General features: G+C 72.3%; 104 protein-coding genes and 1 tRNA gene (2 of these 105 only partly in view). 60 read left to right on the top strand and 45 right to left on the bottom strand.

Features of this window, described 5'->3' with window-relative positions:
- The 3 genes in view from ACGF0J_RS18590 to ACGF0J_RS18580 are tightly spaced (at most 2 nt apart) and all read left to right on the top strand, a layout consistent with a single transcriptional unit that may run on beyond the window.
- Nucleotides 1-1941: the 3' portion of a dipeptide/oligopeptide/nickel ABC transporter permease/ATP-binding protein gene (locus ACGF0J_RS18590; RefSeq protein WP_393147236.1), read on the top strand. 51 nt of this gene lie to the left of the window's left edge; only the last 1941 of its 1992 coding nucleotides appear in the window; its start codon lies off the left edge, out of view; its stop codon occupies nucleotides 1939-1941.
- The gene (locus tag ACGF0J_RS18585; RefSeq protein ID WP_393147234.1) at nucleotides 1934-2926 is read left to right on the top strand and encodes an ABC transporter ATP-binding protein; all 993 of its coding nucleotides are present in this window, start codon (nucleotides 1934-1936) and stop codon (nucleotides 2924-2926) included. The genes ACGF0J_RS18590 and ACGF0J_RS18585 overlap by 8 nt, the downstream gene beginning before the upstream one ends.
- Before the next feature lie 2 nt (nucleotides 2927-2928).
- Nucleotides 2929-3885, top strand: coding sequence for a dihydrodipicolinate synthase family protein (locus tag ACGF0J_RS18580; protein ID WP_393147339.1), 957 nt, complete (start codon nucleotides 2929-2931; stop codon nucleotides 3883-3885).
- 49 nt (nucleotides 3886-3934) lie between these two features.
- Here the strand turns inward: ACGF0J_RS18580 and ACGF0J_RS18575 are convergent, their stop codons facing one another.
- Both ACGF0J_RS18575 and ACGF0J_RS18570 read right to left on the bottom strand, forming a co-directional pair.
- A complete protein-coding gene (locus ACGF0J_RS18575; protein ID WP_393147232.1) occupies nucleotides 3935-4093 on the bottom strand; it encodes a hypothetical protein in 159 nt (52 codons plus the stop codon).
- 17 nt (nucleotides 4094-4110) lie between these two features.
- A complete protein-coding gene (locus ACGF0J_RS18570; RefSeq protein ID WP_393147230.1) occupies nucleotides 4111-4683 on the bottom strand; it encodes a dihydrofolate reductase family protein in 573 nt (190 codons plus the stop codon).
- 71 nt (nucleotides 4684-4754) lie between these two features.
- Between ACGF0J_RS18570 and ACGF0J_RS18565 the strand changes: the two genes are divergently transcribed.
- A complete protein-coding gene (locus tag ACGF0J_RS18565; RefSeq protein WP_393147228.1) occupies nucleotides 4755-5327 on the top strand; it encodes a TetR/AcrR family transcriptional regulator in 573 nt (190 codons plus the stop codon).
- Between the two features lie 104 nt (nucleotides 5328-5431).
- The gene (locus ACGF0J_RS18560) at nucleotides 5432-5968 is read left to right on the top strand and encodes a hypothetical protein (protein ID WP_393147226.1); all 537 of its coding nucleotides are present in this window, start codon (nucleotides 5432-5434) and stop codon (nucleotides 5966-5968) included.
- Nucleotides 5969-6009: 41 nt separating this feature from the next.
- Here the strand turns inward: ACGF0J_RS18560 and ACGF0J_RS18555 are convergent, their stop codons facing one another.
- From ACGF0J_RS18555 to ACGF0J_RS18545, 3 genes are all read right to left on the bottom strand, one after another.
- Nucleotides 6010-7002: a hypothetical protein gene (locus ACGF0J_RS18555; RefSeq protein WP_393147224.1), complete on the bottom strand. Its 993-nt coding sequence runs from the start codon at nucleotides 7000-7002 to the stop codon at nucleotides 6010-6012.
- Nucleotides 6995-7825 carry a hypothetical protein gene (locus tag ACGF0J_RS18550; protein WP_393147223.1) on the bottom strand — a complete coding sequence of 277 codons (831 nt, stop codon included), beginning with the start codon at nucleotides 7823-7825 and terminating at the stop codon, nucleotides 6995-6997. Before ACGF0J_RS18550 ends, ACGF0J_RS18555 begins: the two co-directional genes overlap by 8 nt.
- A 106-nt stretch (nucleotides 7826-7931) precedes the next feature.
- Nucleotides 7932-8942: a hypothetical protein gene (locus ACGF0J_RS18545; protein WP_393147337.1), complete on the bottom strand. Its 1011-nt coding sequence runs from the start codon at nucleotides 8940-8942 to the stop codon at nucleotides 7932-7934.
- 112 nt (nucleotides 8943-9054) lie between these two features.
- Between ACGF0J_RS18545 and ACGF0J_RS18540 the strand changes: the two genes are divergently transcribed.
- On the top strand, nucleotides 9055-9783 hold the full coding sequence (locus ACGF0J_RS18540) for a TetR/AcrR family transcriptional regulator (protein WP_393147221.1): 729 nt from the start codon (nucleotides 9055-9057) through the stop codon (nucleotides 9781-9783).
- A gap of 39 nt (nucleotides 9784-9822) precedes the next feature.
- Nucleotides 9823-10569 carry an alpha/beta fold hydrolase gene (locus tag ACGF0J_RS18535; protein ID WP_393147219.1) on the top strand — a complete coding sequence of 249 codons (747 nt, stop codon included), beginning with the start codon at nucleotides 9823-9825 and terminating at the stop codon, nucleotides 10567-10569.
- Here ACGF0J_RS18535 and ACGF0J_RS18530 read toward each other — a convergent pair.
- The 4 genes from ACGF0J_RS18530 to ACGF0J_RS18515 all read right to left on the bottom strand — a co-directional run bounded on the left by ACGF0J_RS18530 (nucleotide 10566) and on the right by ACGF0J_RS18515 (nucleotide 16625).
- On the bottom strand, nucleotides 10566-13289 hold the full coding sequence (locus ACGF0J_RS18530) for a PQQ-binding-like beta-propeller repeat protein (protein WP_393147217.1): 2724 nt from the start codon (nucleotides 13287-13289) through the stop codon (nucleotides 10566-10568). The genes ACGF0J_RS18535 and ACGF0J_RS18530 overlap by 4 nt on opposite strands.
- 2 nt (nucleotides 13290-13291) lie before the next feature.
- Nucleotides 13292-14152 (bottom strand): hypothetical protein, encoded by an 861-nt coding sequence (locus ACGF0J_RS18525; protein WP_393147215.1) that lies wholly within the window; start codon nucleotides 14150-14152, stop codon nucleotides 13292-13294.
- A gap of 122 nt (nucleotides 14153-14274) precedes the next feature.
- Nucleotides 14275-15534, bottom strand: a complete 1260-nt coding sequence (locus ACGF0J_RS18520) for a hypothetical protein (protein WP_393147213.1) — start codon at nucleotides 15532-15534, stop codon at nucleotides 14275-14277.
- Nucleotides 15531-16625, bottom strand: coding sequence for a ThiF family adenylyltransferase (locus ACGF0J_RS18515; protein ID WP_393147211.1), 1095 nt, complete (start codon nucleotides 16623-16625; stop codon nucleotides 15531-15533). The genes ACGF0J_RS18520 and ACGF0J_RS18515 overlap by 4 nt, the downstream gene beginning before the upstream one ends.
- 327 nt (nucleotides 16626-16952) lie before the next feature.
- Between ACGF0J_RS18515 and ppk2 the strand changes: the two genes are divergently transcribed.
- Nucleotides 16953-18008: a polyphosphate kinase 2 gene (gene ppk2, locus ACGF0J_RS18510; RefSeq protein WP_393147209.1), complete on the top strand. Its 1056-nt coding sequence runs from the start codon at nucleotides 16953-16955 to the stop codon at nucleotides 18006-18008.
- Between the two features lie 11 nt (nucleotides 18009-18019).
- Here ppk2 and ACGF0J_RS18505 read toward each other — a convergent pair whose 3' ends face one another.
- Nucleotides 18020-18679 carry a hypothetical protein gene (locus tag ACGF0J_RS18505; RefSeq protein ID WP_393147207.1) on the bottom strand — a complete coding sequence of 220 codons (660 nt, stop codon included), beginning with the start codon at nucleotides 18677-18679 and terminating at the stop codon, nucleotides 18020-18022.
- Between the two features lie 208 nt (nucleotides 18680-18887).
- On the opposite strand from ACGF0J_RS18505, the gene ACGF0J_RS18500 reads away from it, so the two are divergent.
- From ACGF0J_RS18500 to ACGF0J_RS18440, 13 genes are all read left to right on the top strand, one after another.
- Nucleotides 18888-20186 (top strand): ABC transporter substrate-binding protein, encoded by a 1299-nt coding sequence (locus tag ACGF0J_RS18500; RefSeq protein ID WP_393147205.1) that lies wholly within the window; start codon nucleotides 18888-18890, stop codon nucleotides 20184-20186.
- Between the two features lie 81 nt (nucleotides 20187-20267).
- Nucleotides 20268-21584, top strand: a complete 1317-nt coding sequence (locus ACGF0J_RS18495) for a branched-chain amino acid ABC transporter permease (RefSeq protein ID WP_393147203.1) — start codon at nucleotides 20268-20270, stop codon at nucleotides 21582-21584.
- Nucleotides 21585-21610: 26 nt separating this feature from the next.
- Entirely contained in the window at nucleotides 21611-22567 is a 957-nt protein-coding gene (locus ACGF0J_RS18490) for a branched-chain amino acid ABC transporter permease (RefSeq protein WP_393147201.1), read from the top strand.
- The gene (locus tag ACGF0J_RS18485) at nucleotides 22560-23417 is read left to right on the top strand and encodes an ABC transporter ATP-binding protein (protein ID WP_393147199.1); all 858 of its coding nucleotides are present in this window, start codon (nucleotides 22560-22562) and stop codon (nucleotides 23415-23417) included. Before ACGF0J_RS18490 ends, ACGF0J_RS18485 begins: the two co-directional genes overlap by 8 nt.
- Complete coding sequence (locus ACGF0J_RS18480; RefSeq protein ID WP_393147197.1) at nucleotides 23414-24148, top strand: ABC transporter ATP-binding protein; 735 nt, start codon at nucleotides 23414-23416, stop codon at nucleotides 24146-24148. The genes ACGF0J_RS18485 and ACGF0J_RS18480 overlap by 4 nt, the downstream gene beginning before the upstream one ends.
- A 76-nt stretch (nucleotides 24149-24224) precedes the next feature.
- Entirely contained in the window at nucleotides 24225-25703 is a 1479-nt protein-coding gene (locus tag ACGF0J_RS18475; RefSeq protein ID WP_393147195.1) for a 2-hydroxymuconic semialdehyde dehydrogenase, read from the top strand.
- On the top strand, nucleotides 25700-26491 hold the full coding sequence (locus ACGF0J_RS18470; protein WP_393147193.1) for a 2-keto-4-pentenoate hydratase: 792 nt from the start codon (nucleotides 25700-25702) through the stop codon (nucleotides 26489-26491). The genes ACGF0J_RS18475 and ACGF0J_RS18470 overlap by 4 nt, the downstream gene beginning before the upstream one ends.
- Nucleotides 26491-27438 carry an acetaldehyde dehydrogenase (acetylating) gene (locus ACGF0J_RS18465; RefSeq protein WP_393147191.1) on the top strand — a complete coding sequence of 316 codons (948 nt, stop codon included), beginning with the start codon at nucleotides 26491-26493 and terminating at the stop codon, nucleotides 27436-27438. Before ACGF0J_RS18470 ends, ACGF0J_RS18465 begins: the two co-directional genes overlap by 1 nt.
- Nucleotides 27435-28454, top strand: a complete 1020-nt coding sequence (gene dmpG / locus ACGF0J_RS18460; RefSeq protein ID WP_393147189.1) for a 4-hydroxy-2-oxovalerate aldolase — start codon at nucleotides 27435-27437, stop codon at nucleotides 28452-28454. Before ACGF0J_RS18465 ends, dmpG begins: the two co-directional genes overlap by 4 nt.
- Nucleotides 28451-29248 carry a 2-keto-4-pentenoate hydratase gene (locus ACGF0J_RS18455; RefSeq protein ID WP_393147187.1) on the top strand — a complete coding sequence of 266 codons (798 nt, stop codon included), beginning with the start codon at nucleotides 28451-28453 and terminating at the stop codon, nucleotides 29246-29248. Before dmpG ends, ACGF0J_RS18455 begins: the two co-directional genes overlap by 4 nt.
- Entirely contained in the window at nucleotides 29245-29700 is a 456-nt protein-coding gene (locus tag ACGF0J_RS18450) for a RidA family protein (RefSeq protein ID WP_393147185.1), read from the top strand. Before ACGF0J_RS18455 ends, ACGF0J_RS18450 begins: the two co-directional genes overlap by 4 nt.
- Complete coding sequence (locus ACGF0J_RS18445; RefSeq protein ID WP_393147183.1) at nucleotides 29697-30224, top strand: 3-hydroxyanthranilate 3,4-dioxygenase; 528 nt, start codon at nucleotides 29697-29699, stop codon at nucleotides 30222-30224. The genes ACGF0J_RS18450 and ACGF0J_RS18445 overlap by 4 nt, the downstream gene beginning before the upstream one ends.
- Before the next feature lie 10 nt (nucleotides 30225-30234).
- On the top strand, nucleotides 30235-31224 hold the full coding sequence (locus ACGF0J_RS18440; protein ID WP_393147181.1) for an amidohydrolase family protein: 990 nt from the start codon (nucleotides 30235-30237) through the stop codon (nucleotides 31222-31224).
- Nucleotides 31225-31226: 2 nt separating this feature from the next.
- Here the strand turns inward: ACGF0J_RS18440 and ACGF0J_RS18435 are convergent, their stop codons facing one another.
- A complete protein-coding gene (locus ACGF0J_RS18435) occupies nucleotides 31227-32177 on the bottom strand; it encodes a LysR substrate-binding domain-containing protein (protein WP_393147179.1) in 951 nt (316 codons plus the stop codon).
- 85 nt (nucleotides 32178-32262) lie between these two features.
- Between ACGF0J_RS18435 and ACGF0J_RS18430 the strand changes: the two genes are divergently transcribed.
- From ACGF0J_RS18430 to ACGF0J_RS18420, 3 genes are all read left to right on the top strand, one after another.
- Nucleotides 32263-33039 (top strand): SDR family NAD(P)-dependent oxidoreductase, encoded by a 777-nt coding sequence (locus ACGF0J_RS18430; RefSeq protein WP_393147177.1) that lies wholly within the window; start codon nucleotides 32263-32265, stop codon nucleotides 33037-33039.
- 170 nt (nucleotides 33040-33209) lie between these two features.
- Nucleotides 33210-33803: a TetR/AcrR family transcriptional regulator gene (locus ACGF0J_RS18425; protein ID WP_393147175.1), complete on the top strand. Its 594-nt coding sequence runs from the start codon at nucleotides 33210-33212 to the stop codon at nucleotides 33801-33803.
- A gap of 161 nt (nucleotides 33804-33964) precedes the next feature.
- Entirely contained in the window at nucleotides 33965-35152 is a 1188-nt protein-coding gene (locus ACGF0J_RS18420; protein WP_393147173.1) for a WD40 repeat domain-containing protein, read from the top strand.
- A gap of 3 nt (nucleotides 35153-35155) precedes the next feature.
- Here ACGF0J_RS18420 and ACGF0J_RS18415 read toward each other — a convergent pair whose 3' ends face one another.
- The 7 genes from ACGF0J_RS18415 to ACGF0J_RS18385 form a co-directional block, all read right to left on the bottom strand.
- On the bottom strand, nucleotides 35156-36376 hold the full coding sequence (locus tag ACGF0J_RS18415; protein WP_393147171.1) for a cytochrome P450: 1221 nt from the start codon (nucleotides 36374-36376) through the stop codon (nucleotides 35156-35158).
- On the bottom strand, nucleotides 36280-37605 hold the full coding sequence (locus ACGF0J_RS18410) for a cytochrome P450 (RefSeq protein WP_393147169.1): 1326 nt from the start codon (nucleotides 37603-37605) through the stop codon (nucleotides 36280-36282). Before ACGF0J_RS18410 ends, ACGF0J_RS18415 begins: the two co-directional genes overlap by 97 nt.
- Nucleotides 37602-38180: an ATP/GTP-binding protein gene (locus ACGF0J_RS18405; RefSeq protein ID WP_393147167.1), complete on the bottom strand. Its 579-nt coding sequence runs from the start codon at nucleotides 38178-38180 to the stop codon at nucleotides 37602-37604. Before ACGF0J_RS18405 ends, ACGF0J_RS18410 begins: the two co-directional genes overlap by 4 nt.
- Complete coding sequence (locus ACGF0J_RS18400) at nucleotides 38161-38511, bottom strand: DUF742 domain-containing protein (protein ID WP_393147165.1); 351 nt, start codon at nucleotides 38509-38511, stop codon at nucleotides 38161-38163. The genes ACGF0J_RS18405 and ACGF0J_RS18400 overlap by 20 nt, the downstream gene beginning before the upstream one ends.
- Nucleotides 38508-38963, bottom strand: a complete 456-nt coding sequence (locus ACGF0J_RS18395; protein ID WP_393147163.1) for a roadblock/LC7 domain-containing protein — start codon at nucleotides 38961-38963, stop codon at nucleotides 38508-38510. The genes ACGF0J_RS18400 and ACGF0J_RS18395 overlap by 4 nt, the downstream gene beginning before the upstream one ends.
- 7 nt (nucleotides 38964-38970) lie before the next feature.
- Nucleotides 38971-40569 (bottom strand): hypothetical protein, encoded by a 1599-nt coding sequence (locus ACGF0J_RS18390; protein WP_393147161.1) that lies wholly within the window; start codon nucleotides 40567-40569, stop codon nucleotides 38971-38973.
- A gap of 353 nt (nucleotides 40570-40922) precedes the next feature.
- Nucleotides 40923-41237 (bottom strand): hypothetical protein, encoded by a 315-nt coding sequence (locus ACGF0J_RS18385; protein ID WP_393147159.1) that lies wholly within the window; start codon nucleotides 41235-41237, stop codon nucleotides 40923-40925.
- Nucleotides 41238-41331: 94 nt separating this feature from the next.
- Here ACGF0J_RS18385 and ACGF0J_RS18380 point away from each other — a divergent pair, with 94 nt between their 5' ends.
- From ACGF0J_RS18380 to ACGF0J_RS18370, 3 genes are all read left to right on the top strand, one after another.
- A complete protein-coding gene (locus ACGF0J_RS18380; RefSeq protein WP_393147157.1) occupies nucleotides 41332-42102 on the top strand; it encodes a GntR family transcriptional regulator in 771 nt (256 codons plus the stop codon).
- 10 nt (nucleotides 42103-42112) lie between these two features.
- The gene (locus tag ACGF0J_RS18375; protein ID WP_393147155.1) at nucleotides 42113-43120 is read left to right on the top strand and encodes a 1-aminocyclopropane-1-carboxylate deaminase; all 1008 of its coding nucleotides are present in this window, start codon (nucleotides 42113-42115) and stop codon (nucleotides 43118-43120) included.
- 79 nt (nucleotides 43121-43199) lie between these two features.
- The gene (locus ACGF0J_RS18370) at nucleotides 43200-44156 is read left to right on the top strand and encodes a hypothetical protein (RefSeq protein WP_393147153.1); all 957 of its coding nucleotides are present in this window, start codon (nucleotides 43200-43202) and stop codon (nucleotides 44154-44156) included.
- Here ACGF0J_RS18370 and ACGF0J_RS18365 read toward each other — a convergent pair.
- The 6 genes from ACGF0J_RS18365 to ACGF0J_RS18340 form a co-directional block, all read right to left on the bottom strand.
- A complete protein-coding gene (locus ACGF0J_RS18365; RefSeq protein ID WP_393147151.1) occupies nucleotides 44128-44607 on the bottom strand; it encodes a hypothetical protein in 480 nt (159 codons plus the stop codon). The two genes, ACGF0J_RS18370 and ACGF0J_RS18365, sit on opposite strands and share 29 nt — an antisense overlap.
- A gap of 48 nt (nucleotides 44608-44655) precedes the next feature.
- On the bottom strand, nucleotides 44656-45117 hold the full coding sequence (locus ACGF0J_RS18360) for a MarR family winged helix-turn-helix transcriptional regulator (RefSeq protein ID WP_393147149.1): 462 nt from the start codon (nucleotides 45115-45117) through the stop codon (nucleotides 44656-44658).
- A 4-nt stretch (nucleotides 45118-45121) separates the two neighbouring features.
- The gene (locus ACGF0J_RS18355; protein WP_393147148.1) at nucleotides 45122-45478 is read right to left on the bottom strand and encodes a hypothetical protein; all 357 of its coding nucleotides are present in this window, start codon (nucleotides 45476-45478) and stop codon (nucleotides 45122-45124) included.
- A gap of 382 nt (nucleotides 45479-45860) precedes the next feature.
- Entirely contained in the window at nucleotides 45861-48095 is a 2235-nt protein-coding gene (locus tag ACGF0J_RS18350; protein ID WP_393147146.1) for a polysaccharide lyase 8 family protein, read from the bottom strand.
- A gap of 196 nt (nucleotides 48096-48291) precedes the next feature.
- Nucleotides 48292-48792 carry an ATP-binding protein gene (locus ACGF0J_RS18345; protein WP_393147144.1) on the bottom strand — a complete coding sequence of 167 codons (501 nt, stop codon included), beginning with the start codon at nucleotides 48790-48792 and terminating at the stop codon, nucleotides 48292-48294.
- Nucleotides 48789-48977 (bottom strand): DUF5999 family protein, encoded by a 189-nt coding sequence (locus ACGF0J_RS18340; protein ID WP_393147142.1) that lies wholly within the window; start codon nucleotides 48975-48977, stop codon nucleotides 48789-48791. The genes ACGF0J_RS18345 and ACGF0J_RS18340 overlap by 4 nt, the downstream gene beginning before the upstream one ends.
- Before the next feature lie 257 nt (nucleotides 48978-49234).
- Here ACGF0J_RS18340 and ACGF0J_RS18335 point away from each other — a divergent pair, with 257 nt between their 5' ends.
- The 4 genes from ACGF0J_RS18335 (at nucleotide 49235) to ACGF0J_RS18320 (ending at nucleotide 55482) form a co-directional block, all read left to right on the top strand.
- Nucleotides 49235-51295 (top strand): sensor histidine kinase, encoded by a 2061-nt coding sequence (locus ACGF0J_RS18335; protein WP_393147140.1) that lies wholly within the window; start codon nucleotides 49235-49237, stop codon nucleotides 51293-51295.
- 184 nt (nucleotides 51296-51479) lie between these two features.
- Nucleotides 51480-52286, top strand: coding sequence for an SAM-dependent methyltransferase (locus ACGF0J_RS18330; RefSeq protein ID WP_393147138.1), 807 nt, complete (start codon nucleotides 51480-51482; stop codon nucleotides 52284-52286).
- A gap of 78 nt (nucleotides 52287-52364) precedes the next feature.
- On the top strand, nucleotides 52365-52613 hold the full coding sequence (locus ACGF0J_RS18325; RefSeq protein ID WP_393147136.1) for a hypothetical protein: 249 nt from the start codon (nucleotides 52365-52367) through the stop codon (nucleotides 52611-52613).
- A 43-nt stretch (nucleotides 52614-52656) separates the two neighbouring features.
- The gene (locus tag ACGF0J_RS18320) at nucleotides 52657-55482 is read left to right on the top strand and encodes a DUF6493 family protein (RefSeq protein ID WP_393147135.1); all 2826 of its coding nucleotides are present in this window, start codon (nucleotides 52657-52659) and stop codon (nucleotides 55480-55482) included.
- A gap of 139 nt (nucleotides 55483-55621) precedes the next feature.
- Here ACGF0J_RS18320 and ACGF0J_RS18315 read toward each other — a convergent pair whose 3' ends face one another.
- On the bottom strand, nucleotides 55622-56407 hold the full coding sequence (locus ACGF0J_RS18315; protein WP_393147133.1) for an MBL fold metallo-hydrolase: 786 nt from the start codon (nucleotides 56405-56407) through the stop codon (nucleotides 55622-55624).
- A gap of 47 nt (nucleotides 56408-56454) precedes the next feature.
- Here ACGF0J_RS18315 and ACGF0J_RS18310 point away from each other — a divergent pair, with 47 nt between their 5' ends.
- Nucleotides 56455-56856, top strand: coding sequence for a MerR family transcriptional regulator (locus ACGF0J_RS18310; protein ID WP_393147131.1), 402 nt, complete (start codon nucleotides 56455-56457; stop codon nucleotides 56854-56856).
- A gap of 3 nt (nucleotides 56857-56859) precedes the next feature.
- Here ACGF0J_RS18310 and ACGF0J_RS18305 read toward each other — a convergent pair whose 3' ends face one another.
- Together ACGF0J_RS18305 and ACGF0J_RS18300 are read right to left on the bottom strand one after the other, a co-directional pair.
- A complete protein-coding gene (locus tag ACGF0J_RS18305) occupies nucleotides 56860-58041 on the bottom strand; it encodes a hypothetical protein (protein ID WP_393147129.1) in 1182 nt (393 codons plus the stop codon).
- Nucleotides 58042-58159: 118 nt separating this feature from the next.
- Nucleotides 58160-59779: a dolichyl-phosphate-mannose--protein mannosyltransferase gene (locus ACGF0J_RS18300; RefSeq protein ID WP_393147127.1), complete on the bottom strand. Its 1620-nt coding sequence runs from the start codon at nucleotides 59777-59779 to the stop codon at nucleotides 58160-58162.
- Between the two features lie 56 nt (nucleotides 59780-59835).
- On the opposite strand from ACGF0J_RS18300, the gene rsmI reads away from it, so the two are divergent.
- Complete coding sequence (gene rsmI / locus ACGF0J_RS18295; RefSeq protein ID WP_393147125.1) at nucleotides 59836-60705, top strand: 16S rRNA (cytidine(1402)-2'-O)-methyltransferase; 870 nt, start codon at nucleotides 59836-59838, stop codon at nucleotides 60703-60705.
- 10 nt (nucleotides 60706-60715) lie between these two features.
- Nucleotides 60716-62290 (top strand): dolichyl-phosphate-mannose--protein mannosyltransferase, encoded by a 1575-nt coding sequence (locus ACGF0J_RS18290; protein ID WP_393147123.1) that lies wholly within the window; start codon nucleotides 60716-60718, stop codon nucleotides 62288-62290.
- On the opposite strand, the gene ACGF0J_RS18285 is transcribed toward ACGF0J_RS18290, so the two are convergent.
- The gene (locus tag ACGF0J_RS18285) at nucleotides 62184-63764 is read right to left on the bottom strand and encodes a hypothetical protein (RefSeq protein WP_393147121.1); all 1581 of its coding nucleotides are present in this window, start codon (nucleotides 63762-63764) and stop codon (nucleotides 62184-62186) included. The genes ACGF0J_RS18290 and ACGF0J_RS18285 overlap by 107 nt on opposite strands.
- A gap of 99 nt (nucleotides 63765-63863) precedes the next feature.
- Between ACGF0J_RS18285 and ACGF0J_RS18280 the strand changes: the two genes are divergently transcribed.
- Genes ACGF0J_RS18280 through ACGF0J_RS18270 form a run of 3 tightly spaced genes read left to right on the top strand, consistent with a single transcriptional unit; the run spans nucleotide 63864 to nucleotide 67768 of the window.
- Nucleotides 63864-65087, top strand: a complete 1224-nt coding sequence (locus tag ACGF0J_RS18280; protein ID WP_393147119.1) for a glycosyltransferase family 2 protein — start codon at nucleotides 63864-63866, stop codon at nucleotides 65085-65087.
- Between the two features lie 46 nt (nucleotides 65088-65133).
- Entirely contained in the window at nucleotides 65134-66915 is a 1782-nt protein-coding gene (metG, locus tag ACGF0J_RS18275) for a methionine--tRNA ligase (RefSeq protein ID WP_393147117.1), read from the top strand.
- The gene (locus ACGF0J_RS18270; protein ID WP_393147115.1) at nucleotides 66908-67768 is read left to right on the top strand and encodes a TatD family hydrolase; all 861 of its coding nucleotides are present in this window, start codon (nucleotides 66908-66910) and stop codon (nucleotides 67766-67768) included. The genes metG and ACGF0J_RS18270 overlap by 8 nt, the downstream gene beginning before the upstream one ends.
- 100 nt (nucleotides 67769-67868) lie before the next feature.
- Here the strand turns inward: ACGF0J_RS18270 and ACGF0J_RS18265 are convergent, their stop codons facing one another.
- Genes ACGF0J_RS18265 through ACGF0J_RS18255 form a run of 3 tightly spaced genes read right to left on the bottom strand, consistent with a single transcriptional unit; the run spans nucleotide 67869 to nucleotide 71206 of the window.
- A complete protein-coding gene (locus ACGF0J_RS18265; RefSeq protein WP_393147113.1) occupies nucleotides 67869-68015 on the bottom strand; it encodes a hypothetical protein in 147 nt (48 codons plus the stop codon).
- Between the two features lie 57 nt (nucleotides 68016-68072).
- Nucleotides 68073-69398 (bottom strand): hypothetical protein, encoded by a 1326-nt coding sequence (locus tag ACGF0J_RS18260; RefSeq protein ID WP_393147111.1) that lies wholly within the window; start codon nucleotides 69396-69398, stop codon nucleotides 68073-68075.
- Entirely contained in the window at nucleotides 69395-71206 is a 1812-nt protein-coding gene (locus tag ACGF0J_RS18255) for a protein kinase (RefSeq protein WP_393147109.1), read from the bottom strand. The genes ACGF0J_RS18260 and ACGF0J_RS18255 overlap by 4 nt, the downstream gene beginning before the upstream one ends.
- A 46-nt stretch (nucleotides 71207-71252) precedes the next feature.
- Between ACGF0J_RS18255 and rsmA the strand changes: the two genes are divergently transcribed.
- From rsmA to ACGF0J_RS18230, 5 genes are all read left to right on the top strand, one after another.
- Entirely contained in the window at nucleotides 71253-72152 is a 900-nt protein-coding gene (gene rsmA, locus ACGF0J_RS18250) for a 16S rRNA (adenine(1518)-N(6)/adenine(1519)-N(6))-dimethyltransferase RsmA (protein WP_393147107.1), read from the top strand.
- 424 nt (nucleotides 72153-72576) lie between these two features.
- Complete coding sequence (locus ACGF0J_RS18245; RefSeq protein WP_393147105.1) at nucleotides 72577-73845, top strand: NlpC/P60 family protein; 1269 nt, start codon at nucleotides 72577-72579, stop codon at nucleotides 73843-73845.
- Nucleotides 73846-74081: 236 nt separating this feature from the next.
- A complete protein-coding gene (locus tag ACGF0J_RS18240) occupies nucleotides 74082-75002 on the top strand; it encodes a 4-(cytidine 5'-diphospho)-2-C-methyl-D-erythritol kinase (RefSeq protein WP_393147103.1) in 921 nt (306 codons plus the stop codon).
- A 36-nt stretch (nucleotides 75003-75038) separates the two neighbouring features.
- A complete protein-coding gene (locus ACGF0J_RS18235; RefSeq protein ID WP_393147102.1) occupies nucleotides 75039-75140 on the top strand; it encodes a DUF418 domain-containing protein in 102 nt (33 codons plus the stop codon).
- Nucleotides 75141-75203: 63 nt separating this feature from the next.
- Nucleotides 75204-77045, top strand: coding sequence for an ABC-F family ATP-binding cassette domain-containing protein (locus ACGF0J_RS18230; protein ID WP_393147100.1), 1842 nt, complete (start codon nucleotides 75204-75206; stop codon nucleotides 77043-77045).
- 156 nt (nucleotides 77046-77201) lie between these two features.
- Here the strand turns inward: ACGF0J_RS18230 and ACGF0J_RS18225 are convergent, their stop codons facing one another.
- Nucleotides 77202-77702: a MarR family winged helix-turn-helix transcriptional regulator gene (locus tag ACGF0J_RS18225; protein WP_393147098.1), complete on the bottom strand. Its 501-nt coding sequence runs from the start codon at nucleotides 77700-77702 to the stop codon at nucleotides 77202-77204.
- A 56-nt stretch (nucleotides 77703-77758) separates the two neighbouring features.
- Here ACGF0J_RS18225 and ACGF0J_RS18220 point away from each other — a divergent pair, with 56 nt between their 5' ends.
- From ACGF0J_RS18220 to ACGF0J_RS18210, 3 genes are all read left to right on the top strand, one after another.
- Nucleotides 77759-78649, top strand: a complete 891-nt coding sequence (locus ACGF0J_RS18220; protein WP_393147096.1) for a methyltransferase domain-containing protein — start codon at nucleotides 77759-77761, stop codon at nucleotides 78647-78649.
- Nucleotides 78646-78993, top strand: a complete 348-nt coding sequence (locus ACGF0J_RS18215) for a VOC family protein (RefSeq protein WP_393147094.1) — start codon at nucleotides 78646-78648, stop codon at nucleotides 78991-78993. The genes ACGF0J_RS18220 and ACGF0J_RS18215 overlap by 4 nt, the downstream gene beginning before the upstream one ends.
- 64 nt (nucleotides 78994-79057) lie before the next feature.
- Nucleotides 79058-80533, top strand: a complete 1476-nt coding sequence (locus ACGF0J_RS18210) for a CHAD domain-containing protein (protein ID WP_393147092.1) — start codon at nucleotides 79058-79060, stop codon at nucleotides 80531-80533.
- Here ACGF0J_RS18210 and ACGF0J_RS18205 read toward each other — a convergent pair.
- The 4 genes from ACGF0J_RS18205 to ACGF0J_RS18190 are packed head-to-tail and all read right to left on the bottom strand — an operon-like array spanning nucleotide 80530 to nucleotide 85395.
- Entirely contained in the window at nucleotides 80530-81372 is an 843-nt protein-coding gene (locus ACGF0J_RS18205; RefSeq protein WP_393147090.1) for an NUDIX domain-containing protein, read from the bottom strand. The two genes, ACGF0J_RS18210 and ACGF0J_RS18205, sit on opposite strands and share 4 nt — an antisense overlap.
- Entirely contained in the window at nucleotides 81362-83422 is a 2061-nt protein-coding gene (locus tag ACGF0J_RS18200) for an RNA degradosome polyphosphate kinase (RefSeq protein ID WP_393147088.1), read from the bottom strand. Before ACGF0J_RS18200 ends, ACGF0J_RS18205 begins: the two co-directional genes overlap by 11 nt.
- Nucleotides 83423-83474: 52 nt before the next feature.
- Nucleotides 83475-84413: a TetR family transcriptional regulator gene (locus ACGF0J_RS18195; protein WP_393147335.1), complete on the bottom strand. Its 939-nt coding sequence runs from the start codon at nucleotides 84411-84413 to the stop codon at nucleotides 83475-83477.
- Nucleotides 84414-84456: 43 nt separating this feature from the next.
- The gene (locus ACGF0J_RS18190; RefSeq protein ID WP_393147086.1) at nucleotides 84457-85395 is read right to left on the bottom strand and encodes an acyl-CoA desaturase; all 939 of its coding nucleotides are present in this window, start codon (nucleotides 85393-85395) and stop codon (nucleotides 84457-84459) included.
- A gap of 304 nt (nucleotides 85396-85699) precedes the next feature.
- Here ACGF0J_RS18190 and ACGF0J_RS18185 point away from each other — a divergent pair.
- The 12 genes from ACGF0J_RS18185 to ACGF0J_RS18130 all read left to right on the top strand — a co-directional run bounded on the left by ACGF0J_RS18185 (nucleotide 85700) and on the right by ACGF0J_RS18130 (nucleotide 97606).
- Nucleotides 85700-85771 (top strand) — tRNA-Gln (locus tag ACGF0J_RS18185).
- 215 nt (nucleotides 85772-85986) lie between these two features.
- On the top strand, nucleotides 85987-87456 hold the full coding sequence (gene glmU, locus ACGF0J_RS18180) for a bifunctional UDP-N-acetylglucosamine diphosphorylase/glucosamine-1-phosphate N-acetyltransferase GlmU (RefSeq protein ID WP_393147084.1): 1470 nt from the start codon (nucleotides 85987-85989) through the stop codon (nucleotides 87454-87456).
- Nucleotides 87453-88430 carry a ribose-phosphate diphosphokinase gene (locus ACGF0J_RS18175; RefSeq protein ID WP_393147082.1) on the top strand — a complete coding sequence of 326 codons (978 nt, stop codon included), beginning with the start codon at nucleotides 87453-87455 and terminating at the stop codon, nucleotides 88428-88430. The genes glmU and ACGF0J_RS18175 overlap by 4 nt, the downstream gene beginning before the upstream one ends.
- Before the next feature lie 112 nt (nucleotides 88431-88542).
- On the top strand, nucleotides 88543-89169 hold the full coding sequence (locus ACGF0J_RS18170) for a 50S ribosomal protein L25/general stress protein Ctc (protein ID WP_393147080.1): 627 nt from the start codon (nucleotides 88543-88545) through the stop codon (nucleotides 89167-89169).
- A 60-nt stretch (nucleotides 89170-89229) separates the two neighbouring features.
- Nucleotides 89230-89814: an aminoacyl-tRNA hydrolase gene (gene pth / locus ACGF0J_RS18165; RefSeq protein ID WP_393147078.1), complete on the top strand. Its 585-nt coding sequence runs from the start codon at nucleotides 89230-89232 to the stop codon at nucleotides 89812-89814.
- Between the two features lie 113 nt (nucleotides 89815-89927).
- Complete coding sequence (locus ACGF0J_RS18160; RefSeq protein ID WP_393147333.1) at nucleotides 89928-91367, top strand: sugar transferase; 1440 nt, start codon at nucleotides 89928-89930, stop codon at nucleotides 91365-91367.
- Nucleotides 91367-92131 (top strand): 3'(2'),5'-bisphosphate nucleotidase CysQ, encoded by a 765-nt coding sequence (locus tag ACGF0J_RS18155; RefSeq protein WP_393147076.1) that lies wholly within the window; start codon nucleotides 91367-91369, stop codon nucleotides 92129-92131. The genes ACGF0J_RS18160 and ACGF0J_RS18155 overlap by 1 nt, the downstream gene beginning before the upstream one ends.
- A gap of 48 nt (nucleotides 92132-92179) precedes the next feature.
- On the top strand, nucleotides 92180-93094 hold the full coding sequence (gene cysD, locus ACGF0J_RS18150; protein WP_393147074.1) for a sulfate adenylyltransferase subunit CysD: 915 nt from the start codon (nucleotides 92180-92182) through the stop codon (nucleotides 93092-93094).
- A 4-nt stretch (nucleotides 93095-93098) separates the two neighbouring features.
- Nucleotides 93099-94361 carry a sulfate adenylyltransferase subunit CysN gene (gene cysN, locus ACGF0J_RS18145; RefSeq protein ID WP_393147072.1) on the top strand — a complete coding sequence of 421 codons (1263 nt, stop codon included), beginning with the start codon at nucleotides 93099-93101 and terminating at the stop codon, nucleotides 94359-94361.
- Nucleotides 94362-94506: 145 nt separating this feature from the next.
- Complete coding sequence (locus tag ACGF0J_RS18140; RefSeq protein ID WP_393147070.1) at nucleotides 94507-95406, top strand: sulfotransferase; 900 nt, start codon at nucleotides 94507-94509, stop codon at nucleotides 95404-95406.
- Nucleotides 95407-95423: 17 nt separating this feature from the next.
- On the top strand, nucleotides 95424-96314 hold the full coding sequence (locus ACGF0J_RS18135; RefSeq protein ID WP_393147068.1) for a glycosyltransferase family 2 protein: 891 nt from the start codon (nucleotides 95424-95426) through the stop codon (nucleotides 96312-96314).
- Nucleotides 96315-96859: 545 nt separating this feature from the next.
- A complete protein-coding gene (locus tag ACGF0J_RS18130) occupies nucleotides 96860-97606 on the top strand; it encodes a WecB/TagA/CpsF family glycosyltransferase (protein ID WP_393147066.1) in 747 nt (248 codons plus the stop codon).
- On the opposite strand, the gene ACGF0J_RS18125 is transcribed toward ACGF0J_RS18130, so the two are convergent.
- From ACGF0J_RS18125 to ACGF0J_RS18100, 6 genes are read right to left on the bottom strand one after another with little or no spacing between them, the layout of a single operon-like run.
- Nucleotides 97569-98498, bottom strand: coding sequence for a sulfotransferase (locus ACGF0J_RS18125; RefSeq protein ID WP_393147064.1), 930 nt, complete (start codon nucleotides 98496-98498; stop codon nucleotides 97569-97571). The two genes, ACGF0J_RS18130 and ACGF0J_RS18125, sit on opposite strands and share 38 nt — an antisense overlap.
- Nucleotides 98495-99805, bottom strand: coding sequence for a lipopolysaccharide biosynthesis protein (locus ACGF0J_RS18120; protein WP_393147062.1), 1311 nt, complete (start codon nucleotides 99803-99805; stop codon nucleotides 98495-98497). Before ACGF0J_RS18120 ends, ACGF0J_RS18125 begins: the two co-directional genes overlap by 4 nt.
- Nucleotides 99793-100617, bottom strand: coding sequence for a sulfotransferase domain-containing protein (locus ACGF0J_RS18115; protein WP_393147331.1), 825 nt, complete (start codon nucleotides 100615-100617; stop codon nucleotides 99793-99795). The genes ACGF0J_RS18120 and ACGF0J_RS18115 overlap by 13 nt, the downstream gene beginning before the upstream one ends.
- Nucleotides 100618-100643: 26 nt before the next feature.
- A complete protein-coding gene (locus ACGF0J_RS18110) occupies nucleotides 100644-101555 on the bottom strand; it encodes a hypothetical protein (protein WP_393147061.1) in 912 nt (303 codons plus the stop codon).
- A 16-nt stretch (nucleotides 101556-101571) separates the two neighbouring features.
- Nucleotides 101572-102918, bottom strand: a complete 1347-nt coding sequence (locus ACGF0J_RS18105; RefSeq protein WP_393147059.1) for a hypothetical protein — start codon at nucleotides 102916-102918, stop codon at nucleotides 101572-101574.
- The gene (locus ACGF0J_RS18100) at nucleotides 102915-104339 is read right to left on the bottom strand and encodes a Wzz/FepE/Etk N-terminal domain-containing protein (protein ID WP_393147057.1); all 1425 of its coding nucleotides are present in this window, start codon (nucleotides 104337-104339) and stop codon (nucleotides 102915-102917) included. The genes ACGF0J_RS18105 and ACGF0J_RS18100 overlap by 4 nt, the downstream gene beginning before the upstream one ends.
- Nucleotides 104340-104621: 282 nt before the next feature.
- Between ACGF0J_RS18100 and ACGF0J_RS18095 the strand changes: the two genes are divergently transcribed.
- Nucleotides 104622-105740 carry a glycoside hydrolase family 26 protein gene (locus ACGF0J_RS18095; RefSeq protein ID WP_393147055.1) on the top strand — a complete coding sequence of 373 codons (1119 nt, stop codon included), beginning with the start codon at nucleotides 104622-104624 and terminating at the stop codon, nucleotides 105738-105740.
- Here ACGF0J_RS18095 and ACGF0J_RS18090 read toward each other — a convergent pair.
- From ACGF0J_RS18090 to ACGF0J_RS18080, 3 genes are read right to left on the bottom strand one after another with little or no spacing between them, the layout of a single operon-like run.
- Nucleotides 105685-106566 (bottom strand): sulfite exporter TauE/SafE family protein, encoded by an 882-nt coding sequence (locus tag ACGF0J_RS18090; RefSeq protein WP_393147053.1) that lies wholly within the window; start codon nucleotides 106564-106566, stop codon nucleotides 105685-105687. The genes ACGF0J_RS18095 and ACGF0J_RS18090 overlap by 56 nt on opposite strands.
- A complete protein-coding gene (gene cysC / locus ACGF0J_RS18085; RefSeq protein ID WP_393147051.1) occupies nucleotides 106563-107792 on the bottom strand; it encodes an adenylyl-sulfate kinase in 1230 nt (409 codons plus the stop codon). Before cysC ends, ACGF0J_RS18090 begins: the two co-directional genes overlap by 4 nt.
- Before the next feature lie 54 nt (nucleotides 107793-107846).
- On the bottom strand, nucleotides 107847-108563 hold the full coding sequence (locus tag ACGF0J_RS18080; RefSeq protein ID WP_393147049.1) for a methyltransferase domain-containing protein: 717 nt from the start codon (nucleotides 108561-108563) through the stop codon (nucleotides 107847-107849).
- A gap of 62 nt (nucleotides 108564-108625) precedes the next feature.
- On the opposite strand from ACGF0J_RS18080, the gene ACGF0J_RS18075 reads away from it, so the two are divergent.
- The gene (locus ACGF0J_RS18075; RefSeq protein WP_393147047.1) at nucleotides 108626-109039 is read left to right on the top strand and encodes a signal peptidase I; all 414 of its coding nucleotides are present in this window, start codon (nucleotides 108626-108628) and stop codon (nucleotides 109037-109039) included.
- Nucleotides 109040-109111: 72 nt separating this feature from the next.
- A protein-coding gene (gene mfd, locus ACGF0J_RS18070) for a transcription-repair coupling factor (RefSeq protein WP_393147045.1) crosses the window boundary here: on the top strand, nucleotides 109112-112085 show its 5' portion. The gene runs 515 nt beyond the window's last position; 2974 of the gene's 3489 nt are visible here — the first part of the coding sequence; the start codon lies at nucleotides 109112-109114; the stop codon falls past the right edge of the window.

Genomic DNA, 112085 nt, shown 5'->3' with positions numbered 1-112085 from the left:
CGGCTGCCCCCGCTGTCGTGGGCCGCCGTCGCCGTCATCGCGCTCGTCGTGCTCGCCGCCCTGCTCGCGCCCTGGATCGCGCCGCACTCCCCGTACGTCCAGGAGGCCGCCGGCGGCGGCCCGTCCGCCGCGCACTGGATGGGGCTCGACAGCGCCAACCGCGACATCCTGTCGAGGCTCCTGTACGGCGCGCGCTGGTCGTTGCTCATCGGCCTCGGCGCGACCGCCCTGGCCCTGGTGGCCGGGGCGCTCGTCGGCGCCGTCGCGGCCACCTCCCGCCGCGCCGTGGACGAGACGCTGATGCGGGTGCTCGACGTCATCATGGCCTTCCCGGGGATCGCGCTGGCCGCGGTGCTGGTCGCCGTGTTCGGCGGCAGCATCCCCGTGCTCGTCCTGGCCATCGCCTTCCTCTACATGCCGTCCGTGGCGCGGGTCGTGCGGGCCAACGTGCTCGCCCAGTACGGCGAGGACTACGTGGCCGCCGAGCGTGTCATCGGCGCCCGGACCCCGCACATCCTGCTCCGGCACGTGGCCGTCAACTGCGCGGCGCCGGTGCTCGTGTTCTGCACGGTGATGGTGGCCGACGCGATCGTGCTGGAGGCGTCGCTGTCGTTCATCGGCGCCGGCGTCCGGCCGCCCGACCCGTCCTGGGGCAGCGTCATCGCCGACGGCAAGAACCTCGTCCTGCTCGGCGGCTGGTGGGCCACCGTCTTCCCCGGCCTGCTCATCCTCCTCACCGTGCTCGCCCTGAACGTCCTGTCCGAGGGAGTCTCCGACGCCTGGGCGGCGCCCGCCGCCGGCCGGGCCGTGCCCGTCGAGGACGACCCGGTGGAGCGGGCCGAGCCCGGCTCCGGCGAGGTCGTCGAACTGCCCGGTCTCGCCGAGGCGGCCCGCCGGCTCGCCGAGCGCGCCCGGCCGCTGCCCACCGGCCCGCCGATCCTGTCCGTGGAGCGGCTGCGCATCGGCTTCACCGAGGGCGTGGACATCGTGGACGGCGTCTCCTTCGACGTACGGCCCGGCGAGGTGCTCGGCCTGGTCGGCGAGTCGGGGTGCGGCAAGTCGCTGACCGCGCTGACCATCATGGGCCTGCAACCCCGGCAGGCCCGCGTCGGCGGCCACGTCCGCTTCGACGGGCGGGAGCTGCTCACCCTGCCGCGCGGGGACCGCCGCAGGCTGCTCGGCCACGACATGGCCATGATCTACCAGGACGCCCTGTCGTCGCTGAACCCCGCGATGACCGTCAAGGCCCAGCTCAAGCAGGTCACCCGCCGGGGCGGCCGCCGCTCGCCGGCCGAGCTGCTGGAACTCGTCGGCCTCGACGCCGGCCGCACCCTGTCGGCGTACCCGCACGAGCTGTCCGGCGGGCAGCGTCAGCGGGTGCTCATCGCGATGGCGCTGTCGCGCGAGCCCCGGCTGATCGTCGCCGACGAGCCCACCACCGCGCTCGACGTGACCGTGCAGGCCCAGGTCATCGAGTTGCTGCTGCGGCTGCGCGAGGAGCTGGGGTTCGCGCTGATCCTCGTCTCCCACGACCTCGCGCTCGTCGCCGACGTCACCGACCGGGTCGTCGTCATGTACGGCGGGCAGATCGTCGAGACGGGCGCCACGGCGACGCTCGTCGGCGCGCCCGCCCACCACTACGCCCGCGGGCTGCTCGGCTCCGTCCTGTCACTGGAGTCGGGCGCCGAGCGGCTCACCCAGATCCGCGGCGTCGTCCCGCCGCCCTCGGGGTTCCCCGCCGGCTGCCGGTTCGCCGACCGGTGTCCGATGGCGAGCGCCGCATGCTGGACCGACGCGCCCGCGCTGGAGGGCGACCCGCACCGGCACGCGTACGCCTGTCACCACCCGGCGACCGAACCGCCGGCCGAACCGCCGGCCCAAGCTTCGACCGGCCTGGAGACCGCGCCGAGCGGCCGGCAGGGGAGTGAGCAGCGTGCTTGAGCTCAAGGACGTCCACGTCGTGCACAAGGCGCGCACCGGCGGGCTGTTCTCCCGCGACCGCGTCCACGCCCTGACCGGCGCGGGCCTGACCGTCGCCCCCGGCGAGACCGTCGGCGTCGTGGGGGAGTCCGGTTGCGGCAAGTCCACGCTGGCCAGGGTCCTCGTCGGGCTGCAACGGCCCACGTCGGGCAGCGTCGCCCTGCACGGCCGCGACCTGTGGGCCATGAAGGACGCCGAACGCCGCGACCTCGTCGGCGGCAGCGTCGGCATGGTGTTCCAGGACCCGTCCACGGCGCTCAACCGCCGGCTGCCCGTCCGGCAGGTCCTGCGCGACCCTCTCGACGTGCACCGGCGCGGCACGCCCGCCGAGCGCGACGCGCGGGTCCGCGAGCTGCTCGGTCTCGTCGGGCTGCCCGCGTCCGTCGCCGACGCGCTGCCCGGCCAGTTGTCCGGCGGCCAGCGTCAGCGCGTCGCCGTCGCCCGAGCCCTCGCGCTGGAGCCCGCCCTGCTCGTCGCCGACGAGCCGACCAGCGCTCTCGACGTCTCGGTGCGCGCCCAGATCCTCAACCTGCTGCTCGGCCTCAAGGAACGGCTCGGCCTGGCCATGGTGTTCGTCTCCCACGACATCCAGACGGTCAGGCGGATGAGCGACCGGGTGGTCAGCATGTACCTGGGGCGGATCGTGGAGCAGGCGCCGGCCCGGGCCGTGCCCCTGCGCGCCCGCCACCCGTACACCCGGGCGCTGTTCTCGGCGACGCCCGGCCTGATCTCGCCGATCACCCCGATCCCGCTCACCGGCGCCGTGCCCTCGGCCACCCGGCCGCCCAGCGGCTGCCCGTTCCGCACCCGATGCTGGCGCGCCGACGACACGTGCGCGGCGGCCTGGCCCGCCGCGACCGCCGACGGCGACGACCACCTCTTCCACTGCCACCACCCGGTGGCGGCGGGAGCGACCGACCTCGACCTGATTCAGGAGCGCTCGTGACGATGCCAGACCCCGCCGGACCCGCGCCGTCGACCCCCGCGACCGGCGCGCCGAGGGCCCTGACGGGGGTGATCCCTCCGGTGTGCACCCCGATGACCCCCGACCGCGAGGTGGACGCCCGGTCGCTCACCCGGCTCGTCGACCACCTGCTGGAGGGCGGCGTCGACGCGCTGTTCGTGCTCGGCTCGTCCTCCGAGGTGGCCTACCTCCCGGACGCCCACCGTCGCGTGGTGCTGGACACCGTCGTCGGCCACGTGGCCGGGCAGGTGCCCGTGCTCGCCGGGGTGATCGACATGACGACGCCCCGGGTGCTCGACCACGCCAGGACGGCCGTCGAGGCGGGCGTGTCCGGCCTGGTCGCCACCGCCCCCTTCTACACGCGTACGCACCCGGAGGAGATCCGCACCCACTTCCGGCTCATCGCGGCCCGGACCGGGCTGCCGTTGTACGCCTACGACCTGCCGGTGTCGGTGCACACCAAGCTCCCGGCCGGCCTGCTGCTGGAACTGGCCGCCGAGGGGGTGCTGGCCGGGGTCAAGGACTCCAGCGGCGACGACGGCGGCCTACGGCAGGTCATCCTGGGCCGCACGCCGGGCTTCAGCGTGCTGACGGGCTCGGAGGTGACGGTCGACTCGGCCCTGTGGATGGGCGCCGACGGCGTGGTGCCGGGCCTGGGGAACGTCGACCCCCACGGCTACGTCCGACTGGCCGCCTGCGCGGGCCGCGGTGAGTGGGAGGCGGCCCGCCGGGAGCAGGAACGCCTGGTCCGGCTGTTCGAGATCGTCCGGGTGGGAGGCGCCCGGATGGGCGGCAGCTCGTCGGGGCTCGGAGCCTTCAAGGCGGCGCTGTACCTGCGCGGCGTCATCGCCCACCCGGTCACGGCCCAGCCCCAGATCCCGTTGACGGACGACGAGATCGGCAGCGTCGGCAAACACCTGGCCGCGGCCGGGCTCCTCTAGCGACGTCCGTCACCGGCGGCGACGGGCACGGACCCCCGTGCCCGTTCGCTCAGTAGCCGCCGCGGCGAGGGGCGGCCGTCGGGCGGCGGGAGAGATCGGTCCGGACCGTGGGCTTGAGGTCACGTGCCGGCTGGTCGTGCCGGTGCGGCGACCGGGCCTGCCGCTCGGCCCTGGCCTGGGTGATGGTGGCGGGGAGTTTGATCTGCATGCTTCCTCCTCGTGGGCCTAAGCCCGGGTGAGCCAGGTGACCTGGGTGCCGTTGTCGAAGGACTCGCGCCGGGTGGGGGTGAACAGGGTGGGGCTGAACTGCCCGGAGAACATGGGGATGCCCGTGCCCGCCACGACGGGATAGCTCTTGAGGATGATCTCGTCGATCTCCGGGAGCAGGGAGGCGGCGAGCCTGCCGCCGCCGCAGAGGTAGATGTCCATGCCGGTGTCCTCGGCCTTCAGCCGCCGGACGAGCTCGATCGGGTCGCCGGCCTCCACCCGCACCGTGGGGTCGTCGACGGTCAGCGTGCCGGAGACGACGTACTGGCGCAGGTGGGAGTACGGGCTGGTGGTGGGGACGTCCAGGGCCGGCTCGTAGGTGCCGCGGCCCATCACCACCGTGTCGAAGACCTTGTTGGGCACGCCGTCGAGGCCGACGAGCTTGCGGACGTGGGTGGGGAGCGTCTCGGGGTAACGGGCGTTGATCCAGGCAACCATCTGGTCCGACACGGGGTAGAAGTCGAACTCGGCGTTGGGGCCGGCGATGTAGCCGTCGAGCGAGGCGGCGATGTAGTAGACGAGCTTTCGCATACGATCAACTCCCGATGTAGTACTCTGATTGGAGTGGTCAAAACGTAGTACTACATACGGAGTGGTGTCAAGTGCGGAGTAATCCCGAACGGCGGCAGGCGCTGATCGACGCGGCCATCGAGGTGCTGGCCAGAGAAGGAGCACGAGGGCTGACCTTCCGGGCCGTCGACGCGGAGGCGGCAGTCCCCCCGGGCACGGCCTCCAACTACTTCGCCAACCGCGACGACCTGTTCACCCAGGTCGGCGGACGCATCTACGAGCGGCTGCTGCCCGACGAGGCCACCATCGCCCGCAGCCGGGAAGGCGTGCAGGACCAGACCCGCTACGCCGAGCTCATGCACGACCTGGTGGACCGGGTCTCCGCCTTCAACTCCGGCTACCTCGCCCTGCTCGAACTCCGGCTGGAATCCACCCGACGCCCCGAGCTGCGCGCCGTGCTCACCAAACGCATCCGCGAGGACATCGACGCCAACCTCGGCCACCACACCGCCTCCGGCCTGCCCGGCGACTCGACCTCGGTGCTGCTCCTCTACCTCGCGCTGAACTGGCTCATCGTGGAGCGGCTGACCCTGCCCGACATCTTCACCGAGCAGGAGATCCACGAACTGGTGGACGCCGCCGTGCGAAGGTCGCTGAACTCCTGACGTCCAAGGCCGCCGAACCCGCCGTTTCGCAGGAGACCGGTGCGTACGCCCCGCGCCGAGGGCGACTGGCCGGTCGGTGCCGGCGCATCGGCGAAGATTTTCACATGCGCCCGACTCGTAACCCTCTCGCTCTGCTCCTCACCGCGGCCACGGGGCTCGCCTCCGTCCTGACGCTCATCGAGGCGAGCACTCCCGGCCTCTCCTACTGGGCGTTGGCCCTGGGGCTGTACTGGCTGGCGCTCATCATCGCCATGGCCTGGCTCCTGCGGGTGCCGGGCCCTGGCGAACGTCGGCGGGCGTGGAGGCCCTGGACGTACGTCCCGTTCGCGCTGATGCTGGGCACCGGGCTGCTGGTCGAACTCGACGCGCCCTTTCACGCGCGCTTCGCCCTGTCGGAGCCGAGCCTGGAACGCCACGCGCGGTCGGTGCGCGAAGACGCCGGCAGCCGTCGGTGGTGGGGCCTGTACCGGGTCGGCGAGGTGGAGAAGATCCCCGGGGGAGCGAGGTTCATGGTCACCTCGCTCACGATGGACTGGAAGAGCTACGGTTTCGCCTACATCCCCGATCGGGCACCGGACGCGTCAGAGGGCGTGTACGAACACTTCAAAGGCCCTTGGTACATCTGGACCGACGGGCCCTGACGCCCCGAAGCGTGACCTCCCGATACCGCCGTGCCGCTCGATCACGAGCTCCGAGCCGACAGGAGGAACAGCAGAGCGGCCAGATCCTCGCCTCGGGGCGCGGGCGCGCAGGCTCCACGGGCGATGAGCTGTTCGATGACCTCCCAGATCAGCTCGTGAGCGACGATCACGGTGGCCACCGCCCGATCATCGGTGGAGACGTACCTGCGCGCCTCCTCGCAGGCGTGGCCCAGCAGGAAGGCCGCGACAGGAGCGGCGACCGCGGAGGCCAGCTCGTCGAGGACATCGCCCACCCCGACGAGCGGGATCGCGGAGCGGCCGTCATCGAGCCGCACCCGCCGGCGACGCCCTGCCACGTCGATGACCGTGGTCACGTGGCGATCTCGCAGCGCCTCCGCCAGCCGAGGCGTGGTGGCCAGGTCGTCCAGGTGGCGCAGGGTCGCGTCCGACCAGACGGCGACGAGGGTGAGACCCTCGTCCAGGCGATAGAAGTTCGTGCCGGAACTACCGGCGCGGGGTGGGTGAATGGCCCAGAACGCCCCGTTCCACCAGGGACGCTCGGCGGTCAGCGTCGTGTCAGGCACGGCGTTCTCGGCGCGTAACCGTCGCCACAACAGCAGGTCCAGCGCGTAGCCGAACACCACGGCGTACATGCTGTGACCGATCCCGCGGCGCCGCAGCTCGGCGGCGATGTCCTGCGCCGGCTCCTCGACGGCGTCCACCAGGGGAGTCGCCAGCCGCCGCAGAGCCGCCCGCAGCGGAGTCGTCTCCCGCACGCCCAGGACCGGGAAAGCGGTCCGGAGGTCCTCGCCGTCGTGTTCCAGCAACCGGAACTCCAGCAGTTGGGCGAGCTGCGCGTCGGAGACGTCCACCTCGTCCCTCGGGACACCGTGACGTGCCGCGTACAGGACCCGTCCGTTGTCGCCGTCGGACACCACCTGATGAGGCGTTCGTCTCGCGTTCGGGCAGTAGCAGTGCAGCGCCCACAGGGCAAGGTCCTCCGGGTCGGACCTGTCATCCGTCGCGTCACCCATGCGACGAGTCCATGGTTGTCGGGTCGATCTCGTCGTACCTGGCTACTTGATCCTCAGGGGGCGGCTGGATGTCGGCCTTGATACCCCATCTGGAGAAGCGGACGTCGTCGGTCTGCCGGGATGCGTGGCCCTCGTCGAAGCCCGGAGCGATGATCGGTTCGTCGAAGGAACTCCGGCAGCGGCGCACGAGGCGGTCTCGGCCTACCCAGAGCTGCCAGTCGACCGGCACCCTCGCGTACTTGCCCGTGGGTTCGGCGGAGAGCGAGATCCGGACGTCAGGGTTCACCTTGTACAGCTCGCCCAGGGTGGTGCGGCCCTGATGAAGGGTGGTGCGAACCTTGTCGTAGACACCCGCGGGACGCGTGACGGTTGCGGTGGCCAGCAGGGCTCTCAACGTCGGCGGGTGACTCAGCTCGATCGGCCCGCATTCGAGGGCCACCTTGCTCGGCGCGGGGGCGAGCAACCAGCTCTTGCCGGCGGGCAGCAGGTCGTTTCGCGGGTACTCCCGCCGGTAGGACCGATCCGGGAAGCGGATGAGCCGCGACGTCGGGCGGTCCCGGCGGTCCCTGTCCACTCTGTCGCGGGCGACGACTGCGCCGTTGCCGAACGCTGCGATGCCGGTGGAGCGGAACTCCAACCGGAGATCCTCGCCGCCGCGCCCGCTGACCGACAGCGCCGAGAATCGCACGCCGCGTCCTTCCGCGAGCTGGCGCTTGAGTGCGGTCGCGGGGTCGACCTGCGCATGCGCGACCGTCCCGGGCCCAAAGGTCACGGCCGTCGCCGCCGACAGAGCGACCATCCAGGCCGTCCCACTGCTGAGCATGGCGTGTCCCTCTCGTCGGCGGCATCGGAACCATGATCCCGTCAGATCCTCACAAACCAAGATCACGCCCTGGTCGCGGGCTCGACCCGGTCCGTGCGCGTCTGGGTCAGCCGCGGTAGTACGCGGCGACGGCGGTGAAGGCGGCCTTGGGTTCCCAGGGCAGGTCGGGGTAGGTCTCGCCGGGGCGGTTGTCGAGGACCTTGACGATGCCGGGGCTGGCCAGGTCGAGGTCGTCGCGTGGGTCGCCGTCGGGCCGGTGCGGGAAGTTGCCGAGCGCGAAGAGGAAGACGAAGGCGCTGTCCACCCCCGCGGTGTCGTAGATCTCCAGCAGCTCGCGCAGATAGGCGGCCTGGCCGGGTTCGTCACGGACGTGCTCGCCGGTCAGCCGGACGGGCGCGCCCGTGTCCTCGTCGAACTCGACGACCTCGAGAACGCGGCCGCCCCTGTCGCCCGCGCCGTGGTAGGCGGCGGTGCCGAACTCGGTGATCGCGACCGGCTTCCCCTGGGCGACGAGGGTGCGGACGCTCTCGGCGAACTGATCGGCGACCTCGGCCGACCGGTAGAGGTCCACGCCCAGGATGTCGAAGGGCGTCCAGTCGACGCGCTCGAAGGGCACGGCCGCATAAGTGATCTTGCCGCCGAATCGCTCGCGGACGACCGCCACGGCGTCGCCGAGGAAGTCGTTGACCCGTGCGCTGAGCTCGCCGGCCAGCACGGCCAGGCGATCGCGCTGGGCCAACAGCAGGTCGAGCCGCTGCTCCTGGGTGTCGCCCGGCAGGAATCCCTTGTTCATCAGGCTCAGCTCGGCGCCGGCGACGAACACGACCTCGGCGCCCCGCCGCCGGACCCGCTCCGCCCGCTCGGCGCAGTCGGCGAACAGCGACAGCGTCTCCTCGGTGGTCAGCTCCAGGGGGTAGGGCGAGAACCAGACCTCCAGGCCGAGGTCGGCGGCGTGGGTGGCGGCCAGCTCCAGCCGCTCGGGGTCACCGCCGATGACGCGGACCGCGGTGCAGTGCAGGTCGTCGCGGATGATGCCCAGCTCGCGCCGGACCACGTCCGGGTCGAAGTGCTCGCGGGAGAGCTGTCCCTCGCGGACGAAGCCGGTGTCGTAGCTGATGCCCTTGGCCCTCATGGTGGTGTTCCTTCCTGAAGGGGAGGTCGCCAGGCTAGATAGAAAATTGCGTGCACGCAAGTTTGCGTGCGCGCATGGAAGCTGGGATGCTGGCACGGTGACGACACGACGAACGGGGCTGCGCGAACAGAAGAAGCAAGCCACCCGAGAGGCACTGAGCGCGGCGGCCCTGCGGCTCGCCCTTGAGCGCGGGCCGGACAACGTGCGCGTCGACGACATCGCCGACGCCGCCGGCGTCTCGCCGAGGACGTACAACAACTACTTCTCCAGCCGCGAACAGGCGATCGTCGCCGCCGTCACCGGCGAACGGGAGGCGCGGGTCGCGGCGGCGGTGGCCGGCCGGCCCGCCGACGCCGGCCTCGCCGACGCCGTCACCGAGGCGATCGTGGACCAGTACACCGACCCGGGCGAACCCGGCCGCGACGCGCTGCTGCTGATCACCACCCGCCCCGCGCTGCGCGACGCGTTCGTCGACACCACCGCCGCGATCGAACACCCCCTCACCGACGCCATCGCCGACCGCCTCGGCGACACCGACCAGCACACCGCCCGTGTGCTCGCGGCGAGTGTGGCCGCCGCGGTCCGCGTCGCGCTCGAACAGTGGCTGCGAACGACGGCCGCCTCCTTCACGACCAGCGGCCTCGTCGTGCCGTCCGGCTCGCTGCCCGACCTCCTCCGCGCCACGCTCGCACCGCTCGCACCCGCCCTCGACGCCGCCGACCGACGAACCCGCCACCACCGGCCCGCGGCCGAGGCGGCACGAGGGCCAGGCGACGGCATCGGCGCACCGGCAGGCACCACCCACCGGGAATCGGGGACAAGGTAGGTTGCTGATCGGCTGGCGTCGCGGAAAGAGGAGTTCCAGATGCATGTCGAGACGTACGGCCCGGTTGACGCCCCGCCGGTGCTCCTGCTGCACGGGGGCGGCGTCGCGGGGTGGATGTGGGAGCCCCTCCGCGAACGCCTCGCACCCGACCACCGGTTGATCGTCCCGGACCTGCCCGGCCATGACCGCAGCGCCGGCGACCCGTACCACTCACACGCCCGCACGGTCGAAGCGCTGACCGAAGTCCTCGGCAAGGTGGGCGGCCGCGCCTCCGTCGCCGGCTTCTCGCTGGGCGCGCAGCTGACGGTCCTGCTCGCCGCGCACGCGCCCGCGCTCGTCGAGCGCGTCATGGTGGTGAGCGCGCAGGCCAAGCCCAGCGCGGCCCCCGGCCTCACCCTCGGCCTGCTCGGCGCCACGGCGGGGCTCGCCAGCCGGAAACGGTTCGCCACGTTGCAGGCCAGGACGCTGTTCATCCCGGACGAGCTCCTCGACGACTATGTCCGCACGTCCGCGAGCGTCTCCAAGCAGACCCTGCTCACGGCGGTCGGCGAGAACATCCGCTTCACCGTCCCCCCGGGCTGGGCGCGCTTCCCCGGCAAGGCGTCGATCCTCGCCGGCGAGCGCGAACGAGGCTTCATGCGGGAGTCCGCCCGCGTGCTGCACGACGCCCTGCCGGGCAGCGAGCTGGAGATCGTGGCGGGATGCGGGCACGGCATCCCCCTGCAACGACCTGACTGGTTCGCGCAGCGGGTGAGCGGCTGGCTGAACTCCCAGGCGACACGCTAGCCCCCCGCCGGGATCGCGGACACCTCACCGGTCGTGCTGCCGACGTACACCAGCCCGCCGGCCGGCACCGGGGTCGTCCTGACCTGGCCGCTGGTCCGGAACGTCCACCGGGAGGCGCCGGTGCGCGCGTCGAGCGCGTGCACCCGGCCCTCGACGTTCCCGACGTACACGACGCCGTGCGCCACCGCCGGGCGGGCTCTGACACCGTCGCCGGCCGGAAAACTCCACCGCTGCCCGCCGGAGGCCGCGTCCAGCGCGTACAGCAGGCCGTTGACGTGGCGCAGGTAGACGGTGCCCCGGTCCACGACGAGGCCGCCGTGGGTGCCGTCGCCGCCGCCGGGTGCGAAGTCCCACGACGGCCGGCCGGTGGTGGCGGCCAGCTTGTGCAGGGTGCCGTCTCCGCCGCCGACGTACACCGCACCGCCGCTCACCACGGGGCCCGCGGTGATGCGGGAGCCGGCGCGGAAGGTCCACCGCGGCCTGCCGGTGGCGCGGTCCAGCGCGTGGAGGTGGCCGGTCCTGGTCGGGACGTACACGGTCGAGCCGCTCGTGACCGGCGGGAAGAAGTCGGTCCCCCCGTCCGCCCGAAAGTGCCAGCGCCGCCTGCCGGAGGCGGCGTCCAGCGCGTACAGCGTTCCCTCGGCGCTGCCGACATGGACGGTGCCGCCGGCCACCGACGGCGTGGCGAACAGGACGTCCCCGCCGAGTGCGGCGCGCCATCGTGGCCGTCCGGTGGCCGCGTCCAGCGCGACGACCTCGGAGCTGTCGCCGCACGCGTACGCGGTGCCCGCCGCCAGGACGACACCGCTCGACCCGGCGACCCGGCGGCTCCACCGCAGCCGGCCCGAGGCCGCGTCCAGGGACACGATCCGGCCGGTGTCGTTGTGGGCGTACACGGCGCCGCCGGACACCGCCGGTGTGGCGGAGACGTCGCCGCCGGTCTGGTGGCGCCACCGCGTCACGCCCGAGGCGGCGTCCAGCGCGTACACGTTGCCGTCGGCGCTGCCGGCGTACACGGTGTCGCCCGCGAGCACGAGGTCCTCACCGACGCTGCCGTCGGCGGGGAAGCTCCAGCGGACCCGGCGGGGACGGTCGCGGGCGACGGTGGTTCCCGGTTCGTAGCGGGCCAGCAGGTTCCGCTGGAGCAGCGGGGTGAGCAGCCGGACGGCCCGTCGTGACGTGGACGCCAGGCGGACGAGGACCGGCCCCGCGACGACGAGGGACTCGTCCAGCGTTCCCGTGGGCAGGGAGACCGTGTGCGTCATGGCGTGGGAGGTCTCGTAGGCGGGGTCGTGGATGCCGTTCCGCCTGATCCGGGCGACTTCGGTGGCGAACACCTTCCGCGCGGCGGCGGGTGAGCCGAACACCCAGTCCACCGTGAGCGAGACGACGGCCCCGTCGTCGGTCGGCGGTATCCAGTCGCAGGCCAGGGGGACCGGTGACGCCACTCCCGCCAGGGTCGTCCGGCCGGGGTTGGGGCGGTGTCCGTCGCCGGCCACGCCCACGTCCCGGCCGGTCAGGAGGGTGCAGGCGTCCGGCCAGCGGGCTGGTGGGACGTCGCCGTACGGGGCCCACGAGGTGGGCAACCCGTAGGTCGCCTGGTATGCGGTGATCAGGCCTGCTTTGTCGTAGACGAACGCCAGGCCCGGGGCCGTGCCGAGGAGGAACGCGCGTGAGAGCGGCGTGTCGACGGGCGAGGCGCCGAGGCGGCCGGTGACGGTGTCCAGGGAGATGAGGAACGCCGGCAGCGGCCATGGGTCGGAGATGTTCAGGAACCCGCGGTCGGAGATCCGGGGAGGGCTGCCGAGCAGGAGGGGTTCGCTCCACCGCTCCGCCGCGGTGACCCCGGCGGGTGGGCGGCGCTCGACGGCCTCGCGGGCGGTGGACAGCTGCCGGCCCTCGGGAGAGTAGAACGCCTGGACGTCTGTGGTCTCGACGTACACGTACCCGTCGGCGCCGGGCGTGAGCCGCAGCTCGGGCGGGGTGTCCGCCTGGTCCTCCGCCGGCAGCGAGACGGAGTGCGGCAGCGAGCGCGTCCAGTGCGGCCGCAGGGTCCGCGGGTCCACCGAGGCGAGCTCGACCCGGTCGCCCGCGCAGGAGCTGAGCAGCATGATCGTCAGTGACGTGGCGCCGCCCTCCACGTGGCAGCGCGGCGGACGGGTCGTCCGCGTCGTCTGCCTGCCGGTACGCAGGTCGAACGTGGTGAGGGTGGCCGGGTCGGCCTGCCGGTCCAGGACCGTGACCCCTCCTTCGGTCACCATGACGCTCAGCCCGACCGCCGGACCGCCGGGGGAGGAGGGGGAGGTGGCGGCGGTGGCGGCGGTGGTGACCGTGCGCCGCCACAGGGGGGCTCCGGTGCCGAGCTCGTGGCCGGACACGAGGTAGCCGGTCCCGCCGGGCGTCTCCCTCGACACGACGAGCGTCCCGGACGCGACGCCCAGCCCGGCGACGGGTGCGGCGGGGCCGCCGGAAGCGGCCGGGACGGTGTGCAGCTTCCGGCCGGTGAGCGGGTCGTGGACCGTGACGGCCCCGTGCGACGTCGACACGGCGATGGCCTCGTCGGAGACGGCGTACCGGAGGTCGCCGGGGTGCTCCGGGTCCTCCACGTCCGCGGGCATGGACCACAGGGCCCGCCATCCGGTGGGGAGGCGGGGCGCGTCCGCCGCCACGGCCGAGCCGGCCACCAGGGCCAGTGCCACCAGGAGCGCGCGGCGGCGCACGGTCAGCACCCTCCGGTCTTCGGGAACCTGAGGCACACCGTGGCGGCGGACATCGGTCGCCACCCGCCTCCCGGCATTTCGGTGTAGACGGAGCGGAAGGTCTCGGTCCGGCCGGTCAGGCGGAACGGTGACCCGCCGGGCCCGTTGATCACGACCTGCTCGGTCCGGTCCGCCGCCAGCACCGTCGCCAGGAGGTCGAACTCGTAGTACGCCCGCCTGCCCTTGATCGCCAGGCTCAGCGTCACCCGTTCGTCGCGCTTGAGGTCGATCTGCTTCGTCACGAAGTACGGGACGTCGGGATCGTCGGAGGTGGTGAAGCGGGGCGCCGGCCGGTCGAGGTCGGCGGCGAGCTCGACGGTGTCGACCTCCCCGGCGGTCGTCGCCTCCAGCAGCGCCCCGTCGGATCGCGCCGCGCGGGTGAGGACGCGCGGTTTGACGTCGACGATGCGCAGGCTGTTGCGGTTGCCCACGAGGACGACCGTGGCGTTCATCGCATCGGTCACGGCGGCGTGATGGCGGTCGAGCAGCGCGGCGCGTTCCTCGGCGGTCGCGCTGCCCAGCAGGATGCCGCGTTCCTTCGGGTCGGTCACCGGCTCCCGCAGCACGATGTCCCGTTCTTCGTGATGAACGGCGACATGGCCGATCGTGATGGGGGGAGTGCCGTTGATCCGGTCGATCGCGTCGGTCCCGCGGGAGGAGAACCAGGTGGTGAACACCACGCCGACGGCCGCGACGAGCACGGCGCTGACGATGCCCGCGACCCAGGTCCGAGCCGCCTTCCATCCGTCGCCGCCGGCCGGCTCCTCCGGGGGCGGCTTTCTCGGGCCGCCATTTCCGGTCTTGCTCTTACGACCTTTACCCATAGGCGATATATCCCTCGGGCGGATATGTGAACAGGGTCCGAGCAGGCGACGATGATAACGCCGCCCGCGCGGGGTCGCGTGCCCTTCCGGCGAATGCCGTGGACGGTCGATGCCGAATCGGGTCAGGGAGTCGCGGCCGGGCGGCGCCGCCTGAACCAGTGCCGATGCGTCCGGACGAAAGTCACCACGAAGAGCGCCTGGATGGCGCCCTCGATCAGGATGAGCAGCACGGAGTCCAGCGCCAGCAGCACCGAGCCGCCGTTCAGTCCGTCGGCGACGGCGCCGATCGCGCGGACCAGCGCCACGATCGCGATCGGGGCGGCGAACAGCGCGAACATCGTGAGCGAGACCGTGGCCCCGCCGACCAGGAACACGGAGTAGACGCGGGTGGCCCGCCGTTCGTGCGGCGCGAGGTCACCGGTCGGATCCTCGACCGGGCAGGGGCGGCGGCGCAGCCACGCGACGGCTCTGGCCCGCAGGTAGCGGGCGAAGGCGAGCCCGTCGTCGAAGAGGTTGCGGGTGCGCAGCAGATCGCGCAGGACGTAGTACAGGTCCGTGCGCATGTAGACCTGGAGCTGGAACGGGATGGTCATGAGCACCGCCACGACCAGAGCCTGGAACAGCGCCTTGGTCAGCGACGGCAGAGCCACGTGGGCGACCAGCAGGGTCAGCGCCGCCATGAGGAAGAAGTCCCAGGCCATCCCGGCCAGGTAGACGCGGTACCGCGACCGTCGGGGCACCCCCCACACCGCGGTGACGTCGGTCTGCACGACGAGGTTGTGCAGGCGGGTGCCGAAGCCGATCCGCCCGGGCACGCCCAGCGACCGGGCCGCCGTCAGGTGCATCATCTCGTGCGTGCTGAGCGTCAGCGACACCATCACGGTGTTGACCAGCACCGTCAGCCCGACGTACTCGCTCCAGAAGAAGTCCTCGTAGTGCGGCAGCAGATCGGGCCTGGTCACCAGTGTGACCAGCGCCGCCGCCACCACGAGCAGCCACCCGAGTTTCAGCGGCCAACTGAAGATCCAGCTCACGTGCCGGGCGGTCAGCCACCGGAAGTGGCTGCGCGGGGCGTCCGCCGCGGGGTCGGGCAGCCGCTGCTCGTCCACCGAGTCGACGAAGCCCAGCTCCGTCAGGGCCTCCACCAGCTCGGCGACGTCGATCTCCACGTCCTGCTCGGCCGCCAGCCGCCGCTCCACGGCGCCGACCGGCAGCCCTTCGCGCAGAAGCGCGATCGCGTCGCCGTACACGGCGGGCAGCTCGACGAACTCGCCGATCTCCGCCCTGCCCACGACCACGACGTCCGGATCGTCGTCGTCGGGGCGGGAGATCAGCCGGTGGAGGCCGATCCGGCTCTCCGCGGCGACCGCCACGGCCGTCATGACGGCTCGGTCCCGCAGGCCGGGCAGTCGTCGTAGTGCGGGATGTCGATGTAGTAGGAGTGGTCCCACATGCCGTAGTTCCAGTGGAAGACGCGGCCGCGGGCCTGCGCGGGCAGGCCGCCGAGGTGGTACATCACCTCAAGGGCGCACAGGTGCCCGCTGATGTTGGCGCTGGCCGCGATCACGGCGTTGGGCCGTTCCTCGGTGAGCGAGCGGCCGTGGGCCTTGAACTCGCGCTGGTCCTCCTGGCGCCGCAGGCACATCCAGCACCCGGTCCGGTGCGGGACGAGGGATCCGACGACGGCCATCGGACCGGTGTAGAAGCTGACGAACCACGGAGTGCCCGTGCGCAGCGCCGCCTCGTTGGTCCAGAACATGATGTCCGGGTGCGGCTCGTCGGCGCACAGCACGAACACGTCGCAGTCGTCCATCAGCCGGGCGATGTCGTCGGCGCCGCCGGCCTTCAGCGTGCTCCCGGTGATCTCGACCAGGCTGTTCATCTGGCGTAGCCGCGCGACGGCGGTGTCGATCTTCGGGCGGCCGATGTCCGGCTCGGTGTAGAGGAGCTGGCGGGTGAGGTTGGCTTCCTCGATGGTGTCGAAGTCGGCCAGGTGCAGGGCCCCGATGCCGCTGGAGACCAGCCCCGCCGCCACCGCCGAGCCCGTGCCGCCGATGCCGAGCAGGCAGACCTTGGCGTCCTTGATCTTCGACTGGATCTCGTACGGCGAGCTGCGCGGCACGGGGTCGATCCAGGCGAAGTAGTTCCTGGCCGGCTCGTAGCGCATGGCCTCGCGCTCGCTGAGATTGGCCGGCAGCGGCGCTCCGGCGTCCTCGACGAAACCGTTGTCGATCAGCCCCTGGATGACCTCGCGCACGTCCTGCTCGTCGACGCCGGGATGGGTCTCGGCGAAGGCGGCGCAGACCTGGTCGACCGTACGGGTGCCGTCCATGAGGACGATCAGGCGGGCTATCGAGCCGTCCTCGTCGTCCTGGATCTCGGAGGAGATGCCCTGCTGCATGAGGCCGATCATGATGCGGTCGCCGGGCAGGGTCATGGGCTGGTGAACGCGCTTGATGCGGGGGACGCGCACGAGAACCTTCCAGGTCGTAAGACATAGGAGGCCGGTCAGGTTGACCCTGACCGGCCGGCAAATCTATAGAAGAAGATCAGCCACCCTCACGAAGCCCGGTGGTCTCCACCTTCTCGAGCCGCTTGATCTCGAGCTTGACCTTCTTGGTGGTCTTCTTGTCGTCGGTTCCCTGGTCCAGCTTGTCCATGCTGCCTCCCATAAGGGTCGGGGCCGTTAATCGGGGATCTTACCTAGATCATGACTTGGGCGAAAGCCCCTATTTGCTGAAATGGTGCGGCCGCATCAGTGCCTGGGTGTCGCGCAGGGCTGCCGGGGTAGGCGGGCGGCGTGAGCACAGTGGGTGACGAGGCCGTGGGTGACGAGACCGTGGGTGACGAGACCGTGGGTGACGAGGCCGTGGGGGACGCGGCGGCGAAGGCCGCGGGTGACGGGCTGCTGACCGTCGGCGTGCGGGAGGCGACGGTGACCCCCGCCGGGATTCTCGACGACATCCCGCACCTGCGGGTGATCGACGACGATGACGACGACCCGGTCCTGGTCGACCGTGACGGCCGGGCGGTCGACACCTGGCGGGAGCACTACCCCTATCAGAGCCGGATGGACCGCGCCGAGTACGAGCGCGTCAAGCGGCTGCTGCAGATCGAGCTGGTCAAGCTGCAGTACTGGATCAAGGACACCGGGGTGCGGCTCGTCGTCCTGTTCGAGGGGCGTGACGCCGCGGGCAAGGGCGGGACGATCAAACGCTTCCGGGAGCATCTCAACCCCCGCGGAGCCGCCGTGGTCGCCCTGGACAAGCCCAGCGAACGCGAGAGCACCCAGTGGTACTTCCAGCGTTACGTCGCCCACCTGCCCGCGGCCGGGGAGATGGTCTTCTTCGACCGCTCCTGGTACAACCGGGCGGGTGTCGAGCGGGTGATGGAGTTCTGCACGGCCCCCGAATACCTGCAGTTCCTCCGCCAGGCGCCGCTGTTCGAGCAGATGCTCGTCGAGGACGGCATCCACCTGGTCAAGCTCTACTTCTCGGTGTCGCGCGGTGAACAGCTGACCCGCTTCATCATCCGTTCCGTCGACCCGGTCCGGCGCTGGAAGCTGTCCCCGATGGACCTGGCCTCCCGCCAGAAGTGGGACGAGTACACCGACGCCAAGGAGGACATGTTCCTGCACACCGACACCGACCACGCGCCGTGGACGGTCATCAAGAGCAACGACAAGAAGCGCGCCCGCATCGAAGCGATCCGCCATGTCCTGAGCCTGTTCGACTACGAGGGCAAGGACCATGAGGTGGTCGGCGTCCCCGACCCGCTCATCATCCATCCGGCGGCGGACATCCTGGACGAGGACCGCGACTCCTCCGGCTCCGGAGCCTCCGTGGTCCGGTCCTGAACGCGGCCGGCTCAGGACCGGGGCAGCCGGATGCCCTTGATGATCTTGTCGAGTTCGGGGACGAGCGGCTGGCTCGCCATCACGGTGATCACGGTGCCCTTCCGCTCGACCCAGCCGAGATACCGGCCGTGCCCGAGTGCTCCGTCGCCCGTCCGGGCGAGGACCTGGCGGCCACCGATCTTCACGGTCCGCTCATCGCCGGAGAACGCGCCCTCTACGAGGGGCGCCTTACGCAGGTGCGTGAGCCGGTGGGCGTCGGGCCAGCAGACGACGCGCACCCACAGGCTCCGGTGCTTGCGATCGACGTCGTCTCGGTTGTCCGACCAGCGGTAGCTGTACTCGCTCACGCCGTCGTGCGCGTCCACCGTGACGTGCCCGTAGGAGAAGCCGTTGGGGAGGTGGTCGACGCGGACACCTTTGAGGGCGGCGTCGCCGTCCCTCGGTGGACGGTCCGTCTGGCCGGCCGTGGACCGCTTGACATCGGTGCCGTCGGGGCTCGGGCAACCGGCGTGGCCGGCGGCGGACGCCGCATGGGCGGGCGCGGCGTGGGTGGGCGTCGCGTGGGTGGGCGTCGCGTGGGCGGGCGTCGCGTGGGCGGGCGGCGCGGCCAGGGTCGCGGCGGTCACGAGGGCCAGCGCGGACAGGGACAGCACTCGCTGTAGATCTCTCATGCGTGGGTAGATGCGCCCGCGGCGGCAGAAGTTCGCCTCCCGCCCCGCCGAGACCCGGGGGTGAATCCAGCCACGACATGTCTACCTGGGCATATCGCGGCAGCGAACACGCATTAGACGGACATGCGGCGCCAGGCGCATCCTCGACCTGTACCGAGCGTCTTGCCAGCTGGGGGGACAGGGCGACGCAGCTGATCTGGAGCACCACATGAATCGAAGACTGACAGGCCTGGCGGCCGCCGTCGCGACATCCCTGATCCTCACCGGATGTTCCGACTCCAGCGATCAGAAGACCGCGGACGAGCCCGCGAAGAAGACACAGATCTATCTGGTCGACGGTAACACGACCCAGTACGGCGACGAGTTCAGAGCCGGCACGTTCGACGGCGTGAAGGGCGTCATCCCGGGCGGCAAGTCGACCGACGAGTTCCGCAAGCGGCTGCTGGCCGTCGACCCCGGCCTGAAGGACTTCGCCTATGCGGTGGAGTCGTACGACTCGGTGATCCTGACAGCTCTCGCGGCGGAGGCCGCGAAGAGCGACGGGGCGAAACTGATCGCCGCCAAGATGCGGGATGTCTCGAACGCGCCGGGCGAGAAGTGCACCAGCTTCGCGGACTGCGCGAAGCTGCTGAAGGACGGGACCGAGATCGACTACGACGGGCTGAGCGGTCCGATCGACCTCAACAGGACCGGCAGCCCGTCGGCCGCCTCCGTCGGCATCTTCCAGTACGGGAAGGACAACACCTACCAGGCGGCCGGTTACGAGACGGGCAAGGCGTCCGCCGACCCCGACCCCCTCCCCGCACAGGAGATCAGCGGAGCGGGCGCCCCCGGTGACGGCCGGCTGGTGTTCGGCTCCCTCCTGCCGCAGACCGGCGATCTGTCCTATCTCGGCCCACCGATGTCGGCCGGGGTCAAGGTGGCCGTCGCCGAGCTGAACGACCATGGCGGGGTTCTCGGCGAGAACGTCAAGCTGGTCGCCGGCGACTCCGGGGACGGAACGCCGAACATCGCGCCCCAGGAGACCGACAAGCTCCTCGACCAGGACGTGGACGTCATCGTCGGCACGGCCTCGTCGAGCGTCTCCCTGAGCGTCCTCGACAAGATCGTGAACGCGGGAGCCCTCAACATCTCGCCCTCGGTGACGTCCCCGGAGTTCGACACCTTCCCCGACAAGGGGCTCTTCTTCCGCCTGATGCAGTCGGACGCGTTGCAGGGCGGCGTCCTGGCCAACACGATCTCGAACGACGGCTACACCGACATCGCGATCCTCGTCCGGCAGGACGCGTGGGGGCAGGGTCTCGCGGCGGGCATCAAGGCGACGTTCGAGGAGTCGGGCGGAAACGTCGTCGCCACCCGCTTCTACGCCCCGGACTCGGGCGGGTTCACCGCCGAGGTGAACGCGATCAAGGCGGCGGATCCGGATGCCATCGCACTCGTCGGGTTCGACGAGACCAAGAAGATCGTGCCTGAGCTGATCAAGGCCGGTCTCTGGATGGGTCGGTAGCACGACCCGCGGTGCCGCGCGCCGGACGAGATCCCGGCGCGCGGCCCCGGAATCCCTCTCTCATCAGCACTTGGAGTTCCCGTGCGGTTGCGTCCTGCTCTCTGCCTTGTCCTGCTTGTCGCGGCTCTCTTCGGCGCCGGTTCCACCGCGGTCGCGGCGGCTTCCGTCGTCGGCACGGCCGCGCTCACGGCCCGCGGCGACGACCCCGAGGTCGTGAAGGTCACCGGCAAGCTGGTCCACCGTGACGACACGGGATCGGCGCCGGTCGGCGGCGGCCGGGTGACGGTGACCGACGCGTCGGGCGCCGAGTACTCCGCCGTCAGCCGGCCGGACGGCGTCTTCTCCGTGGAGGTGCCGTTCAGGGTTGGGCCCCTCTCGATCGAGCTCGACGAGCGATCGCTCCCGGAGGGCGTGGCCCTGCGCGAGGGCGGGCGCAATCCGATCACCAGGACGGTCTCGGGGACGCTTCCGCTGACGGTCACCTTCGTCCTGGGCCAGGGCGACCGCCGGACGACGAGCTGGGCCGACCAGATCCCGCAGAGCCTGTTCAACGGTCTCTACTTCGGTCTGATCATCTCGCTCGGCGCGCTCGGACTGTCGCTGATCTTCGGCACCACCCGGCTGACGAACTTCGCGCACGGCGAGATGGTGACGTTCGGCGCACTCGTGACGTACGCCCTCAACGTTCTGGGGATCGACATCTGGCTGGCCGGGCTCGTCGCGGTGGGCCTGGCCGGGGTGTTCGGGTTCGCGCAGGACCGGCTCTTCTGGCGGCCGATCCGGCGCCGCGGCACCAGCGTGCTCGCGATGATGATCATCTCTATCGGCGTCCAGTTCATCCTCCGCAACGTCTACCAGTTCTTCACCGGCGGACGGACCGAGACATACCGCCAGTACACGACGCCGGAAGGGCGCCAGTTCGGCCCGATCACATACTCCGTCCGCGACCTGGTCTGCATGGCGATCGCGCTGGTGCTGGTACTCGGCGTGACGATCGCGCTCAAACGGACCCGGCTCGGGCGGGCCACCCGCGCGGTGGCCGACAACGCCGCGCTCGCGGCGACGACGGGCATCAACGTCAACCGGGTCATCACGACCGTCTGGTCCCTGGGCGCGCTGCTCGCCGCGACGTGCGGACTGCTCCTCGGCTTCAGCCAGGCCGTGAAGTTCGACCTCGGCGCCCTCCAGCTCCTGGTGATGTTCGCCGCCATCACGGTGGGCGGTCTCGGATCCGTGTGGGGAGCCGTCCTCGGCAGCCTGCTCGTGGGCACCCTGATCGAGATGTCGACCCTGATCATCCCCTCCGAGCTCAAGATGGCCGCCGCACTGTTCCTGCTCGTCGGCGTGCTCCTCGTCCGGCCGCAAGGACTCCTCGGGCGCGCGCAGCGCATCGGTTGATCGAGAGGAATGACATGGACATCCTGATGAGTGCCCTCCGGGCCGGCTTCTCCGTGGACGCGGCGTACTTCTGCCTCGCCGCCATCGGGCTCAACGTGCAGTTCGGATACGCGGGGCTGATCAACTTCGGGCAGGCCGGGTTCCTCGCCGTCGGCGCGTACGGGTTCGCGGTCGGCTCCGTCTCCCTCGGGCTCCCGTTCTTCGTCGCGATCGGTCTCGGCCTGCTGTGCAGCATCGCGCTGGGGCTGGTCCTCGGCCTGCCCACCCTGCGGCTGCGCGCGGACTACCTGGCCATCGCGACCATCGCCGCCGCGGAGGTCCTGCGGCTCTTCTTCGGCGCGGCGTTCCAGGACGTCTTCCACGGCCGTGACGGGATCTCCGGCTTCTCGGCGGGCTTCCAGTCGGCCAATCCGTTCGACCAGCCGTTCCTCGGTTTCCGGCCGGCCGACCTGTGGGTCATGACGGTGGGCTGGGGACTCGTCGTGTTCGTCAGTGTCGTCGTCTGGTCGATCATGCGCGGGCCGTGGGGCCGGGTGCTCAAGGCGATCCGCGAGGACGAGGAAGCGGTCCGCAGCCTGGGCAAGAACGTCTACGCCTTCAAGATGCAGGCCCTGGTGATCGGCGGTCTCATCGGCGCCTTGGGCGGGTTCGTCGTGGCGCTGGGCCAGAACTCCGTCCAACCGGACAACTTCAGCTTCGACCTGACGTTCATCGTGTGCACCATGCTCGTCCTCGGCGGCGCGGCCCGGATCATGGGCCCGGTCGTGGGCGCGGTCGTCTTCTGGGCCTTCCTCTCGCTGGTCGGCGGCGTCCTGGGTGCTCTCACCGCGGGGCAGGACCCCGCCATCCCCGCCTGGCTCATGACGGGTGACCAGATCGGCACGGTCCGGTTCGTCCTCGTGGGAGTCGCCCTGGTGCTGTTGATGATCTATCGGCCGCAAGGAATCTTCGGAGATCGTAAGGAGATGGCGCTCCATGCCTGAACGCGTCCCTTCCCTCGGCCGGTCCGGTCCCGATCCGGCCGTGATCCTCCGGGCGGAGAACGTGGCACGACGGTTCGGCGGGTTCACCGCCGTCGACGTGGACCACCTCGCCGTCCGCCGAGGTGAGATCACCGCGCTGATCGGCCCGAACGGGGCCGGCAAGTCCACGCTGTTCAACCTGCTGACCGGCTTCGACCGTCCCGACGCCGGCCGGTGGACGTTCGACGGTCAGCCTCTGGCGGGGGTGCCCGCGCACAAGGTGGCGCGCATGGGCATGGTCCGCACGTTCCAGTTGACGAGGGTCCTCAGCCGGCTGACCGTGCTGGAGAACATGCGCATCGCCGCATCGGGGCAGCTCGGCGAGCGGCTGTGGGCGGCCCCCTTCGGCCTGGCGTGGCGGAGAGCCGAGAAGGAGAACACCTCCCGTGCGCGCGCGCTGCTGGCGCGGTTCCTCCTGGACGACAAGCGCGACGAACCGGCCGGCGCCCTGTCCGGCGGGCAGCGGAAGCTGCTGGAGATGGCCCGCGCGCTCATGGTGGAGCCGCGGATGGTGATGCTCGACGAACCCATGGCCGGGGTGAACCCGGCGCTGAAGCAGTCTCTGCTCGGGCACATCGTGTCCCTGCGTGACGACGGGGTGACCGTGCTGTTCGTCGAGCACGACATGGACATGGTGCACGAGATATCGGACCACGTGGTCGTCATGGCCCAGGGCAGGGTGATCGCCGAGGGCACCGCGCGGGAGGTCACGCAGGACGAGCGGGTGGTGAGCGCCTATCTGGGTGAGCGCTTCGGCGACGACCTGGAGGAGACCTCCGTGGCGCCGGGCGGCGGGAGTGACGGCCGATGAGCACGACACACGAGCTGCTGGTCGCCGAAGACCTCGTGGCCGGCTACGTGCCGGGCGTCGACATCCTCAGGAAGGCCGGTCTCCGGTGCGGTGAGGGGGAGGTGGTCGGCATCATCGGGCCCAACGGGGCCGGGAAGTCGACCCTGCTCAAGGCGCTGTTCGGGCTGGTGCCGATCCGCGGCGGGACGATCCGCCTGCGCGGCGAGGACATCACCAACGAGCGCGCGGACTCGCTCGTGGCGCGCGGCATCGGCTTCGTCCCGCAGACCGACAACGTCTTCACCAGCCTTTCCGTCGAGGAGAACCTCCAGATGGGCTGCTACCAGGCGCCCGCGACGTTCGCCGACCGGCTGCGGGTCGTCGGCGACCTGTTCCCGTCGCTCCTCGACAAGCGGCACCGGCCGGCCGGTTCGCTGTCCGGCGGAGAACGGCAGATGGTGGCGATGGGTCGCGCGCTCATGATGAACCCCTCGGTCCTGCTGCTCGACGAGCCGTCCGCCGGCCTCTCGCCGCACATGCAGGACGAGGTGTTCGTCCAGACCAGGAACGTCAACCGGGCCGGGGTGAGTGTCGTGATCGTCGAGCAGAACGCGCGGCGGTGCCTGGAGATCTGTGACCGGGGATACGTGCTGGACCAGGGCGCCAACGCCATCACGGCGACGGGCCGGGACCTCATGCACGACCCCAAGGTCGTCGAACTGTACCTCGGGACGCTGGGACGTGACACCTGATGCATGCCCGTATGGACATGGCGGAGGCCGCAAGACCTATTTGTGGAGCATGGCTGCGGGCGGTGAGCATATGAGCATGACCACAGCGTTCGCAGAGGGCATCGTCCACAACTTCGTCGGCGGCGAGTTCGCCGAGCCCGACGCCGGATCGCTCTTCGACAACATCGATCCCGCGACCGGCGAGGTGGCCGGGCGCGTGCACGAGGCCGACGCCTCGCTGGTGGACCGCGCCGTGCGGTCGGCACGTGCGGCGCTCGCCGGCCCATGGTCCTCGTGGACGGTGAACGAGCGCACGGCCCTGCTGCGGCGCGCGGCCGACCGGATCGAGGAGCGCTTCGAGGAGTTCGTCGCGGCCGAGGTCCGCGACACCGGCAAACCGGTGACGCACGCTCGCGACGTCGACGTGGCGCGCGCCGTCACCAACTTCCGGACCTTCGCCGACGTCGTGGGAGCGGCCGGGCAACCGTCGTTCCTCACCGAACTGAGCGACGGCCGCCGGGCGCTCAACTACGCGGTCCGCAAGCCGCTGGGGGTCGTCGCGGTCGTGGTCCCGTGGAACCTTCCGCTGTTGCTGCTGACCTGGAAGGTCGCACCCGCGCTCGCCTGCGGCAACGCCGTGGTGGTCAAGCCGAGCGAGGAGACGCCGTCGACGGCGGCGCTGCTGGCCGAGGTGCTGCGCGAGGTGGGTCTGCCGGCCGGCGTCTACAACGTGGTCCACGGATTCGGCGGAGGATCGGCGGGCGAGTTCCTCACCACGCACCCCGGCATCGACGGCGTGACGTTCACGGGCTCCACCGCGACCGGCTCGCAGGTGATGCGGACCGTCGCCGGACGGGTCCGGCCCGTGTCCTTCGAACTCGGCGGCAAGAACGCCGCCGTCGTGTTCGCCGACGCCGATCTGGACACGACGCTCGACGGGCTCAGGCGGTCGGTCTTCTCGAACACCGGCCAGGTGTGCCTGTGCACCGAACGCGTCTACGTCCAGCGCCCGATCTTCGACGACGTCGTCAACGGCCTCGCCGCCCGGGCCAGGTCGCTGACCCTGGGCGACCCGTTCAGCGAGACGACGACGACGGGCCCGCTCATCTCCCGGGCCCACCGCGACAAGGTCCTCGCCTACTACGGTCTGGCCTGGGAGGCGGGGGCGACGGCCGTCGTCGGCGGCGGCATCCCGTCGATGGCACCGGCACTGGACGGTGGTTCGTGGATCGAACCCACGATCTGGGTCGGCCTGGACCAGAAGGACCGGCCCATGAGGGAAGAGGTGTTCGGCCCGGTGGCCGGCCTGATCCCGTTCGACACCGAGGACGAGGCGATCGCTCTGGCGAACGACACCGAGTACGGCCTCGCGTCGTCCGTGTGGACCTCGGACCTGACCCGCGGCCACCGCGTGGCCCAGGCGATGCGGGTCGGCATGTCCTGGGTCAACACCTGGTTCCTGCGGGACCTGCGCTCCCCGTTCGGCGGCATGGGCCTGTCGGGGATCGGCCGCGAAGGCGGCGAGGACTCGCTCCACTTCTACACCGAACCGACGAATGTGTGCGTGCAACTATGACGACTACCATCACGGCCGCGGCTGAGCGGCTGCTCACCGCCGCGAGAGACGGTGTTCCGTGCGCTCCGGTACGGGATCTGATCGGCGCCCGCGACCTCGACCAGGCATACGCCGTCCAGGAGGCCGTCGCCGCCGTGCGCGAGCGGGCCGGATCCCGGGTCGCGGGCTACAAGATCGGCCTCACCACGAGGTCGGTGCAGGAGCAGTTCGGCGTCTTCGAACCCGACTTCGGGCTCGTGTTCGACGACATGCTGCATGCCCACAGCAGCGAGCTGGACCGCGGCGCCTACCTGCAGCCCCGGGTCGAGGCCGAGATCGCGTTCGTCCTGGAGACCGACATCGACATCCCCCGGCCGTCGGTGGCGGACGTCATCCGGGCGACCGGCTTCGTCCTGCCGGCCATCGAGGTCGTGGACTCGCGGATCGCCGACTGGGACATCACGATCAGCGACACGATCGCCGACAACGCCTCCAGCGGCGCGGTGGTGCTCGGCACGACCCCGCGGTCCCTCGACCGACTGGAGCTGGCGGACGTCAGCATGGTCCTGGAGAAGGACGGCGAGGACGTGTCCTTCGGCTCCGGCGCGGCGTGCATGGGGTCGCCGCTCGTCGCGGCCACCTGGATAGCTCGCGAACTCGTCCGGCGCGGCCGGCCGCCGCGCGCCGGCGACGTCATCATGACCGGTGCGCTCGGGCCGATGGTCGATGTCGCGGGCACCGGGCGTTTCACGGCCCGGCTGTCCGGGCTCGGCCAGGTCGAGGTCACCTTCGTAGAGCGGGAGAGGTAATGGCCGCGGACCGGAAGGCGGGGGCCGTCGTCATCGGCTCCGGCAACATCGGGACGGACCTGATGTTCAAGATCGAGCGGCTGTCGAAGCGGCTCTCCATGGCGGCCATGGTCGGCATCGACCCCGACTCCGATGGTCTGGCCCGGGCCCGCCGGCGTGGTGTGGCGACGACGGCGGACGGCGTCGACGGCCTGGCCGACCTGCCCCAGTTCCACGACGCGGCGGTGATGTTCGACGCGACGTCCGCCGGGGCGCACGAGCGGCATGCCGCGTTCGCGCGCCGGCACGGCAAACTCATGATCGACCTGACGCCCGCGGCCCTGGGGCCCTACGCCGTGCCGACGGTCAACCTGGACGAGATGCACTTCGTCGACAACGTGAACATGGTGACATGCGGCGGGCAGGCGACCATCCCCATCGTCGCGGCCGTCAAGCGGGTGGCCCCGGTGGCGTACGCCGAGATCGTCGCCTCGATCGCGTCGCGTTCCGCCGGGCCGGGGACCCGCGCCAACATCGACGAGTTCACCGAGACGACCCGCCGCGCGATCGAGTCCGTCGGCGGGGCCGAGGTCGGCAAGGCGATCATCATTCTCAACCCGGCCGATCCCCCCATCATCATGCGGGACACGGTCTACTGCCTGGTGGAGGACGGGGCCGAGCTCGACCGGAACGCGGTGGCGCGGTCGGTCGGGGACATGGTGGCCCGGGTTCAGGAGTACGTCCCCGGATACCGGCTCAAGCAGGCCGTCCAGTTCGACCGGCTGACGGGCGTCCACATCCCCGCGCTGGGCCGCGCGTTCACCGGGACCAAGGTCTCGGTCTTCCTTGAGGTGTCCGGGGCCGGCCACTATCTGCCGGAGTACGCCGGCAACCTCGACATCATGACCTCGGCCGCCCTGCGGACGGCCGAGCGGATCCTGGAACTCCGTGAGGGGGCCGCGCTGTGAAGCTCTACATCCAGGACGTGACGCTGCGAGACGGCATGCACGCGATGGGGCACGCGTACACGACCGAACAGGTGCGCCGGATCGCGACGGCCGTCGACGCGGCCGGGGTGGACGCCATCGAGGTGGCGCACGGTGACGGCCTCGGCGGTTCGAGCGCCAACTACGGCTTCGGCGCGCACTCCGACCTGGAATGGATCGAGGCGGCGGCCGAGGTGCTGCGACGCGCCAGACTGACCACGCTGCTCATCCCCGGGATCGGCACGATCAAGGACCTGGAGCGGGCGCACCGGCACGGAGTCACCAGCGTCAGGATCGCCACGCACTGCACCGAGGCCGACATCGCGGCCCAGCACATCGACTGGGCACGGTCCCACGACATGGACGTCTCCGGGTTCCTCATGCTCAGCCACATGCTGGAGCCCGCGCCGCTCGCGGCGCAGGCCGCGCTCATGGAGTCGTACGGCGCCAACTGCGTCTACGTCACGGACTCGGGCGGCCGCCTGACCGGCCGTGACGTCGCGGCGCGGGTCGACGCCTACCGCGACGTGCTGGACGCGCGGACCGAGATCGGGATCCACGCGCACGAGAACCTCTCGCTGTCGGTGGCGAACAGCGTGACCGCCGTCGAACACGGAGCGGTGCGCGTCGACGTGGCGCTGGCCGGACAGGGCGCGGGCGCGGGCAACTGTCCGGCGGAGCCCTTCGTGGCCGTGGCCGACCTGCTGGGCTGGGAGCACGGATGCGACCTCTTCGCTCTCCAGGACGCGGCCGATGACATCGTCCGCCCGCTTCGGCGGCATCCCGTCAGGGTGGACCGCGAGACGCTGACCCTGGGATACGCGGGGGTCTACTCCAGCTTCCTGCTCCATGCCGGGCGCGCGGCCGAGAAGTACGGCCTCGACACGCGCGCCATCTTGATGGAGGCGGGCCGCCGCCGGCTCGTCGGCGGCCAGGAGGACATGATCGCGGACGTCGCACTCGACCTGGTCGAGGCCGGGCGGGGGGAGAGCCGATGAGCCTGACGGACAGTGAGGTCGTGGAGCTCGCCCGGGAGCTGGACGACGCCCAGACGTCGGCGCGCGCGGTCGTCGGCCGGTCGGCGGGCGAGGACTGGGACGTCCCGAGCGCGTACCGGGTCCAGCGGCACCTGGTGTCACGCCGCCACTCGCGAGGGGAACAGCCGATCGGTCTCAAGCTCGGCTTCACCAGCCGGGCGAAGATGCGCCAGATGGGCGTCCACGATGTCATCGTCGGGCAGCTCACCGACGCGATGGACGTCCCCGACGGCGGCGAGCTCAGCCTCGACGGGCTGATCCAGCCGAGGGTCGAACCCGAAGTGGCCTTCAGAATCGCCCGGGACGTCGACCTGGACGACCCGCGGGCCTCCCTCGCGACCGCGGTGGACGCCGTGGCCGCGGCCTTGGAGATCATCGACTCGCGTTACCGGGACTTCCGGTTCTCGTACGCGGACGTGATCGCCGACAACACGTCAGCGGCGGCGTTCGTCATCGGGCCGTGGGCTCCCGTCCGGCCGCTCGAAAACCTGGCCGTGCGGATGACGATCGGGCCCCGGACCGTCTCGGTCGGGACCACGGGAGCCATCCTCGGAGATCCGATCCGCGGTCTGCGGCTGCTCACGGAAATCTGCCGGCGCCACGCCATCCCGGTGCGCGCGGGCGACGTCGTCCTCGCCGGCGCGGCCACCGCGGCCGTTCCGCTCACCGAGGGCTTCGTCACCTCGCAAGTGGCCGAGCTGGGCCGGGCGTCCGTGAGAGTGACCCGGGGCCGGAGCGGAGGTGAGACGTCATGACGGACGGGCACGACGGCAGCCGCACCATCGTCGGGCTCGCGCGTCCCCGTGGCAGGTTCCCGCACGTGAAGGTCGCCGGCGACCTGGTGTTCGTGTCCGGGACCAGCTCGCGGCGACCCGACAACACCTTCGCCGGCGTCGAGGTCGACGAACTCGGCACCACCCGCCTCGACATACGCGCGCAGACCCGCGCCGTCGTGGAGAACATCGAGCGCATCCTCCACGACGTCGGGGCGACCCTGTCGGACGTGCTGCAGGTGACCACCTACCTCACGTCCATGAACGACTTCGGCGGGTACAACGAGGTCTACGCCGAGTTCTTCGACGAGAACGGGCCGACGCGGACGACGGTCGCGGTCCATCAGCTACCCCACCCGCACCTGCTGATCGAGATGCAGGTCATCGCCCGGAACCCGCACCCACGTGCACGTGACGAAGGAGAACGACCGTGACGAACCCGATCCTCCCTGCTCCGATCAACTTCGCCTCGTGGATCAGTGAGCACGAGCACCTGCTGAAGCCGCCGGTGAACAACCGGGCCCTGCACGTCGGCGCGGACTTCATCGTCCAGGTCGTGGGCGGCCCGAACCAGCGCACCGACTTCCACGTCGATCCCTACGAGGAGTGGTTCTACCAGATCAAGGGCGACATGCACGTCGATCTCATGACGCCCGACGGGCCGCGGACCGTCCACATCAGGGAGGGCGAGGTGTGGCTTCTCCCCGGCAACGTGCCGCACTCGCCGCAGCGGCCGCAGGACGGCTCCATCGGGCTGGTCATCGAGCGGATCCGTGAGGAAGGAACGCTGGAGAAGTTCCAGTGGTACTGCCCCGACTGCGCCAACCTCGTCCACGAGGTGGAGCTTCAGGTGCGTGACATCGTCGCCGACCTGCCTCCCGTGTTCGAGGCGTTCTACCGAAGCGAGGACGGCCGTACCTGTGACCGCTGCGGCACCCTGCACCCCGGTAAGGGCTGAGGCCGTGACCATGAGTGGCTCCATCGACGTGCACACCCACTACGTTCCCCGTGGCTGGCCCGACCTGGGGTCGGTGGACGATCCCTTCCCGTGGCTGCGCATCGACTCGGAACGCGAGGCGATGATCATGGTGGGTTCCAAGGAGTTCCGCGCCGTTCGCGACAACTGCTGGGACGCCGACGTGCGCGTCAGCGAGATGGACGCCGACGGGGTGGACGTCCAGGTCCTCTCGCCGACGCCCGTCTTCTTCGCCTACGGCCAGTCCTCCGTCCAGGGCGCCAAGATCTCGGCGATCTTCAACGATCTGGCGCTCGAGATCTGCGCGCCGGCCCCTGAGCGGCTCCTGCCGTTCTGCCAGGTGCCGCTCCAGGACCCCGACGCGGCCTGCCGGGAGCTCGAACGGTCGGTCGCGAACGGCCATCGCGGCGTCGAGATCGGCAACCACGTGGGCGACCTGGACCTGGACAGCGCGGGGATCGTGACGTTCCTGCAGCACGCGGCTTCGCTGGACGTTCCGGTGTTCGTCCATCCGTGGGACATGGCGAAGTCGGCGCGGCTCGACCGGTGGATGGCGCAGTGGCTGACGGGGATGCCCTCCGAGACGCACCTGTCGATCCTCTCGCTGATCCTCGGTGGCGTGTTCGACCGGATCGATCCCGGGCTGCGGATCTGCTTCGCCCATGGAGGCGGCTCGTTCGCCTTCTGGGTGGGGCGCATGGACAACGCCTGGCACCAGCGCCACGACGTCATCGGGACGTCGGAGCATCCGCCGTCGCACTACCTCGGCCGCTTCTACACCGACTCGGTGGTCTTCGACCACCGGGCGCTGCGGTTACTGGTGGACACGATCGGCGCCGACCGCGTGCTGCTCGGCAGCGACTACCCGTATCCGCTGGGCGAGCGTCCGGCCGGCCGCGTGGTGCACACGAGTCCCCACCTCGGAGAGGCCGAACGCCGGGCGATCCTCCGCGGCAACGCCGAGACCTTCCTGGGTCTCTGACGTCAGGCGGCCGGGGTCGGGTCGGCGGACGACAGGGAGAGGTCTCGGGCCGTGCGGCGGAAGATGTCGATCAACGCGGTCGTCGCGGGGTTCAGCCTCCGGTCGGCCTGCAGCGTCAGCCCGACGCTGTGCCCGATGCGCTGCAGGGAGATGGGCAGCGTCGAGATCCGCGGATCCTCGCGCGCGATGAGCTCCGGCATCACCGCGACGTTGTGGGTCTCGACGAGGAGCTGCCGCACGGTGAGGAACGAGGTCGTCTCGACCCTGTTCGGCGGCAGCTCGAACCCGTTCTCCAGGAAGTACGTCTCAAGCTCGCGCCGCAGGACCGTCTCGACCCCGGGCAGGATCCACGGATAGCCCGCCAGGTCTTCCAGCCGGACCTCCGGACGCCGGGCCAGAGGGTGCTGTGCGCCGACCACGACCCGGACCGACTCCTGGTACAGCGTGCGGCGCACCAGCCTTTCGTCCGACGGCGAGGTGAGGCGCCCCACGATGACGTCGAGCCGTCCCGATTCCAGCTCGGCCAGCAGCATGTCCGTGCCACCCTCGCGGACGACCACGGTGACCAGCGGGCGTTCGACCTTGAGCGCGGCGATCGCCCGGGGGATCAGCAGGTTCGATCCCGCGAGGTGGGTCCCCACGACCACGGTCCCGCGTTCGGCTTCGGCGATCTCGGCGATATGGCGTGCGGCCTGGGAAAGCTGTGAGAGCACGGCGCGCGCGTGCGCGGTGAAGGCGACACCGAACTCGGTGGGGGTGAGTCCGCGTGGACCCCGTTCGTAGAGGGCGACGCCCAGGACCTGCTCCAGATCCTGGAGGCTGCGGGTGACCACGGGCTGGGTCACGTGCAGCTCTCTGGCGGCGCCGATCACGGTGCCCTGCGTGCTCAGGACGTCGACCAGGACGAGGTGCCGCAGTTTGAGTCTTCCGTCGAGCAGCTTGGGGATGCGCATGCGCCGATGGTAGCTCCGGGAATGTCCTGGCTGACATGTCGCACATCGAAGATCGTTGATTTCTGCTATAGCGAGGAGGAGCGCGATGACCGATCTCAGCGGGATGATCGCGGTCGTGACCGGAGGGTCGTCAGGCATCGGGGAGGCCACGGTGCGACGGCTGATCGCCGACGGCGCGCGTGTCGTCTCAGGCGACCTGGCCCGGCCAGTCCACCAGCCGCCCGAACTGCACCACGTGGACGTCGACCTGGCCGCCCCCGAAGCGGGAACGGCGCTGGTCGGCGCCGCTCTGGATCGGTTCGGCCGACTCGACGTCCTCGTCAACAACGTCGGCATCGCCCCCACGCGCACCTCGTTCGTGAGCACGACCGACGACGACTGGGCCACGACGTGGAGCGTCAACCTCATGAGCGCCGTCCGGGTGACCCGGGCCGCGCTCCCCGCGCTCCAGGCGTCACGGCGCGGCGCGGTGGTGTTCGTCGCGTCGACCACGGGCCGGACGCCCGACCCCTATTTCGTGGACTACGCCGTCACCAAGGCCGGGCTGGTGACCCTGGCCAAGACGCTGTCGGAGGAGTTCGGTCCGCACGGCGTGCGGGTCAACTCGGTGTCGCCGGGCTCCATCCGCACCCCGCTGTGGGACCAACCCGGCGGGTTCGTGGACAACCTCTCGGCCCGTCTCGGGCTTCCTCGCGAAGAGGCGGTGAACGAGTTCGTCCGCTCGGAGCGCAGGATCAGCCTGGGACGTCCCGGGCGGGCCGACGAGGTCGCCGCGGCCATCGCGTTCCTCGTGTCCGGCGACGCCTCCTACATCACCGGGACGGACCTGGTCGTCGACGGCGGCTCGACCAAGTCGGTGTAGTGCCCTGCCCGCCCCAGGACAGGGCAGCCGTCCTGGTGGACATCACGCGCGTCGGGCGCCGGCGCATCGCTGCGAGGACGAGGAGCCACGGACGATATCGTGGGCATGCGCCCACCCTGATGGGCGCATGCCCACTCAATCGCCGGTCCGACGCGAGGGAGCCGCGCACGATGCCCACAGGGGTGGCCCTCCGCGACGCGCGCGAGCGGCTGTTCGACGCCGCCGAGCGCGTCCTGCTCCGCGACGGCCCGAACGCGCTCACCAGCCGGGCGGTCACCGCTGAGGCGGGCTGCGCCAAGGGAGTCCTGCACCGGCACTTCCCCGACTTCGACGCCTTCCTCGCCGAGCTGGTCCTCGACCGCGTCGCCCGGATGGACGGCCGGACCGCCACGCTGCGCGAGTCCGCCGGGACCGGGACCGTCGCCGGCAACCTCGTCGAGGCGCTGACGGACCTGTTCGGGTCCATCGCCCTGACGGTCCTGAACCTGATCGCCGCCCGCGACAACCTGCGCGCCCGGCTGCGGCAGGCCGGGGTGACCGGCGTTCCCGTCCTGGCCGAGGCCGCCGGCATGATCGCCTCCTACCTCGCCGCCGAACGCGGCCACGGCCGCATCGCGGCGGACGCCGACGTCGACACGCTCGCCCTCACCCTGATCGGGGCGGGGCACCTGCTGTTCGCCGGCCGGGAGGGCGCGCCGCCGGAGGCCGAAGCCGTCCACAAGGTCGTGGCGACGGTCGTCGGGGGCGTCGTACGGGACGCGTGACGGCGCTCCGGGCTTCGACCACGGCCGTCAGACTCTCCCGGACGGCCTCAGAAGCGACCTCCGCAGCGCCCCGAAGACCCGCTGCGGGTCCTGGAACGCGATCCAGATCAGGCCGGTGTTCCAGGTGGCGGAGGCGGCAGCCGGCATAGGAAGATCGGCGCATGGTCTCACGATTACGCGTCGCCGTGGCCGGGCTGGCCCTGGTGGCGCTGTCCGGCGGGTGCGGCGACCAGGTAGCAGGCCGGGACCGGCTTCCCTCAGCGGACGCGCCGGCCGTCCCGTCGTTTGTCGGCACAGTGCCGGCCACAGTGCCGACGCCCCTACCGAGCGTGCCGACGGCCGGTGTGTCGGCCGGGCCGCTGGGCGGCGCGCCGGCCGGGTCGTTGGAGACGGCGCCGCCGGCCACCTCGCTCGCCACGCCGATGGCCACCGGGACGCCCCGAACCGCGACGGGGCCGCCGCGGTTCTTCGTCGCCGCGCCGCCTCCGTCGGCGCGTTTCCCGGAAGGGGCGAAGACGGCCGTGCACGCCCCCGCGCGGGCGGCCGTGCACGACGCCGGGACCGGCGCCGTCGTGGCGGACGTGCCGCTCCCGGAAGGCGTGCGCTCCTCCTGGCACCAGGTGGCCGCCACGCCGGACAACCGGACGTTCGTGATGGCCGGATGGACGGGTCCGCGCACGCCGCTGCGGTTCTTCCGCGTCACCCTCGGCGACGACGGGCGGCCGGGAAGGCCGGTCGTCGTCCCGGGGGCCGAGATCGACGCCGGGCACATCGTCACCGCCATCGCCCTGAGCGCGGACGCCACCAGGCTCGCCCTCGCCACGCCGCTCCTCGGCGGCGGCGGCAGGATCAGCGTCCTCGACCTGGCCACCGGCCGACGCCGCGACTGGTGGTCGGGCGCGGACCCGCTGGTGAGCGGCCTGGCCTGGGCGCCCGACGGGCGGCGGCTCGCCTGGACGGCAGGCTCGCACGGCATCGGCGTGCTCGACCTCACCCGGGAGGGCACGGATCTGACCGCCGCCTCCACCCGGGTCCCGCTTCCGGAGAGGGGCCTGCGCCTGGTGGAGTCGGTGGCCTTCACCCCCGACGGCCGGGACCTGGTGTACGGCGCCGGGCACGCCGTCGAGCGGGTGCCGGCGGACGGCGGAGCCGAACCGCGGGTGCTCGCCCGGCCGGAGGTGCCGGCGGGCGCGTCGCTCAGCCTGCGGTTCAGCCTCGACGGGACCGGCCGGCACCTGATCTTCGCGCACGGGGCCGAGGCGTTCCGCGTCGACCTCACCGACGGCTCCACCACGCCGCTGCCGCTAGGGCGGTCGGGCGCGGGTGAGCCGCCGCGTATCGCCTGGTGACGGTCAGGGGCGCAGCAGGACGGGCAGCTTGCTCCACCCGTGCGCGATGAAGGACGGGACGTGCGGCAGCGCACCGCCGTCCACGGCCGGCCGCAGGTCCGGGAAGCGGGCGAACAGCGCCGGCAGGGCGGTCAGCGCCTCCTGGCGGGCGAGCGGAGCCCCGATGCAGCGGTGCACGCCGATGCCGAAGGCCAGGTGCTCGGCCCGCTCCTGCGTGGCGTCGAACCGGTCGGCCTCCGGGCCGTGCTGGTCGGGGTCGTGCCCGGCGGCCAGGTAGCTGGTGATGATCGCGTCGCCCGCCTCGATCCGCACACCGCCCACCTCGATCGGCTCGATCGCGAACCGCAGCGGCAGGTTGGCGATCGACGGCGCCCAACGCAGGGTCTCCTCGACCACCGCCTCCCAGGTGATCTCGCCCGCGAGGACCATCCGGAGCTGGTCCGGGTGGGTGAGCAGGGCGTGCACGGCGTTGCCGATCAGGTTGACGGTCGTCTCATGCCCGGCCGCGATCAGGAGCAGCAGGGTGTCCCGCAGCTCGTCGTCGCTGAGGGAGTCGCCGCTGTCGCGGACGTTGATCAGCTCCGTGGTCAGGTCGTCGCCCGGGTGCTCACGCTTGTACGCCACCAGGGCGGGCAGCACGGTGCCGATCTGCGCCGCTGTCGCCGCCGCCTGCTCCGGGGTGGCGGTCGTGTCCATGATGGCCTCCATCATCTGGGCCATCTCCGCCCGCATGCCCGTGGGGACGCCGAACAGCTCACAGATCATCCGCATCGGCAGCGGGTGGGCGTAGGCGGTGCGCAGATCGACGACCTGGCCCGGCGGCACCGCGGCCATGGCGTCCAGCAGGTCGGCGACGATCCCCTCGACGACCGGCTGCATGGCTTTGGTGCGGCGCGCGGTGAAGCTGGGGGCGATCAGCTTGCGCAGCCGCCGGTGCTCCTCGCCGTAGGCGCTCAGCATGTTGGACACGCCGATCCACGTCATGATCCACGTCCAGCCCGGCTTCTCCAGCGCCTGCGGCAGCAGCCGCCAGTGCCGCTTGTCCTTGCTGACCATCGGGTCGAGGATGAGCTGCTTGAGCAGGTCGTGCCGGGTGACGGCCCAGGCCGGGACGCCGCCGGCCAGCTCTACGAGGACCAGGGGGCCGAGGTCACGTAACCGGCGGACCTCACCGGGGAGGTCGGCTCCGAAGGGGTCGAGGACGACGGGGGCTGCACTGCCCAAGGGGATTCTCCTGGCTGGTCGGGGCGGATGGGGGTGAAGCGCACCGGAAGGTGCGCCAGCGACCGGTGGAACGGGCCGGGCCGCCACAGCAGCTCCTCGCGCGGCACGGTCAGTTCGAGGTCGCACAGGTGGGACGTCAGGCGCTCGATCGCCGTCATGGCGATGAGCATGGCCGGATCGCTGGCCGGGCAGCGGTGCGGCCCGGCGCCGAAGCCCAGGTAGGCGCCGCCGTCGGAACGCAGCTCCTCGGGCACGGCGGCCGGTTCGGTGTTCGCCGCGGCGTAGGAGACGAGGACCAGCTCGGCCGGCTGGATCCACGTGCCGTGGAAGTGCACGGGCTGGCGCACGAAGTAGGGGCCGTAGTTGGCCATGGCGGGCTCGGCGCGCAGCGCCTCCAGCAGGGCGTCGTACGTGCTCAGGGCGCCGTTGGCGAGCGAGCTGTAGTAGCGGTCGTCGCTGACCATCCGGGAGAGCGCGTTGGAGATCAGGCTGGCCGTCGGCTCGTAGCTGGCGGCGATGACGAGCACCAGGTGGTGCAGCACCTCCTCGGTGCTCAGCCCGGCGGGGTGGTAGAGGAACCAGGAGGTCAGGTCGTCGCCGGGGCTGGCCGTCTTGGCCTGGATGAGCTCGCCGATGTAGCGGTAGAAGGAGTCGTGGCCGCGTGCGCCGGCCTCCCCGTCCGCCTCCATCATGTCCGACAGGGCCCTGATCAGCGCGTCGCTGTCGGAGTCCGGCCGGCCGAGCAGCCGGTTGAAGATCCGCAAGGGGATGGGCCTGGCGAAGTCGGCGGCCAGGTCGGCCTCGCCCTGCGCGGCGAACTGGGCGATGAGCGCGTCGCACACCTCGATCACCGTCTGGCGCAGCTTGTGCGGCTGGATCATGGAGAAGCAGTCCGTGATCACCTTGCGGTAGCGGGCGTGCTCCGCGCCGTCGGAGAAGAGCGCGTTGGTGCGGTAGCCGAGCATGCCGACCATCGCCGCGGCCTCGGGGGTGCCGGGCAGGCGTGTCTGCCAGTCGCTGCCGTTCTTGCTCCACACCCCGCCCGCGTTGGTGAGCACGTCCACGGCGGCCTGATAGCCGATCACCAGGTGGGCCTCCACGCCGGGGGCGATCTCCACGGGCGCGATCGCGCCGTGCCGGTGGCGCAGCGCCGCGTAGACCGCCTGCGGGTCCCTGGCGAAGTCGGGCCCGTACAGCCGACCGGCGTCGGGCAGATAACGCATGGTCATGCCAGAACCAGCTCTCTGATGTGCTCCACCAGCGCGATCAGCGAGGCGCGGGCGGACGCGGGGTCGCGGGCGTCGCACACCAGCAGCGGCGTGCGCGGGTCCAGGTCCAGCGCCTGGCGCAGGGCCTCGGGCGGGTACTGGGGGGAGTCGGGGAAGTGGTTGACGGCCACCGCGTAGCGGATCCCGGCGTTCTCCACCAGGTCGAGGACGGCGAAGCTGTCGTCGATGCGGCGGGTGTCGGCCAGCACGAGCACGCCCAGCGCGCCGCGGACCAGCTCGTCCCACAGGACCTGGAAGCGGGTCTGCCCCGGCGCTCCGAACAGGTACAGCACCACGCCGGGCAGCGTGAGCCGGCCGAAGTCGATCGCGGTGGTCGTGGTGGTCTTCTCGTTCACGCCGGTGAGGTCGTCGACCAGGGTGCCCGCCTGGGTGAGCACTTCCTCGGTGTTGAGGGGCTCGATCTCCGACAGGGCGCCGACGATCGTCGTCTTGCCCACGCCGAACGGCCCGGCGATGACCAGTTTGACCGGGATGTGGTCGGCACTGATGCGGATGTCAGAGGGCGCGGAGGCCACTGAGCACCAACTCCAAGATCTCGATGTCGGGCAGGTCGGCGGGAGGCGGGTCGCGGGTGAGCAGCGTCCCGTTGCCCACCAGCCCGGCCACCAGCAGCCGCACCACGCAGTACGGCAGCCCCAGGTGCGCGGCGCATTCGTAGACGGAGAGCGGCCCGTCCTGCAGCAGTGCCAGCAGGTGTGACGCCGGCGGGTCCAGCCCGTCGGCGGCGGCGTCGGCGGCGATGGAGACCAGGGTGGTGCGCTCGACGCTGATGTGCTCGGGCACGCTCAACCTCGCGGCGGCCATGTAGTCCGGGACGACCCGCCGCCGCTGCCGTCCGGATGTCATGTGCGGATGCCCGGTGTCCTGGCCGCGCTGGCCTCGTCGAGAGCCTTGATCAGCTTCTGCACCTGGAGCTGGACCTCGTAGGCCAGCGAACCGACGTTGACCGCCGAGGTGGCCGCGACGACGATCGCGGCGCGGTCGCCGGCCGGGGCGATGTAGTAGTAGCCGGTGCCCGCGGAGATGACGATGTCGACCACCTCGCCGTCACCGCCGTTGCTGAGGCCGGCGCACAGGGCACGCGCGGCGCCCAGCACGGAGCTCGTCATGGCGGCGGCGCGCTCACCGGTCTCGGCGGTCACGTCGGCCGAGCCGCCGAGGATGAGCCCGTCGCGGCTCAGCACCACGCCGCGGGCGACGCCGGGCAGGGCCAGGAGCGGCGACAGCACCCACGACACGTCGAGGGAGAGCGGGCGGCCCTTGGTGTGAACACGGCCGGAAGCGCTGTGAGCGTCCATGGAGCGGTCAGTTCCCTTCGGTGTTGTCGTGCGGCTGGGTCGGAAGCGCTTCGCGGCGTCCGGCTTCAGCTCCGGCCTGGAACTCGCCCCACCGCCGCGCGGCCTCCTCCGGGGTGGTGAGCGACCCGCCGCCGGAGCCGCCCGTGCTGCCCGAGCCGGCGGCCGGGCGGGGGCCGGCGGCGGAGCGCGGCGACTGGCGGCGGCGCTGCGGCAGCGCCGCGAGGGCCTCGGCCGGGTCGGGCTGCTCGGGCACCGCCGCGGGCTCGGGCCGCAGGGTGGCGACGGGTTCCGGCCGCAGGGGGGTCGCCGGCCGCAGGGCGGTCACGGGTTCCGGCCGCGCGGCGGGCACGGGCTCCGGCCGGGGGGACCCGGCGGCGGGGACGGCGGAGGTGGGGATCGCGGAGGTGACGGCGGCGGGGACGGCCGCGCGGACCGGCTCGGGCGCGAGCACCGACGGCCGGCTGCCCTCCGGCATCTCGACCAGCAGAGCGGCGGGGACGTTGACGACGGCCTGCACGCCGCCGAAAGCGCTCTTCTTGACCGTGACCTGCATGCCGTAGTGGGCGACCTGACGGCCGATGGCGGCCCATCCGGTGCGGGGCGGGTTGCCCAGGTCGACCAGCCGGACGGGGTGGCCGCCGCCCAGCAGGTGGGTCGCGCGGGCGTACTGCTCCTCGTTGAGACCCACGCCCGCGTCGTCGATGACGATGGCGGCCCCGTTGTTGGTCTCGTGCACGGCGATCGTCACCTTGAGCGTGCCGTGGGAGTGGTGGACCGCGTTGGCCAGCAGCTCGGAGGTGATGAACAGGATCGGCTCGGCCGCACGGGCGGCGACCCCGATACGGCGGCGCAGGTGGTTGGCCGGGCCCTCGATGCGCTGCTCGAAGTTCTCGACGCGGGAGATGGCGCCCACGACCAGGTCCACCAGGTAGGTGTCGTCACGCGACAGGCCGGGGGTGGCCCCGCAGGCGATGCCCGTGACCTGCACGCGGCGGATGATCAGCTCGTTGAACATGTCGAGGCCGAGCACCTCGCGCAGCAGCGCGGTGTGCTCGTCGCCGCTGTAGCGCTGCTGGATGCCGGCGAGCAGGTCCTGGGCCCGCAGCGCCTGGGTCTGCACGCGGGACATGGCGCCTCGGACGATCGCCTGGGCGGCCTCGTCGATGCGCTCGCCCTCCTCGCGGATCCCGCGGGCGACCGCGTCGAGGATGCCGCGGTGCAGCCGGTCGAGTTCGGTGCCGGCCAGCGCGGGGTTCTGCACGCCGGGCACGATCACGTGCGGGGCGCGCAGGTGGGACACCAGGGCGGGGATCCGGGTGGACAGCAGGTGCTCGGTCTCGACCCAGGCCACGTCCTGCTGGGCGCGGGCCTCGCGGAGCAGGTCGGCGGCCTCCTGCGCCTGGCGTTCGGCCTGCGCCAGCCGCTGCTCCCGCGCGCTGGTCTCACGCGTCAGGTGCTCCTGGGCCTGGCGGGCCTGGAGGAGCTGGCTGCGGGCCTGGCCGAGATCGCGGCGTACGCGCAGGTGGGCGATCAGGACGCCCGCGAGGGCGAGGGCGAGGACGGCGACGCCGATCATGATCGGGACGCTGAAGGAGTCTGGCGGCATGACAGTCCTGGGGTCGGAGGAGAACCGGCGGGCGAGTCGACCGAAGCGGAGCCCCCGCTAGCGAAGCAGGTCGGCGTCGCGCCGTGGTCTGCTGTGACCGCGAAGGCGCCGTGCTCGCCATCCCGGGCCGCCGGCACGGCCGCGTGCCTGCTGCGGCTGTGCGTGGGGCATGGCGGGGCCAAGCGACATGGGCATCCTCGGTCTCAATGGTGCAACGGCTGATCAGGAAAACCAGTATTCCGGTTAAGTCACGATAGTCAACCGTGAGTGAGCCTGTCGCTGCGCTCGGGAATCTGTCTCACCACGTGGACCGTGCGTTTCCGTCAGAATCTGCTGTCAAGACGCGGCCGGGTTCACGCGTAGCCGCCGGTCAGCCGCCGGACCTGTCGCGCCGTCTCCTCGACCGAGCGGCCGTCCGTGTCCACGAGCAGCGCCCCGTCGCGGGCAGGGTCGTCCCGGGCGGCGCGGTCCGCGATCCGCTGCAGGGCGGCGGGCGGGAGGCCACGCAACTCGTCACCCGGGATCACAGGCCCGAGCCCCCGCCCGCGCAGCAGCAGGCGCTCGGCCAGCGTGTCCCGGGAGGGACGCAACCGGCACACGGTAAGCGTCGTGAACAGCTCGGCGGCGCCGGAGCACCTCCGGCCGGCGCGCAGCCTGACGAGCGTCACGTCGGCGCCCGGGGTGGCCGCCGTGTCCGTACACGCGGCTGGAGGGCGAGCCGATTTCTTGACAGAGCGGATTGTGCGGCATGCAATATATTGCATGCCAGTACCGCAGAGCCGGGGCCTCGTCAGCCGTTCTCTCCTCCGTGAGAACGCCTATCGGGCGATCCGGGACGCCATCGTCGACGGCACGCTGGCACCCGGCGAGCGGCTCAACGACGGCGACCTGGTGGCCTGGCTGGGTGTCAGCCGCACGCCGGTCCGCGAGGCCCTGGCCCGCCTGGAGCAGGCCGGGCTCGTGCGCACCAAGCCGGGCCGCTACACGATCGTCAGCCCGCTCGACGTCCGGGCCGCCCGCGACGCCCAGTCCGTCACCGCCGCCATGCACGAGCTGGCGGTCCGCGAGGCGCTGCCCAACCTGTCCGCCGCCGAGCTGGACGCCATGCGCGAGGCCAACGCCCGCTTCGCCACCGCGCTGAGCCGCGACGACGTCGACGCGGCCATCGCCGCCGACGACGACTTCCACGGTGTCCCGGTCACCGCAAGCGCCAACCACGCCGTCCGCGCGGTGCTGGAGCAGTTCACACCGCTGCTGCGACGCCTGGAGCGGGCCCGGTTCTCCTCGCTGAGCGGCCGGGGGTCGGTCGCCCAGCACGAGCGGATCATCGCCTTGTGCGAGGCGGGCGACGCCGACGGCGCGGCCGCCGCCACCCTGGCCAACTGGCGGACGCTCGTGCCGCTGCTCGAAGCCGCGTTCCCTGACGGGGAGCTGACCTCGACCCCCGACGGGGAGCTGACCTCGTTCCCCGGCGGGGAGCCGACCTCGTCCCCCGAGGGGGAGCTGACCTCGTCGCCGACCGCCAACACCTGAGGAGCCCCGCATGTCCCTCGACGACTTCGAGCGGTACCCGCTGCTGTTCGGTCCCAGCCCCGTCCACCCCCTCGACCGGCTGAGTGAGCACCTCGGCGGGGCGCGCATCTGGGCCAAGCGGGAGGACTGCAACAGCGGGCTCGCGTTCGGCGGCAACAAGACCCGCAAGCTGGAGTACCTGGTGCCGGACGCGCTCGCCCGGGGCGCGGACACCCTCGTCACCATCGGCGGGGTGCAGTCCAACCACACCCGCCAGGTCGCCGCGGTCGCGGCCCGGGCCGGCCTCAAGGCCGTCCTGGTGCAGGAGAGCTGGGTGGACTGGCCCGACGCCGTCAACGACAAGGTCGGCAACATCCTGTTGTCGCGCATCATGGGCGCCGACGTCCGGCTGGTCCGGGCGGGCTTCGGCATCGGATTCAAGGAGAGCTGGCAGCAGGCGCTGGAGGACGTGCGGGCCGCCGGGGGCACCCCGTACGCCATTCCGGCCGGGGCGTCCGACCACCGGCTGGGCGGGCTGGGCTTCGCCGGTTGGGCGTACGAGGTGCAGCGGCAGGAGGCGGAGCTGGGCGTGTTCTTCGACACGGTCGTGGTGTGCAGCGTCACCGGCAGCACCCACGCGGGCATGATCGCCGGCTTCGCGGGCCAGGACCGGCCGCGCCGCGTCATCGGCATCGACGCCTCCGCGAAGATCGACGAGACCCGCGCCCAGGTGGAGAAGATCGCCCGCAACACCGCCGAGCTGATCGGCCTCGGCCGAGAGCTGCGCGACGACGAGGTCAACGTGCTGGAGGGCTGGGCAGGCGATCTCTACGGCATCCCCGTCCCGTCGACCCTGGACGCCATCCTGCTCACCGGCCGCCTCGAAGGAATGATCATCGACCCGGTGTACGAGGGCAAGTCCATGGCCGGGCTCATCGACCTCGTGCGCGACGGGGACATCCCGAAGGACTCCAACGTCCTGTACGCCCACCTCGGCGGCCAGCCCGCGCTCAACGCCTACAGCGGAGTCTTCCGGTGAGCCGGCGCGGGGGACTGGACGGCCGCCCGCCGCGCTCCTGCTTGACTCTGACACCGTGTCAGGCGGCAGGCTGCCCGGCATGTCGCTTCCCTATGTCGGCTCGGGGCCGTACTGCTACGCCAACTCGCTCAAGATGATCCTCGGTGACGCCGCGCCGTCGGCCTCCGTGATCGAGGTCCTGACGGGCTCCCCGTACGGGATGCAGCTCATCGCAGGGCGGCTGCCGCTGTTCGATCCGTACGGGTGGGATCCCGAGACGGGTCTCGACGCCGCGATCGACCTGCTGGGCTGGACCTGCGAGCGCGACGACGGCGGATCGGCGGCCGAGGCGGTGGGCCGGCTGCGCCGTGCCTGCGAGGACGGCCCGGTGCTGGCCGGGCCGCTGGAGATGGGGCTGCTGACGCACCAGCCGGGTTCCGGCACGGCCGTCGGCGCCGATCACTACGTGGTGGTGCTGGAGGTGGGCGACGACACCGTGCTGTTGCACGATCCGCAGGGCTACCCCTACGCCACGCTGCCGGTCGCCGCCTTCGTCGAGGCGTGGCGTGGCGAGTTGGTCAGCTACCTGCCGCGGCCGTTCGCGATGCGGTCCGGGTTCGTCCGGCGGGCGGAGGTGGCGCCGGACGAGGCGCTGCGCCGCTCGCTGCCCGGCGGGGTGGCCTGGCTGGGGGGTCGTGCCGACGTCGCCGTCCCTCCCGGCACCCTGGGCCAGGCCGAGGCGGCCGAGCGGGTGGCCGCGATGGTGGAGGAGGGGCTGGATCCGGAGGTCAGGGGGCTGTGGCAGGCGTTCGCCGTGCGGGTGGGGGCGCGCCGGCTGAGTGACCTGGCGGTCTGTCTGCGGGGTGTGGGCCTGTCCGAGGGCGCCGCCGTCGCCGCGGAGCAGGCCCGCATCGTGGGTGGGCTGCAGGGGCCCGTTGTGACCGGCGACGACGCCGCGCTCGCGGCGGGTCTGCGCCGGCTGGCGCCGACGTACGAGCGGCTGCGGGCCGCGTTGGGCGGTCCGGTGCTCAGGAGCCCGGACGGACGATCATCATGACGACGACCACGGCCCACAGCAGGTTGTAGACGCCGGCCAGCATGCTGAGCGAGCGCAGCCGGGTGCCGTCGTCGGGCGTGTCGAGGGCCTCGCGCTGGCGGGGGACGATGAGCAGGGCGAGGATCGCGGCGGCGGCCGCGGTGAGGATCATGGACAGGGTGATCCAGATCTCGCCCATCCGGCCCTGGGTGACGGCCAGGGCGATGCCGACGACGGGCACGACGATGCCGGCGACGCCGTAGCCGCGGCTGATGCGGTGCATCGCGGCGGCGACGGCGCGGTTGCGCTCGCCCTCGGTGGCGGGTGGCGCGGGTGCGGCTCCCGCGGGCACCGGCACCGGCACCGGCGCCGTGGTCGGCGCGTAGCGGGGGAACAGGCTTGTCGCGATCGCCGAACCTCCGATGAACACGATGCTGGCGAGCACGTGCACGGACAGCAGCACGCCTTCCACGGCTTCTCCCTCTGTTGCCTTCAGATGTACTGAAGCCTAACATCGGCTTCAGTTGGCCTGAAGGTCGGGTGGCGCGGCCTCCTCGAACGCGGCCCGCACGGCGTCGCCCACCTGCCGAAGGACGGGGTCCGCCGCCGCGCCGAACAGCCGTTCGTCCACCTCCGCAGTGGCCCGCAGGGCCTCCGTCATGAGCCGCGCACCCTCCGGCGTGATCTCCAGGCGGGACGCGGAGCCGGCGCGGGCGGTGCCGTCGCGGACGAGCCCGGCGCCGGTGAGCGCCTTGACCGCGGTGTGCACGCTCTGCACGGTGATCCCCGACATCCGCGCCAGGTCGCTGAACGACGCGCCGGGCACGCCCGCGATGTGCCCGAGCAGGCCGAACCGGCCGACCGTCAGCCCGAGCGGCGTCAGGGCGGCGCCGAGCTCCGACTCGATCCGGCGGGCCAGCGTGAGCAGCACGATGGACGGGCTCGTCACGGGCGGCTCGGGCCGGGTGTTCTCGATCGTCACCCTCTCAGTGTCCCGCGCCCGGCTCCTGCCGGCGGGCGCCGCGCGCGAGGCGGGCTCCGGCGGTGATCGAGACCGCCCCGGCCAGCCCGGCCGCGGCGGCGGCCAGCGCCGCCCAGGTGAACCCGGCCGCGCTCGACAGCGCACCGAACGCGAACGGCGCGACCGTGGCCCCGGCGTAGACGCCGACCTGGACGGTGTGCCCCGCCTGCTCCGCCTGGCCCGGCACCAGCCGCAACGTGGTGGCCAGCAACAGCCCCGTCCAGCCCCACCCGGCCGAGAACGCCAGCACCGCGCCGGCGACGAAGCCCGCCGGGGTGCCGGTCGCGATCAGCGGCAGGCCGAGCGCCCCGAGGAGCATCATGGCCGCGAGCCGAGGCCGCGTAGAAGGCGCTCATCGCCAGCCCCAGCGCGGTGCGCGAGAGGTCGAGCTCCACCTGGATGGGCGAGGCGAGGGCGCCGACGGTGAAGCCGGGCATCACGGTCACGGTGGCCGTCAGCGCCGCCCCGCCGACGGCGGGCCAGGGTCTGTCGCGGGCGGCCGGGGGAGCCTCGTGCACGGTCGCCATGTTCAGTTCCGGGCGGGGGAGAGCGGGAGGTCTCTGGGGTCGGTCACGCGTCCAGCCTAAAGATTCTAGCTTGAATAATTTAAGCCATAAATATGCAAGGTGGAAGCGTGAGTGAGGGGCAGCTCGCCGCCCGCGGCCGGCCTGACGGCCGCCGGGTACGCCTGCGCACGGGCGAGGTCAGGCGAGCCGTACGGCGACCGTGATCGAGCGGCCCTCCTCCTCCGCCAGGCCGGTGAGGCGGAGCGTGAGCCCCCGGCCGGTGGTGGCGGCGGCGAGCTGTGCGGGGCGGCCGAGGACGGCGGACACCGGGCGGTTCCAGGTCACGGTCAGGTCGTCGAGGTCGCGGCGAGGGTCGGCGACGCTGAGCGTGGCCGTGCCGTCACCGTGCTCGCGAACCAGCACCGCGCAGGGACCCGAGGCGGTCAGCGGGCCGGCGGAGCCCGCGGTCCAGAAGACGGCCGCGGTGATCCCCGGCGAGGGGGCGTGCACGGCCTGCTGCCGCGCGGTGTTGGCCAGGACGTGTACCCGGCCGGGGTCGGCGGCGCGGGCGCGGGTGGCCTCCCGGCTCGCGCCCGGCAGGAGGGCGTAGGCGTAGCCGGCCGAGCGGGGGTCGACGCCGTGGTCGAGCCAGAGCGTCACGTAGCCGCGGGTGGTCCGGCCGGCGGTGCGGTCCTCACGGAGGGTGCGCAGCGGCTGCCCGCCCGGCACGACGTAGCCGCCGTGCCCTTCGAGGTGGGCCCAGCCGGCCGCGGCGTCCACGGTCAGGGCCGCGCCGGAGCGGCGGTTGTCCACGATCGTCTCCACCGGCACGCCGTCCGCGCAGGTGATCCCGGCCCCGAGACACACCACGGCGTCGTCGAGGAAGAACCACGACTTGAACGCCTCCAGCGTGCTCTCCAGCCCGGCGAGGTGCTGGCCGACCGCCGCGTACGTGCCGTCGGTGGCGCCGCCCACCCACCGCCACGGCGTCCGGGTGTCGCCCCATCCCGCGCCGGCGCCGTCGGGCAGCCGCCGGGTGGAGACCGTGGTGCCGGCCAGGCGGTAGGGGTCCACGGTGGGCCAGAACGCGTCCGAGTAGTGGTCGCCGTGCCCGTCGGCCCACCAGTAGAGCATTCCCGAGCCGGTGTGCCAGCCGCGCAGATTCTCGCCGTTGCCGTGCTCGTAGTGGCCGATCCGGTCGGAGGCCATGCTGAGCGCCGCGCACCAGCCGGGCCGCCGGTGCACGGCGCGGGCGCTCATCGGCATGAGCGTGTGGCCGACCGGCTCGGGCGAGGCGGGGACGGCGTCGTCGGCGAGGACAGCCGCCAGGCGGGCGTGCAAGGCCGGGTCGCTCCCGCCGGGCAGCGACCGGTACGTGCCGCGCACCGCCCACCCCTTCACCATCCCCTGCCAGCGGGCCCGCTCGGCCGCCGAGGCCGACTCGCCCAGCAGCAGGATCGCCGCGGCGATGGCCCGCCCGCGCCGATGATCCACGTACGGCCCGCGGACGATCCCCCGCCCGCTGACCAGGTCCATGCAGAACCCGTCGCGCACGAACGGCGCGAACGACCGCTCCACCATGTCGAACACGACCTGCCTGGCCGGGTCGGTGACCTCCCACGGCGTGCCCCGTAGCACCGCCAGCAGCGTCGCCACGCCCGACAGCAGCACAGCGCCGTAGCCGCCCTGGTAGGGGACCGACGTGTGCTGGATGAACGACCCGTCACGGTAGAACCCGTCCCCGTCACGCACGTACGGGAAGACGGGCGACAGCGCCGCGGCGGCCAGCCCGGCCTTGCCGTGGTCGTCGCGGAGGGCGGCGCGCAGCAGCGTCACCGTGCACAGGTCCACCCGGTTGGCGCCCGTGCTGGTGCCCTCGTAGGCGTCGAGGCGGTCCTCGGGGACGAAGTGGTCGACGGCCTCCGCCAGCGCCGCGGCCTGCCGACGGGGCAGGTGCGGGCCGACCAGGAGGGCCGCGTCGAGGAGCGTTCTGGGGACGCCGATCTGCCAGTGCCACCAGTTGCCGGCCGGGTCGGCGCCCGCGGCGTACACGTGGCGCCGGTAGTGGTCGAGCCCGGCTGTCACGGCGGCGGCGAGCCGGGCGTCGCCGGTCAGGCCGGTGCCCGGCAGCGCGTAGGCGCGGGCCATGGCCCGTAAGCGCTCCGGGGTCTCCTCGAAGGAGGGGAAGTCCAGGCCGGGCCAGAGCGACGTGCCGGAGGGGCGCATGCCGTCGAGGTGGCGGGCCGCCGCCGCGCCCAGCGCCGCGGCTCGGGCGGAGACGCCGGTCGGCGGTCCCAGGGTGACCTCCCGCCAGCGGGCGCGTAACAGGGAGAAGGAGGTGTCCGGCGTGTGCGCGGCCCGCGCCGGCAGCAGCGCCCCGGCCAGGGCCGCTCCGCCGAGCAGGAGGAACAGCCGCCGAGAGTATGCGCCCACATCGGAATTATCCGGCTGTCTCGCCTGCGGTTCGGCCGTGGGGGGAGGGGGTCCCTCTCCGAGGGACTGGGACCCCGGAGAGGGAAGGGGATGGGACACCGGGCCCGGGCGGTGTGCGGGCCGAAGCCCGGCCCCGGTGTCCCGTCGGGGGCCTCAGGGGTTCGCGGAGCGCTGCGCGCTCAGGACAGCTCCGTGCTCAGGACAGCTCCGCGCTCAGGGTGGCGACGGCGGGCCGCCGGGTGGCCGCGGGCTCCTCGACGGCGACGGGTTCCGCTGCCGGGACCGGCACCTCGAACCAGACGACCTTCCCGTGCGCGGTGTGGTCGGCCCCCCAGCAGCAGGAGAGCATGTCGACGAGCTGGAGCCCTCGCCCGGTCTCGTCCTCCAGCCTGGCCTGGCGCATCCGCGGGAGCTCGGGGGCGTCGTCCTCGACCTCGCAGCGCAGCAGGCCGTCCTCCATCGAGATGGTCAGGCGGATCGTCCCGCGCGCGTGTTCCATCGCGTTGGCCACCAGCTCGCTCACGAGCAGTTCCACCACGTCGCTCTGGTCCGCGGCCCCCCAGCAGGCCAGCTTGTGCCGCGTCACGCGCCGCGCCCTGCGCAGCGCCGACGGCGTGCGCGCGAGCTTCCACGAGGCGGTCCTGACCGCCGGGTCGACGGTCATGGAGCCGAGCAAGCTGTCCCAGAAGGCGTTCATGCCGCTGCGCTCCCGGCGTGGGCGGGGATGCTCCGCCCGTCGGGCAGCAACTCGCCGCAGTCGTCGAAGCACACCACTCCGTTGCAGAGCAGCCCCCACCCCTGCTCCGGGTGGTAGGCCACGAGGCGCGCGCGCTCACGGTCGGGCGCGTCCACGGACGGACATGGCGGCTGGTGCTGGCACATGGTGTAACCCTTGTAGATCGCTTCCGGACGGCCTGTAGTGCTCCAAGTCACCAGGGTGCCTGCCGCCATGGCGCGAAGGGACGTGAGAAATCCCTATATAGGTACCTATTCCCCCTACGTAGGTAGTCCGTCGCCGCAGACGTCCGCCCGACGGCGACGTGGTAACGGCCCGGCCACGGTAGGCGCAATATAGCGACAAAACAGGCATACTCCTGTCCGAGTCGTCGGGACGCCCGAGGCGGGGAGAGCGGGGGAAGATGACCGGGTTCGCCGGGAGGTCCCGGGTCACGGTCGCGCGGGCGGTCGCCGTGGCCGCGGCCGTGGTGTCCCCGGCGCTCGCGGTCGCCGCGGTCGTGGTCGCCGCCGGGCTGCCCGACGAGTGGCGGCCGGCGCGGACGGTCACCCCACAGACGGCCGCCGCGCTGATGTTCCCCGCGGTGGGCGCGTTCCTGATCGCCCACCGGCCGCGGCTGAACATGGCCTGGCTGATGTGCGCGGGCGGCCTCGCGGCCGCGGTGAGCGACTTCACCCATGCGCTGATGTTCCGGATGGCCGCCGACGGCGAGTTACTCGCCGCCGGCTACCTGCGGCACGTGTCGCACCTCGGCTGGGCCGGCTGCGGCCTGGCCCTGACCATGCTGCTCCCGCTCTACTCGCCCGACGGACGGCTGCCCTCCCCACGCTGGCGGCTGGTCGTGGCGCTCGGCACGACGGCCATCACGGCGCAGTTCCTGCGCGGGCTCCTCCGGGTGGACCCGCCGGCCGAGCGCTACCCCTACCCGGCCGTCATCCCCAACCCGCTGCAGATCCCCGCGCTCGCGCCGTACGAGCACCTGCTCTTCACGGTCGCGTGGGCCGGCATCTACTCCGCGATGGCGCTGTCCGCGCTGTCCCTGGCGGTCCGGATGCGGTACGCCGACCCGACCGGCCGGCGGCAGATCGCCTGGCCGCTGTTCGCGTTCGTCGGCTACATCGTCTTCCTCGTCGCGGCCGTGTGGCTGCCCGCGATGCTGTGGGCCTCCTTCGTGTGGGCGGCGCTCATCCCCGTCGCGATGGCGTTCTCGGTGATGCGCTACCGGCTGTACGGGATCGACACGGTGATCAGCCGGACGTTCGTCGCCGCCGGGCTGCTCGCCGTGGTGAGCGCCGTCTACTTCGGCGCGGGCGCGCTGTCGAGCCTGCTGGTCTCCGGCTACGACCAGATCGCCGGCCTCGTCTCCGCGCTGTTCGCCGGGGCGTTCTTCCAGCCGCTGCGCCGTGCGCTCCAGCGGGCCGTGGACCGCATGCTGTACGGCAGCGTCGGCGATCCCCGCCTGCTCGCCGAACGGCTCACCCAGGCCGTGCGCCGCGCCGACCCCGCCGAGGCGCTCACCTCGGTGGTGGGCGTGCTGCGCGACGGGCTCGCCGTCGAGGGTGTCGCGGTCGAGGTGGCCGACGGCGAGCCGAGGTACGTCGAGAGCGGGCGCGTCGGCGCCGCCCCCCGCGAGGTGCCCCTGATCTGGCACGGCGAACGGGTCGGCCGGCTGCTCGTCGGGCAGCCCGGCCCGCGCCGCTTCCCCGCCGCCCACAACGAGCGCGTCCTGGCCACGCTCACGCCGCACGCCGCCGACGTCGCCCACGCCGTCCGCATGGCGGCCGACCTGCAACGTTCCAGGGAACGCATCCTCAGCACCCGCGAGGAGGAACGCCGCCGCCTGCGGCGCGACCTGCACGACGGGCTCGGCCAGACGCTGTCGGCCATGGCCATGACCATCAACATCGCCCGCAGCAGGCTGAAGAAGTCACCCGACTCGGCCGACGCGCTGCTCCAGAGCCTGCGCTCGGGCATGGACGCGGTCGCGGCGGACATCCGCGAACTGGTGTACGGCCTGCGCCCGCCCGCCCTCGACGACCTCGGCCTGGAACGTGCCGTCCGCGAACTGGCCGGGCAGTCTCCGCCCGGCACCGGGGTCGAGGTCGAGGCGGAGGGCGACCTGGCCGGGCTGCCGGCGGCGGTGGAGGTGGCCGTCTACCGCATCGCCCAGGAGGCGTTGACGAACATCCGGCGGCACGCCGACGCGACCCGCGCCCGCGTCCTCCTGCAGCGGCGGCCCGACGGGTTGCGGGTGCTGGTCGAGGACGACGGCCGCGGCCTGCCGGACGGGCACCGCGCGGGCGTGGGGCTCGGCTCGATGCGGGAGCGGGCCGCCGAACTGGGCGGCGTGTGCGTGGTCGGCGCCGCCCCGGGCGGGGGCACCAGGGTGGAGGTCGTGCTGCCCCTGGCCACCGGCGGGGACGGCGGCCGGGTGGAGAACCTGGACCGGCTCGACCACCGCTGACCGGAGTAAGGGCAGAATCACGCTCGGCAGCATTTGCCGATCTTGTGGCGAGATCGCCGAATCTCCCTAGAATCAGGCTCACCAGAGTGGCAGGAGGGAGCTGGGTGAGCGACCTGGATCGCCCGTTACCGGGCAACGGCACCTCGCGTACCGAGTGTCCCGCATTCACCCCGAACGGAGCCTCATGGAAGACGTGAACGCCCACTCCGCCTGGGACCGGGTCGACACCACCAAACCACACTCCGCCCGCGTGTGGGACTACCTGCTCGGCGGCAAGAACAACTACGCCGTGGACAAGGAGGCCGGCGACACGATCCTGCGGGTGTTCCCGGCCTTCGCCCAGGTGGCCCGGCTGCAGCGGCAGTTCCTCAGCCGCGCGGTGCGCTTCCTGGCCGGCGAGGTGGGCATCCGGCAGTTCCTGGACATCGGCACCGGCCTGCCCACCGCCAACAACACCCACGAGGTCGCCCAGTCCATCGCCCCCGACTCGCGCATCGTCTACGTCGACAACGACCCGCTGGTGCTCGTGCACGCGCGGGCGCTGCTCACCAGCACCCCCGAAGGCGCCACCGACTACATCGACGCCGACGTGCGCGACCCCGAACGCATCCTGCAGGGCGCGGCCGCCACCCTCGACCTCACCCGGCCGGTGGCCCTGACCATGCTGAGCATCGCCGGGCAGGTCCCCGACGCCGAGGACCCGAAGGGCATCGTCCAGCGGCTGCTCGCCGGCCTGCCGGCCGGCAGCCACCTGGCGCTCAGCGACGGCACCGACACCAACCCCGCGCTCGTCGCGGCCGTGGACAACTACAACGCCCGCGCCGCCTACCCCTACCATCTGCGCAGCCCGGAGGCGATCGGCTCCTTCTTCGACGGGCTGGACCTGGTGGAGCCGGGAGTCGTCCCCACCCCCAGGTGGCGTCCCGAGCCCGGCGGCTGGGACCCGTCCGAGCAGGTGAGCGCCGTCTGCGGAGTGGCCGTGAAGCGCTGACCGGCGGCTCGCCCGGCCGGGCGTCGAGGAGAGGGTCGTTTTGCGTGTCCTTGGCGGCCGTCCTGCCACTGTGGACCTGTGGAGACCTCGGGGGAGGAACGCTGGTTCCAGGCCTTCCGGATGCAGGCGGCCCACATGGCCTTCCCGGACTGGAGCCCCCGTCCGGACGAGTGGGTGAGCCTCTACACCTCCCTGGTCGGCCAGGAGGCCGCCGTCACCACCGAGATCGCCGTGTACCGGGGCAACCAGCGCATCCGCCACCGCCACTACAGCGGCCAGGAGGCCAGGGACTTCTGGCTGGAGCTCATGCATCGCGTGTCCGAATGAGCCGCCGCGGATTTGTCGGAGGTCCTCTCTAAGGTCGGCGCTCATGAGTGATCAGCGGAATGGCACGGCCTGGGACGCGGTGCGCGCGGCGATCGACGCCGAGGACGCGGCCGAGGTGGCGGCCCTGGTCGCCGGGTTCGGCGAGAACGAACGCCGGGAGGTGGCCCGCGCCCTGCCCGGCCACATCGCCGAGGCGCGCCGGCGCGGCGAGGCCAGGGACGCCGAGCGGCGCGAGGCGATGCAGCGCGCCTGGGACGCCCGGGTGGCCGACTACCGGCGCAGGACCGGCGGCAGGCACTCGACCACCGACTACTACTGGGACCTGTGGGTCCACCACGAGACCTACGTGGGCAGCCGGTGGATCGAGCCCATGCGCGTGGCGGGGGCGGGCACGCTCGGCGGCGCCGCGGCGGTGGTGTCCTGGCTGCACCGGCGCGACTTCCAGCGCTGGACCGAACCGGCCGACCTGGACGACGTGTCGCTGATCCTCCAGGTGGTCGCCGCCCGGCCCGCCGCGTGGCAGGCCGACTTCGCCGTCCGCCTGGCACTGCGGCTCCGCGCCCCGCGTCGCGGCGCCGACGGCGCCGGCCGCTCGCTACGGCTGGCGCTGGAGGCGCTGCGCAGGACCGGGACCGAGCCGCCCGCGCACGATCCGCTGACGGTCGCCTGGGTGACCACCTGGGACGCGCCTCCGCCCGAAGACCGGCCCGAAGACCGGCCCGCAGACGGGGCCGCAGACGGGGCCGCAGACGGGGCCGCGGACCAGCCCGGGGACCAGGGTTTTCTGCCGGACACGGACCCGACCGCGGACCCGCTGTTCGAGGCGATGTTGCCGCGCCTGTTCGACGCCGAAGGGGTGGGCAGGCTGCTGCGCGACGACCGCCGGCGGCCCGCCTGGCTGGCCGGCCTCGCCCGAGACGGGCACGTGGCCCGCCGGACCCTGCTCGACGGCTGCGTCAGCCGCTTCCTGCGCGGCGGGACGGCCGCCGATCTGCGGTTCTTCGTCCGCCTCCACGACGAGCTCGACCCGACACCGGAGGAGGCGGCGGCCCGGCGCCGCGACTACCTGCGGCTGCTGCCCGCCGCCCCGCCCAACGTCGCCGAGCTCGCGCTCAGGCGGCTACGCGGGCTCGGCCCCCTCGACCCGGACGAGGCCGCCGAGGCCGTGGAGGGGCTGGTGTTCCGCGCCGAGGGCAAGCTGGTGCGCGCCGGGCTGGTCTGGCTCGACCGGCTGGCCCGCGACCACCGGGGCGACCTCGACGGCTACGCCGCCGCGCTGGGCGCGGCGCTGGTCGGCGAGTCGGGCGAGGTCCGCGCCCGCGCGGCCCGGCTGGCCGTCAAGCACGCCGCGCGGTTCACCCCCGTGGGCGCCGAGCAGATCCGTGAGGCGCTGCCGCTGATGCCCCCCGGCGAGGGGGTCGCCCTGGCCGAGATCTTCGGCGGGGAGGCGGCGCCCGCCGAGCCGGAGCCCGAGGGCCCGCCCTGGACACCGGTGCCCTTGCCGTCCGCGCCCGAGCCCGCCCGCATGACGCCGCCGGTCCTCGGCCCCGCCGGGCTGGCGACCAACAGGCTGTCCGACCACCGGTGGCTGGTCGCCGAACGCTGGCTGGACGCGTTCGTCCGGCTCGCGGCGACGGACCGGGCCGCGCTCACCGAGGCCCTCGCCCCCGTCGCCGCGCTCTTCGAGGCGGAGCGCTACCTGTGGAGCCCGTGGTGGCACCAGAAGGAATGGGCGGCGGCGATGGCCAAGGAACTGGCCGAGCCGGGCGCCGAGGCGAAGGCCGTCGCCGCGCACCCGCAGACCCCGCCGACGGCTCAGGAGCGGGTGCCCGACAACGCCGCGCTGGGGCGGCTCATGCCGCTGCGCCGCTTCGCGGAGGTCTACCAGGCGCTCGTGGACGGGACGCTGCCGCCCTACCTGCTGGCCACGCCCACCCACGTCAACGGCCGCCTGGACGCGGCCGAGCTGGTGGACCGGCTGGAGGGCTACGAGCGGGCAGGCGTCGAGGCGCTGCCCGTGGACCTGGAGCAGGCCCTGCTCCGGCTGCCGCGCGCGGTGCCCGCCGGCGTCGTCGAGCGCGCCGCGGCGCTGACCGGCACGGCGGGCCGGGCCGTCGCCCGGTGGATGACCGGCCCACCGGCCGGCCCGCGTGTCACGCTACGCCTGGAGGAGCGGGGCCCCGGCGTCGTCGCCGTCCCGGAGGTCGTCGCAGGACCGACCGGGTCGCCGGTGCTCGACGAGGCGCTCGCCCACCACCGCGGCGACGAGACGGCCGACGCGCTCCTCCCGGTCATCCCCTCCCACCGCGAGCTCGTCGCCGCGCACACCCTCCACCCGGTGCTCGGCAACACCGGCTACCACGGGCCCGGCGCCGCCTTCCTGGCCGATCTGGCCGCCGCCGAGGGGCCCGCCGGTCCCGGCATGGCGCTGGTGGTCGCCCACTGTCTGTGCGAGGAGCCGGCGGAGACGCTCCGTCCGTTGCTGTGGCTGGCCGCCTCGGGCGGGCTGCCCGGAGCGGAGGTGGGGGCGCGGCTCGCCCTGTTGTTCCGCCACGACGAGGCGCGCGACCCCCGGGAGTACCGGAGGTACTCCCTCGCGAAGGTGCTGGAGGTGCTGGAGGAGGCCGCCCGGCGCGGCGCCCACCGTGAGGTGTGGCAGATCATGTCCGGCCTGCTCGCCGGCTACCTGCCGCGCCCGGGGGAGAAGGCCACTGTCGTGCACACCCGGCTGACGACGTTCGCCGCCGAGGTGGCCGCCTGGGCGGACGCGCGCGGCGAGCTGCCCGTGATCGCCGAGCTGGCCGCCCGGCGCCGCGAGAGCGGCCTGGTCCGCCAGGCTCGCCGCCTGCACGCCCGCCTCACCGGCTGAACCCCGATCACCGGCCGGTCCCGATCACCGGCCGGTCCCGATCCCCGGCCGAGCCCGCTCTCCGGGTGACCCGGTCACCGCGTTCTGCGCCACGCGGTGACCGGGTCAGCCGGAGATACGTCTCCGGACGCCACCCGGTTCAGTATCGACCCAGCTCCCACGGGTCGTGCGCGGAGAAGACCGACACCCCGTGCGTGTGGGCCAGCGTCCGCAGCCTGGCCTGGTTGGCGATCCGCAGGTCCGCGTCCACCTGCGAGTCCACCTGCACGATGTCCATGAGCGGGTGCGAGACCGGGTCGAGGTCCAGCTCGCGGTGGTAGAAGTACGCGTCGCCGGCGTGCAGCAGCCAGCGGTCGCCCTCCTTGACCGCCACTCCGGCGTGCCCGGCGGTGTGCCCGCCGAGCGGCACCAGGAGCAGGTCCGGCAGGCCGCGCAGCGGCCGTACGCCCTCCATGCCGAACCAGGTCTCGCCCGGGCCCTCGCCGTAGGTGACCCAGTTCGGGCCGTGCGCCCAGTGGCCCGGCCGGTAGCGGCGGCTCGGCGCCTCGGTCAGGGCCGCCTCCAGCTCGGCCGCCATGACGTGCACCTGCGCGCCGGGGAAGTCGGGCAGGCCGCCGCTGTGGTCGACGTCCAGATGCGTGAGCACGATGTGGCGGACGTCCGCCGGGTCGTGGCCGAGCGCGGCGAGCTGCCGCACGGCCGTCTCGGCCGGCCGCAGCGCCGGGTCCACCAGGTCCACCCACGCGGGCTCCAGCAGGTCGGCCGGCCGGGTCACGTCGTCCAGGCCGAGGCCGGTCTCCACCAGCACCAGTCCGGAGGAGGGCGTCTCGATGAGGAGGGCATGGCAGACCGCGCGGGCGGAGGGCAGGCCGGTGGTGGAGTCGATCTCGCGCATCGACCCGACGTTGAGGTGATGAATCTTCATGCGCCTAGACTGCGACTTGAAGCGCGGTTCAAGTCAAGGAGACGTTCATGGACGAGACGCCGCTCGACATCGGCGAGGTGGCGCGCAGGTCCGGCCTGGCGCCCTCGGCGCTGCGGTTCTACGAGCGCAAGGGCCTCATCGCGCCGGTCGCGCGCAACGGGCTGCGCCGCGCCTACCTACCCGAGACGCTCGACCGGCTGGCGCTGATCACGTGCGCGCGCGACGCGGGGTTCACGCTGGCCGAGATCGGCCGGTTCCTGGCCGCCGGGCCGGGCGACACCGGGCTGCGCGCCCGGATGGCGGCCAAGGAACGGGAGGTGAGCGAGCTGGTGTCGCGGCTGACCCGGCTGCGCGACAGCCTGCGGCACACGCTGGTGTGCGAGCACGACCCGCTGGTCGAGTGCCCCGAGTTCAAGCGGGCCGTACGCCGGGTGACCGTGCCGGAGTGACGCTCAGGCGGAGTTGACGTACTGCCGGGGTCGCAGGGCGTGGGCCCGCAGCGCGGTCAGCGCCGCCAGGTGACCGGCCGTCGACATCCGGACGGCCAGCTCGTCGCCGAACGCGAGCCCCAGCGCGGTGAGCTGGCCCACCAGGTGGGCCACCGGCTTGGCGACGTCGTCGAGGCCGGTCGCCGGGTGCCAGCCCTCGCCGCCGACCACCTCGGCCACGCGCCGGCGCAGCTCCATGGGCGACATGAGGGTGCCGTCGGCGAGCAGCAGCAGCGCCGCCTCGCGGGCCGACACCTCGAACTCGTGCTCCCCGGGGGCCAGCAACAGGCCGGTCACCGCCTCCCACATCGCCGCCGGCGACAGCAGCAGCCGCCTGCCCTCGGAGGTGATCGTCAGCCGGGCGCCGTCGCGGCGCAGCGCGCCCAGCTCCCGCTCGGCCAGCTCGCGCAGCCGCAGCGCCTCCGGCGAGGGCGCTAAGCGCAGCGGCAGGCTCTCGGAGGCCGCCAGCGACAGCAGCCGGTGCAGGGCGGGCACCGGCTGGGCCGGCACCGGCGCGTGCAGCCGCACCTCGTACGGCTGCGCCAGCTCCCGCCGGGCCGGGCCGCGGCCCAGCACCCAGCGGTTGAGCCGCTCCCCGTGGACGCGGTGCAGCCAGTTGTCGCCGCCCAGCTCGGCCCGCGGCTCGGTGAGCCAGCGGCGGGTCAGCGCGACCCGGTCGGCGTCGGCCCCGGCCAGGATGGCCAGTTCGAGCGCCGCCGAGCAGGCCACGTGCGCGCCCAGCTCCTCGGGCCCCATGATCGTGCTCCACTGCAGTTCGGGCACGTCGGGCGGCAGCACGCCGGTGGCCTCCAGGGCCGCCTGGTAGGCGAGGGTGCCCGCGTCCTCGCCCTCGGTCGCGTACGTGCGCAGGATCCGCAGCGTCGTCGCCGAGACGCACAGCTCGGCGTAGCGCTCCAGCCCGCCGAGCTCCAGCAGGCGGCCGAGCGAACGGGCCAGCGCCTCGTGGTCGCCGCCGACCTTCAGCGGCAGGGTGTACCAGAGGAACTCGCAGACGTCGAGCTGGGTGACCGTCTCCAGCGGATCGCCGCCGGTCAGCCACTCGACAGCGGTCCTGGCCTCCTCGGCGAGCTCCGGCTCCGAGCGTTCCAGTTCGGCGAGGAGCGCGGCGACGTCCGGTGCACTCATGCCTCGAAGTCTGCCGTATCGGGCCCGGGCCTGACGATGCCCGAAACCGGTGCGTAGTGGGTCTTGCACAGTGATTGCCCTAGGAAAGCCTGTGTTCAGCGGGAAGGGGGAGTCAGGATCAGATCCACTGTTTGTCGAACAGCATCCTGGCCTTCCACTCGGTGTAAGGAAGCAGCTCACCGGACAGGACCGGGTGCAGCCACCAGAAGTTGATCAGGGCCAGCAGCGCGAACGCTCCGACGACCGCCGCTCCGAGCGTACGCCGCATGCCCGCCGCACTTCCGCCCGGCCCGATGAGCAGCCCCGCGCACAGCGTGAGGGCCAGCACCATGAACGGCACCATGGGAATCGCGTAGAACAGGAACATCGTCCGGTTGGAGGCGATGGCGAAGTAGAACCACGGCAGCCACGCCATCGCGTACGCCAGCAGCACCGCCCCGGCCCGCCAGTCGCGCGTGGCGACGTACCAGGCGATCAGGCCGACCAGCGCGAGCAGCGCCCCGAACCAGATCACCGGCGTGCCGACCCCGAGTACCGCCTCCGAGCAGTCCCTGACGCCGCACACGTCCTGCCTGCCCTGGTAGTGGAACGCCACGGGACGCAGCAGCAGCGGCCACTGCCACGGCTCGGACATGTAGGGGTGGGAGGTCTCCAGCCCGCTGTGGAAGGTGAACACCTGCCACTGGTACTTCACCCACGACCGCACCGAGTCGAGGACGAAGTAGAACGGCCCCGCCGAGGTGGCCTGGGCCCAGTTGCGGCCGTAGCCGTTCGCGGAGGCGAACCAGCCGGTCCAGGTCGCCATGTAGGTGACGAACGGCGCGGCCGCGAACGCCAGCAGACCGTTCGGCAGATCCTTGGAGAACAGGCCCGCGTAGGGGTGGCGCACGCCGACCGCCCGCCGCGCGCCGAGGTCCCACAGCAGCGACATGACGGCGAACGCCACCGCGAACGCCAGGCCCGACCACTTGACCGCCATCGCCGCGCCGAGGCAGACGCCCGCGGCGACGCGCCACGGCCGCAGCCCGAGAGCGGGACCCTGGGGCGAGACGGGGGAGCTCTCGTACCACTCGACGAGCCGCGACCGGGCCTGGTCGCGGTCGACCACGAGGCAGGCGAACGCGGCGAGCACCCAGAACATGAGGAAGATGTCGAGCAGCGCCGTGCGCGACAGCACGAAGTGCAGGCCGTCGAGGGCGAGCAGCAGTCCGGCCAGGCAGCCGAGCAGTGTCGAGCGGGTCATCCGGCGGGCGAGCCGGGCCAGGATGAGGATCGACAGGGTGCCCGTGACGGCGGCGGCGAAGCGCCAGCCGAAGGGGGTCATGCCGAACAGCCACTCGCCCGCGCCGATCATCCACTTGCCCAGCGGCGGGTGGACCACGTAGGAGGCGCACTTGTCGAGCGTCTGACCGGTGCACTTCTCCCAGATGTCGGTGTTGCCGGCCAGCAGCGCCTTGTCGGCGTCCTTGATCGTGACCCGCTCCACCAGCCACGTGATCAGTGAGTAGGCGTCCTTGGCGTAGTAGGTCTCGTCGAAGACGACCGCCTTCGGATGTCCGAGGTTGACGAACCGCAGCACCCCGCCGAAGACCATCACGAGCAGCGGCCCGAGCCAGCCCCACAGCTCGCCGCCGCGCATGGGCGGGACCAGCCGGTCGCGCACCGAGCGGGCACGCGGGCTGCTCTCGTCGGCCTTCGGATCCTCGAAGGCCCGGTACGCGAAGTCGGTCACCGCCATTCGGCCATCGTACGGGCCGCAAGCCGAACGTTACGCGGAAACACTGCCCAACCGGGATGCCCTGCCACAATGGTCGGGTGAGAGCAGACGGCAGGTTGGTGCTGGCAGGAGCCCCCATAGGCCAGGCGGGTGACGTGTCGCCGCGGCTGCGCGAGGCGCTGCGCAGCGCCGACGTGGTGGCGGCCGAGGACACCAGGCGGCTGCGCCGGCTGGCCACCGAGCTGGGGGTCGAGATCGGCGGCCGGATCGTCAGCTACTACGACGCCAACGAGGCCGGCCGGGCCCGCGAGCTGGTCGAGACCCTCAAGGAGGGCCGCACGGTCGTCGTCATCACCGACGCGGGGATGCCGGGCGTGTCCGACCCCGGCTACCGCCTGACCCGGCTCGCCGTGGAGGAGGGCGTCACGGTCACGGCGCTGCCCGGTCCGAGCGCCGTCACCACCGCGCTGGCCGTCTCCGGCCTGCCCAGCGACCGCTTCTGCTTCGAGGGTTTCCCGCCGCGCAAGTCCGGCGAGCGGGCCCGCCGCCTGACGGCGCTGGCGGGTGAGGAGCGCACGATGGTGTTCTTCGAGGCGCCCCACCGGCTGGCCGACTCGCTGGCGGCGATGGCCGAGGCGTTCGGCGCGGACCGCCGGGCCGCCGTCTGCCGCGAGCTGACCAAGACCTACGAGGAGGTGCGCCGCGGCGGGCTCGGCGAGCTGGCCGCGTGGGCGGCGGCCGGGGTCAAGGGCGAGGTCACCGTCGTGGTCGCCGGGCACGTCCCGGCCGACGTCCCGCTCGACATGGACGGGTTGGTGGCCGAGGTGGAGCGGCGGGTGGCGGCCGGCGAGCTGCGCAAGACGGCCGTCGCCGACGTCGCCAAGGCCGCGGGGATGCCGCGGCGGGAGCTCTACGAGGCGGTTCACAGAGGATCTTCCACCCCGTAGGGTGCGCTTCGTGAAGAACTGGGGGGTTTCACCGTACCGGCTGGTCCCGCCGTTTCCTGAAGGCAATCTGTGGGGTTGGCTGGGGCCGCTGCTGGTGACGGCCTTCGGCGGCATCCTTCGCTTCGTCCGGCTGGGGGAGCCGCACGCGGTTGTCTTCGACGAGACCTACTACGCCAAGGACGCCTACGCCCTGCTGCTGTTCGGCGTCGAACGCCACACGCTGGGGGACGCCAAGAACCCCATCGCCGACAAGCGTCTCATCACCGAGAACACCGACATCTGGAAGCAGTGCGCGGAGCCGGCCGACTGCGCCGCGTTCGTCTCGCACCCGCCGCTGGGCAAGTGGATGATCGGCGCGGGCGAGTGGCTGTTCGGCATGACCCCCTTCGGCTGGCGCTTCGCCGCCGCCGTCACCGGCACCCTGTCCATCCTCATCCTGGCCCGGCTCGCCCGCCGGATGACCCGCTCGACACTGCTCGGCTGCCTGGCCGGACTGCTGCTCGCCCTCGACGGCCTGCACCTGGTGCTGTCGCGCACGGCGCTGCTCGACATCTTCCTCATGTTCTGGGTGCTCGCCGGATTCGCCTGCCTCGTGGTCGACCGCGACCAGGCCCGGTCGCGGCTGGCCCGCCGCTGGACGCCCCGCTCGGATCACGGTCCCCGGCTCGGGGCGCGGCCGTGGCGGCTGGCCGCCGGGCTCTGCCTCGGGGCGGCGTGCGCGGTGAAGTGGTCGGGGATCTTCTTCCTGATCGCCTTCGCGGTGCTCAGCCTCGTGTGGGACCTCGGCGCGCGGCGGGCCGCCGGCGCCCGCGAGCCGTACCGCGGGGCGCTCGCCCTGGACCTGCCGCAGGGGGCGGCCGCGCTGGGGCTCGCCCCCGCCCTGGTGTTCGTCGGGTCGTGGACGAGCTGGTTCGTCAACGACGACGGCTGGGGCCGCAACTGGGAGCAGGCCACCTCGCACGGGCCGCTGTTCTTCCTGGCGGACTCGGCGCGGTCGTGGCTGAAGTACCAGCTCGACGTGCTCGGCTACCACACCGACCTGACCCTCTACCACCCGTACATGTCCGACCCGTGGTCGTGGCCGGTGCTGTTCCGGCCGGTCACGTTCCACTACGAGAGCGAGACGGTCGTCTGCGGGGCGGCGAAGTGCTCCGAGACGGTGATCGGCGCCGGGACCCCCGCCCTGTGGTTCGCCGCCGCCCTGGCCCTGATCGGACTGGTCGCCTGGTACGCCGCCACGCGCGACTGGCGGGCCGGCGCCGTGCTGCTCGGCTACGCCGCCGGCTGGCTGCCGTGGTTCTACTACGCGGTGGCCGACCAGCGGACCATGTACCTCTTCTACATGATCCCCGTGGTGCCGTTCATGGTGCTGGCGGTCGTCCTCGTCGCCGGGCTGGCACTGGGCCGGGCCGACGCGCCGCCGGGCCGCCGGGCGACCGGAGCCGCTGCGGTGGGAGCGCTCGCCCTCGTCGCGCTGGTCAACTTCTGGTGGTTGTACCCGGTGCTGACGGCCGAGCCGCTCGCGCACGCCGACTGGTGGGCCCGGATGCTGCTGCGCTCGTGGGTCGAAAGCGCGCCCAAGTGACGCGGCGCAGCGTGATGGCCGCCGCCATGCAGGCCAGCGGCACGGCCGGCAGGACGTAGCGGTAGTCGAACTCGGCAGTCGCCGCCGGCGCCAGCAGCAGCCCGAACGCCGCCAGCCACGGCAGCGCCACCGGACCGCCCAGCCTCCGCCAGCGCACCGCCACGCCGTACAGGCCGACCAGCAGGATGCCACCGAGCAGCGGGCCCTGCAGGTAGACGACCTTCTGGTAGTTGTGCATGATCTCCGCCCAGGGTGCGACGATCCGCGTCTCGGGCGGGCCCTGCTCGTAGGAGAAGGCGTCGGTGTCGGTGCGCCCCTGGAAGGACGGCCAGTTGGGCAGCCGCTTCGGCCGGCCGTAGGAGTCAAGGTCGTAGTAGGGCCTGAACTGGTACATGTTGTAGGTCGCCTCGTCGGGGAACCTCGGCCGGCCCCACTTGAAGGCGCGCAGGAAGTCGCGCGCCACGACCTGCAGATAGTCGCCGGGCTGCGACAGGATCGCCCGCGACGCGAAGGCGCTCGCCGCCTCGTTGGTGATCTCGGTGAACTTCTTGCCCGTGCCCCAGCGGTGCAGCACCTCACCGGTGCCCGTGCCGCCGCCGCCCTGACCCCACAGGTACCACTGCGCGTACTCCTTGCGCTGGTCGACGGGATCGGTGACGCACAGCAGCAGCAGCTCGAGCTCCTTGTACTTGTCGATGTTCATCTTGGTGCAGTCGGCGAAGATCGCCGTCCGCATGTAGAGGATCAGCCCGTCGCTGTTGGTCATCGCGAACTTGCCGACGCTCGCCTTGAACCAGCTCATGTACGACACCGTCGGCACCGCGCAGGCGACGACCACGGCCACGACCGCCTTCCACCCCGTGCGCTTGACCACGAGGTAGACCACCACGAGCACGAGGATCGGCAGGCCGATCGACCGGGTCAGCGTCGTCAGCGACAGCAGCAGGCCGACCACCGCGCCGACCCGCCACGACATGCGCCGGTGCCACAGCACGAGCGTGACCACGCCCACGACCAGCAGCGTGAACATCGAGTCGGACATGATGAGCTGTTCGAGCTGGATCTGGTAGGCGTCGAACAGCACCGGGGCCGCCGCCAGCGTCGCCCCCCACTTCGGCAGCCCGAACTTGCGCCGCAGCAGCGCGTACATCAACGCCGCCGTGGCCAGCCCCATCAGGTGCTGGGTGAACACCACCAGCGTGAAGCTGTGGAACGGCTTGAGCGCCAGCAGCCAGAACCCGTAGCCGTCCGGCCGGATCGGGTGCGGCCGCGGGTGCAGCGCGACGGAGACGTACTCGTAGGAGTCGTTGAACCACATCGCCGGGCCGTAGCCGAGCATGGTGACGAGCCGCAGCACCGCGCCCAGCGCGAAAGCCACGGCGAACACCCGATGACGGCGCAGGAAGCCGAGCACGCGCGCCATGGGGCCGGGAGCGGAGTGGTCCCCACGGGCGATCTCCGCGACGCTCACCATGCTGTAAAGAATGCCAGCCGTTTGTAGGACTTGACCCGACCGACTCCGGGCACAGGGCATGATGGTGTGCTGGAAGAGTCGCGACTGAAGGGTTGAGACGTGGAACTGACGGTGGTCATGCCCTGCCTCAACGAGGCCGAAACCGTGGAAGTCTGTGTGCGCAAGGCTCTGGCGTGCATGGAGGAGCACGGCATCGAGGGCGAGGTCCTGATCGCCGACAACGGCAGCACGGACGGCTCGCAACAGCTCGCGCGCGACGCCGGCGCCCGCGTGGTGCACGTCGACGCGAAGGGCTACGGCAACGCCCTCATGGGCGGCATCCGGGCGGCCCGCGGCAAGTACGTCATCATGGGCGACGCCGACGACTCCTACGACTTCACCGCGCTCCTGCCGTTCGTGGAGCAGCTTCGCGACGGCGCCGACCTGGTGATGGGCAACCGCTTCAGGGGCGGCATCGCCCCGGGCGCCATGCCGCCGCTGCACCGCTACCTCGGCAACCCCGTGCTGTCGTTCGTCGGCCGGCTCTTCTTCCCCTCCGCGATCGGCGACTTCCACTGCGGCCTGCGCGGCTTCCGGCGCGACTCGATCCTGCGGCTCCAGCTCCAGACCGGCGGCATGGAGTTCGCCTCCGAGATGGTCGTCCGCTCCACGCTGTCGGGGCTCGACGTGCGCGAGGTGCCCACCACCCTGTCGCCCGACGGCCGCTCCCGCCCGCCGCACCTGCGCTCCTGGCGCGACGGCTGGCGTCACCTGCGCTTCCTGCTCCTCTACAGCCCCAAGTGGCTGTTCTTCTATCCCGGCCTGGTGATGGCGGCGCTGGGCCTGGTCGCCGGCACCGCGCTGACCTTCGGTCCGGTGGAGATCGGTGAGCTCGCCTTCGACGTCGACACCCTCGTCGGCGCCTCCGCGGCGGTGGTGATCGGCTTCCAGGCGGTGCTGTTCGCGGTCTTCACCAAGGTCTACGCGGCCGAGGAGGGGTTCCTGCCGGAGTCACCGCGCATCCGCAAGCTGATCGACATCGTGTCGCTGGAGAAGGGCCTCGTGGTCGGCGGCCTGCTGGCGCTGGCCGGTCTGGTCGGCCTGGTCATGTCGCTGGTGCACTGGCAGGTGCGCAGCTTCGGCGAGCTCGACCCGCGCGAGTCGCTGCGTCTCGTGGTGCCGTCCGCGACGGCGCTCATCATGAGCTTCCAGACCATCTTCGCCTCGCTGTTCGTCAGCATCCTGGGCATCCGCCGCACCCGCGAGACCCCCGCCGACATCGCCGCCAAGGCCGCCGAGGAGGCCGCCGAGGCCGTCTCGCGCGAAGAGTCGCGGACGCTCTGATCCAATTCGTTCGAGGCGGGCGGCCGAGCGCCGTAGGCTTGGGGCTATGTCCCAGCACATCTTGACCGCCGTGGCGTGGCCGTACGCCAACGGCCCCCGCCACATCGGGCACGTCTCAGGTTTCGGCGTGCCGTCCGACGTCTTCAGCCGCTACCAGCGGATGGCGGGCAACAAGGTGCTGATGGTCTCCGGCACCGACGAGCACGGCACGCCCATCCAGGTGCAGGCCGACAAGGAAGGCGTCACCGCCAAGGAGGTGGCCGACCGCTACAACCGGGTCATCGCCGAAGACCTGACCGGGCTGGGCCTGTCCTACGACCTGTTCACGCGCACGTCCACGCGCAACCATTACGCGGTCGCCCAGGAGATCTTCAAGGGCCTGTACGACAACGGCTACATCTTCCCCAGGACCACGATGGGGGCGATCTCGCCGTCCACCGGCCGCACCCTGCCCGACCGCTACATCGAGGGCACCTGCCCCATCTGCGGCTACGACGGAGCCCGCGGCGACCAGTGCGACAACTGCGGCAACCAGCTCGACCCGATCCAGCTGATCAACCCCAAGAGCCGCATCAACGGCGAGACGCCGGTCTTCACCGAGACCGAGCACTTCATGCTCGACCTGCCCGCCTTCGCCGAGGTACTCGGCACCTACCTGCAGGGCAAGCAGGGCGAGTGGCGGCCCAACGTGCTCAAGTTCGCCCTCAACCTGCTCGGTGACCTGCAGCCCCGGGCGATCAGCCGCGACCTCGACTGGGGCGTGCCGATCCCGCTCGACGGCTGGCGCGACCAGCCCAACAAGCGGCTGTACGTGTGGTTCGACGCGGTCGTCGGCTACCTGTCGGCCTCCATCGAGTGGGCCAGGCGCTCCGGCGACCCCGACGCCTGGCGGCAGTGGTGGCAGAATCCCGACGCCCGCGGCTACTACTTCATGGGCAAGGACAACATCGTCTTCCACGCCGAGATCTGGCCGGCGATGCTGTTCGGCTACAACGGCCAGGGCGCCCGTGACGGCCGGCCGGGCTCGCTCGGGGCGCTCAACGTGCCGTCCGAGGTGGTCTCCAGCGAGTTCCTGACCATGGAGGGGCGCAAGTTCTCCTCTTCCCGCCAGGTCGTCATCTACGTGCGCGACTTCCTGGCCCGCTACGACGCCGACGCGCTGCGCTACTACATCGCCGTGGCCGGCCCCGAGAACCAGGACACCGACTTCACCTGGCAGGAGTTCGTCAACCGCAACAACGGCGAGCTGGTCGCCGCGTGGGGCAACCTGGTCAACCGGTCCATCTCGATGGCGGCCAAGAACTTCGGCGCGATCCCGGAGGCCGGCGACCTGACCGACGCCGACCGGGCGCTGCTCGAACGCTCGCGCAACGCCTTCGGCCCGGTGGGCGCCGAGCTGAACCGCTCCCGCTTCAAGAACGCCATCACCGAGGCGTTCGACGTGGTCCGCGACGCCAACCGCTATCTCGCCGAGCAGGAGCCGTGGAAGCTCAAGGACGACCCCGAGCGCCAGAAGTCGATCCTGCACGTGGCGCTCCAGGTGGTCGACGACTGCAAGACGATGCTCACGCCGTTCCTGCCCGGCTCGTCCAACAAGGTCTACGCCATGCTCGGCGGCGAGGACGTCTGGTCCGGCATGCCGGAGATGCGCGAGGTCGACGAGGACGGCGGCGAGTCCTACCCGGTGATCACCGGCGACTACGACGGGGCCGCGCGCTGGGAGCACCGGCCGATCAAGCCGGGCACCCAGCTCGCGCCACCGGTGCCGCTGTTCAAGAAACTCGACCCCAAGGTCGTCGACGAGGAGCTGGCCCGGCTGGGTGAGTGACGTGTCCCTTCCCGCTGCTCCCGAGCCGCTCGCGGCTCCGGTGTTCGACAGCCACTGCCACCTCGACATCATGGTGGGCGACCGGCCGGCGTCATCGGGTGACCCGGTGGCGCTGGCCGCCCAGGCGGCGTCCGCGTCCGTGCGCGGCATCCTCGACGACGCCCGCGCCGTGGGCGTCGCCGGGCTCGTCACCATCGGCTACGACCTGCCGTCGTCGCGGTGGGGAGCCGAGGTGGCGGCCGCGCACGACCACGTCCACGCCGGCGTCGCCGTCCACCCCAACGAGGCGCACGCCGCCACGCCCGAGACGCTGGCCGAGATCGAGGCGCTGGCCCGGCGGCAGGAGGTGCGGGCCGTCGGCGAGACGGGCCTCGACTACTTCCGCGACTGGGCGAGCAGGGACGACCAGCACGCCGCCTTCCGGGCGCACATCGAGATCGCCGAGCGCGCCGGGAAGGCGCTGGTCATCCACGACCGCGACGCCCACGACGACGTACTGAAGGTGCTGGCCGAGCAGGGGGCGCCGCCGGTGGTGGTGTTCCACAGCTTCTCGGGCGACGCCGACCTGGCGAAGAAATGCGCCGACGCCGGCTACTACATGTCGTTCTCCGGGCCCGTCACGTACAAGAACGCCGGCTACCTGCGCGAGGCGGCGCGGGTCGCGCCCGTGGAGCTCCTGCTGGTCGAGACCGACGCCCCCTACCTGCCGCCGGTGCCGCACCGCGGCAAGCCCAACGCCCCCTACCTCATCCCGCTCACGCTGCGCTGCCTCGCGGAGGTCAAGGGCGTCCGGCCGGAGGCGCTGTGCGAGGCGATCAGCGTCAACGGGGAGGCCGTCTTCGGCGAGTGGTGACCCGCCGCCGGCCACGCCTGTCCACGCCGGCCACGCCGTCCACGGCCGCACCGTCCCGACCCGCGCCGTCCGGACGCCGGTGCGGGCGGGAGGGCGCTCGTCAGTGGTGGTGGGGCCTGCGTCCGCGGAACTTGTCCAGCAACTGCCGCGCCTTCGCCTGATGGCGCGGGTCCTCGGCCATCCGCTTGGCCTTCTCCACCGTCTGCCTGCCTTGCGGGCTACGCAGGTATGCGCGAAGTTTGTCCATGAGTGCCATACCCGACCCCTACCCAGGACGCGCGGCCTAACCGTCCACCCAGGCGTCTCAGCCGCTGATCGACATGCCGAAGTCGGCGCCCCGCCGGGGCTGGAGTGCCCGCAGATCGCCGGAGTTGCGCCCGAGAACCGACACCTCGCCGTACGGCGTGGCGTCCGGCTGCCCGACATACAGCTTGTTGCCGCCGAACGCCACCGCGTAGCCGGCCAGGTCACCGGGCGGCACAGCCATCCTGTCCTCGGCGGCGTCGCGGAACGACACCAGGCGCACCCCTCCGCCGTACGGCGCGCCGATGGCCAGCCGGCCGTCGGGGGAGGCGGCCAGCGAGAAGCCGAACCCCTGCCCGCCGCGCTGCCGTACCGTCCGGACGGGGGTGAGCCCGGTGTCGAGGAGCTGCACGTAACCGGCGCCGGGCGCGCTGACCGCGAGGCCCGCGCCCTCGGCGTAGGCCAGCGCGTAGCCGTACCTGTCGCCCGACGCGCCCGTCGGGGAGTCGAGCTTCGTGCCCGACAGCCGCGCCTGCAGCACGTCCCTGATCGACACGACCGAGCCGGAATCGATCTTGCCGGTGCCGATCTGCAGGCCCGATCCGTCGTCGTTCTCGTACGGAACGCCGACGATCAGCTCGTTGCCCGCCCCCATGGCCAGCGACCAGCCGAACTGGTCGCCCACCTCGCCGTTGCCGGGAACCTGCTCCGACTCCTGGCTGATCCGGCGCAGTGGCCCCTCGCCCTTGCGGACGTACACCGCGCCGGTGTCGGCCCGGCCCGACTCGTCCTCGTACGGGGCGCCGATGGTCACCAGGTCGCCCCTGGCGGCCAGCGACCAGCCGAAGTGGGCGTCGCGCTGCGGCGCGATGGCGGTGAGCTGCGCCGGGGGAGCGGCGTTCCCGCCGTACACGACGTAGGCGGCGCCGGCGTCGCGGACGCCCCGCACGTCCGTGAACGGGGCGCCCACGACCAGGTCGGCGCAGGCGTCACCGTCGACCTTCGTCAGGCGCACCGACCAGCCGAAACCGTCGCCGGTCGCCAGGCCGGGCACCGCGACGGGGATGACCTTGCCGCCGGACAGCACGTGCACGGTCCCCGTGTCACCGCCGGCCGTGTCGTCGGCTTCGTCACCGGCTGTGTCGCGGCTTGTGTCGTCGGCTGTGTCACCGGTTGTGTCACCGGCTTCGTCACCGGGTGTGTCGCCGGCTTGGTCTCCGGTGCCGAACGGGTCGCCGACGGCCACGTCCTCCACCCCGTCACCGTCGAAGTCGCTCGGGCCGGCGCACGCGACCCTGCCCGCCACCGCCCCGGCGTGCGCGGCGGTGGACGCGGAGGCGACCGCCGAGACGGCCACCAGAAGCGCCACCAGGGACCTGCGGATCATCCGAGCCTCACCTGAACCTCCTCGCCACCCTGGACCCGCAAGGTGAGCCGCACAGGCCTGCGGTAAAGCGGCAGGTCGAAGACGAAGACGCCGTCGAGGCGGGCCCCCGGCGCGATGGCGGCGGGCATCGTCACCGGGGCGGGCTCGTGCCGCGCGCCCCGGTCGTCCTGGAGCGACACGGCCAGGTCGCCGAGGTTCCGGCGCGCGCCGCCGGGGTTCACCACGGACCAGCGGACTGTACACAGCTGACCCTGCGACTGCTGCCTGCCCTCGTACTCCTTCAGCCCGCAGCGGGGCGCCGAGGCGAAGATCAGTTGCGGGTCGTCGAAGGACGGGCCGAGCGCGAACCTGCGGCCCACATCGTTCGGCTGTTGCGCGGCCGGGGAGACGGTCCGGGCGCCCGAGCCGGGCGTCCCGTCGCGGCCGGAGGTGATGATGAGGGTGCCGGCCGTGACGGCGATCGCGAGCACCGCGGCGGCGGCCGCGATGAGCCACCGGGTCCCGCGCGTGCGCTGCGGCCGGCGGCGCGCCGGCTCCGCCCCGCCACGTGCCGGCTCCGTCCCGCCACGTGCCGGCTTCGCTCTCATGACGGGGTCTTCCTGGTGCGACGGCCCGTCCCGGGTGGTCGCGTCGGTGCTGTCGGCCGTGCCCTCCCCGGAGACGACCGTGGCCGACACGCCGGGGTCCGTGGCATCTTCGTCGAAGAGGGTGGAGGGAGCGATCGCCGAGGTCCCTGCGGCTCCCGGTCGCGTGCCGGCGGTTGCCGAGGGCCCCGCGGTCTCCGGCCGCGTGCCGGCACGACCGGCGCCGGAACCGTCCGCCATCGTGTCAGCGGGCGGCGGCGTCGCGAAGGTGGCCGTGATGTCCGGCTCGTCCACCACGTTCCGCGGCGGCTCCCACTCGTCCATCAGGTCGGGCGCGACGAGCGTGGGTGGGTCCGCCGCGATCGTACGGGCCGGGGCCGCGCCTCCTACCAGCGCGATCACGAGATCCTGCGCCGTGGGCCGTTCGGCGGGGTCCATCGAGGTCGCCAGCCGTACCAGCTCGTTGAGCGGCGTGGGCAGCTCGCCCAGGTCGGGCGTCGTGTGCAGCACCCGTGAGGCCAGCGTGATCACGTCGCCGCGCCCGAAGGGATGGCGGCCGTTGCCCGCGTAGGCCACCAGGCACCCCCAGGCGAAGATGTCGGCCGCCGGGGTGACGCTCTCACCGCGTACCTGCTCGGGCGCCCACCAGCCAGGGCTGCCGATCAGCTCGCCCGACAGCGTGAACCCGGTCTCCCGGTCGAGCGCCCGGGCGATGCCGAAGTCGATGACCCGTGGCCCGGACAGGGAGAGGATGACGTTGGCCGGTTTGAGATCGCGATGGACGAGCCCGGCCACGTGAATCGCGGCCAGCGCGGCCGTGACCCCGAGCGCGACACCGTGCAGCGGCCCCGGATCGAGCGCCCCGTACCGGGAGATCTGCGCCGACAGGGGGATGCCCGCGATGTACTCGGTCACCATGAACGGCCGGCCGTCAGCCGTGTTGCCGTTGTCCAGCACCTGGGCCGTGCAGAAGGACGCCACCCGGCGGGCGTTCTCGACCTCCGCGTGGAACCGTGCCGCGAAGCCCTCCTGGTTGGCGAACTCGGCCTTGACCACCTTGACGGCCACGAAGCGTGCCGTGGGCGCCTTGGCCAGGAACACGGTGCCCATGCCGCCTTCGCCGAGACGGCCGAGTAACCGGTACGGACCGATCTCCCGCAGGTCCGTCGGGCGGAGCGGCGCGGCCCCTGTCGGCTCCATGCGGGACGTCCCTTCCTGTTCCACGCCATCCTCCCTTGTGGTCCCCCCGTACGCCATCGCAGGTTCTTCGATGCGGGAGACTGGTTGGATGATGAGGCTGTTGGGCCCGGCAGAAATACGTATTTTGGCGGACAAGCTAGATCTTCGTCCCACGAAAAAGCTAGGACAGAACTTCGTCATCGACGCGGGGACCGTCCGCCGAATCGTACGGGTCGCGGAGCTCTCCCCGGAAGACGTCGTGATCGAGGTAGGACCCGGGCTGGGTTCGCTCACCCTCGCGCTGCTGTCCTCGGCCCGGCACGTGGTGGCCGTGGAGATCGATCCGGTGCTGGCTGCGCAGCTGCCCGTGACGGTGGCCGAACGCGGCCTGGGCGACCGGCTCACCGTGGTGGGAGCCGACGCGATGAAGATCGCTCCCGACGACCTCGGCGACCGCGAGCCGACAGCGCTGGTGGCCAACCTGCCCTACAACGTCGCGGTTCCCGTGGTGCTGCACCTGCTGGAGGCGCTGCCCTCACTGCGCAGGGGGCTGGTCATGGTGCAGTCCGAGGTGGCCGACCGGCTGGCCGCCGGGCCGGGCTCCAAGGTGTACGGGGTGCCCTCGGTGAAGGCTGCTTGGTACGCCGATGTGCGCCGGGCCGGTCCCGTCGGCCGTACCGTCTTCTGGCCCGTCCCCAACGTCGATTCGGGGCTCGTCTCGCTCGTACGCCGCGACCCGCCGGTGACCACCGCCACGCGGGAGGAGGTGTTCGCGGTGATCGACGCGGCATTCGCCCAGCGCCGGAAGACGCTCCGCGCGGCGCTCGCCTCGTGGGCGGGCAGCCCGGCCGAGGCGGAGACGGCACTCCGGGCCGCGGGCGTCGACCCGTCGGCCCGCGGTGAACAACTCGACGTGACGGCCTTCGCCCGCATCGCCGAACACCGCCCCGCCCTCGCCCCCGGGATCCGCTCACGCGGCAGACACCTCTGACCACACCGCACCATGGCGGGACGTGACCGCCGGTGGACGTGACCGCGGGTGGGCGTGACCGCGGGTGGGCGTGACCGCGGGTGGGCGTGACCGCGGGTGGGCGTGACCGTGGGCGGACGTGACTGCGGACGTGACCGCGGACGTGACTGCGGACGTGACCGCGGACATGGGGCGGACGTGACTGCGGGTGGGCGTGACCGTGGGTAGATGCGCCTGCGGGTGGGCGTGACCGTGGGTGGGTGTGACGGCGGGTGGGTGTGGCGGCGGGTGGGACCGCGGACAGAGGGCGCGTCAATCTGCGGCTTGTCCACAGGCCCGGCCCTCGTACACCCGCTTATCCCCAGAACCGCGTTCGGCCTCTCGCGGAGCCGCCCCATCGAACGATCCTGGGCCTCCGCCCGTTCCACGGCACTTGGAGGCCCTCATGAGCCCACACTCCGTCTCCCGGCTATGCCGCGCGTCCCTCACGATCGGCGGCGGCCTGCTCGCCGGCCTGACCACCCTCGCGGGGACGGCGTCGGCGGCGGAGACCCGCAGGCCACCACACACCCTTCCCGGCCCCTGCTACGGCACCCTCACCCTCCCGGCCGCGTACGCCGGACTCCTCGACGCCTGGCACCCTTCGAGCACCCCGGCTCCCGACGACCCGGTGGCGGCCGTGCAGGCAGCGGAAGCCACCCTCTTCACAGCCCGCCCAGCCATAGGAGGACGACACAATCCTCCTGTCCAGATCGTGCTGACCCTTCCTGCGGAAGCCTGCGCCGCCCTCCACCCGTTCGCGGACTCCCTCACCCGCGCGGGCGTACAAGCCGTCCCTGACGTCCACCTGCCAGTCCTCGACGTCGAGGAGCCCGACATCCCACGCCGAGATCCCGGCCCGGCACCCGCCCTCACGACCCCCGAGATCCGACACCCCGCAACGCGAGCCCCCCAACCCCCCGATCCCTCCCAGAGCACGACTGCGAAGACTCCGCACCCCCGAACGCCCAGCACCCTGTCACCCCGCCCGCCACGACCGGTCCGCGCAGACCACTCCAGGCCGCCGCGAGCACCTGGCCTTGGCCGGCCGAGACCACCACGACCGGTCGGCACCAGGCCTCCCACGACACCCGGAACCAGGACCACGACCCCCGGCACCAGGCCTCCCACGACCCCCGGCACCAGGCCTCCCACGACACCCGGAACCAGGCCTCCCACGACACCCCGCAGCAGGACTACGACACCCGAAACCAATGCTCCTGAGACACCGAAGACCAGAGCCCCCGGCAGGACCTCGTCCACCCCCAAGGGGGATATCGCGGCGGCCGCGGCCCTCGCGCGGCTCGGCACACCGTTCTCCTGGGGAGGCGGCTCCCCTGCTGGCCCCACCCGAGGCATCGGCAGAGGAGCCGCCACCACCGGGTTCGACTGCAGTGGCCTGACCCTCTACGCATGGTCCAGAGCCGGCGTGAAACTGGGCCACTACACAGGCACCCAGTTCCGGCAGGGTCGTCGCGTCCCCCTGCGCGGGCTACGCAGAGGCGACCTGGTCTTCTTCGGCGGCGGCGCCGGCGACCCCACCCACGTGGGTCTCTACCTGGGCGGCGGGGTCATGGTCCACGCCCCCAAGACGGGCGATGTGGTCCGCAGGACCAGCTTCCTCGACTCCACCTACTACCGCCCCATCTACCGCGGCGCCGTACGCCCGGGTTGACCGAGCCCCTCTCGCGGCGCCCCACGCACGGCGGCCTCACCAGCGCCGCAGGAAGGCCAAGTTCCGGTCCACACCCGCCGAACAGCCACGACACCGCCAATTCCGCACGAATGTCGGCACACAAGACGCTCCCCGCACCCCCAGCCTCCAACTTCTCCGAGAAGTGCGTGGTGGGGAAGCATGCCCGTATAGCATCGGGTGTCCTCCCCGCAGGCGATGAAAGTGACAGAAGATCGATGAGTTCGGTGACCGTACGGGTGCCCGCGAAGGTCAACGTGCAGCTGTCCGTTGGACCGCTCCGCGAGGACGGCTACCACGACCTGGTCAATGTCTTCCACGCCGTCTCGATCTTCGATGAAGTGGTCGCGAAGGAGTCCGACCAGATCACCGTCTCGGTCGTCGGCGAGTTGGCCGACCAGGTGCCGGTCGACGACGGCAACCTCGCCATCCAGGCGGCCCGCGCCCTGGCCAAGCACGCCGGCCGCACGTACGGGGCGCACCTCGTCATCCACAAGTCGATCCCGGTGGCGGGCGGCATGGCCGGTGGCAGCGCCGACGCGGCGGGCGCCCTGGTGGCCTGCAACGAGCTGTGGGGTCTCGGGCTGCCGTTCGAGGACCTCATGGAGATCGCCGGGGATCTGGGCAGCGACGTGCCGTTCTCGTTGCTCGGCGGCACCGCCGTGGGCACGGGCCGGGGGGAGCAGTTGAGCGAGCTTCCCACGACCGGCAGTCTGCACTGGGCGTTCGCCGTGGCACAGGGCGGCCTGTCCACCGCCGCCGTCTACGCCCAGTGCGACCGTCAGCGGGAGTCCGCCGGCGTGGAGGTGCCGTGGCCCCAGGTGGACGACGCCCTGCTGGAGGCGCTCAGCACCGGCGACGCCGCCACCCTCGGAGCTCGGCTAACCAACGACCTTCAGGCTGCAGCCCTCACCCTCCGGCCGGAGCTCGCCCGCACCCTTGAGGCCGGCCAGTCCGAGGGCGCCCTCGGCGCCATCGTCTCCGGCTCGGGCCCCACCTGCGCCTTCCTCGCCACGGACGCCGACCACGCCCAACACCTGGCCGACACCCTGTCCCAGCTCCCCACCTGCCGCGCCGCCCTCGCCGCCCACGGCCCCGTCCCCGGCCCCCGCCCCTCCTGGTCCAGCCCTCGCCTCTGACCCACCCCGCACTTCGACCCACCCCGCACTCTGACCGTGGCCACGCTCTCGTTGCGCCGCTACCGTGAGGGCCCGCTGGAACGGCTCTGGCGCTGGGTCACCTGGGGCGTCCGTCCACCGCTGCGCCGCACCCCCTGACCGCCGGAGAGGCCGACGGGGGAGGTCCGGATGGTGTGGGCAGGCCGATACCCTGGTAGCGCCATGAATCTGGTCAATCTCGAATCCGTCTCCCATGCCTACGGGCCCAAGCCCCTGCTCAGCGATGTCTCCCTCGGTGTGGAGGCCGGGGAGCGGATCGGGGTCGTCGGGCGCAACGGCGGTGGTAAGACCACGCTGATGTCGGTGATCGCGGGGCAGGTGAAGCCGGACAGCGGCCGGGTGACCCACACCCGGGGCATGCGCGTCGGGTTCCTGTCGCAGCAGGACGACCTCGACCCGGGGCTCCCCGTGCGCGAGCTGGTGCTCGGCGGCCGGGCGGAGCACGAGTGGGCCGGTGATCAGGCCGTCCGTGAGATCCTCGGCAACCTGATCGGCGACCTCGACCTCGACGCCAAGGCCGCGGACCTGTCCGGTGGCGAACGCCGGCGGACAGCCCTGGCCCGGCTGCTCATCGACGAGCACGATCTGATCATGCTCGACGAGCCCACCAACCACCTCGACATCGAGGCCATCGCCTGGCTGGCGGGGCATCTGTCCACCAGGAAGAGCGCGCTCGTGGTGGTGACGCACGACCGGTGGTTCCTCGACGCGGTGTCCACGCGGACGTGGGAGGTCGTGGACGGCCGAGTCGAACGCTACGAGGGCGGATATGCCGCATATGTCCTGGCCAAGGCGGAGCGGGCCCGCATCGCCCAGGCCGCCGAGGAGCGCCGCCAGAACCTCATGCGCAAGGAGATCGCCTGGCTCCGGCGCGGCCCGCCCGCCCGTACGTCCAAGCCGAAGTTCCGGATCGAGGCCGCCCAGGCCCTGATCGCGAACGAGCCGCCGCCCCGCGAGAGCGTCGAGCTGGTGAAGTTCGCCACGGCCCGGCTGGGCAAGACCGTCTACGACCTGGAGGACGTCACCCTCCACGCGGGCGGCCCCGGTGCCGGCCCGCTGGTGCTCGACCACACCACCTGGCAGTTCGGCCCGGGTGATCGCATCGGGCTGATCGGCGTCAACGGCTCCGGCAAGTCGTCCGTGCTGCGCCTGCTCGCCGGTACGATCACGCCCGACTCGGGGCGCGTGGTGCGCGGCCGGACGGTACGCCTGGCGCACCTGTCGCAGGAGCTGGCCGAGCTCGACCCGACCCGGCGCGTGCTGGAGACGGTCGAGGAGATCCGCAAGTACATCCAGGTCGGCAAGAAGGAGTGGTCAGCCTCCCAACTGCTCGAACGGCTGGGGTTCAAGGGCGACGCCCAGTGGAAGGTGATCGGCGACCTGTCGGGCGGCGAGCGGCGGCGGTTGCAGCTGCTCAGGCTGCTCATGGACGATCCCAACGTGCTGCTGCTCGACGAGCCGACCAACGACCTCGACATCGAGACGCTGAACGAGCTCGAAGACCTGCTCGACGGCTGGCCGGGCACGCTGATCCTGGTGAGCCACGACCGCTACTTCCTGGAGCGCGTGACCGACCGTTCGGTGGCGCTGCTGGGTGACGGCAAGCTGTCCTTCCTGCCGGGCGGCGTGGACGAGTATCTCCAGCGCAGAGCATCCGGTGCCGCGCTCACGGCCCGGCTGGGCTCGGCAGCTTCCGGCACTTCCGGCACTTCCGGTACGTCAGGCGCGTCTGGTGGTTCCCAACCGTCCGATCCGGCCAGGCCACAGGCGGCCTCCGGGCTGTCGGCCAAGGAGGAGCGAGAGCTGCGTAAGGAGCTCAACCGCCTGGAACGCCAGCTCGACAAGCTCGGCGAGCAGGAGTCGCGCCTGCACGCGGCGATGGCGGAGGCGGCGAGCGACTACACCCGGCTCGGCTCTCTCGACGCGGACCTCCGCGAGGTGCTGAACCAGAAGGACGCCATCGAGGCCGAATGGCTGGAGGTCGCCGACCGCCTGGGCGACTGACTCCCGTGGCGCCGCCGGTCCCGCAGCCGGGCTGCTGGGCCCCCTCATCGACGTCTCCTGCGGGGAACCGTCCCGCGAGGCGGGTGGTTTCCGGGGGGAACGGTCCCGCGAGGCGGGTGGTTTCCGGGGGGAACGGTCCCGCGGGGGCGGCGGTGGCTATGAGTCGAACGGGGTGAGGAGGGTGCGGAGGAGGCCGGCCAACGTGCGCTGGTCGGCGGGGCCGAGGGAGGAGAGCAGTTCGTGCTCCCTGCGCAGCAGGTCGGCGAAGGCGGCGTCGACGCGGGCCAGCCCCGTCTCGGTGAGGGTCACGAGGACGCCGCGTCGGTCCTCCGGGTCGGGACGCCGGACGACGAGGCCGGCCTGGGCCAGGCGGTCGATGCGGTTGGTCATGGTGCCAGAGGTGACCAGGGTGGCGCGGAGCAGCGCGCCGGGGCTGAGCTCGTACGGCTTGCCGGCCCGCCGCAGCGCCGTGAGGACGTCGAACTCCCACGGCTCCAGGTCGTGTTCGGCGAAGGCGGCGCGCCGGGCCCGGTCGAGGTGCTTGGCGAGGCGCGACACGCGGGAGAGCACGTGCAGCGGCTCGACGTCCAGGTCTGGCCGCTCCACCCGCCAGGCGGCGACGAGCCGGTCCACCTCGTCTCGGGCGTCCTGCGTCATGCCCCCGAGTGTACTGTCTTGACATCGAGATATATATCTCGATATCAATAATCTATATGTCGAGAGATATCTGGGATCCCGCGACCTACGCCAGGTTCGCCGACGAGCGGTCACGGCCGTTCCGCGAACTGATCGCCAGAGTGGGGGCCGACAGACCTGATTATGTCGTGGACGCCGGCTGCGGCTCGGGGGAGCTCACCCTTGAGCTGTCCCGTCGCTGGCCGGGGGCGACGGTGGAGGGGTTCGACTCCTCGCCTGCCATGATCACCAAAGCCCGGGAGCTGCGCCTCACGCCGCCCGCCCCGCCGACCACGGCCGGCGGGGCGAGCGCAAGCGCGGGGAGCGCGGGCGGGGCCAGCGCGGGCGGGGGGAGCGCGGCGGTCGGCGGGCCCGGGGGGCTGCCCAGGTTCGCGGTGGCCGACGTGACCACGTGGCGGCCCGACCGGCGGGTGGACGTGCTGGTCAGCAACGCGGTGCTCCAGTGGGTCCCGTCCCACCGGGACGTCCTCGACCACTGGGTGGACGCGTTGAACCCGGGAGGCTGGCTCGCGTTCCAGGTGCCCGGCAACTTCGACGCCCCCAGCCACCAGGCCGTTCGCGAGCTGTGCGGTTCGCCGGCGTGGTCGGAACGGCTGGGCGACTTCGACCGGGGCAGCCCCGTGGGCGAGCCCGGCGACTATCTGGACCAGCTCGCGGTCGGCGGCTGCGAGGTGGATGTGTGGGAGACCACCTACATCCACGTCCTGCGCGGGGAGAACGCGGTGCTCGACTGGATCTCTGGCACCGCCCTGCGCCCGATCTTCGACCGGCTGGCCGACGACGAGCGCGCGAGGTTCGTCGCCGACCTGTCCGAGCTGCTCGACCGGGCCTACCCGGCCAAGGACTACGGCACGCCGTTCCCGTTCCGGCGGATCTTCGTGGTGGCGAGAAAGGCGGACCAGGCGTGATCACTGCTCTGCACCACGTCCAGCTCGCGGCGCCGCCCGGCAGCGAGCCGGAGCTGAGGGAGTTCTACGAGGGCGTACTGGGTCTGCGGGAGGTGCCGAAGCCGCCGGAGCTGGCCAGGCGCGGCGGCGCCTGGTTCCGGGGTGCGGGGGTGGAGGTGCACCTCGGCATCGAGGAGGACTTCAGGCCGGCGAGGAAGGCTCACCCGGGATTCCTCGTCGACGACCTTGACGCGCTGGTCGCGAAGCTGCCTGACGCGGTGCCCGACGACCTGTTCCCCGGCTACCGGCGGGTGTACGTGACGGACCCCGTGGGCAACAGGATCGAACTGCTGCAAGCCGTCTGACGCTGCGGCCGAAGAGCGGGTTGAATGGCAGTATGTCCGTTATAGGGGCAACTTGCGAGGTGCGGTGGGCATCGAGATCGAGGACAAGTTCGACGTTCCTTCCGACTACGTCGTCCCGGACCTGAGCCGGTTGGGTCGGGTGTCCGGGCCGAGGAGCCACCAGTTGGTGGCCCTCTACTACGACACGCCCGACCTGCGCCTCGCCGCGCGGGGCGTCACGCTGAGACGCCGCCGCGGCGGTGACGACGCCGGCTGGCATCTCAAGCTGCCGCGGGCCAGAGGCGTCCGCCAGGAGATCACCCGTCCGCTCACCCGCAGCGCGAAGCTGGTCCCCCAGGAGCTCGCCGAGCTCGTCCGGGCCTTCACCCGGGGCGCGGAGCTCCGGCCCGTGGCCGAGCTGGACACCCGCAGGAGCGTCACCGTCGTCCACGACGGCGACACCAAGCTGGTGGAGGTCGCCGACGACCGGGTCAAGGGCACCGTGTTCGGCGAGCCGCCGAGGGTGGTCCGCTGGCGCGAGGTGGAGGCCGAGCTGCTCGACGGGGACCGGGCGCTGCTGGCCAAGGTCGGCAAGCGCCTGCGCAAGGCCGGCGCCACGCCCTCGGCGGCGACGAGCAAGCTGGCCAGGCTCCTCGGCCAGGCCCCGCCGCCCGCCGCCGCCACCGAGCCGGGGAGCGCGGGCGAGGTGGTGGTCGGCTACCTGTCCGGCCAGGTCGCCGCGTTGCTGTCGGAGGACCCCCGGGTACGGCGGACCGAGGAGGACGCCGTGCACCGGATGCGCGTCGCCGCCCGCAGGCTGCGCAGCGCGCTCAAGGCGTTCAAGAAGATCGTGACCGGCACCACCCAGGTCCAGGACGAGCTGCGCTGGCTGGGCACGGTGCTCGGGGAGGCGCGCGACCTGGAGGTGATCAGGGCCAGGTTCACCGGCCGGCTGGCCGGCCTCGCTCCCGAGCTGGTCGTCGGCCCGGTCCGCGACCGGCTCGGCGGCGACCTGGGCGGGCGGCAGCAGCAGGCGTACGACCGGATCCGCGAGGCGCTCAGCGGCGAGCGCTACTACGCGCTGCTCGACGCGCTCGACGTGCTGGTGACCGCGCCGGAGCTGACGAAGCGCGCCGCCCGGCCGGCGCGCGACGAGCTCGTCAGGGCGGCCGCCGCCAACTGGAGCCGCGTCACCGAGGCGTACGACACCGCGCAGGCCGTCGAGGACCCCGGAGACCGCGAGATCGCCATGCACGACGTCCGCAAGGCGGCCAAGCGGGCCCGCTACACCGCCGAGGCGCTCCGGCCGGCTCTCGGCTCGGACATGAAGCGGCTCGCCAAGCTCGCCGAGGCCGTGCAGGAGGTGCTCGGCGCGCACCAGGACGGCGTGGTGGCCCAGGAGACGCTGGCCAGGGAGGCCGAGGCGGCCCGCCTGGCGGGCGAGGACACGTTCACCTACGGCCTGCTGGTCGGCCTGGAACGCGCCGAGGCGGAGCAGGCGCACGCCCGCTTCCCGGAGGTCTGGGCCGCGACCGTGGCGGGTGTCGGCAAGATCCTCTAGGTGGTGTACGTCTCCACGGCGGCCACCCGATCCCCGGCCCGGTGCAGCACCGCGAACGCGCCCTTGCCCAGGTGCACCACCTCGCCGCTCAGCGCCCTGATCAGGTCCGGCAGCACCTTGCCGTGACTGCACACGACGGCGGGCCCGCGCAGCCCGGCCACCAGTTCCGGCGTTCTGACGGGGTCCTGGAGCTCCTCGCTGAGCAGCGGTTCGAGCCGGACGCCGTCGTCGGCGTACGGTTCGAGCGTCTGGACGCAGCGGCGGCTCGGCGAGCTGAGCAGCGTCCGCGGCCGGTAGGCGGGCAGCACCGCGGCCATGGTGGCCGCCTGCGCCACGCCTTCAGCGTCGAGGGGCCGCAGCGCGTCGTCGCCCCGCCACTCCTGACGGGAGCCGGCCGTGCCGTGCCGGACGACGACGAGGGGGACGGTGTCGAGCGGCCCGGCGCGCAGCGCGCCCGGCAGCACCCCGTCCCACCTGTAGCTGAGCAGCGAGCCCGCCTCGTCCAGCGGCACCCACCGCAGCTCGTCCACCTCCTCGTTCGGCACGAAGGCGTCAGGAACCTCCCCGGCCACCCGGGCGGCCCAGTAGTCGACCCGCTTCGTGCCTCCCTGGCTCTGGTAGTGGACGGACGGCAGGGCGCGCCCCAGCGTCACGCTCAGGCCCGTCTCCTCGCGTACCTCGCGCACGGCCGCCGCGATCGGATGCTCGCCGGACTCCAGCTTGCCCTTGGGGAAGGTCCAGTCCCCGTAGCGCGGCCGATGGACGACGGCGACCTCGGGGGCGGACGGATCGCCCCGCCACACGACGGCTCCGGCGGCCCGGAGCGGATCAGTCGTCAACGGTTCTCCAGCGTCGGGTGCCGATCAGGTGGCTCTGCAGGTCGGTGCCGGGATGGCGGACCCAGGAGCCGTCGGAGTTGAGCCACCAGGCGTTCGTCGTCTCGGCCATGGCGAGGTCCATCAGCTCGACGAGGTACGCCTTGTGCTGCTGGGAGGTCACCTTGACCAGGGCCTCCACCCGCCGGTCCAGGTTGCGGCGCATGAGGTCGGCGCTGCCGATCCACAGCTCGGGCCTTCGCCCCAGGCCGAACTCGTAGACCCGCGAGTGCTCCAGGAAACGGCCGAGCACCGACCGTACCCGGATGTTCTCCGACAGGCCGGGGATGCCGGGCCGCAACGTGCACACGCCCCGCACCCACAGGTCCACCGGCACCCCGGCCCGCGACGCCTGGTAGAGCGCGTCGATGATCGGCTCGTCCACCAGGGAGTTCGTCTTGATGCGGATGCGGGCCGGCCGGCCCGCCTGCTGGTGGGCGATCTCCCGCTCGATCCGGGCCAGCAGCCCGCCGCGCAGCGAGTGCGGCGCGACCAGCAGCCGCCGGTAGGCCGAGTGGTTGGAGTAGCCGGTCAGGTGGATGAACAGGTCGGTGACGTCCTCGCCCACCAGCGGGTCGGCGGTGAGCAGTCCGAAGTCCTCGTACTGCCGGGCGGTCTTGGGGTTGTAGTTGCCGGTGCCGATGTGGCAGTAGCGGCGCAGCTCGCCGGACGGCTCCTGCCGGACGACGAGGGCCAGCTTGCAGTGCGTCTTCAGCCCCACCACGCCGTAGACCACGTGGCAGCCGGCCCGCTCCAGCTTGCGGGCCCAGGAGATGTTGGCGTGCTCGTCGAAGCGGGCTTTGATCTCCACGACGACGACGACCTGTTTGCCGGCCTCGGCCGCGTCGATGAGGGCGTCCACGATGGGGGAGTCGCCGCTGGTCCGGTAGAGGGTCTGCTTGATCGCCAGCACGCGCGGGTCGGCCGCGGCCACCTCGATGAAGTGCTGGACGCTGGTCGCGAACGAGTCGTACGGGTGGTGCAGCAGCACGTCCCGCTCGCGCAGCATCCCGAAGATGTCGTCCTCGGCGTTGACCGCCTCGGCGGGGACGAACGGCCGGTAGCTCAGCTCGCCGCGGTCGAGGTCGGCGATGGCGTGCAGGCCGGTCAGGTCGAGCGGCCCGGCGATCCGGTAGATCTCGTGCGGCGCGACGCCCAGCTCGTCCACCAGCAGGTCGAGCACCTCGGCGGAGATGGTGGCCTCCACCTCCAGCCGGACGGGCGGTCCGAAGCGCCGCTTGAGCAGCTCCTTCTCCAGGGCCTGCATGAGGTTCTCGGTGACGTCCTCGTCGACGTCGAGGTCCTCGTTCCGGGTGACGCGGAAGACGTGGTGCTGGACGATCTCCATGCCCTTGAAGAGCTGCCCGAGGTGGGCGGCGATGACGTCCTCCAGCGGCACGAACCGCTGGTTGGACGCCTCCACGAACCGGGGGAGCTGCGAGGGCACCTTCACCCGGGCGAACACGGTGTGGTCGGTCGCGGGGTTGCGCACCACGACGGCCAGGTTGAGGCTCAGCCCTGAGATGTACGGGAACGGGTGCGCGGGGTCGACGGCCAGCGGCGTCAGGACCGGCCGGATCCGCTCCCGGAACAGCTTGCGCAGCTCGGTGCGCTCCTCGCGGCCCAGGTCGTCCCAGCGGGCGATCTCGATGCCCTCGCCGGCGAGCTGGGGGAGGATCTGCTTGTGGAAGACCTCCGCGTGCCGTCGGGCCAGGTCGTCGGCGATGGTGGCGATGCGGGCCAGCTCCTCGCGTGGCTTGAGCCCGCTCTTGGTGCGCAGCAGCAGGCCGGTGGCCATCCGCCGTTTGAGTCCTGCCACCCGCACCCGGAAGAACTCGTCCAGGTTGCTGGCGAAGATCGCAAGGAAGCGCACCCGTTCCAGGAGGGGCAGCGAGGGGTCCTCGGCCAGTTCGAGGACACGCTCGTTGAAATGGAGCCAGCTCTCCTCGCGGTTGAGGAACCTCTCCTGAGGGAGGGGAAGGTCGCTTCCGACTTGCAGCACTTCGGCGGACATATGAGAAATATGCCCCATCAGATTGAACGGAACGTTAACTAAGCCGCAACGACTACTCCTGCTGGTCGACCTGGCCCAGCCGGGCGGCCCGCTCCGCCAGGCGCGCCTCGCGCTGGCGGATCTTCTCCTCCCGCTCGCGGGCCTTCTCGGCCTCCTTGAGCAGGCGTTCACGTTCCTTCTCGGCCTCCCTGAGCAGGCGCTCGCGCTCCTTCAGCTCGCGCACCCGGGCCTTCTCGGCCTCGCGAAGCTCGCGCTGGCGGGCCTTCTCGGCCTCGCGCAGCTCCTTCTCGCGGGCCTTCTCGAACTCGCGCAGCTCCTTCTCGCCGGTCCGCGGCCGGGCGGCGCTCGCCGGGTGGGCGCGGGTGGAGGCGGTGATGGCCGGGTGGGGGTTGAGGCCGGTCAGGCCGTTCCAGGCGAGGTTGACCAGGTGGGCGGCGACCTCCTCGCGGGCCGGCTTGCGCACGTCGAGCCACCACTGTCCGGTCAGGGCCACCATGCCCACGAGCATCTGCGCGTACATGGGCGCCAGCTTGGGGTCGTAGCCGCGGCCGGCGAACTCGTCGGCGAGCACGTCCTCCACCTGGCTGGCGATCTCGCTGATCAGGCTCGCGAAGGAGCCCGTGCCGGAGGCGGCGTGGGAGTCGCGCACGAGGATGCGGAAGCCTTCACTGCTCTCCTCGATGTAGTGCAACAGTGCCAGCGCCGCCCGTTCGAGCTTGACCAGGGAGTGGGAGGCGGCCAGGGCCTCGGTGATCATGCTGAGCAACTTCTGCATCTCGCGGTCGACGACGACCGCGTAGACGCCTTCCTTGCCACCGAAGTGCTCGTAGACCACGGGTTTCGACACCTGGGCCGTCGCCGCGATCTCCTCGATGGAGGTCCCGTCGAACCCCTTCTCGGCGAACAGCGTGCGGCTGATGTAGATCAGCTGCTCTCTTCGCTCTCGTCCGGTCATGCGTCTGCGGGATCGGGGTTCGGTCACGGTCTCCATCATGACGGCGCCGGGCGAAGGACCGGGCACCGCGAGGTCGGCTTCAGGCAATCCGCTTCGCCGCCAGGCGTTCGGGCGTCGGCCAGCGCACATCATGGACCCAGCCGAGCCGCTCGAAGATGCGGATGAGGCCGGCGCTGAGGTCGATCTGCCCCTTGAGCACGCCGTGCCGCGCGCAGGTGGGGTCGGAGTGGTGCAGGTTGTGCCACGACTCGCCGAAGGACGGGATGGCCAGCCACCAGACGTTGCGCGACTTGTCGCGCACCTGGAAGTCCTCCTCGCCGAACACGTGGCAGATGGAGTTGATCGACCAGGTCACGTGGTGCAGCAGGCCGATGCGCACCAGCGAGCCCCAGAAGAACGCGGTCAGCGCGCCCTGCCAGGACCAGGTGATGAGCCCGCCGAGGATGCCGGGCAGCAGGATGGAGGTGATGGCCAGCGCCGGGAACCACTTGTGCAGCTTGACGACGTCCTCGTCCTTGCACAGGTCGGGGGCGTACTTCTCCCGGTTGGTCCGCTCTGCGTCGAACATCCAGCCCATGTGCGCGTAGAGCAGGCCCTTGGACATGGACTTGAAGCCCGGCCCGAAGCGCCACGGGGAGTGCGGGTCGCCCTCCTTGTCGGAGAACTTGTGGTGCTTGCGGTGGGTCGCCACCCAGTCGAGCACGGACATCTCCAGGGACAGGCTCCCCGCGATGCCGAGCGCGATCTTCAGCGGCCGCTTGGCCTTGAACGAGCCGTGCGTGAAGTAGCGGTGCAGGCCGACGGTCACGCCGAGTCCGGAGACGAGGTAGAAGACGGTCGCGATCGCGATGTCGGTCCAGCCGAGGCCCCACCCCCAGGCGATCGGCACGGCCGCCGCGATCGCGACGAGGGGCAGACCCACGACGAGCGCGAAGGTGACGAGCTCGGCCTTGGTGCGCGGTTCGGGAGCGAAATCGGGCTTCGGTCCTGGTGCAGGACGTTCGGCGATAACGGTCATGTGTTGCCTTCCTGACGTGTATGAGGACTAATGTCCTGGCTACGCCACCGTAACCTACGCCATCGTAAGTTAGAATCCCTAAGAGGCGAATAGGTGATAGGTGACGGCTCGTCGGCCTACGTGAGTGGGTTCCGTGGCTTGTGCCACAACGACCCATCTGTTAGTGGGGCGCCCTACCCGAGGCTTCCGTGGGCAATCATCCGGCCGTGACGTGACGGTGATCGGATGAGGCGGTATTGCGGGCGCGCGAGGCGGTCGGGCTCGGTATCGTAGGTGTGGTCGGACGCCCCTGGTGTCCGATTAATCCCGGATCGTCTAATCGGCAGGACAAGTGGTTTTGGTCCACTTTGTAGGGGTTCGAGTCCTCTTCCGGGAGCTTCGGGCGCGGCCTGCGCGGGACGCCCGGACGACGGCAGGTATCCTCGCGGTGTCGGGAGGGTAGCCGCACGATGTGCCGGCTGCGGTGGACCGCTGAACGCGGCCCACCGTGATCGCATGACGTGCCGGCTGTGGTGGACCGCCGAACACGGCCCACCGCAGCGGTGTGACAGCCGCACCCCAGATCCGTCCAGTCACAGGGAGCCTCAGTCCGTGAGTGTGCCGCGCCCGGCCGCCGTGATCGTCCTCGCCGCCGGCGAGGGCACCCGGATGAAGAGCCAGACCCCGAAAGTCCTCCACGAGGTATGCGGTCGAGCACTGGTCGACCACATGCTGCAGGCCGCCCGCGACCTCGGTCCCGAGCGGCTCATCGTCGTCATCGGCCACGCGCGCGAGCGCGTCGGCGCCCACCTCGCGCAGACCAGCCCCGACGCCCGGGCCGTCGTCCAGCGCGAGCAGCGCGGCACCGGCCACGCCGTCCGCACCGTGCTGGAGGAGGTCGGCGCGATCGCCGGCACCGTCCTGGTCACCTACGGCGACGTGCCGCTGCTGCGCGCCGAGACCCTCGCCGAGCTGCTGGACCGGCACGCCGCCGACCGCAACGCCGTCACCGTGCTGACGGCCGAGGTGCCCGACCCCACGGGATACGGGCGCATCATCCGCGACTCCGCCGGCGCCGTCCTGAAGATCGTCGAGGAGAAGGACGCCACTCCCGAGCAGCGCGCCGTCACCGAGATGAACTCCGGCATCTACGCCTTCGACGGCCTGCTCCTCGCCGACGCCGTCAAGCGGGTGTCGACCGACAACGCCCAGGGCGAGGAGTACCTCACCGACGTGCTCGCCATCCTGCGCGAGGACGGCCACCGCGTCGGCGCCCACATCGCCGCCGACTTCGCCGAGGTGGAGGGCGTCAACGACCGGGTGCAGCTCGCCCTGGCCCGCAAGGTGCTCAACCAGCGCCTGCTGGAGCGGCACATGCGCGCCGGAGTCACCATCGTCGACCCGGCCTCCACGTGGATCGACGTGGACGTGCGGATCGAACCCGACACGGTCGTGCACCCCGCCACCCAGCTCCACGGCGCCACCGTCGTCGAGACCGGCGCCGAGGTCGGCCCCGCCACCACCCTCACCGACACCCGGGTCGGACCCGGCGCCGTGGTCCGCAACGCCGTCTGCGACCGCGCCGTCGTGGGCCCCGGCGCCAGCGTCGGCCCGTACGCCTACCTGCGGCCGGGGACGGTGCTCGGCCGCGACGCCAAGGCCGGTACGTTCGTGGAGCTGAAGAACACCCAGGTCGGCGAGCGGTCCAAGGTGCCGCACCTGTCGTACGCGGGTGACGCCACGATCGGCGCCGACGCCAACATCGGCGCGGCCGTGGTCTTCGTCAACTACGACGGCGTCGACAAGCACCGCAGCACCGTGGGCGACGGCGCCTTCGTCGGGTGCGACACCATGCTCGTCGGGCCGGTGACCGTCGGCGACGGCGCCTACACGGCGGCCGGCTCGGTCATCGACACCGACGTGCCGCCGGGCGCGATCGGCGTGGCCCGCGCGCGGCAGCGCAACATCGAGACGTGGGTGCTGCGCAGGCGCGCGGGCACCAAGTCGGCGGCGGCGGCCGAGCGGGCGCTGGCCGAGCGACACGCGGCGGAGCAACACCAGCAGCGGGAGAACAGTTCATGACCAGCATCAAACAGCCGGGCGAGAAGAACCTCATGCTCTTCTCCGGCCGGGCCTACCCCGAGCTGGCCGAGGAGGTCGCCCGGCACGTCGGCGTCTCCCTCACGCCCACCAAACTCGTCGACTTCGCCAACGGCGAGATCTACGCGCGCTACCTGGAGTCCGTCCGAGGGTGTGACGCCTTCGTGATCCAGAGCCACACCCGGCCCATCAACCAGTGGATCATGGAACAGCTCATCATGGTCGACGCGCTGAAGCGGGCCTCCGCCAAGCGCATCACCGTGGTCATGCCGTTCTTCGGCTACGCGCGGCAGGACAAGAAGGGCCGCGGGCGCGAGCCGATCACCGCCCGGCTCATGGCCGACATGTTCAAGACCGCGGGCGCCGACCGGCTGATGTCCATCGACCTGCACACCTCGCAGATCCAGGGGTTCTTCGACGGCCCCGTCGACCACCTGTTCGCCATGCCGGTGCTGGAGAGCTACCTGAAGAACAAGCTCGACCTGGCCAGCACCACGGTCGTCTCGCCCGACACCGGACGCGTGCGGCTGTCGGAGCGGTGGGCCGACACGCTCGGCACCCCCATGGCGTTCATCCACAAGCGGCGCGACCTCGACGTGGCCAACTCCGTGAAGGTCAGCGAGGTCGTCGGCAAGGTGCGCGGGCGCACCTGCGTGCTGATCGACGACATGATCGACACCGCGGGCACCATCTGCAAGGCCGCCGACGCCCTCTACGAGCAGGGCGCCACCAACGTGATCGTCGCCGCCACCCACGCCGTCTTCTCCGAGCCGGCCGTCGACCGGCTGAAGAACTCCCGCATCAGCGAGGTCATCGTCACCAACACGCTGCCGCTGCCCGAGGCCAGCCGCTTCGACAAGCTGACGGTCCTGTCCATCGCGCCGCTGATCGCCCGGGCGATCACCGAGGTGTTCACCGACGGCTCGGTCACGAGCATGTTCGAGGGCGACACCTGAGCTCGGTCAATCAGCCGGTAGACTGGCACGGTTGCGCTCGTAACGCCTTCCGCTAGGGCGGGTGAGGGTGAGCGCCGCACCTCAGATCCCCGACGCATCCCTAGGAGATGTCATGTCCGAAGTACGCATCGCAGCCGAGCAGCGCACCACGTTCGGCAAGGGCGCCGCTCGCAAGATCCGGCGCTCCGACAAGGTCCCGGCCGTCCTCTACGGACACGGCATCGAGCCCAAGCACCTGACCCTGCCCGGTCACGAGGTGCTCCTCGCCCTGCGCACGCCCAACGTGCTGATCCGCCTCAAGGGCGAGGGCGTCGACGAGCTGGCCCTGCCCAAGGGCGTCCAGCGCGACCCGATCAAGGGCTTCGTCGAGCACGTCGACCTGCTCCTGGTCAAGCGCGGCGAGAAGGTCACCGTCGAGATCCCCGTCACCACCGTCGGCGACGTCCAGTCCGACGGCATGCTCGACCAGCAGCTCGTCTCCATCGCGGTGGAGGCCGAGGCCACCAACATCCCGACCGGCGTCGAGGTCGACGTCGAGGGCATGGAGATCGGCACCGTGGTCACCGCCGCCGACCTCAAGCTGCCGGAGGGCGCCACGCTGACCGCCGACGCCGAGGCCGTGGTCCTGCACGTCATCAACAAGCAGACCGACTCCCTGGCCGAGGAGGCCGGCGAGGGCGAGGCCGCCGCGGCCCCCGAGGCCGGCGAGGGCGAGAGCGCCGAGGCCGCCGCCGAGTAACGCTTCACCGACGGGGCAGCCGGCACGGTCGGCTGCCCCGTTCCCGTCCGAGGGGAACACATGGACCGCTGGCTCATCGTCGGGTTGGGCAATCCGGGTGCCGAATACGCGGGCAACCGGCACAACGCCGGTTTCATGACGCTCGACGAGCTCGCCGCGCGGGCCGGGGGGCGGTTCAAGGCGCACAAGAGCCGCGCCGAGGTGCTGGAGACCCGCGCCGCGGTGCTGGCCAAGCCGCTCACCTACATGAACCTGTCGGGCGGCCCGGTCAAGGCGCTGTCCGACTTCTACAAGATCGGCCCCGACCGGCTGATCGTCGTCCACGACGAGCTCGACGTGCCCTACGGCGCGTTGCGCGCCAAGCTGGGCGGCGGCGACAACGGCCACAACGGGCTCAAGTCGATCACCAAGTCGCTCGGCACCCGCGACTACCTGCGCGTCCGCTTCGGCATCGGCCGCCCGCCCGGCCGCATGGACCCGGCCGCGTTCGTGCTGCGCGACTTCGCCACCGCCGAACGCAAGGACCTGCCGTTCCTCGTGGACCGGGCCGCCGACGTAGTCGAATCGCTGACCCAGCACGGCCTCGAAGCCACCCAGAACGAATACCACCGGGCAGACCTTAAGATTTCCGGCCCTCCTCGCTGATCCCCGCATAGGTTCGTTCGAGCCTCTCCGCCACTGCGCAACGCTACGATCTGGTGACTGTCTGCTGATATCCGGTCACGTGGAGGCGTGCGTTGAACGACGGCGAAGTGCTGATGACCGTCGTCGGCTCCGGGCCGGACCCCGCCTTGCGGGCCGGTCCGCGCCTGCCGGTCTGGGTGCGGGCCTACCGCGCGCGGGCCGTGGTGTCCGACTTCCTGGCGGCCGGGGCGGGGGCCGCGGCGGCCTTCCTGCTCAGGTTCGGCGACCTCACCGCGTACGCGGCGCCCTACCTGCTGGTCAGCGCGGCGCTGCCGTGGGTGTGGATCTGCGCGGTGGCGCTCAACCGGGCCTACGAGCCGCGCATGATCGGCATCGGGTCCGACGAGTTCCGCCGCGTCCTGCAGTGCGGCGTGGCGCTGACCGCCGTCACCGCCATCGGCTCGTACGTGAGCAAGACCGACGTCGCCCGCGGCTACGTGGTGCTCGCCCTGCCGCTGGTCACCCTGCTCACCCTCCTCCTCAGGTACGGCCTACGCCGCTCGCTGCACCGGCGGCGCGCCGCCGGGGCCTGCATGCGGCGGGTGGTGGCCGTGGGCCACGCCGCCTCGATCTCCGAGCTGGTCCACCTGTTCCGCAGGGAACGCCACCACGGCATGGAGATCGTCGCCGCCTGCCTGCCCGGCGACGCGCCCGGCGAGACGATCGCCGGGGTGCCGGTCGCGGGTGACTTCTGCGACGTGCCCCTGGTGGTCGGCCAGACCGGCGCCGACACCGTCGCCGTGCTCGCCTGCCCCGAGATGGACGGCGTGGCGCTGCGGCGGCTGGCCTGGCGGCTGGAGCGCACCGACACCGAGCTGGTCGTCGCCCCCGCCCTGATGGAGGTGGCCGGGCCGCGCACCACCATCAGGCCCGCCGCCGGGCTGCCGCTGCTGCACGTCGAGCACCCCGAGCTGACCGGCGCCCGGCAGCTCGTCAAGAACGTCTTCGACCGGGTGGTGGCCGCCGCGCTGCTGGTGCTGCTGTCGCCCCTGCTCGTGACCCTGGCCGTCGCGGTGCGCGTCACCAGCCCCGGACCCGCGCTGTTCCGGCAGACGCGGGTCGGCAAGGGCGGCGCGCTGTTCACGATCGTGAAGTTCCGCACCATGCGGCGCGGCTCCGAGGAGGCGAAGATCACCCTGGTCAGCGACGGTGACGGGGTGCTGTTCAAGGTCCGCAACGATCCGCGGGTCACCCCGCTGGGGGCGTTCATGCGGCGCCACTCGCTCGACGAGCTGCCCCAGCTCATCAACGTGGTCCTCGGCCACATGTCGCTGGTGGGCCCCCGCCCGCCGCTGCCCGAGGAGGTCGCCCGCTACGGCGACGACGTACGCAGGAGACTGCTCGTCAGGCCCGGCCTGACCGGGCTGTGGCAGGTCAGCGGCAGATCCGACCTGTCGTGGGAGGAATCCGTGCGGCTGGACCTGCGTTACGTGGAGAACTGGTCCCTCACGCTCGACCTCCAGATCCTGTGGAAGACTTGGTCGGCTGTCGCCCGCGGGCAAGGAGCATACTGATGACGATTCGCGACGACCACTCACTCGCCGCCGACCTGGCGACCGAGGCCGGGGAGCGGCTGCTGGCCGTACGCGCGCGGGAGGGTTTCGCCGATCCGGCCGCGCTGCGCGCCGCCGGCGACCGCGAGTCCCACCTCTTCCTCATGGACGCCCTGGCGCGGCAGCGGCCGAGCGACCGGGTGCTGTCGGAGGAGGCCACCCGCGAGGAGCGCCTCGACCCGCGCCGGCTCCAGGCCGACCGGGTGTGGATCGTCGACCCGCTCGACGGCACGCGCGAGTTCTCCGAGGAGGGCAGGTCCGACTGGGCCGTCCACGTCGCCCTGTGGGAGCACGGGAAGCTGACCGCCGGAGCGGTGGCGCTGCCGGCGCAGGGCCGCACCCTCGGCACGGCGGAGCCGCCCAAGCTGCCCGCCTACGAGGGCGGCAGGTTCCGCATCGCGGTGAGCCGCACCCGGCCGCCGGAGTTCGTGCGCAACCTGGCCCGTCTCGTCGGCGCCGATCTGGTGCCCATCGGCTCGGCCGGCGCGAAGATCTCGGCGGTGCTCACCGGCGACGTGGAGGCCTACGTCCACGCGGGCGGCCAGTACGAGTGGGACTCGGCCGCTCCGGTGGCCGTCGCGCAGGCCGCGGGGGCCCACGCGAGCAGGATCGACGGCGCGGCGCTGACCTATAACCAGGCGGACCCCTCACTACCGGATATCCTGGTTTCCCTACCCGACTTGGCGACTACCTTGCTGGCCGGGATTCGCGACCTGCACCGCTGACCTGACCGCCGACCGACCCGCACCGCTCCAACGCCGGAGGAAGCTCCCATGCTCCAGCGCGACTACACGACGTCGCAGCTCGACGTGCTCGAAGCCGAAGCCATTCACATCATGCGCGAGGTGGCCGCGGAGTTCGAGCGCCCGTGTCTGCTCTTCTCCGGCGGCAAGGACTCCATCGTCATGCTGCGCATCGCCGAGAAGGCCTTCTGGCCGGCGGCGATCCCGTTCCCGCTGATGCACGTCGACACCGGCCACAACTTCGACGAGGTCATCGAGTTCCGCGACCGGCGCGCCGCCGAGCTCGGCGCGCGCCTGATCGTCGCCAGCGTCCAGGAGTCCATCGACGCCGGCCGCGTGGCCGAGGAGACCGGCCGGCGCGCCTCCCGCAACAGGCTGCAGACCACCACGCTGCTCGACGCGATCGAGGAGCACGAGTTCGACGCGGTCTTCGGCGGCGCCCGCCGCGACGAGGAGAAGGCCCGCGCCAAGGAGCGGGTCTTCTCCTTCCGCGACGACTTCGGCCAGTGGGACCCCAAGAACCAGCGCCCCGAGCTGTGGAACCTCTACAACGCCCGCATCCGCAAGGGCGAGCACATCAGGGTCTTCCCGCTGTCCAACTGGACCGAGCTGGACGTGTGGGACTACATCCGGCGCGAGGCCATCGAGATCCCGTCGATCTACTTCTCCCACACCCGCAAGGTCTTCGAGCGCGACGGCATGCTGCTGCCCGACTCCGAGGTCGTGCAGCGTGGCGACGACGAGCCGCTCTTCGAGGCCGTGGTGCGCTACCGCACGGTGGGCGACATGACCTGCACCGGCGCCGTTCAGTCCACGGCCGCCACCGTGGAGGAGATCATCGAGGAGATCGCGGCCACCCGGATCACCGAGCGGGGGGCCACCCGGGCCGACGACCGCTCTTCGGAGGCCGCCATGGAGGACCGCAAGCGGGAAGGCTACTTCTAGACCGATGGACATTCTGCGTTTCGCCACGGCCGGAAGCGTCGACGACGGCAAGTCCACCCTCATCGGGCGCCTGCTCTTCGACTCCAAGGCGATCTTCGAGGACCAGCTGGAGGCGGTCGAGCGCACCTCGCGCGACCGCGGCACCGAATACACCGACCTGTCGCTGCTGACCGACGGCCTGCGCGCCGAGCGGGAGCAGGGCATCACCATCGACGTGGCCTACCGCTACTTCGCGACGCCGCGGCGCAAGTTCATCATCGCCGACACGCCCGGCCACATCCAGTACACCCGCAACATGGTCACCGGCGCCTCCACGGCCGACCTGGCGATCATCCTGATCGACGCGCGCAAGGGCGTGCTGGAGCAGTCGCGCCGCCACGCGTTCCTGACCTCGCTGCTGCGGGTGCCGCACCTCGTGCTCGCGGTCAACAAGATGGACCTCGTCGGCTACTCCGAGGAACGGTTCGAGGAGATCCGCGAGGAGTTCACGGCGTTCGCCTCCAAGCTCAACGTGGCCGACCTGACCTTCATCCCGATCTCCGCGCTCAACGGCGACAACGTGGTGTCCCGGTCGGAGAACATGCCCTGGTACAACGGCTCGTCGCTGCTGCACCACCTGGAGAACGTGCACATCGCCTCCGACCGCAACCTGGTCGACGTGCGCTTCCCGGTCCAGTACGTCATCCGCCCCCAGAAGGCCACCGACCACGCCTTCCACGACTACCGCGGCTACGCCGGCCAGGTCGCGGGCGGCGTGCTGAAGCCCGGCGACGAGGTCGTCCACCTGCCCTCGGGCCTGGCCACCCGGATCGCCTCCATCGACACCTTCGACGGGCCGGTGGAAGAGGCGTTCCCTCCGATGTCGGTCACGCTGCGCTTCGAGGACGACATCGACATCTCCCGCGGCGACATGATCGCCCGGCCCAACAACCAGCCGCACGTGGCGCAGGATCTGGAGGCCATGGTCTGCTGGATGAACGACGGGGCCAAGCTCGCGCCGCGCTCCAAGCTGGCCATCAAGCACACCACCCGCACGGCCCGCGCCCTCGTGCGCGACCTGCACTACCGGCTGGACGTCAACACGCTGCACCGTGACGAGGAGGCCACGTCGCTCGGCCTCAACGAGATCGGCCGCGTGTCGCTCCGGGTCACCCAGCCGCTGTTCGTCGACGACTACGCCCGCAACCGGCTCACCGGCGGCTTCATCCTCGTGGACGAGGCCACCAACAGCACGGTCGGCGCCGGCATGATCATCGAGGCGCACTGACGCGTCGCGCGCCCGACGGCCCCCGCCCTTCCGGCGGGGGCCGTCGGCATTCAGGTAGATCCTTTGGCGTTCGGGTGACCGGACGATTACGCTGAGCGCTAGAGTTATCACGTTACGTATCCACGATGTGAAAGCCCATTCCCCCGTGACTCACCCCTCGACAGCCGCCCGGGTGGTCTTCCTGGGCGGCCTTGGCCGGAGCGGCACCACGCTGCTCGAAAGGCTGCTGGGAGAGCTGCCCGGGGTGGCCCCCCTCGGCGAGGTGGTCCACCTGTGGGCGCGTGGCGTGCTCGACGCGGAGCCGTGCGGCTGCGGCGAGCCGTTCCCCGACTGCCCGTTCTGGCGCGAGGTGGGGGAGCGGGCGTTCGGCGGCTGGACGGGGGCGCTGGCCACCCGCCTGCTCGACCTGCGCCGGCGCGTCGACCGCACGCGCAGGGTGCTGCGCATCCGGCACCCCGACCTGGCCGCGTACGTGCTGGCCTACCGCCGCGTCTACGACGCGGCCGCCGCGACGGCCGGCGCCCGCGTCGTGATCGACTCCAGCAAGCACGCCTCCCTCGCCCACTGCCTGGCGGCCGGCGGGGTCCCGGTCCACGTGGTGCACGTCGTCCGCGACCCGCGGGCCGTCGCCCACTCCTGGCGGCGGACCGTCGCCCGCCCCGAGGACGGCCGCCCGATGACCCGCTGGGGGCCGGCCCGCACCGCCCTCCACTGGAGCGCCCAGAACCTCGCCCTCGACCTGCTCGCCCGCCGCGGCGCCCAGGTGACCCGGCTGCGCTACGAGGACCTGGTCACCGACCCGCGCACCACCCTGACGGTCCTCGCCCACCGGCTCGGCCTGCCCGCCGAGCTGCCCTTCGTCACCGGCTCGACCGCCTGCCTCGGCACCGCCCACACCGCCTCCGGCAACCCGATGCGGTTCACCGTCGGCCCGGTCGGGCTGGCGCTCGACGAGTCGTGGCGGTCCGGCCCGCACCGCGGGCTGGTCGCCGCCCTCACCTGGCCGCTCCGGTCCAGGTACGGCTACCGCGGGGTGACGGCGTGACACCCGGAAGGAGCCCCATGCGGCAGACCGTCGGCGTGGTGATCCCCACGCGCGGCGACCGGCCCCACCACCTGCGCACCGCCGTCGCCGCCGCCCTCGCCCAGGACCATCCGGGCCGCCTCGACCTCGTCGTCGTCGCCGACGGGGTCACCCCGAGGACGGTCGCCGGGCAACTGGCCGGCTTCCACCCCGTCCGCGTGCTGCCCAACCGCCTGACCCCCGGCCTGCCCGGGGCGCGCAACACCGGCATCGCCGCGTGCGACACCGACCTGGTCGCCTTCTGCGACGACGACGACGCGTGGCTGCCCGGCAAGCTCGCCGCCCAGGTCGCCGCGCTCGGCGGCGGGGCCGAGTTCGCGAGCTGCGGCATCGAGGTGGACTACGGCGGGCGCCGGGTGCCCCGCCTGGCCGGGGCCGCCACGGTCACCGAGGACGACCTCGTCCGGTCGCGGATGGTCATGGTCCACTCGTCGACGTTCCTGTTCCGGCGCGGCACGCTGCTGGTCGACGAGAGCGCCCCCGGCGGCCAGAACGAAGACTGGGACCTGGCGCTGCGTGCCGCCCGGCGCCATCCCATCGCCCACGTCGACCGGCCCCTCGTCCGGGTCCGTTGGGGCGCCTCCCACTACGCCACCCGCTGGGCCGACCGCATCGCCGGGCTCGAATGGATGCTCGCCCGGCACCCGCGCCTGGCCGCCGACCGGCGCGGCGCCGCCCGCGTCTACGGCCAGCTCGCCTTCCACCACGCAGCCCTGGGCCGCCGGCGCGCGGCGCTGCGGTGGGCGATGCGCGCCCTGTCCGCGCGGGCCGCCGAGCCCCGCGTCCCCATCGCCCTCGCGGTGGCGTCCGGCCTCGTGCCCGCGCCCGCCGTCCTCGCCCTCCTCCACGGCCGGGGGCACGGCATTTGACCCCTCCACCCGACATCCCGCCCCCGGGCCCCGCCTCCGCGTCCACCGAGGACTCCGCCCCAGGTTCCGGCACCACTCGGGAGCCTGTCGCCGCCACAGGTTCGGCCCCTGACCCGGGCACCGGCTCGGCCACGGACTCCTTCCGGGCGCGGCTGAACGCCTCTCGGCACGCCCTCGGCGCCGTCCAGCACGTCTCCAGCGTCGTCCGTCCCGCCGACAGCCCCAGCACCCCACGTGCGGCCCGCCCATCTGACGGTTCCGGCAGCCCACGTGCGGCCCGCCCGTCCGACGGTTCCGGCAGCCCACGTGCGGCCCGCCCGTCCGACGGTTCCGGCACCTCGTACGGCGTCCGGCCGTCCGACGGGCCGTCGTGGGCGCAGGATCCGGCGAGACCGTCGCCCGGCCGCGACGGCAGAGCCTCCCCGCAGCTCACGCCGGCCCCGAGCGGGCGTGCGCCCGGCACGACGAGCAGCGGAGGGAGCGCGCCTGACACGGTGGTCCGGGGTGGGGGCGCGGGCGGGTTGATCCCGGCGGGGCGCGTGGTCATGACGGGCATCGGGGTGGACCCGGTGACCGAGGCCGAGGCGGTCGAGCGGGTGGCCGCCGCGCTGGACGCGGGCCGCGGTGGCCGGATCGTCACCCCCAACGTCGACATCTGCCGTGCCGCCGCCAAGGACCCGGCCCTGCGCGAGCTGATCAACACCGCCGACCTCGTCGTCGCCGACGGCATGCCGCTCGTGTGGGCGTCGCGGCTGCTCGGCAGCCCCCTGCCCGAGCGGGTCACCGGCGCCGACCTGATCTGGTCGCTGAGCAAGCGCGCCGCGCGTCGCGGCTGGCCGGTCTACCTGCTGGGCGGGCCGCCCGGGGTGGCCGTGGCCGCGGCCCGCGAGCTCACGAGCGTCTTTCCGTTGCTGAAGGTCGCCGGGGTGGAGTCGCCGCCGCCCGCGTTCGACCGGACGGCCGCGGGGCGGGAGCGCGTGCTGCGCCGGGTGACGCAGGCGCGGCCGAAGGTGGTGTTCGTCGGGCTCGGGTTCCCGCGACAGGACCAGCTCATCGCCTCGCTCGGCCGCGGCATGCCGGACGCCTGGTTCGTCGGCTGCGGGGCGGCGATCGCGTTCGCCTCCGGCACGGTGCCCCGGGCGCCCGGCTGGATGCGGGAGGCGGGCCTGGAATGGGCGTTCCGGCTGGGCAGCGAGCCGGGCCGGTTGGCGCGCCGCTACCTGGTGGACGACCTGCCGTTCGCGGTCCGGCTGCTCACGGGCTGTCTGGCCGAACGGTTCCGGTGGCGGTGAGCGCGCGGACCCGCTCCACGTCGGCGGGTGTCAGCCCGCGTGCGGCCCGTTCCAGGGCCTGGCGCGAGTCCATCGGCCGGAACGCCGTCCGCGACAGTCCCGACCAGGCGAATCCCTCCTCCCGGCCCGCCGGGCCCGTGCAGGCCCGGCGGACGCGCCGTTCGGCGGCGGCCGACCACGTCAGGCCGGCGTGGCCGTACAGGCGCTGGAAGCCGCGTACCGGATCGGCCGCCAGGTCCTCGTAGCGGACGAGGTGGATGCCGGGGGTGCGGGCGAGGATCTCGTGCGTGACCCGCCACAGCGTGGCGGCCTTGAGCACGCGGTCCGGCGAGCCGACGAGGGCGCGCAGGTCGAGCAGGGCGGGGTGGTCGCGGACGAGGAGGGGCTGTTCGAGCAGCTCGTGGAAGTAGACGGTCCAGCCCAGCCGCTGCCAGCTCGCCACGAACGACACCGGGTCGCGTTCGAGGGCGATCACCGTGCAGCCGAGGCGGGCGGCGAACCAGCCCGCCGACAGCACCGCGAAGGGGTCGTCGAGCAGGGCCCGCCGCCGGGCGAGCCGGCCCAGCGTGAACGTCGTGCCGTGGACGAGCAGGCGGCCCAGGTCGTACGGCGAGTGGTTGGCGCGTAGTTCCGGCAGGAACCGGTAGCGCAGCGCGACCGTGTCGCGGAAGGCGGGCAGCCAGTCGGCGGCGTTGTCGTCGCAGATGTACTGGAAGCGGTGGGTGACGGTGGCGCGCAGCACGCCGGGGCAGCGGCCGGGCGGATGCTGCGGGTTGAGCGGCTCGTTGACGTAGACCACGTCGCCACCGGCGGCGAGCATCTTGCCGGTCCAGCTCGTGCCGCTCCTCGGCAGCCCCGTCACCAGGATCGGCCGCCGGGTCGCGGGAGTCACGCCGCCGCCCACGGGCGGAGGCGGAGCGCCGCCAGGCTGTGGCGGCCGAAGGGGCGCAGGCCGTAGCGGCGGTGGAGCTGCCAGAGCGGCAGGCCGTTCTTCAGCAGCATGCCGCCCGACCAGCCGAGCGCCGCTCCCAGCGCGCCGTGCGCCGGGATCAGCGCGAGGTCGAGGGCGACGGTGGCGGCGACGGCGACGGCGAGGTTGCCCAGGCTGGCCCTGGTGTGCCCGGCGGCGGTCAGCACGACGTCGACCATGCCGCAGGCCGTCGCGATCATCATCGTGGCCGCGAGCACCAGCGCCACGGGCGCCCCGGCGACGTACTCGGGCCCGAACAGCCGCAGCACCCACGGCGCGAGCAGGGCGTACCCGAGCCAGGCCGGCCAGCCGGTCACCACCAGCCACACCGTCGTCGCCTGGTACAGCTCGCGGGCCCGCTCCAGCTCGCCGTCGGCGAGCGCGCGGACCAGGCGCGGTTGGGCCGCCTGGGCGAGCCCCTGGTTCGCGAGCTGGCCCACGACCTTGAAGCGGGTGGCGGCGGTGTAGACGGCGGCCTGCGCCGGGCCGCCCAGCGCGGCCACGATCACGATGTCCAGCCGCTGGAACACCGCCTGGATCGCCGCGGCCAGCGACCTGGGCGCGGTGTGCCGCCACAGGTCGCGGCAGGTCCCCGGCAGGTACGGCGTGCGCGGCACGCGGCCGCGCAGCGCCGCGGCGGCGAGGACGAGCACCACCGCGTACGGCGCCGCCCACGCCAGCCCCAGCCAGGTCTGCGGCGAGGCGGTCCGCGGCACAGGGGTCAGGAGCCAGGCGGCGGCCGTCACGAGCAGCAACTGCGCGGTGGGCAGCAGCATCCCGTCGAGGACCACGGTGGGCCGCATGGCGCCGAACCCGCGCGTGGCGGCGAGCAGCACGTCGGCGGCGACCATCACCGGGAGCGCCGCCGCGAGGAGGCCGAGGTGCGGGTACAGGGCCGACGCGGCGACGGTGGCGACCACCAGACCCGGCACCAGCCCTGCCCGGATATATCCGGATATGCCGTGGTAGCCGAACATTCTGGCCCGGGCGATGAAGAACACCAGCCCGTTCCCCGCGTCCAGCTTCGCCACCCCCGCCGCCATGAGGGCCAGCGCCGTGGCGGTCACGAACACCCCCGCCGCCTCCACGCCGAACGTCCGGGTCACCACCATGACCAGCGCGAACTGCGCCAACCCGGTGACCACGGCCGCACCCGCCCCGGCCAGGCCACCCCGCGCCACCCGCCCCACCCCGGCCCCGCGCGCCGGCGTGCGGGTCAGCGCCGCCACGACGGCTCACCGCCCAGCCAGCGCGTCAGACGCAGGTCGTCCGCCTCGAACCCGTCGCGCAGCCGCCGCCGCACCGCGCACGGCAGCGGCGCGGGCCGTCCCCGCCCGTTGTGCCGCTCGAACACCGGATACCCCAGGTGAGGCACCCCCAGGAACTCCAGCACCCGGTCGTACACCCGCTCCGGGTCGGCGAAGAAGGCGTGGCTGTCGAGCACCAGCATGCGTTCCCGGCCGAACAGCGGCTCCAGCCGGTCGAGCTGGTCGGCGTAGCGGCCGCGGGCCAGATAGGCGTGGTGACGGTGCGCGTGGTGCACCGCGTCGGGCCCCGCGCGCAGGCTCTCCTCGGCCCCTGTCAGCCGGTCGGGCTCCAGGTCCACGGCCCGCTCGAAGCACGCCTCCGTCTCGAACCCCCTGGCCAGCTCGTGCGCGTGGGCCGAGCAGGCCCGTTCGACCGGATCGCGGACCAGCACGACCAGCTTCACCCCGGGCAGGTCGACGGCGATGCGCTCCCCGGCCAGCGGATGGAACAGGTAGTAGGGGGACGACTCGAAGGCGCGCGCCGCCGTTCCGTGCCTCCTGGCCAGGCGCGCGGCGGCCGCCCGCAACGGGAAGTGCCCCTGGTACCAGGGCAGGCCGCGCCCGTAGGCGACGTCGAAGTAGTGGACACCCTTGTGCCGGACCGGCTTGAGCAGCAGCGGGTGCGCCGACAGCGCCCGGTACAGCGAGGTGGTGCCGCACCGCTGCGCCCCGACGATGAGGAACGACGGCAGCACGCGCGCGAGCGCGGTCGCCCTCCCGGCGCCGCGCGACATCGACAGCACGGCCTGCTTGGCGACGTTCACGTGATCAGCTCCTGGTGATCGACGAGGGGGTTGAGCCAGGTCTCGGGCGGGCCGAGCGGGCTGTGCCCGTCGGCGGCGTGCCGGTCGGCGAGCGCGATCAGGTAGAGCAGCGCCGTGCGCCGCGCCTGCGTCGCCGACACCCCGTACGGCGCGAGCAGCCGGACTGCCTGCGCCAGGCAGGCCCGGGCGGCCGTCGGCGGGTCCATACGGCGCAGCGCCCGCTGGAAGAAGTGGTGCACGGCGTCGAACCCGTGGGGCACGCCGACCGCGTACCGCTCCCAGTCCCACACCAGCAGCCGTCCGTCGGCGCCGGGCGCGACGTTCCACGGGGACAGGTCGCCGTGCCAGGCGTCGCCCTCGTCGTCTCCGGTGGCCGCGATCTCCCGCACCGCCTGGACGAGCAGCGCGGCCGGCACCCCCCGCGCGCAGAGCCGGTGCGGCACCGGCAGCGGCGACACGGCCAGCACGGCCAGGTCGCGCCACCGTCCGTGGTGCAGCACGGTGGGCGCGACGACCGTCTTCAGCGCCCGCCCGGCCAGCCGCTCCAGCGTCCGCGCCTCGTTGGCGACCAGCTCGCGGGCCCGCGCGGTGACACCGATCTTGACGTACGCCAGCAGGCCGTCGCCCGCGTACGCCTCGAGGACCGGCTTGCGGTTGGCCCGCCGGGCGGGCCGCACGTGCAGGACGGCCCGCACCGGAGTGCCGAACACCTCGCCGAGGTGGGTCGCGATCGAGCCGCCGGCCGGCAGCGTCACGCGGGGACCGGGGTGCCACCACCGGCGCGGCGCGAGCCGGCGCGGCAGCCGCGGGTGCGGCAGCACGCTGTACGGCAGGCCGGGCCCGGCGCCCGGGTAGAGCAGCCGCACGGTCTCGTCGAGGTAGCGCAGCCGCAGCGTCGCGTCGTTCACCTGGAGCGCCTCCGGTTCACGGGGAGTTCCTCCACAGCAGGGCGAAGGAGACGAGGTAGAGGATGAGCGGCGTGACCATGCCGTCGTAGACGAACATGTAGAGCAGCACCAGGCCCATCACCAGCACGCCGGCCAGGCCGATCGGGCTGCGGTCGGCCAGGTGGCGGCGGATCGCGCCCAGGAAGAACGCCACGTACAGCACGGCCCCGGTGAAGCCCTGCGTGATGATCAGCAGCCAGAGCTGCCCGTCGCTGCCCAGCGGCGGGTGGCCGCAGTCAGCGCACCAGGGCGTCTTGCCAGTGGTGATCGTGCGGTGGTTGCCCATCGCGTTGCGGGTGTTGCCGAACCCGATGACCGGCGAGTGGGTGGCCGCCCTGATCGTGGCCGACACGGTGAAGGCACGGATGTCGTTGGAATGGGGGTTGTCCAGCCGCTGCGCCACCAGCGCCGACAGCGGGCTGAGGACGAACACCAGCGCCCCCGTGGCGGCCGCCGCGCACACCGCCGCGCGGGTCCTGCCGCCCACCCGGACGACCAGGTAGAGCGCGGCCAGGCCGAGGCCGATCCACAGGCCCCGGTTCAGCGAGTAGACGATGGGGACGGCGGCCAGGCCGAGCAGCACCACGGCCAGGGTCCTGCGCAGCCGCCCGCCGTACACCCACCAGCCGACCACGAACCAGACCAGCAGGACCGACACGTTGCTGCCCCAGGCGTTCGCCCACTCGAAGGGCGCCTCGGGGCGCGGCGAGGCGTAGCCGAGCACCTTCTGGGTCTGCGCGGCGGTGGGGTGGATGAGGTTCTGGACGAACGGGTTGCCGCTGATCCACTCGGGCAGCAGCGTCTCCACCGGCGAGGTGAACGAGAAGCCGGGCGCCAGCACGCCCAGCAGCCCGCCCGCCACGGTGGTGACGAACAGCGCGCCGAGCATCCGTACCAGCCGCAGTTGCGGCAGCTCCCGCTCGGTGAGGTTGCCCAGGTAGAGCACCACGACGAGCACCGACACGTACAGGGCCAGCCGCATGCCGTAGCCGATGATCCGGCCCGCTCCCAGCTCGCCGTAGGTGTCGGGCGGCAGCTCCGCCAGCATCAGGGCGCTCAGCAGGTATCCGGCGAGCAGCAGCAGCCACAGCCCGAAGCCGTGCGGCACCCGGACGGGACGGCGTCGCCACAGGATGACCGTCATCGGGACGGCCAGCAGGATGACCGACAGCCCGCCGAAGCCGAGCGCCCACCACACGGGGTAGCCGACGAGCAGCGCGGCGATCGGCCAGGCGGGCCCGGTCAGGGTGGAGCGCCGCGAGTCCGGCCGGGTGGGGGCGGTCACGACGGCCTGCGCGGCGCCCGGCCAGGCGGCTCCGGTCACGACGGTGTGCCGCGGGGCCGGCGGGACCGGCCGGCGACGGACGCCAGGTTGGGGTCGGTGCTCCGCCCGGTGCCCCACTGGGTGACCCGAGCGTCCCGGTCGGTGCCGTGGTCAGTGCCCCGAGCGGCGCCCCGCACGGGGCCGTGCTCGGTGCCGTGCTCGGGGGCTCGGTCGGGGGCTCGGTCGGGGCCGGCGACGAGCTTGCCCAGCGGGGTGTGCCGGCGGGCCGGCGCGGGGTCCGGGGGCGCCGGCTCGCCCGCCGTGGCCACCACGCCGATGACGGGTACGTGGTGCCTGCGCAGGCGGCGGGCAGCCGCGGTGACCTGCTCGGCGGTGGCCACGCCGAGCCCGGCCGTCAGCACGGCGGCGTCGGCCCTGGTCAGGTCGCCGACGTCGGAGCCGTCGAGGACGGACAGCGGGGTGCGCACCGCCAGCGCGCCCGCCACCAGGGAGACGCCGTGCCCGGCGGGCACGCCCGTCACCAGCAGCCGACGGCCCGGGCAGGCCGCGATCACGGCGGAGGCCAGGTCATGCAGGGTGCGCGCGTCACCGTCACCGGTCAGCGTGGCGAGGACGGGCAGGCCGGTGAGCCGCTCCACATCGGCCGGCATGCGCAGCAGGGTGTCGAGCCGGTCGCGGAGCCGGGCCGCGGCCGTCCCGCCGAGCAGTCCGAGCATGAGCCCCGTGCCCAGGTAGAGCGGCAGACCGGGGGAGCTGGGCTGCTCCGGCGGGACTGCCTCGCTGATGACCGATCCCGGCGTCACCGTGGTGGTCTTGAGCGCGTCGTACTTCAGCGTGAGGCTGGCGGCCTGCCGGATGAGCACGCTCTGCCGGTGCAGCGCCCGGGTGTGCTCGGCGCTCCCGCGAGGCAGCCGGGAGAGCTCCTCGGTGACCGTGTCGAGGCCGGTGTTGACCTGCCGGAGCTTGGCGAGCATGGCCCGCTGCTGGAGCGCGAGCGCCGCCTGCGCGCCGGCGGCCCGGTTGGCGAGGTAGGCCTCGGCGTAGGCGCGCGACTGGGCGGCCGCCCCGGTGGCGGTCGCGGCGGTGACGGAGATCGTCAGGACGGCCGAGTTGGGCGGCACGGTGACCTCGGCCGGCTCCAGCACGGCGGCGTCGAGCAGCTTGGCGGCCCGCGCCGCGACGACGGCCGACTGGGCCACCTGCGCCTCGGTGTCGAGGTTGAGCGGCTCGCGTTGGCGGGCGGTGACCTGGTTGTTCTGCTCCTGGACGCCGAGCGGCGCCACCAGCACCTGCGTGGTCGCGGTGTAGGCGGCCGGGGTCAGCCACTGCGCCGCCAGGCCGGCCGCGCCGCCGGCCAGGACGAACCCGGCGAAGAGCGGCCGGCGCCGGCGCAGCAGCGACAGGTGCTCCCCGAGATCGGTGCCGGACCGGCGGGTCGGGGAGTCCGGCGGCAGGCTCATGTGGCTCCCTGGAGTGTGTGCGTGGCGTCGCGACATGGCGACGTAGCGTCACGGCCGAGGCGTGCGCCCACTATAGGCGGGGCGCATCTCGCCATGGCCGAATACAGAAGATTTTCTGCCGTGCGAGCTGCGATTCCGCTCCTCTTTATAGCGATATTTCTGGACAAATGAGGGGGTGTGGTCAGGGCTCCTACCAGCGGGAACGCGCCCCCGCCGGGGGAGTGGCGTGGCATGGTTCAGGTTTGACGAACGGGGTCCTCGACCAAAAGGGGGTAGGACGGTTTGCTGCGACCGGGCATTTCACAGAAGAGGGCCGCGACGCTGGCCGCGCTGACGCTCGCCACGCTCACCGCGTGTTCGGGCGGCGGTGCCGCGCACCCGCCGGCGGCCCCGCGGGAGGGCCGGGCCTCGGGCACCGGGGCGGCCCCCGAGGCCCGGCCCGTCCAGGTGGCGCCGAGCGGCGCGCCCGCCTGCACGGTCACCGACAGGCTCATCCCGTCGTGCGGGGCCTGGTGGGGGCTGGCCCCGGAGATCTTCACCGGCGTGCCGGTGGACGAGGCGCTGCGCGGGGCCGAGGAGAGGATGGGCTCGCGGGCCGACATCGTGCACGTCTACCACCGGGGCAAGGAACTGTTCCCCACGGAGCGGGAGATCCGGCTGGCCCGTGACAAGCGGGGGCCGAGGCTGCTGCTCGTCAACTGGAAACCGTCGATGGAGCACACCTGGGCGGAGATCTCCGACGGCGCGGTGGACCGCCGCATCGACCGCCTGGCCGCGCACCTCCGCCGCACGTTCCCCGAGCGGTTCTTCCTGACCATCCACCACGAGCCGGAGAACGACGTCGTGCCCGGGCCGGGCTCCGGCATGCAGGCCGCCGACTACGCCGCCATGTACCGCCACGTGGTGCTGCGGCTGCGGGAGAAGGGGGTGCGCAACGCCGTCACGGTCATGACGTACATGGGCGCGCCCAACTGGGCGGCCAAGCCGTGGTTCGGCGAGCTGTACCCGGGCGACGACGTGGTCGACTGGGTGGCGATGGACCCCTACGCCGACGGCCGGGTCCGCGACTTCGACGGCCTGGTCAACAAGACCCGGCCCGAGTACGCCCGGTGGCCGGGCTTCTACCGGTGGACGCAGCTCCACTTCCCCGGCAAGCCCGTCATGGTGGCGGAGTGGGGGGTGTTCGAGCGGCCCGGCGACCGGTCGTTCAAGCGGCGCTTCTTCGAGTCCGTACGTGCCCGGATGGGCGCGTACCCGCAGATCAAGGCGCTGGTCTACTTCGACTCGCCGCACGCGCCGCGCGGGGACACCAGGTTCGACACCGAGCCGGAGGCCCGCCGGGCGTTCAGCGAGCTCGCGCGAGATCCGCGCTTTCGCTCGACCGGCGTGCCGCGGCCCTGACCCGCCGGCGCCAGCCTGCGACGGCGACGGCCACGGCGGCCAGCAGGATCCACAGCGTGACCGCGTTGTCCACGTCGAGCAGCTTGAGCGCCGAGGCGAGCAGCACGATCGCGAGCATCGCCCGGATGAGGCCGCCCGGCGCCCGGGAGGAGACGCGGGCGCCGAGGTAGACGCCCGGGATCGCGCCGAGCAGCAGCGACAGCGTGAGGTCGAGCTGGAAGTCACCGAAGAGCAGGTGGCCCAGCGCCGCCGAGGTCACCAGCGGTACGGCCTGCACGAGGTCCGTGCCGACGAGCTGGTTGGCCTTGAGCATGGGGTAGAGCGCGATGAGCGCCACGATGATGAGCGAGCCCGACCCGACCGAGGAGACGCCGACGATCAGACCGCCTACCGTACCGACCAGTAGGGTAGGGATGGGGCGCACGACGACGTCGGCGGCCTCCGCCGTGCCGGCCCTGCCGCCGATCAGCGTCTTGGCGACCAGCCCGGCCACGGCCAGCAGCAGGGCCACGCCGAGCGCGTACTTGACGCCGTCGCCCACCGCGAACGCGCGGGCCACGAACACCCCGCAGAACGCCGCGGGCACCGACCCGGCGCACAGCCAGGCCACGAGGCGCAGGTCGACCGTGCCCCGGCGCAGGTGCACGACGCTGCCGACCGGCTTCATCACGGCGGAGGCCACCAGGTCGCTGGAGACCGCGGCGAGCGGCGGGACGTTGAAGAACAGCATCATCATCGGTGTCATCAGCGCGCCGCCGCCCATGCCGGTCAGGCCGACGACGATGGCCACGAGGAAGGAGCCGACGATCAGGGGAGGATCGATCAACGAACCCAGCCTCCGCTCCGGAGGGCGCCCAGCACCTGGGTGACGGCCGCCTCGATCGAGATGTGCGTGGTGTCGATGACCAGGTCGGCGTCGTCCGGCTCCTCGTAGGGGTCGGAGATGCCGGTGAACTCGGGGATGAGCCCGGCGCGGGCCTTGGCGTACAGGCCCTTGCGATCGCGTCGCTCGCACTCCGGCAGTGGCGTGGCGACGTGCACGAGGAGGAAGTCCGCCCCGACCGCCTCGACCATCTCACGCACCTCGGCGCGGGTGGCCGCGTAGGGGGCGATGGGGGCGCAGATGGCCAGGCCGCCGTGGCGGGCCGTCTCGGCGGCGACGAAGCCGATGCGCCGGATGTTGAGGTCGCGGTCGGCCTTCGAGAACGTCAGGCCCTTCGACAGCAGCGCGCGCACCACGTCGCCGTCGAGGTGGGTGACGGTGCGGGTGCCGAGCTCCAGCAGCGCGTCGCGCAGGCCGCGGGCGATGGTCGACTTGCCCGACCCGGACAGGCCGGTGAAGAAGACCACCAGCCCCCTGCGGTGGGGCGGGCCGGGGATGCTGACCGGTTCGGGCCCGGCCAGGTGCTCGGCGGCGCCGTAGGCGGTCGCGACGTGCTCGCGCAGCTCCAGGTCGAGCTCGGGCTCCTCGCGCGGGGCGAGGGGGACGGGCACGACCAGGGTGCCGGCGGGCAGCTGCTCCCTGGCCCGCAGCGCGGCCCGCACCACCGCCGGCCCGGACTCGCCGTAGGAGAGGGGGAGCAGCAGGACCACCGCGTCGAGCTCCTTGGCCGTGGCGGTGATCTCGGTGAGGTCGTCGAGCGGGCCCCGCATCGTGACGGCCAGCGCGGCGCGCCCGCCCAGCTCCTCGCGCACCTGCGCGGGGGTGCGGTGCAGCCGGGCGAACGGGCCGTGCTCCGGGGCGCCGAGCGGCCTGACCGGACCCGCGGCCAGCCCCTCGTGGCCGCGCTCGGTCACGGTGAGCGCCGCCAGCGGCACGCCTTCGGGGTCGAGCAGCGTGACCTCGTCACCGGGGGCGGCCTCGTCGGGCAGGCGCAGCGTCACGGGCGCGGGCCAGGGCGTGCCGTCGGCGAGCGTGCCGCGCTCGTGGACGGCGTGCAGGTCGTCGTGGCCCAGGAAGCCCGTCAGCGGGTGGAAGGCTCCGGACAGCAGCAGCTCCAGGTCGGCCAGCTCCAGCGCGCCGGGGGTCCACTCCACGATCCGCCATCCCAACTATTCCGATTGAATTGATAGGGAACGAGTCTAGTCGCCGACCGGCGCGGGCCGCTAGATGAGCCGGGCGAAGTGGTTCTGCGGCTTCCTGATGACCATGGTGATCTCGTCGTGTGTCGAAGGGTAGCGCCCCCTCGTGAGCCGGTCGGCCAGCCGGACGGCCGCCCGGCCCGCCCGGCCGAGCGCCGGCCCGCTGGTGGCCGTGCGGTCATCGATGATCATCAGGCCGCGGCTCAGACAGAAGGCGTGGATGCCGTCGTGCGAGGTGAGCGGCTCGTACACGGCGGGCAGCGGGCCCGGCCTGCCCTCAGGCGCCAGGTGGCGCCACAGCAGCCGGCGCAGCCACGACGGCGTCAGTCGCTCGCACAGCCCGTACGCCGACCCGCGGTCGCGCATGCGCAGCAGCAGCAGCCCGCCCGGCCGCAGCGCCCGCAACAGCCGGTCGAGGACCAGCTCCGCGTGCTGGATCCGCTCCAGCAGGAACGACACCTGGACCACGTCAACCGATCGGGGCGGCACCGGCATCGACCGCAGGTCGCCGAGGATGCACCGCTCCAGATCGGCCCGCTCCTCCACCACGCTCCTGATGGCCGGCAGGTCCTCGTCGACGCCCGTCATCCTGGTGTCGATCCGGTCCAGGGTCAGGAGCTCGTCGTGCGCGCACCCGGCCACCAGCACGTCGAGCCGTCGGCCGAGCTGCCCGGCCCACTGCTCGCGGACTCGCTGATCGAACAGGTCGCCTCGGTGGGCGACCGACCGCACTTCAGACATGTCACTTAGAGTAATCACCTCGTGGCGGTACGTACGGGATTTCCCTGCTAGCGTCCTCGGGCGTGACCGTCCACGTGGGAAACGCCTACCTCGACGCGGCCGAGGACGCCGGCTGGCTGCTCGGACACTTCAGGCCCGGCGGCGACCCCCGCCACAGCGCGGACGTCGAGGTCAAATGGGGTGTCCACGCGGCCGGTGACGTGCGGGCCGAGTGGACCACGGGGGAGACCCGCACGGCGCTGCTCGTGCTGATCAGCGGCCGGTTCCGGGTCGAGCTGCCCGGCCGGAGCGTGCTGCTGGAGCGGCGCGGCGACTACGTGCTGTGGGGCCGCGGCGTCGATCACTCCTGGCGCGCCGATGAGGACTCGGTGGTGCTCACCGTGCGCTGGCCGTCCGTGCCCGGCTACGCGGTCCCGCCCAGGTCGCCGGAAGGCTCCCCGGAGGCGCCGGGGGGCGCGGCCGGGAAGTACCCTTGATGGCTGAGACCCCCGCGACCCGACCCGGCCGGGGGTGGTCGTGTTGCCGTCGTGGGGCTGTGGGCGTATCTGATGAGTCTTTCCGGACTGCTGGACCTTGTTGCCGCCGACCCGAAGCTGGCCGCCGCTCTCGACGAGGGCGGCGACGTCTCGCTGGTGGCGCCCGCCGCGCTGCGGCCGTTCGGCGTCGCCGCGCTCGCCGGGCACGACCGGCGCACGGTGCTGGCCGTCACCGCGACCGGCCGTGAGGCCGAGGACCTGGCCACCGCGCTCACCAGCTTGGTCGAGCCGTCCACGGTGGCGGTCTTCCCGGCCTGGGAGACGCTGCCGCACGAGCGGCTCTCGCCGCGCAGCGACACCGTCGGCCAGCGGCTGGCCGTGCTGCGGCGGCTGGCGCACCCGGTCAAGGGCGACCAGGCGGCCGGCCCGCTCGGCGTGGTCGTGGCTCCGGTGCGCGCCCTGCTCCAGCCGATCGTGCGGGGCCTCGGCGACCTTGAGCCGATCCGGCTGCGCGCCGGCGACGACGCCGACCTGGAGGAGGTCGTGGAGCGCCTGGTCGACAACGGCTACCACCGGGTCGACATGGTCGAGAAGCGGGGCGAGGTCGCGGTGCGAGGCGGCCTGCTCGACGTCTTCCCGCCGACCGAGGAGCACCCGCTGCGGCTGGAGTTCTGGGGCGACACGGTGGAGGAGATCCGCTGGTTCAAGGTGGCCGACCAGCGTTCGCTGGAGGCGGCCGACGGCGGCCTGTTCGCGCCGCCCTGCCGCGAGCTGCTGCTGACCGCCGAGGTGCGGGAGCGGGCGCGGGAGCTGGCACAGGCGCATCCGGCGCTCGCCGAGGTGCTCGACCAGCTCGCCGAGGGCACGCCGGTGGAGGGCATGGAGGCGTTCGCGCCGGTGCTGGCCGGCGAGATGGACCTGCTGCTCGACCACCTGCCCGCCAGGTCGGCGGTGTTCGTCTGCGACCCCGAGCGGATCAGGGGCCGCGCCGAGGAGCTGGTGCGCACGTCCCAGGAGTTCCTGGAGGCGTCGTGGATCAACGCGGCGGCCGGCGGCGAGGCGCCGATCGACCTGGGCGCGGCCGCCTTCCGCTCGCTCGACGAGATCCGCGACCACGCCGGCGCCCTCGGGCTGCCGTGGTGGTCGATGGCGCCGTTCGGCGCCGGCGTCGAGATCGACGCGCACGACTCGGAGGCCTACCGGGGCGACACCGCGCGGGCGCTCGCCGACGTCAAGGGCTGGCTCGCCGAGGACAAGGCCGTCGTGCTGCTCAGCGAGGGTCACGGCCCGGCCGAGCGGATGGTCGAGGTGCTCAAGGGCGTCGACGTCCCGGCCCGGCTGCAGGGCCACCTCGACACGCCGCCCGAGCCGAAGGTCGTGCACGTCACCACCGGCCTGCTGGAGCACGGCTTCGTCACGCCGGGCCTGGCCGTGCTCACCCACCTCGACCTGGTCGGCCAGAAGGCGTCCACCAAGGACATGCGCCGGCTGCCCTCGCGCCGCCGCAACATGGTGGACCCGCTGCAGCTCAAGGTGGGCGACCACGTGGTGCACGAGCAGCACGGCGTCGGCCGCTACGTCGAGATGGTCCAGCGCACGGTCCAGGGCGCCACCCGCGAGTACCTCGTCATCGAGTACGCCAAGGGCGACCGCCTGTACGTGCCCACCGACCAGCTCGACGAGGTCACCCGCTACGTCGGCGGCGAGGCGCCCACCCTCAACCGGATGGGCGGCGCCGACTGGGCCAAGGCCAAGTCACGGGCCAAGAAGGCGGTCAAGGAGATCGCCGGCGAGCTCATCCGCCTCTACTCCGCCCGGATGGCCTCGCCCGGTCACCCCTTCTCGCCCGACTCGCCGTGGCAGCGCGAGATGGAGGACGCCTTCCCCTACGCCGAGACCGGCGACCAGCTGGAGGCCATCGACGAGGTCAAGCGCGACATGGAGCGGCCCGTCCCGATGGACCGGCTGATCTGCGGCGACGTCGGCTACGGCAAGACCGAGATCGCCGTGCGGGCCGCCTTCAAGGCCGTCCAGGACGGCAAGCAGGTCGCCTTGCTGGTGCCGACCACGCTGCTCGTGCAGCAGCACATGTCGACGTTCACCGAGCGCTTCTCCAGCTTCCCGATCACGCTGAAGCCGGTCTCCCGCTTCCAGACGGACGCCGAGATCAAGGGCACCCTCGACGGGCTGCGCACCGGCGCCGTGGACGTGGTCATCGGCACCCACCGGCTGCTCAGCCCCGAGGTGCGGTTCAAGGACCTGGGTCTGATCATCATCGACGAGGAGCAGCGCTTCGGCGTGGAGCACAAGGAGGCCATGAAGCACCTGCGCACCCAGGTGGACGTGCTGGCCATGTCGGCCACGCCGATCCCGCGCACGCTGGAGATGGGCCTGACCGGCATCCGCGAGATGTCCACCATCCTCACCCCGCCGGAGGAACGCCACCCGATCCTGACGTTCGTCGGACCGTACGACGAGAAGCAGATCGCCGCCGCCATCCGGCGCGAGCTGATGCGCGACGGCCAGATCTTCTTCGTGCACAACCGGGTGGCCTCGATCAACCGGGTGGCCGCCCGCCTGCGGGAGATGGTGCCGGAGGCGCGCGTCGCGGTCGCGCACGGGCAGATGAACGAGACCCAGCTAGAGAAGATCATGGTGGGCTTCTGGGAGCGCGAGTACGACCTGCTGGTGTGCACCACGATCGTGGAGTCGGGCCTCGACGTGCCCAACGCCAACACGCTGATCGTGGACCGCGCCGACAACTACGGCCTGTCGCAGCTCCACCAGCTCCGCGGCCGGGTCGGCCGCGGCCGGGAGCGGGGCTACGCCTACTTCCTCTACCCGCCGGAGAAGCCGCTGACCGAGACGGCCCACGAGCGGCTGGCCACCATCTCCCAGCACACGGAGATGGGCGCCGGCATGTACGTCGCGATGAAGGACCTGGAGATCCGCGGCGCCGGCAACGTGCTGGGCGCCGAACAGTCGGGCTTCATCGCCGGCGTCGGCTTCGACCTGTACGTGCGGCTGATGGCCGAGGCGGTCAAGG

The organism is Nonomuraea sp. NPDC047897 (assembly GCF_043204415.1).
Lineage (GTDB): Bacteria > Actinomycetota > Actinomycetes > Streptosporangiales > Streptosporangiaceae > Nonomuraea.
The sequence above is the reverse complement of the archived record's forward strand: the minus strand, read 5'-3'. Positions and strand labels throughout refer to the sequence as shown.

What these genes read in the sequence shown, in the direction of transcription:
- ACGF0J_RS18580 (WP_393147339.1), top strand. Translation starts at nt 2,929, where the DNA reads ATGCCAGACCCCGCCGGACCCGCGCCGTCGACCCCCGCGACCGGCGCG.
- ACGF0J_RS18575 (WP_393147232.1), bottom strand. Translation starts at nt 4,093, where the DNA reads ATGCAGATCAAACTCCCCGCCACCATCACCCAGGCCAGGGCCGAGCGG.
- ACGF0J_RS18570 (WP_393147230.1), bottom strand. Translation starts at nt 4,683, where the DNA reads ATGCGAAAGCTCGTCTACTACATCGCCGCCTCGCTCGACGGCTACATC.
- ACGF0J_RS18560 (WP_393147226.1), top strand. Translation starts at nt 5,432, where the DNA reads ATGCGCCCGACTCGTAACCCTCTCGCTCTGCTCCTCACCGCGGCCACG.
- ACGF0J_RS18555 (WP_393147224.1), bottom strand. Translation starts at nt 7,002, where the DNA reads ATGGGTGACGCGACGGATGACAGGTCCGACCCGGAGGACCTTGCCCTG.
- ACGF0J_RS18550 (WP_393147223.1), bottom strand. Translation starts at nt 7,825, where the DNA reads ATGCTCAGCAGTGGGACGGCCTGGATGGTCGCTCTGTCGGCGGCGACG.
- ACGF0J_RS18535 (WP_393147219.1), top strand. Translation starts at nt 9,823, where the DNA reads ATGCATGTCGAGACGTACGGCCCGGTTGACGCCCCGCCGGTGCTCCTG.
- ACGF0J_RS18525 (WP_393147215.1), bottom strand. Translation starts at nt 14,152, where the DNA reads ATGGGTAAAGGTCGTAAGAGCAAGACCGGAAATGGCGGCCCGAGAAAG.
- ACGF0J_RS18520 (WP_393147213.1), bottom strand. Translation starts at nt 15,534, where the DNA reads ATGACGGCCGTGGCGGTCGCCGCGGAGAGCCGGATCGGCCTCCACCGG.
- ACGF0J_RS18505 (WP_393147207.1), bottom strand. Translation starts at nt 18,679, where the DNA reads ATGAGAGATCTACAGCGAGTGCTGTCCCTGTCCGCGCTGGCCCTCGTG.
- ACGF0J_RS18500 (WP_393147205.1), top strand. Translation starts at nt 18,888, where the DNA reads ATGAATCGAAGACTGACAGGCCTGGCGGCCGCCGTCGCGACATCCCTG.
- ACGF0J_RS18490 (WP_393147201.1), top strand. Translation starts at nt 21,611, where the DNA reads ATGAGTGCCCTCCGGGCCGGCTTCTCCGTGGACGCGGCGTACTTCTGC.
- ACGF0J_RS18485 (WP_393147199.1), top strand. Translation starts at nt 22,560, where the DNA reads ATGCCTGAACGCGTCCCTTCCCTCGGCCGGTCCGGTCCCGATCCGGCC.
- ACGF0J_RS18480 (WP_393147197.1), top strand. Translation starts at nt 23,414, where the DNA reads ATGAGCACGACACACGAGCTGCTGGTCGCCGAAGACCTCGTGGCCGGC.
- ACGF0J_RS18475 (WP_393147195.1), top strand. Translation starts at nt 24,225, where the DNA reads ATGACCACAGCGTTCGCAGAGGGCATCGTCCACAACTTCGTCGGCGGC.
- ACGF0J_RS18470 (WP_393147193.1), top strand. Translation starts at nt 25,700, where the DNA reads ATGACGACTACCATCACGGCCGCGGCTGAGCGGCTGCTCACCGCCGCG.
- ACGF0J_RS18465 (WP_393147191.1), top strand. Translation starts at nt 26,491, where the DNA reads ATGGCCGCGGACCGGAAGGCGGGGGCCGTCGTCATCGGCTCCGGCAAC.
- ACGF0J_RS18455 (WP_393147187.1), top strand. Translation starts at nt 28,451, where the DNA reads ATGAGCCTGACGGACAGTGAGGTCGTGGAGCTCGCCCGGGAGCTGGAC.
- ACGF0J_RS18450 (WP_393147185.1), top strand. Translation starts at nt 29,245, where the DNA reads ATGACGGACGGGCACGACGGCAGCCGCACCATCGTCGGGCTCGCGCGT.
- ACGF0J_RS18440 (WP_393147181.1), top strand. Translation starts at nt 30,235, where the DNA reads ATGAGTGGCTCCATCGACGTGCACACCCACTACGTTCCCCGTGGCTGG.
- ACGF0J_RS18435 (WP_393147179.1), bottom strand. Translation starts at nt 32,177, where the DNA reads ATGCGCATCCCCAAGCTGCTCGACGGAAGACTCAAACTGCGGCACCTC.
- ACGF0J_RS18430 (WP_393147177.1), top strand. Translation starts at nt 32,263, where the DNA reads ATGACCGATCTCAGCGGGATGATCGCGGTCGTGACCGGAGGGTCGTCA.
- ACGF0J_RS18425 (WP_393147175.1), top strand. Translation starts at nt 33,210, where the DNA reads ATGCCCACAGGGGTGGCCCTCCGCGACGCGCGCGAGCGGCTGTTCGAC.
- ACGF0J_RS18420 (WP_393147173.1), top strand. Translation starts at nt 33,965, where the DNA reads ATGGTCTCACGATTACGCGTCGCCGTGGCCGGGCTGGCCCTGGTGGCG.
- ACGF0J_RS18410 (WP_393147169.1), bottom strand. Translation starts at nt 37,605, where the DNA reads ATGACCATGCGTTATCTGCCCGACGCCGGTCGGCTGTACGGGCCCGAC.
- ACGF0J_RS18400 (WP_393147165.1), bottom strand. Translation starts at nt 38,511, where the DNA reads ATGACATCCGGACGGCAGCGGCGGCGGGTCGTCCCGGACTACATGGCC.
- ACGF0J_RS18395 (WP_393147163.1), bottom strand. Translation starts at nt 38,963, where the DNA reads ATGGACGCTCACAGCGCTTCCGGCCGTGTTCACACCAAGGGCCGCCCG.
- ACGF0J_RS18390 (WP_393147161.1), bottom strand. Translation starts at nt 40,569, where the DNA reads ATGCCGCCAGACTCCTTCAGCGTCCCGATCATGATCGGCGTCGCCGTC.
- ACGF0J_RS18380 (WP_393147157.1), top strand. Translation starts at nt 41,332, where the DNA reads ATGCCAGTACCGCAGAGCCGGGGCCTCGTCAGCCGTTCTCTCCTCCGT.
- ACGF0J_RS18375 (WP_393147155.1), top strand. Translation starts at nt 42,113, where the DNA reads ATGTCCCTCGACGACTTCGAGCGGTACCCGCTGCTGTTCGGTCCCAGC.
- ACGF0J_RS18370 (WP_393147153.1), top strand. Translation starts at nt 43,200, where the DNA reads ATGTCGCTTCCCTATGTCGGCTCGGGGCCGTACTGCTACGCCAACTCG.
- ACGF0J_RS18355 (WP_393147148.1), bottom strand. Translation starts at nt 45,478, where the DNA reads ATGATGCTCCTCGGGGCGCTCGGCCTGCCGCTGATCGCGACCGGCACC.
- ACGF0J_RS18345 (WP_393147144.1), bottom strand. Translation starts at nt 48,792, where the DNA reads ATGAACGCCTTCTGGGACAGCTTGCTCGGCTCCATGACCGTCGACCCG.
- ACGF0J_RS18340 (WP_393147142.1), bottom strand. Translation starts at nt 48,977, where the DNA reads ATGTGCCAGCACCAGCCGCCATGTCCGTCCGTGGACGCGCCCGACCGT.
- ACGF0J_RS18335 (WP_393147140.1), top strand. Translation starts at nt 49,235, where the DNA reads ATGACCGGGTTCGCCGGGAGGTCCCGGGTCACGGTCGCGCGGGCGGTC.
- ACGF0J_RS18330 (WP_393147138.1), top strand. Translation starts at nt 51,480, where the DNA reads ATGGAAGACGTGAACGCCCACTCCGCCTGGGACCGGGTCGACACCACC.
- ACGF0J_RS18320 (WP_393147135.1), top strand. Translation starts at nt 52,657, where the DNA reads ATGAGTGATCAGCGGAATGGCACGGCCTGGGACGCGGTGCGCGCGGCG.
- ACGF0J_RS18315 (WP_393147133.1), bottom strand. Translation starts at nt 56,407, where the DNA reads ATGAAGATTCATCACCTCAACGTCGGGTCGATGCGCGAGATCGACTCC.
- ACGF0J_RS18310 (WP_393147131.1), top strand. Translation starts at nt 56,455, where the DNA reads ATGGACGAGACGCCGCTCGACATCGGCGAGGTGGCGCGCAGGTCCGGC.
- ACGF0J_RS18305 (WP_393147129.1), bottom strand. Translation starts at nt 58,041, where the DNA reads ATGAGTGCACCGGACGTCGCCGCGCTCCTCGCCGAACTGGAACGCTCG.
- ACGF0J_RS18300 (WP_393147127.1), bottom strand. Translation starts at nt 59,779, where the DNA reads ATGGCGGTGACCGACTTCGCGTACCGGGCCTTCGAGGATCCGAAGGCC.
- rsmI (WP_393147125.1), top strand. Translation starts at nt 59,836, where the DNA reads ATGCCCTGCCACAATGGTCGGGTGAGAGCAGACGGCAGGTTGGTGCTG.
- ACGF0J_RS18285 (WP_393147121.1), bottom strand. Translation starts at nt 63,764, where the DNA reads ATGGTGAGCGTCGCGGAGATCGCCCGTGGGGACCACTCCGCTCCCGGC.
- metG (WP_393147117.1), top strand. Translation starts at nt 65,134, where the DNA reads ATGTCCCAGCACATCTTGACCGCCGTGGCGTGGCCGTACGCCAACGGC.
- ACGF0J_RS18265 (WP_393147113.1), bottom strand. Translation starts at nt 68,015, where the DNA reads ATGGACAAACTTCGCGCATACCTGCGTAGCCCGCAAGGCAGGCAGACG.
- ACGF0J_RS18260 (WP_393147111.1), bottom strand. Translation starts at nt 69,398, where the DNA reads ATGATCCGCAGGTCCCTGGTGGCGCTTCTGGTGGCCGTCTCGGCGGTC.
- rsmA (WP_393147107.1), top strand. Translation starts at nt 71,253, where the DNA reads ATGCGGGAGACTGGTTGGATGATGAGGCTGTTGGGCCCGGCAGAAATA.
- ACGF0J_RS18245 (WP_393147105.1), top strand. Translation starts at nt 72,577, where the DNA reads ATGAGCCCACACTCCGTCTCCCGGCTATGCCGCGCGTCCCTCACGATC.
- ACGF0J_RS18240 (WP_393147103.1), top strand. Translation starts at nt 74,082, where the DNA reads ATGAGTTCGGTGACCGTACGGGTGCCCGCGAAGGTCAACGTGCAGCTG.
- ACGF0J_RS18230 (WP_393147100.1), top strand. Translation starts at nt 75,204, where the DNA reads ATGAATCTGGTCAATCTCGAATCCGTCTCCCATGCCTACGGGCCCAAG.
- ACGF0J_RS18225 (WP_393147098.1), bottom strand. Translation starts at nt 77,702, where the DNA reads ATGACGCAGGACGCCCGAGACGAGGTGGACCGGCTCGTCGCCGCCTGG.
- ACGF0J_RS18220 (WP_393147096.1), top strand. Translation starts at nt 77,759, where the DNA reads ATGTCGAGAGATATCTGGGATCCCGCGACCTACGCCAGGTTCGCCGAC.
- ACGF0J_RS18200 (WP_393147088.1), bottom strand. Translation starts at nt 83,422, where the DNA reads ATGTCCGCCGAAGTGCTGCAAGTCGGAAGCGACCTTCCCCTCCCTCAG.
- ACGF0J_RS18195 (WP_393147335.1), bottom strand. Translation starts at nt 84,413, where the DNA reads ATGGAGACCGTGACCGAACCCCGATCCCGCAGACGCATGACCGGACGA.
- ACGF0J_RS18190 (WP_393147086.1), bottom strand. Translation starts at nt 85,395, where the DNA reads ATGACCGTTATCGCCGAACGTCCTGCACCAGGACCGAAGCCCGATTTC.
- ACGF0J_RS18175 (WP_393147082.1), top strand. Translation starts at nt 87,453, where the DNA reads ATGACCAGCATCAAACAGCCGGGCGAGAAGAACCTCATGCTCTTCTCC.
- ACGF0J_RS18170 (WP_393147080.1), top strand. Translation starts at nt 88,543, where the DNA reads ATGTCCGAAGTACGCATCGCAGCCGAGCAGCGCACCACGTTCGGCAAG.
- pth (WP_393147078.1), top strand. Translation starts at nt 89,230, where the DNA reads ATGGACCGCTGGCTCATCGTCGGGTTGGGCAATCCGGGTGCCGAATAC.
- ACGF0J_RS18160 (WP_393147333.1), top strand. Translation starts at nt 89,928, where the DNA reads ATGACCGTCGTCGGCTCCGGGCCGGACCCCGCCTTGCGGGCCGGTCCG.
- ACGF0J_RS18155 (WP_393147076.1), top strand. Translation starts at nt 91,367, where the DNA reads ATGACGATTCGCGACGACCACTCACTCGCCGCCGACCTGGCGACCGAG.
- cysD (WP_393147074.1), top strand. Translation starts at nt 92,180, where the DNA reads ATGCTCCAGCGCGACTACACGACGTCGCAGCTCGACGTGCTCGAAGCC.
- cysN (WP_393147072.1), top strand. Translation starts at nt 93,099, where the DNA reads ATGGACATTCTGCGTTTCGCCACGGCCGGAAGCGTCGACGACGGCAAG.
- ACGF0J_RS18135 (WP_393147068.1), top strand. Translation starts at nt 95,424, where the DNA reads ATGCGGCAGACCGTCGGCGTGGTGATCCCCACGCGCGGCGACCGGCCC.
- ACGF0J_RS18130 (WP_393147066.1), top strand. Translation starts at nt 96,860, where the DNA reads ATGACGGGCATCGGGGTGGACCCGGTGACCGAGGCCGAGGCGGTCGAG.
- ACGF0J_RS18115 (WP_393147331.1), bottom strand. Translation starts at nt 100,617, where the DNA reads ATGTCGCGCGGCGCCGGGAGGGCGACCGCGCTCGCGCGCGTGCTGCCG.
- ACGF0J_RS18100 (WP_393147057.1), bottom strand. Translation starts at nt 104,339, where the DNA reads ATGAGCCTGCCGCCGGACTCCCCGACCCGCCGGTCCGGCACCGATCTC.
- ACGF0J_RS18080 (WP_393147049.1), bottom strand. Translation starts at nt 108,563, where the DNA reads ATGTCTGAAGTGCGGTCGGTCGCCCACCGAGGCGACCTGTTCGATCAG.